The following is a 115,343-nucleotide window of genomic DNA, read 5'->3' as shown; positions in this document are numbered from 1 at the left end:
CCTGTACGCTGGATTCGCAAAGCATTGCGCATCCGGTCTGACGACAGGCATAGATATCGGAATGGTCACCGAAAATGTTCAGCGCGTGGGAAGCGATCGCACGGGCAGAAACGTTGAATACACCCGGAAGGAGCTCACCGGCTACCTTGTAAAGGTTCGGGATCATAAGAAGAAGACCCTGAGAAGCGGTGTAGGTTGCGGTAAGCGCACCTGCTGCCAGAGAACCGTGAACAGCACCTGCTGCACCAGCCTCAGACTGCATCTCTGTAATCTGTACTACATTTCCGAAAATATTCTTTCTGCCTTCTGTTGCCCATTCATCGACATGCTCCGGCATAACGGATGACGGGGTGATCGGATACATGGCAGCGACGTCGGTATATGCATAGGAAGCATACGCAGCGGCTTCGTTACCATCCATGGTTTTCCAATTTCTTCCCATGAATAATTCCTCCTTATTTTAACTGTAGACTTTGTCAGGTCTGATGTATACATGCATCAAACTGATAATATTATAACAAGTTTTAATTACATTTCAATTGATTCTGTCGTATTGTGAAGTATTTTTTTTAGTGCATCCTTTCTTGATTCTTTTCGTTATATTTCGCCAATCTTTGCCGTCACTCCACCGGTCCGCCGCCGCGTCTTTCCAGTCGATGTGCCACATTTTCCCGAATCAGCTGGTAGACAACAGACGTACCCGGAATGAAGAAAATCATGCCAACGACGCCGAACAGACCGCCTCCGACGCCGACCGCAAGAAGAACCCATATGGCCGGAAGGCCCACCGAGCTTCCGACAACACGCGGGTAAATGAAGTTGTTGTCAACAAACACGGTGCCGAGATAAACACCTGCAAAATACAGCGCATACATCGGATTGACCACTGCAATCAGAAATGCGCCGACCGCAAGACCGATGTATGCACCCACAATCGGAATCAGCGCCGTGAGCGCGACAACTACGCCGATCAGCATGGCATACGGAAGAGACAGGATGGTAAGCAGTAAAAAGATCAGGAATCCAAAGATGCAGGCGTCGGTAAACTGACCGGCAAAATAATTCGAATAGGTCCTCGCGATAATCTCAGTAATCCTCAGTGTCTTCTGAACGATTTCCGGCGGGAGGTATGCCTGCAGAACACGGACCGCCTGCCCTCCCAGTTTTTCCTTGGAAGACAGGATATAAATCGAGAACATCAGGGCAAGCGCCGCCGTCACCAGGCCGCCGAAAACGCCGGATACCGTCGAGAGCGTTGATTCCACCACACTCCCCGCACCGGACTGGACAAAGGAAAGAATGTTGTCCAGGATATTCCGCCACTCTGCTTTTCTGCTCAGGCTTTCGAGACTGGCACGAATCTGCGGGTTCTCGCCGAAATAGACCAATGTCTTCTGTGTGAGGTCTTCGAGAAAAGCCGGAACGCCGCTGGCAAGGCTGACCATTGCGGCTGCAATCTCCGGAATCATCAAAATCAGAATAATTCCGAGGGCCGCAAAAATCAGAAGAAACGAGAGAATCATCGCAATCGCGCGTCGGATCCCTCTCCGGCTCTTCTGTTCCGTATCCCGGATCGCTTTCCCGATCAGCCTTTCGATCGTCCGCATGGGAATGTTCACGATAAACGCGATCAACGCACCGCACAGAAACGGGAACAGCACCGAAAACAGCCGTCCGGCCAGCGCGATCACCGATTCCAACCGGATAACACAGGCAATCAAAAGTACCGTGTACGAAATCACAAGAATCACCTTTTTAATTGAACAGTCACCGGATTCGGAATTATGAAAATGATTGAGTATCATTTTGTCACCACCTGTCATAAACTGATTGTCTTAGAAAACCTCACCCACCGAACACCCTGCTGACCGCACTGCGGATGCGGTCCTCGGATGCGCTGAAGGATCCCTGAACCATCTGCGGGCTTCCGCCGCCTCTTCCGTTCAGACCTGCATTCAGTTCTTTTGCCGCCGCCCGGCAGTCATAAGAGGCACTGCCGATACAGTAGGAAAAGATCTCGTTTCCGCTCTCATCCGTATGTCCGGAGAGAACGCAGACGGTTTCCCCTTTTTTCTTTTTCAGAAGAAGGTCGCAAAACCGCCGTATTTCCACCGGAGACGCTTCCCGTTCCACATCAATCAGAAGCTTCTGACCGTCCGGAAATGTCTCCGCCTTGTACTGAAACAGTTCTTTCTGGAGTTCCGCGATGCGCAGGCTCTTCCTGCTGTCCGCGTCCAGAATCCGCCGGACTGCCGCCGCGCTCTCGTAGGGTCTGGCCGAGAGCATTTCACAGATCTCCCGGTTCAGATCCGTCTTGATCCGGTAATCCTCCATCGCCTTTCTTCCGGCATGCATCATCAGACGCATCCCGCCTTTGTAGCGAATCATGGAGAGAATCTTGACTGCACCGATCTCTCCCGTGCGGAGAACATGGGTTCCGCAGCAGGCGCACATATCTGCTCCCGGTATCTCCACCAGACGGACTAAACCGGTCAGTTCCTTTTTGCTGCGGTAATCAATCTCGGCCAGTTCTTCTTCCGTCGGGAAGAACACACGGATCGGAAGGTCCCGGAAAATGATCTCGTTCGCCTTTTTCTCGATCTCCATCAGCTCTTCCCAGGAACATTCCCCGCTGAAATCCATACGGATTTCCTCTCCCATATGAAATCCGACATTCTCAAAGCCGAATTTCCGATGAATCAGACCGGAGAGAATATGTTCGCCGGAATGTTCCTGCATCATACAGAAGCGGCGATCCCAGTCGATGGTTCCGCGAACCCGGCTCCCTGCCGGAATCGGGCAGTCTGTGTAATGAACAATGGCATTGTCCTTTTCATGAACATCCAGCACCGGGATAAGATTCTCCTCGGAAGATGGCGTACCCGCCGCTGCCGCGGCATCCTTCCTCTCCACTGTCAAATCCAGAACCTGAAGAGTTCCGGTATCCGCCGGCTGCCCGCCGCCCTCCGGATAGAACGCGGTCTGATTCAGAATCACGGCATAGCGTCCGTCCTCCGGCTCACAGCGAAGCACATTTGCTTCAAATTCGGCACAATACGGTTCTTCATAATATAATGTTCCGGTTCCTGTCTGCATGTTTTTGTTCCTGCTTTCTCTCTATATCTATAATAAACTCAATGGTGCAATTCTCTGCCCGACCTGTTCAACCGTCAGAGTCTCCGGATCTGATAGAGAAGTGCATTCACGATCGCCGCCGCAACCGTGCTTCCGCCCTTTCTTCCGCGGGCAACGATATGCGGCGTGCTCTTCAGCGTCATAATCAGTTCCTTTGCCTGAACAACATTGACAAAACCGACCGGCACACCGATGATCAGCCTTGGATGAAGACGTCCCTGCTGAATCAGGCTGTACAGTTCCACAAGTGCCGTCGGTGCATTGCCGATAGCAAAAATCGCCCTCCGGCCGGTCCGTTCTTCCAGTTCTGCCGCTTTCCGCATACTCATCACCGCTCTGGTAATGCCGGCAGCCTTCGCATCCCGCGCGACATCGGCGTCCGCCATGAAGCAGAACGAATCCGTGCCCAGAGATTGAAGTACTGCCTTTCGGATGCCGGATTTCGCCATATTGGTATCTGTGATGACCGGTGCTCCCTCGGTCAATGCGCGAATCCCGGCCTGCACTGCATTGGGCGAAAAAAACAGCGTATCCGCAAATTGAAAATCCGCTGTGGTATGGATGACCCTTCGGACAACCTTATCCACATCATCGGGATAGGGACCTTTTCCCAGCTTTCTGAGTTCTTCTCCGATCATCTCAAAGCTCTTCTTTTCAATATCCGCCGGATGGATCTCCAGAAGATCGATCCCCTCCGGGAGCTGAAAATCTGTGTTCATACCGTTTCCCCCGCCGGCTTATCCCGTATCGCCGGCACCTCTCTCCTTTTCTGTATTGTTTGGTCCGCGCCAGTTTCCCTGTCGGCCGTCAGAAAATCCCCGTCGTCAGCCGATAGAGAAAGTCCCCCGTCAGCCGTCAAAAAAACTGCGTCGTCAGCCGTCAGAAAATCCCCGTCGTCAGCCTATAGAGAAATCCAAGTCGTTAGCAGTCAGAGAAATCTCCGCCGTCGGCCGATCGACCCCGGCGTTTAAAATCTCTTCCTCTGTTTCAGATCGCTGACGAATCCTTTCGGTTGATGATCTGATAAATCTTCTCCATATCCAGATTCCGGCGCACTCCGTCTGCGAGAATGTCATACTGTCTGCGGCGGTATTCATCGTAATCCGCTGCGTCTGCCGGATCTATTGTCCCGGTCACCTGGGCGGCATCGTTTCCCTGCATTTTCCGCTTCCGCAGAAGATCCGCGATCCCCGCCGCAACACCCGGCCCGTCAAAAATCCCGTGCAGATAGGTTCCCGCTATCCATCCGGACGCATATCCTTCCGGTTCGGACAGAAGCGCTTTCCGCAGCTTCACGAGCGGTTTTCCGCCCCGGATGGTGGTTCGTCCCATATGAATCTGATATCCGCGTACCGGCTTTCCGCGAAGCGATGCAAACAGTCCTTCCGCTGCGACCGCTTCCCCTTTATTCTGTGACCGGATTTTTTCGCCGGTAAAGACCGTCTCGGCCGGAATCAGTCCCATTCCGCGAAGAACCCGTCCCGGCTGACCGGCCTCATGTCCCTCCGGATCCGAGAGGACTTCTCCCATCATCTGGTATCCGCCGCAGATTCCGATGATCGGGACTTCCGCTGCCGCCAGTTTCAGAATCGCGCTCTCAAGTCCGCTGGTCCGCAGCCACAGCAGATCCTCAATGGTATTCTTTGTCCCCGGAAGAACCAGCAGATCCGGTGTTCCGAGTCCCCTGACATCCGTGACATAGCGCACATTGCACCGGCCGACCGTCTCAAACACATGAAGGTCCGTAAAATTCGAGAGCCTCGGAAGACGAATCACAGCGATATCGATCTCTCCGGGTGCCGCCATTTTCCCCTTCGCCGTCAGCCGTGTGCTCAGACTGTCCTCATCGTCAATGTCCGCTTTCAGAAACGGTACCGTTCCGACAACCGGAATTCCGCACAGTTTCGAGATCATTTCCGTTCCCGGATCCAGAATGGAACGGTCGCCCCGGAATTTGTTGATCACAAGTCCGCGAATCCGTTTTCTCTGTGATTCCGGAAGAAGCATCACCGTTCCGTACAGCTGTGCAAACACGCCGCCGCGGTCAATGTCGCCGGCGAGAATCACCGGGGAATCCGTCATCTCTGCAATGCCCATATTGACGATATCATCCTGAGCAAGGTTGATCTCGGCGGGACTTCCGGCCCCCTCAATGACGATTATGTCATACTCCTCATCGAGACGCCGGTAGGATTCCATGATCTGCGGGATCAGTTTTTTCTTATAGGCAAAATACTCTTTCGCCGGCATGGTCCCGATCGGGGTTCCGCGGACAATCACCTGCGAGCCCACATCGCTGGATGGCTTCAGGAGAACCGGATTCATATCTGCCGTCGGCTCAATGCCGCATGCTTCGGCCTGAACCGCCTGCGCACGGCCGATCTCAAGTCCGTCAGCGGTGATAAAGGAATTGAGTGCCATATTCTGCGACTTGAACGGCGCCACTTTCCACCCGTCCTGCCGAAACACGCGGCAGAGGCCGGCGGTCAGAAAGCTCTTTCCGACATTGCTCATCGTTCCCTGTATCATGATCGATTTCGCCATGCTGTTCCTCCTGTTCTGATATATCCTGCCCGCGGTCAAGTACTCTCTTCCGCAGTTTCTTTCTTTATCAACTCGATCGCAGCCGCCAGCCGTTCACAGCTCTCATGGTTTTTTACAGCCACGCGGTACCAGCCTTTGCCAAGCCCTGTGTAGTTTGAACAGTCCCGGATCAGAATCCCCTTCTTCCGCAGACGATCGCCCATATCACGGATCGCTGTCCGAAACAGAACAAAATCCGCGGAAGATTCTGCACAGTTCATTCCAAGCGATGTCAGACGGGCCCGCAGTTCCTCCCGCCGGCATTTGATCTCTGCGGCAGTTTTCCGCACAAACTCCTGTTCCGCAAGGCACGCGATTCCGGCCTCTTCCGCAGGAGCCGATACGCTCCACGGCTGCCGGACATCTTCCGTCTGCCGGATGATGTCCGGATCCGAAACCATAAATCCAAGCCGAAGCCCTGCCATGGCAAAGATTTTGGTGAACGCATTCAGAATAATCAATCCCGACGGATCCATTTTACAATCGGCACTGCCCCAAAAGGAAATCGCACTGCGCTCTTTTCCGTCCATGCAGAACCAGAGAAAACTTTCGTCAACTAAAAGAATCATACCATATTTTTGACAGATTCCGAAAATTCTCTTCAAGAAATTAAATGTTCGGACATGTCCATCCGGATTGTTCGGATTGCACAAAATAATCATGCCCGATTTTCCGAGTTCCCCGGCTTGTTCCGCAAATGTGCGAACCGACGTCAGAACGTCTTCATCCTCATATGGCAAAACCGAATCGGCTGAAAAAACCGGCAGACCGGCAATCTCGGCACCGACGGTCTCCGCCGCTTTCCGGTATTCCGAAAAACCGGGTGCCGGAATCAGCACCCGCTCCGGTCGGAGAGCCTGGAAAATGCTGTAGAGAAGGTCTGACGCACCATTTCCGAACAGCAGGGACTCCGACCTCACCGGGAATCCCTCCTGCCGGAGTCTCTCCGACATGCGGTTTCTGAGCTTCCTCTGGAGCGCATCCGGATACTGTTCCCATCGATCCATGCTCAGAGCCGCCGCGCGCCGCGCGCTCGCCGGCATGCCGAACGGGTTAATATTTACCGACAGATCCAGATCGATCCCCCCACGGAAAATATCTCCTCCGTGAACATATGTGTACTCCGAAACGTTTTTTCTGTTCCTGCTCTCATTCATATCATTCCTGTTCTGTTCCAATCCCAAATATATCCCCATACTGATCCATACAGTCTCTTACATCTATAAAAAGCCCCGGCCCCGTCTTCAACCAAACCGGACTTCAGCCCGCAATCAGGATCAGCACGGAAAAACGGATCACCGCCGCAAAGAAGACAGCCAGACCTGCTGTTCCGTACATCAGCCGGTTTGCCTCGGTGATATCGGACGGTTCCGTTTTCTTTTTCTCATCTCCGATGAACGGCTTCTCCACTTTTTTCCCGAAATACCACGCATCCCCCGCAAGTCTTAAGCCGAGAGCACCGGCACAGGCCGACTCGGTCTGCGCGGAATTCGGGCTCTTGTGGTTTCTGCGGTCCCGTTTCCAGATGCGATACGCTTCCGCAGAATCCAATCCGAGGAAACCGGCAGCGGCAATCATCAATACCGCGGCAATCCTTGACGGAATGTAGTTAAAGACATCATCGGTCCGGGCGGCGCATCTCCCGAAGTACAAATACCGGTCGTTCCGGTATCCAACCATAGAATCCATTGTATTGACTGCCTTGTAAATCCATCCGCCCACCGGTCCGAACAGTGCAATCCAGAAGAGAGGAGACACAATTCCGTCCGACGTACCTTCCGCCACTGTCTCCACGGCCGCTTTCGCCACACCCTCTTTCGTCAGGTTCTCCGTGTCTCGGCCGACAATCATCGAGACGGCGCTTCGTGCCCGGAACAGATCTTCTTCCTCCAGTGCCCGCTGCACCTTCATACTCTCGGTTCTCATCGACCGCACCGCCACCGCATAGCAGACCGAAACGGTTTCCAATATAAAAGCCGCCGCCATGGAAGCAGTTGCAAACCCGAACTGCAGTAAAAGCATCACCGGAAGTATCGTCACGGCCGCCGCTCCCAATCCAGATGTCAGCATCACGATGGCTGTAAACAGGCAGCCCCCGATCAATTCACCTTTCGGTGTCTTCGGAAATGCCGCCCGGATCCATCGCTCCGTAAACGTGATCCAGCTTCCGATCAGCCGGACCGGATGCGGAATCCACTGTGGATCTCCGACAACCAGATCGAGAAGAAAACCGGCGCACAGCGCGCCGACGTGTATGATAACCCAACTCAAATCTTCATTCCTCTTTTTTCTTTTCTCGTTTTACAGCTTCTTTTATGTTCGCGGTTGTCTGCGTTTTCGCATTATGTCTTCATTTTTTCGCTTTATCTGCAGTTTTTTCATCTGCATTTTTTTCATCTGCAGTATTCGTATTTTTCTTCCCTTTTTTATGTTTCGCCACTGTCGGAAGAGATCACCGTCGGTATCCCGCAAACCACCCGAATAACCGTATCCGCCTGTTTCGCAATCTTCTGGCAGATTCTGCCGTAAGTATCACGGTACTCGCGTTCACGTCGGCTCATCGGAACAACGCCACAGCCAATCTCGTCCGCCGTAATTACGCGGACCCGGGGATCGGCCAAAATCCGCTGAACGGTTTCTTCCGTCGCTTCACGAAGTTTTTTCCAGAATATCTCCTCTGAAGATTCCTGCGAGGCAGCCATTTGCGATATTCCCTGTTTTCCACCTTCTGCAGATACTCCCGTTTTTCCGGTCTCTGCAGATGCATCCGATTTTCCGGCTTCCGCAGAGACATCTGTTTTATCGGCATCCGCAGAGACATCTGTTTTTCCGGCTTCCGCAGAGACATCTGTTTTATCGGCATCCGCAGAGACATCTGTTTTTCCGGCCTCCCCGAAATCCGGCGACGGAATCCGCGAAACTTCGGACGTCCGATCCGGGGAATTTCCGGAAAAACCATGCTCCATTTCCCGCTGCAGTCCATACAGTGCTGCAACCTTGTCTTCAAGATGAAGCAAAATTTCCGTTTCCGATGCATAGGACCGCGCAATCTTCGATTTTCCCTGGCTTCTTCCGCCGACAATCAGTATCATTTTTCTCCCCTTCGACCGGTGATTGCCCACCGCTTCTCCGACGTTTCCCGCTGCGGTCTTCCGCCCGCCGCCGTAGCGCATTCACTCTCTTTTCCCCGGTTTTGCCGGACTTTTTCTGTTCCTGCCATTCCCGGATGTCCGGATGGCTTCTATTTCCTGCTGTCCCCGGATGACCCGATGACTCCGTCCCACAGGCCCACCAGAGGCCCCAGCGCCCCGAACGCCCACCAGAGGCCCCAGTGCCACCAGAGGCCCGAGCGGCGCTGAAAGCCTGAGCCTCCAGCGCCGCTGACAAATGAATCATTTATCCGTAATAATCTCCGCCGACATTGACCGCAAGTCCGTTCAGCTGACAGAGTGTGACCACCACGGTAAAGATCAGCACCGCGCCAAGACTGGCAGTGGTGTCATCCTGATCAAACCGCGGGGAGATCTCGCAGATGTCAAAACCTCGCACTTTTCTGGTCCGAAGAATGTGCTTCATGATCGGCACCACAGCCTGCGGATCCAGTCCGAGGGCCTGCGGGGCGCTGACGCCGGGGGCAAATGCCGTCGAGAAGACATCGGTACAGATGGTCATGTATGCATTCTTGTGCTGATACATGAAGTCATCTACGTGTTCATACACTTCTTCCCGGGAGCCGTACTGAAGCGTTCTTGCCAGCATGTAGGGAACCCCGAGACGCTCCGCTTCCTTAAAGAGGCTGACCGTATTGCTGTGGCGCTGAATACCGAGGGGCATGTAGGCAAACGGCATTTCCTCTCTCTCGCAGATATCCGCAATCTGACGGAACATGGATCCGGAGGATGCACCGCCGTCGTACGGTCTCATATCAAAATGCGCGTCAAAGCTGATGATACCGAGGTCAACCTTGCTGTTCTCGTCTTTTCTTCCGCTGCGGATCTTCTCTTCCAGAATCTCTTTCTCATGCGCGAGCTCACCCATATAATGACCGAAAGTGGTCTCATGTCCGCCGCCCATGACGATCGGAAAAAGATTGAGACTGAGAATCTTCTGAACTGCCTGAGCAAGAATGCTCTGTGCCTCTTCCAGTTCGATGCCGTCCGTCATGATATTGCCGCAGTCATACAGTGCGACACCCGGGTCGAACACACACGGAAGATTCGAAAGCTTTTTTCTCAGAAGATTCGGTCCGAGCGCTGCGCCGGCACGTCCTTTGTTCCGCTTCACGCCGAGATCACAGCAAAAACCGATCATTCCGAAGCCCAGCGGGCCGGAGAACGGCTCCGTCACCGAATTGAGATCCAGCGGGCGGATTCTCTGATGCCAGCGAAACGCGTCATAATCTTCCTCGCTGTCGACACGGCCCTGCCACTGATCCGTTACATCAAAATAATAGTTTTTCAGCATTGTTCTGTCCCCCATCTATGTTCAGAATCGAAGCATCAGTTCTTTTTCAACCACATTTCCGTTCTCGATATAATATCTCGGAACACGCTTGCTGACCGCGCAGACAATCTCATACGGAATCGTTCCGGCCAGATCCGCCAGAACTTCCACCGGCTGATGGCGTCCGAAGATCTCGACCTCGCTTCCGACGTCGACGCTGTTCTTTCCGGTCAGGTCAATCATGCACATATCCATGCAGATCTTTCCCCGCTGCGGGCACAGCCCCTCCCCGGTATACAGCGAACAACGGTTGGACAGCGTGCGCAAGAACCCATCCGCATATCCGTACGGAACCACCCCCATCCGTGTTGTCTGATCACAGGTGTAAATGCCGCCGTAGCTGATTTTCGTCCCCTTCGGATAAATCTTGATGGTGCTGACCGTCGTCTTGAGCGACATCACCGGCCGAAGGCCCCACTGTCTGGCAAATTCTCCATATCCGTAGAGAAGAAGCCCCGGCCGCACCATGTCGAGATAAGTCTCCGGATAGCGGACCGTCGCTCCGGTATTGGCGCAGTGACGGATCCGGAATGTCCGTCCCAGTTTTTCCTCCACCGCACAGATCACATCGCGGAAAAGCTGAAACTGATGTTTTGTATACTCTTCACAGTCCTCCCCGGGCTCATCGGAAACCGCAAAATGCGTGAAAATTCCCTCCGCATCCAGTCCCGGAAGATTGCATGCAAGCGCGATACCGTCCACGCCGTGCTCAAAATAATCTCCCTCGCAGATATAACCGAGCCGCGACATACCGGTATCAACCTTGATATGAACTTTCAGCGTGCCGCCGTATTTTACCGCCTCGGCACTGTATTCCCGCGCTTTTGCCTCGCAGGTTACCGCCTGAGTGATATTGAAACAGATCAGACGATCGACCTGCTCTTTCGGCGTATGCCCCAGAATCAGGATCGGCATGGTGATGCCGGCATTCCGGAGTTCCAGTGCCTCATCGATGCTGGAAACCGCAAGGTAATCCGCGCCGAGCTCCTGCAGTTTCCTTCCGATCTGCACGGAACCGTGTCCGTAGGCATCCGCCTTGACAACGCCCAGAAAACGCACGTCTTCGCCGATCTTCCGACGAATTGTCTGATAGTTATAGGTAAGAGCATCCAGATCGATCTCTGCCCAGGTTCTTCTAAGTGTAGAATTCATAGTCCCTTATGCAGTCAGGATTTTCATCCCCGGCCGCTCTCCTTTTTTGTTATAGCACCGAAATATTATACACCGATTTGACAGAACATTCTACACGGTCTGTTCCGTCCGGATATCTTCTTTGAAAATTCAGCCTCCGAGCGCGTCAACCATATCCTGAAGTTCGATGAAACGTTCCATCTTCGCCTCCAGAAGTTCGTCCGTCTCGGCTTTTTCCTTCGTCAGCCGGTTCAGTTCCACAAAATCGCTGGCCGCCTTCAGAATCGCCCGGTCCAGTTCTTCCGATTTCTGTGTGAGAGAATCAATCTCGTCCTCAATCGTATCGTACTCTCGCTGCTCCTTAAAGGAAAGCTTTTTCTTCGGCTGCGCGGAGCGGTCCTTCCATGTACTGCGCGTATTTCCCAGCGGAGCCGGATTTTCATCCCCTTCCGCCGACGTATTTCTCCCGGACGGCCCGTTTTTTCCGGCTGCTGCTCTTCCGGCAGCGGAGTCTTCCGCTTCCATCAGCATCCGCTCACGGTATTCCTCATATCCCCCTTCATTCTGGCGCAGAATTCCTTCCGGAGAGAACGCAAAAATCCGGGTTACTACGCGGTCCAGAAAATACCGGTCATGGGAAACCGCAATCACAATGCCGGAAAAACCGTCCAGATAATCTTCGAGCACGCGGAGTGTGGCGATGTCCAGATCATTGGTCGGCTCATCGAGGATCAGAACGTTCGGAGCCTCCATCAGAATCCGGAGAAGATACAGTCTTCTGCGCTCGCCGCCCGAAAGCTTGGATACCGGCGTATACTGCATATTGCTGTCAAAAAGGAATTTCTCACACATGGCGGATGCACTGGTCAGACCGTCCTTTGTGCGGATAAACTCCGCCGTTTCTTTCACATAATCGATCACCCGCATATCCCCGTCCGGCATCTCGGCTTCCTGCGAGAAATATCCGACGTGAACCGTCTGCCCGATCTCGATCGTCCCCTCGTCCGGCGGGACAAGTCCCACAATCGTCTTCATCAGCGTGGACTTTCCGCATCCGTTCGGGCCAATGATTCCGATCCGGTCATTTTTCAGAAACGTATAGCTGAAATCCCGGAACAGTGTATGCCCGCCATAGGATTTCGAGACGTTTTTCAGTTCAATCGTCTTGTTGCCGAGACGGGACTGAAGCGAATTGATCTCCACCTCACGATCGATCACGATCTTATCCCGGTCGCGCAGTGCTTCAAAGCGGGCGATATGGGCCTTCTGTTTCGTACTTCTGGCTCTTGCGCCTCGCTGAATCCATGCCAGATCCTTTCGGTAGAGCGTCGCCATCTTCCGTTCTGCCGCCTCCGCGTACTCGAGGCGCTGCTGCTTCAGTTCCAGATATCCGGAATAATTGGTCTCATATCGGTAGGTCTTCCCGTGGTCGATCTCGAGAATTTCCGTTGTAACCATATCCAGGAAATACCGGTCGTGTGTCACCATCAGAATCGCGCCGCGGTAATGCTGGAGATAATCCTGAAGCCACTCGATCATCTCATTGTCCAGATGGTTGGTCGGCTCATCGAGGATCAGAAGATCACACGGTGTCAGAAGCGCCGCAGCGAGAGCCGCACGCTTTCTCTGACCTCCGGAGAGTGTCCGCGGATCCGCCTCCGGATTGTCGATGCCGAAACGCGCCAGCATCGCCTTGATCTCTCCGTTCTGATGATAAATCTGATCGTTTCCGTATACCATGGCGGCGACATTTTCCACAACGTTATGGTCCGGATCAAAGTCCGGATTCTGGGAAAGATAGGAGATCCGGATCTCCCGACCGCGGACCGTCTGTCCCTCATCCGGTTCGAGGGCTCCCGCCGCAATCGCAAGGAGCGTGGATTTTCCTGTTCCGTTGACACCGATCACGCCGATCCGGTCACGATCAGAGATACCGACGGTCACCTGATCCAGAAGAACACGGTTTTCAAAGGATTTACTGATTCTTTCAAGGTTTAAAATGTTCATATGATTTTCTCTCAGGGCCCTGGCGGATCAGCAGCCTAAACGAATCAAAACATGCTTCGCAGGTTTCGAACGTCTGGCGGCAGTCACCAAGGCCTCACTGGGGCGTGACATTGTCAAGTTAACTGCGGAACAAAGTCCGCGGAGCGTTTTGTTTCATAGGGAATTTCGGAGAAATTTCCTATGAAATAAAAACGAATCGAGCAGAGAGGTTTTCACTCCCTGCTCGATCCCTCAGGACGTGCAGGAGAACACTTCCGGGCTTCCCGCACAACCTGATGTCCTTATTGTTTCATCTGACGGATCTCATTCAGAATCTCGATGTCATCGGCCAGAACACGCATATTGGTTACCTGCATCTCTTCACCCGGTCTCTGAATCGTCATCTCAATAACGGTTCCTTCCGGAACGCCCCGTCCCTGCTGAAGCTGAATGAACTGGACAACTTTCGGATGATTGTTCTGAAATCTGCGGAACAGTCCAGCCGCCTTAAACATATCTGCCGGATTCATTCCCATGATCAGACCTCCCCGTCCGGACCGTCAAAGCCGAAGGAAATTGCTCCGTCATTCAGGTCCTCAAAAATCTCACGCGCCTTCTCGGAGGAATCCTTGAATTTCTCCGCGATCTCCATCGCTTCTTTCAGGGAAGCATTGTCCGGCTGATCCTTTGCCTCATCAAAGAAACGTCCCTGATGGAACAGTGCCTCCGCCAGATCCGGCATGTACTTTTCATCATTGTTCGCGCATGCGCGAATCAGAGTGACTTCATTCGTGAAGCAGACTTCCGCCTGATCCAGACGGTCCACATCCCAGGCGATCAGACCGAGTTCATAGAAGTTCCTCGCAGACTCAAGCTGTGCTTCCGCACCCGGAAGTCCGTGGTAGAGCGTTGCCGCAGTACGGTATCCGTTGATCGCATCCTGCACACGGTTCTGTGCCTTTGCCTCTGCCGCATCGGCCGCAGCCTTGGCTGCAGCTTCCTTCTGACGGCCGGACGCATCGTCGCGAACGGTCTTCATCAGGCCGAACAGTCCGCGGCAGAGCTCGCTGTCCGCTTCTCTGCGCTCGCAGATCTCCCATGCGGTATTCCAGGCAGTCTGCGCATCCTGCGCATTTCCGGCAAACCGGTAAGCATTGAACAGATTGAAATTGACCTGCGCACATCTCGGCTCAAAGAGCTGTTTCTGGGAATCATCGATCGCCATCAGCTTCTGATCGGCCTCCGCTGCCGTCCGAAGGATTTCGATCGCCTCCTGGAACTTTTTGTCATGATTGTAGATCACGCCGAGGGAGTTGCCCATCGCGCCGAGACGGATCAGGATCTCGCGGTTTTCCGGATCCCCATCCAGAAGTGTGCGGAGATCGGCAATTCCTCTCTCATACGCGATGCTGGCCTCCGCCTGCTGGCCGCATCTTCCGTACATCTGTCCGATGTTTCCGTTTGTATCGGCAGTCACCTGAAGGAGCGTTCTCTGTTTCTCGGCCGTCTGCCACTCATCGTCCTTCTTCAGGTCCTCATATATCTTCATCGCCGCGTCAAACTCTTTGAGCGCGGACTCGAAAAGCTGCATGTTTTTCTTTTCACCGGCAGCCTCACCGGACTTTTCCTTCTCCAGTGCCGCAAAATCGACCTGGTTCATGAAAAGAATGCCCTTGTTGTTATGCGCACCGGCGATCTCGATGGAACGGTTCGGTGCATCCGGTGCCTTGGAGAGTTCATCCAGTGACTGGATTGCGGAATCGTACATTTCGATCGCATTGCGGAAGCGGTTCTGGCGGAGCAGAACCGTTCCCATCTCATTGTAGCTTGCCGGAAGCATACCAAGGTATTTCTCACGGTTGGAGGTGGTCAGCTTGACCTGAATCATCAGCGCACGGCTGAGCGCCGCCTCCGCCTTCTTCAGATCATTCTCTCTCCCCGCCTTCACGCCTTCCTGAAACAGCGCGCCGGAAATCGCCGCCAGATCTTCCTGCTTTTCCTCCGGAATCGGGAGACGCGCATTGGTTCTTGCGACAACCTGACTCAGCCCGGTGATCATCTTGTCCACACCGTCCTTCGGCAGGAACCAGAGCTGGATTCCCTTCTGCTGCTTCTTTGCAAGACCCTGCATCAGTTCCTTGAGTTCCGTCTCGGACACCTGATCCTGATGGCAGAGCATGATGACAAACATCGCGCTGAAATGTGCATACTGCTGCAGAATCGCATTCTGCATCTTCTTAACCTGATACCGGCCGTCGCCGTCCTTGCTCAGGCTTCCCGGATATTTGGAGACGATGAACTCGAAATCAAACATTCCGTAGATACTGTTCATGTTATTGGCAAAATCAATCAGGCGGCGGATATTCGGATCCGTCTCTTCCTGACCGGCCGGAACGCTGCTGCCTTCCGGTTCCACCAGATACACATTAAATGTCGTCTTCATCGGTGCAGCGGCACCGGCGGATGAATCCGCCTTATTCTTGTTTTCCTCGCTCATGAGTATAACTCCTGTCTTTTTATGAATTCCGCAGCCATCGCCGCAGTTTCGTTCTTTTTAATAAAGATACCCGAATACGAATTATACCACAGACCGATGTTGTACGACAACTGTCACCTTTCGCCGGATCTGCCGTAAAGCTGCTGCCTGCCGTTTCTCACATAAAGCAGCGGTTCTCCGCTTCATCCGCAAGGCCCCTGCCTGCCGTTTCTGCTTCCATCCGCTCTTCGATCCTCCATGCATCGCTTCAGTCTGCTCAAACGGACGTGTTCAGGAACTTTTCATTGAACACGATCGCCAATGCTCCGATATAGCGGATTCTACCGCTGAGCTCCGAGTGAACCAGAAAGCCGTCGCGGTACTGTGCGTCATTTTCCCGGTAAGCCTGCACAAAATGTTCGCGGAAATACGGGATCTCAAACATATCCCCATAGTAGATCACATTGTCCGGTGCAAGAACCGTCGCCGCATTGGCAATATTTCTTGTAAAACATTCCAGTACCCGGTCGAAAATCCGGTACAGTTCCGGATCGTCCACTGCCGACCATTCCCGGATCGATGTCTCGGTGATTTTTTCAGGATCTCCGCCGCACCATTTCCACAATTCCGGCATGGACTCTTTCGTACACACCGCTTTCACCTGTTCTGTGATCCCGGATGCGGAAACCAGCGTTTCCAGACAGCCGCGTTTCCCGCAGGTACAGAGTTTTCCGTTCTTATCCGCAACCACGTGGCCGAGTTCCGAAGCCCTTCCCTTCCGGTTATCGTAGATTCCGCTGTCGATCGCGATCGCAGATCCCACGCCGGGCCCCCATTTGACAAACAGGAGATTGTCCGCCTGACGGCCCACACCAAAGGTCAGTTCCGCTTCCGCAAAGGCCTTGACGTTGTTCTCCACGATCACCGGAACATCCAGCAGTTTTTCCAGAATCCGGCGGACCGGAACCTCGTCCTTCCACACACGGATGGCGAGAAGGCTCGTTCCGTCCTTTCTGCGTACCGCCCCGGGGATGGAAACACCGACGCCGAGTACGTGTTCCATGTTTGCCTTCTTCAGAAGCCGCTTCAGTTCCCCGGCGCACCGGGCAAGAAAAACCTCCGGCGCCTCGCGGTCATCCGTGGCAATCACGGTTCCGCACAAAAGCTTTCCGCGAAGTGTGGACACCGACAGGAATGTCTCGCCGCCTTCGATGGTAATCCCTCCGGTGGCCGCATACGTTTCATCGATTCCGACCAGAATCTTTTTTCTTCCGACCCGTTTCTCCTCGTTCATTTCTCCCATCTCCCGAAGAATTCCCTCCTTCAGAAGATCACCGCAGATCTGCGTGACTGCGGCAGGTGTCAGGCCGAGTTCCCCCGCAATATCCTTGCGTGCCATCGACCCGCGATTGTTCAGAAGACGCAGGATCTCTGTCCGGTTTGAATTTTTAAGATTGTTAAGGTTCATTCCAGCATATTCCACAATCTTATCTCCCCCTGCCATAACATACTTTATTCAGTATAACGCAAAAGGCGGACACCGGTCCATGGCGAAAACCGATGTCCGTCCCCTGTCTCTGTCAGCTCATGCCGGCAGAGATCAACTGCATTTTCATTCTTCAGAATCGGCAGACACGGATTCCGAGCATATGTCCCAGAATCTCCAGTTCTTCCGCACACTTTCCGTAAACTACCGCATAGTGCGGTTCCCATCCTTCCAGCACCGCGTTCTCTACCAGCTCCCTGCACGGGCTTTCCGTCTTTACAACGATCGACGTGCCGCTGAACTGCTTCGGCTTGTCCATCACCGATCCCTCCGCGATAAAGAAACGGAACGATCCGTTCTCATCTCTTCCGACACGGAAGATGGTTGCCGCATCTGCCTTCTCACATCCGAATTCCATCGTCGGTCCGAGCTTGCGGTTCGGATGGACGCCGACTTCCGCCCCGGTATCCTTTCTCGCCAGATCACACGACGCCATTCCGCAATGCCAGAATGTGACGCTGTTCTCCTTCTCGTCAAGCGAAACCGGATCACCGAAAAAACAGGAATTTCCGGTAAGGCTGCGTCCGATAAACATGGACAGCGCCCCGTAGGTGTCGGACTCGCAGCTTGCGCAGACGCCCATTGCATTCAGAAGCGACAGCACCATGCAGACCGGTGTACCGAATTCCGTGAAGAAATCCGGCCAGCATCTCGACGATACCGCTCCGACGTGATTCTCCGTGACATAATCTTTATACGCCTTGTAAAGACGTGCAAAATCCTTCACATTCTTTTCCGGCGTCCTGTCCAGACCGGTCACCTGCTTTCTCGCTTCCTCGAGATACGGAGCACATTCCTCATCCGTATAACGGAGCGCCTTTCCGATCAGTTCTCTGGACTCAATGGATTCGAGGCAGGCACCGAACACCGACATCATGTCCGCATCCAGCGCGCGCCCGAAGCCGAATCCCTGCGGTGTATGGCCGATGGAGACAAGCTTCAGTCCCTGCAGCTCCTTTTTCGTCTTTGCCGCGCGTACCACCGCGGATACTTTGGCTTCCACTTCCTTTTCCTCCGGCGCGCCGAAAATGTACTCAAACGGGCGGTCTTTCCGGAACGCACGGATCGCGTTGCCGGCGGAAAATGCTCCGGTCAGCGAGTTCAGCCGGAGACGTCCTCCGTCGATCACCGGTTCCCGCAGTGTCCACAGGAGAATCGGACAGCGGAATCGCCGAAGGATCTCGCTCGCGTATGCCGCATTTGCAAATGTAATATTCTGGAGAATGATCAGATCCGGATCTAAGCCGTCCAGATACCGATCCAGAAGATCAATCGAAAGAAGCATTTCGTCCGGAACACGGATCTCCGGATCGATTCTCCGCAGGAGCGCAATCGATTTTTCAAACTGTTCCTGCGCACTCTCCAAATGAAACGTTCCGACTCCGATCGGAACATATGCTGCCTGAAAACTCATTGTCTTATTCCTCACATTCCGTTCAGATCAGGCTTTCCGCCTGTTCTGTCTCTCTGGTACTCATTTCCTGATGAAGTTTCTCGATCTCCTCCGCCTGTGCGGCATTCAGCGCCTCAACTTTCTTGTTGATGCGAATCATCGAAGCGACCAGAATGACCGTGATAATCAGAATAATCAGAGAGATCGGCCGCTTAAAGAAGATCAGGTAATCCCGGTCATACGACATCATGGATGTCACGAAATTCGTCTCCATGATCTTCGCAAGAATCAGTCCGAGAAGCATCGGAATCGCATCAATCTGAAGAACTTTCAGAAGATAGCTGAATACCAGAAGCGCGGCGCAGAACGCCATCTCTTTAAAGTTTCCGGTACCGGCAAATGCTCCCGCAAAGCAGAACAGCATGATCGCCGGTGCAAGATAGGTGTAGCGCACCTGGACAACCTTTGCGACAAGTCTTGTCATCACCTTTCCGAGAGGATACAGAAACAGATTCGCCACAAGACATCCGACAATGATGGTGTACGCCTGCGTAGCCTGTTTGGTGAACATATTCGGTCCCGGCTGCAGACCGTGAAGAATGAATGCGCCGAGAAGAAGTGCCGTCACGCCGTCTCCCGGAATTCCCATGGTCAGAAGGGGGATCATCGCCGATCCAACCACTGCATTGTTCGAGGACTCTGCCGCCGCAATCCCCTCAAGACATCCTTTTCCGAACTGTTCCGGATGCTTTGACGTCTGTTTTACCTGATTGTAGCAGAGGAACTGCGCTACTCCGCCGCCGACGCCCGGCATCGCGCCGATAAAGGATGCGATCAGCGTAGAGAGCGTGCACGCCGGAAGGATCGACTTCATTTCCCCAATGGTCAGCCCTCTCTTGTCAATCTTTGTCGCCGAACCCATATCTCCGCCGGACACCTTGTATTCCGACAGCTTCTCGCAGACCTGCTTCAGCGCAACCAGCGCGATCATCGCCGGAAGCATATCGATGCCGAACTGGAGAACCGGGATGCCGAATGTGAATCGCGCAACACCGGTCACCGCATCGACGCCGACGCTGGCGAGGAGAATTCCGAACAGTCCCGACAGAATTCCCTTCGGAAGGGAATTGCCGCTGACGCCCGCCAGAAGTGAAATACCGAGCACCGCCATGGAAAAATATTCCACCGAGGTGAACTTGTTGACAAACTGAGCGATGGGCGCGGAGAGCAACAGAAGCAGCGCCGCTCCGATAATTCCGCCGAACGATGAGGAAAACAGCGAAGTGTCAAGCGCCTGAAGCACTCTTCCCCTCTTTGCAAGGGGGTATCCGTCAAATGTCGTCGCAATCGCCGAGTTGGTTCCGGGCGTATTCAGTGTGATCGCACTGATCGATCCTCCGTACATTCCGCCCACGTATACTGCCAGAAGCGAAATGATCGCGGTGGACGGATCCTTGATGCTGTAGGTCAGCGGCAGAAACAAAATGATGCCGAGCGTTACGGAAAGCCCCGGAATGCATCCGATGACCATTCCAAGAAGCATTCCGCCGAAAATGACCGCAATATTCTGGATCGTGAAGACGGCAAGAAACGCCTGCGACACATAATCAAAATAGCTCATGTTCTATCCCCTTTCCGTCACTTGAGAAAACTGAGAAGTCCTGCCGGAAGAGAAACATGGAACACATTCAGGAACAGCCAGTAAACAAAGAAGACAAACAGAATCGTGTAAATATAGATAAACGGCTTGCGCTCTCCCTCATACCACTGTATGAAGCAGAAAGCGAGAATGCCTGCCGGAACGAATCCGATCACACTGGTTCCGATCACGAACAGAACCAGAACGGCAATGAGGACAAGCTCGTGTTTTTCATTGTTCCAATCAAATTCATAGATATGTTCTTTGTGGAAAACCAGACTCTGGATCAGCAAAATAACACTGCAGATCAGAATGCCCACAAGGCAGATTCCGGGAATAATTCTCGGGCTCGGGGCGCCCGAATCCCACATCGGAAGACGTACCTGAGTCGGCATGATCAGGAGCATGACGATGGAAAAGATTCCCATCACAAGTCCCGCGGTGAGGTTCGTTTTGATTTTGAACTTCATGTGTCTTTCCCTCTTTCAAATGCATTATTGAATACCTGATTCAACACGGAAGTCAGGTCCCGGCATTCCCGGAAGAACGGACCGGGACCTGACATGGTTACCGTATTCGTCCCCGCGATGCTTTGCGCAGCGCGGGATGAGACCGGCAGGCGGAACGAAGATCCGTTTTCCGCCCGCTTCCGGGTCGGCGGCCTGATTCCATACCATCATGGATCCATACCGCCGCCTGAAAAACCGGATAGCCGGATTACTTGCCGCTGAGCTGTTTGAATGCCTCTACCGCTTTCTTGCAGGCATCCTCATAGTGCTGAACATCTTCTTCACCGTATACTTCATACTTGTTCAGAAGGATGGAGCTGATGAACTCGGAATACTCGTCGGAAGCCCAGACATCCTTCGCAACCTGGATCATCGCATCCTCCCATTCCTTGGAAGCGCCCTTTCTGACTGCCAGAGAGCCGCCTGCCGCGAGAATGGAACCGGTGTAATCCTTGGAAGCATCCAGCTCCTTTGCCTTGGTGTCGCCGGCTACCGTCGGAACCGCGAGATCTCCCTTCGGTCCCTTGAATCCCTTGAACTCACGATCGGAGAATGCAAGGATCGGAACCAGATTGCCCGCTTCCACATCTTCCTGGGCTGCCTGTGTCGTTCCGACAAATACATCAACCTCGCCGTCGGTAAGTCCCTTCTTCTGAGCCGCACCGCCGTCATACGGAACAACCATTACCTTTCCGCCTTCCTGTGCGAGAAGAGAGCCGAGTGCCAGATGCGGATCGGACAGCGGATTTCCGCCGGACATCTTGATGCCGCCGTTCTTGGACTTATCGAGAATGGTCTCGAGAGTCTGATCCGGTGTGGTGTAGAGAATCCATGTTCTGTCATCGATGGTTGCGATCGGACGGATTTCATTGCGGTCGAAATCAACCACTTCTGTCTGATACTGCTTTCCAAGGTCATGACGGTAGGCAACGCCGTAACCGTATACCAGAAGATCGGTTGTGTTCACATCCTCCTGAGAAAATGCGGTTGCCGCCGCAAATCCGTCACCACCGGTCTGCTGCTCCACGATAAAGTTGTATTCCGGATGAAGTTTGGTCGCTACTTCCGCATACTTTCTGCCGATGATATCCGCAGTACCGCCTACGCCGTAGGGGCAGATGATCTTAACGGTTTTTCCGCTTCCCGCTGCCGCCGCTTCTTTGGACTCCGCAGCCGCCGTTGTCTCCGCTGCTTTGGACTCCGCTGCCGCGGTTGTCGTCTTGCTTCCCGCAGAAGATCCGCAAGCTGCAAGTGCCGCTGTCATCGCCGCTGCCATAACTCCTGCCAAAACCTGTTTTTTCATAGTTCCTTTTCCTCCTCTAATGTGTGTTTTACTATCATTTCCCTGTGTTCCGCCGCCGTTATCCATTCGGCAGAGCAATCATTTCAGAAGCAGTGTCACGCCTGAGACCGCAAGAAGAAGATAGGTCAGGATCATGAACACCTGCTGACTCATCCGGTGGTACAGGATGCTTCCGATCTTCATCGCAGCCAACAGAAACGGAACCGCGATCAGCAGTGTGCCGATCAGTCCCGGATTCCAGTATCCGCTCCGGATATCATCGATCAGTACGATGGAGTTGAGGACGATCCACACGGTGGAAATCGTCGCCCGGAACGAATTCTTGTCCGGAAGCTTTCTGGTCAGATAACTGATCAGAAGCGGTCCGCCGGAGACAAAGATTCCGTGGACAATGCCGGCGAGCGGAAGAATCAGATAGAGCAGCGGATGATCCGGCCGCATCGGATTCTTCTTTCCCCGGATCCGGCCGATCAGGCCCTGAAGACCCAGAATGATCACAAACACGCCGAGTGCCCGAATGAGAAACTGTTCTCTCCCGGCAAATAATCCTTTGATGTAGATTCCAAGGAAAATGCCGGCTGCCATGATCAGAACAATCGTCCTCACTTCTTTCCACTGAACCTGTTTCTTCTGTTCCAGAAAGACATAGACGCCGCTCAAAAGACCCAGCACATTGAGAACCGGTTTCGCCACCGGGTATCCGACCAGCATCAGACTGAACGGCATGGCCAGAATCGTACCGGCAAATCCGGTGATGCCCTGCATGATATTGGCAAGCAGGATCACAGTGAAAAATAATAAATAATTTAATACAGGCATAACGTACCATCAGGCTCCATACGTTCCGCGGATTTTCTCAAACAGATCCGCGTATTTCGAACGTTTCCGGTAGAACACCGGCGGAAAGCCGAGTTCTGCGCCTACCACATTGTTTCCCTTTCCGTATTCTCTGCCGGTCCAGAGATGAATCCATTCATCGTCCGGAAGATAGACGTCCCATTCTTTCCGTCCTTCCTTCCAGACCGGCGCCGCAAGGAGATCCCGTCCGAGAAGATACTCGAACTGTTCGGTATAACACCTCTCATCCCCCTCATAGTGGAGAAACAGCGCCCGCTGAACCGGCAATCCTTTTTCATGGTTTTCGCGGACCGCCTCCGTGACGTAAGGCGACAGCATCCGGAAAATCCCGGTCAGTCTCGCCATCCGCCGGATTCCGTCCTCGTCATCATAAAACTGATAACAGTCATCCGGGCGGTTTCCCTCATGTGTTCGCATAACCGGCGTGAACGCCGCCATTTCTGCCCAGCGGAAGAACACTTCCTTCGTCCGCACATTGCCGAACAGAGATGTATATCCCCCGATGTCACTGTGATGAAGACCCATTCCGGTCATGCCGCAGCTGAGCGCCGCCGCGATCACCGTGCAGAGACCGTCATGTCTGGAAAAGTCAACCGACTGATCTCCGGCCCACATCAGGGTGTTGTATTTCTGGCTTCCGGTTCCCCCCGCCCGCATGAAATAGACGATCTTTCCGAGGTTCCCGGTCTCTTTTACCGCCTCATAGTTGCATTTTGCCCACAGCATCGGCCACCGGTTGTGCTCGATCATCGCCGGCTTTCCGCTTGTGAGGACAATGTCGTCGGTCGGAAGATATTCTCCGAAATCCGCCATCCAACCGTCGATTCCGATGCCGATAGAATATGTTTCAATGATCCCTTTGAACCAGTCAAAGGCCTCCGGATTCGTCAGATCGACCACGCCGCAGTCAAATTCACCGAAATCGACCAGATAGACCGATCCGTCGGACTTTCTGGCAAAATATCCTTTTTCCATTCCTTCCCGGAACAGCATACCGTCCTTCACCAGATACGGATTCACATATCCGAGGAACCGGATTCCTTCGCGGTGGAGTTCCCGGATCCGCTCCGGAAGATCTCCGTACATCTCCGGGTGGTAATGCCAATCCCACTGGAGCCGTTTTCCGAACGTGGTCACGCGCTTTCCGCACCAGTCCTGACACCAGACGCCCGCGAGTCCGACACCGCCGGAACGGACTTTCTCCGCAATCCCGAAGCTCCGCTCGCTGCCGCCCTGGACTCCGAGTATCAGTCCGTGACGGGTCCATTCCGGCAGTTCCGGCTGTCTTCCGAGAAATGCCGTCTCTTTTTTCAGAAGTTCCGGAAAACTGTCCGCCGACTCGATCCGGATCGAAGCGGGCACTTCCCAGATCTGAAGTTCATGATACTCCGGACTCCGGAAATCAAAATCCGCATACGCTGTCGTCTCCGCGTGAAGATAGTATTTCCGCGAAGAGACAAAGGTCGTTTCGGGAAAACTTGTGTTGTAATAATCTCCCCCGGCCCGGTTTTCCACATCGCTCCGCCAGGTTACATACGTCGTCTTGTCACGGCCGACTCCCGTCTCTCCGGTCCACAGCGGAAAATGTCTCCCGCGAAGATCAAAATACGAAAGCTGTTCGCCGCATCCGTAGACATGTTCTCCCGGCTCAGCTGCCACACGGATCCAGAACCGGTTGATCTCCGGATTCCTGCTCCGGAACCGGATCACGGAACAGTCGTTGTCCGCCTCGATTCTCCCCTCGATCTGTCCCCCGAAATCCAGAATCAGAGCCCCGTCTTTTTCTTCCGAATGCAGAATCGGAAGTGCGACTCTCTCTTCCACCCGATCTTCGATCTTAAAATTTCCGCGGTACATTTCCACCTGTTCCGTTCCGTGTCCCGCGAAAATCATCGGTTTCTCATCGGACGCCTCCAAAAGAACCTTTCCGTGATCGGTCAGGCGAAAGGTACTTCCTTTTGCAAAGATCTCCATTTATACCTCCGTCCGTCAGTATTTCAGTTCCCTGTTCGGCCCGATCACTCCGCCGACTGCCCCCTGCTTCATCAGCGGTTCCCGTTCCGGATGAGCGATAACCCATTTGTTCTTCTGGAGAAGAAGCTGTCCTTCTTCATCCACCGGAATCTCTTTTTCGAGCGGTGTGTTTGTACCTTTCGGAAGAATCACCACGCCGCGGAACCCCTCATCCGTCACTCTGCACGGAGACAGATGTAGCGTCGTCTGATACATCTCAATCGCGGTTCCCTTCGGAACAAAGAAAACCTGCACCTTTTCCGCATCATAGGTATTGTTTTCGATATCCCACACATGCCCGAGACAGAGCATAAAATCGGTCACGGCGATGTTAATCTCGCTTCCCTTGTGATACTCAAATCCGTTCAATGTGGTGTTGCGGCCGTTGCAGTAGCCGATCTCGATCGGCATACCGCCGTAGATCAGGTTCTTCACCCTGTCTGCCACGGAAAACGTTTCCATCTCCTCCACCGATACCACATAGACATTGCCGTTTTCCGGAATCGGTGTTTTGTGTTCCATATAGTCGGTGATCTCCGAGAAATCATATCCCCGGATCACTCTCCCGTAGGTCCTGAATGCCTCGCGGTCCAGAACCGACCGGATCACCACGTCATTGACTTCATTCAAATGTTCCAGTATTCCCATCGCTCAGGCCTTCTCACTTCGAATCACTTTGACGGTTGCAGAGAAATCTTCTTTGCCGAATCCCATCTCCATCGCCTTCTCGTAGACGCGGACCACGTTCATCTCGCCCGGCATCGGAAGACCTTTATCCTCGGCAAGTTTTTTGCAGATGTGAACGTCCTTGTTCATATTTTCGATGGAAAATGCGGTCGTGAAGTCATTTTTCTCGATGACATCCTTTTTGCTGTCGAGATAGAAGTTCTGTCCGCCTCCATAGGAGATTGCGGTCGCAAAGGTCTGAATGTCGATTCCACATACCGCCGCAAGATTGGACACTTCATTTACGCCATTCTGGATCTGGCCGACCAGCGCGTTATGAAGAATCTTCATCGTAATACCGGTTCCGTTCTTTCCCATACGGATCACATTTTCACCCATGTAGGAGAGAACCGGTTTGACGGAATCGTAGAGCTCCTCGTCACAGCCGACATAGATTCCGAGTTTTCCCGCGATCGCCGCCGGTTTGGACTTAACCACCGGAGCATCGGCAAACTGCGCACCGGTCTTCTTGACCATCTCCGCAATCTCCACGGAAACACCGGGATCAATGGTACTCATATCGATGCAGATCTTACCTTTGCCGAGTTTCGGAAGAATCTCCGTATAAACCGCTTTCGAGTGCTCCGACTTCGGAACCATGGAAATGATTACGTCCGACTTCTCCGCCAGCTCCGCATTGCTTTCGCAGGCTACCGCACCCTCGGCGGCAAGCTGGTTCACCTTTTCCGGAACCATGTCATAGCAATACACCGTATCATTATGTTTCTTTACAATATTCGCACACATGGACTCGCCCATGATTCCGAGTCCGATAAATCCGATCTTCATGTCTTTTGTCCTCCCGTCCCGGACAGCTGAATCGCTTCGACTGTCTGAGATGTTATTCAAATTCTGAAAGGTTACGGTTCCGAAGGATTCCTTCTCACTCCGTGGCGGTATGATCCCAGGCATCACAGAATGTTCCGAGCCCCTGCGTCGTATATGCGTGATGCTGTGCTGCCTTGTACACCGCAAGACCTGCCGTCACAATGTCCGCTCCGGCAACCGCGCAGTCCACGATCTGCTTCGGGGAACGGATCGCCGCACAGATGATCTGTGTCTTTCCGTACCAGCCGTAGTTTTTATAGATATCCACAATGTCCTTGATATAGCGCTTGCAGTCCTCGCCGTTATCCTCTTTCCATCCGATGAACGGGGAAACAAAAAGGGAACCTGCTTTTCCGGCAAAGATCGCCTGCGCCGGAGCAAAGACAAGGGTCAGATTGGTCCGGATGCCCTTTTTCTCCAGTTTTCTGGCCGCCTCGATTCCGAACTCGGTTGCCGGAATCTTGATCGCAAAGTTCTGGGAAATCGCCGCATATTTTTCCGCTTCCGCTACAATCGCATCTGCCGTATCAAGATGCGGGTTGACCTCGATGGAAACCGGGAACTTATCGATTCCATCCAGACCGTTCTGCCGGATCCACTCGGCGATGTCTTTGATCGCCGTAACAAACGGTTTGCCGCTCAGCATGATGTGTTTCGGATTGGTCGTAACACCATCAATTCCGAACGTCTTATACGCATAATCGATCTCGTCTAACTTTGCGCTGTCCAGATAAAACTTCATTTCCCTACATCCTCCTAAATGTTTAATTAAGTATATTAACTAATAACTTGTAAAAAAATCCGGTCACCTGACCGCTATCTGAAGTATATAGTAGTTATGTATATAAGTCAAACCTTTCTGTCGTGAAATATAGTACAAATGCACATGACTTATTTTGTGTAATCTGCCGTTTTTATTTTTTTATGTATCTTTTGCACATTCCATACTTCTTTTGTAAGTTTTGTATCGTGCATATCATGCACAATCGTTCCTGCTGCCTGTGTCTTTTCCGGAACCATCGTCCGTAAGAAACCTTCGGCTCCATAACAAAAACGCAGCGTCCGGGGATTTCTCCCTCAGACGCTGCGTTCCCATTTCGTTCTTCTCTTCTGTTCCGGATTCCGTCCGGTCTTCTCCGCCATACGGGGCGAAGCGTATTCTCAGACTCCTCAGCCGAGCAGACTGGTTACCTTCTCGCGGAGCATCTCCGGATTAACGGCACCGACGATGTTGTCCACCACTTCACCGTTCTTGAAAAACTTAAAGTTCGGAATCGACATAACACCGTACTTCTGAGCGATCTCGCCGTTGTCGTCGACATTGATCTTCCCGACCTTGACCTTTCCGTCAAACTCTTCCGCAAACTTCGCAACAACCGGCGCCATCATCTTGCACGGACCGCACCAGTCGGCATAGAAGTCAACCAGAACCGGAACATCACTCTTTAATACTTCTTCCTCAAAATTCTTCGAATCAAATTTATATTCCATGTCAAACCTCCTTGGTGTGAAATGATTTTACGTTGTGCACAATTTAATTATACAAAATTTTTAGGCCCTGTCAACCGGTTTTCGAAATTTCTCTGCCGATTTTCCGCCGCACACGGGATCTCTTTACCGCTTTGTTACAGAAATACCGGCAGAATCATATTCAGAAACAATGCTGCCAGATACCATACTTTCTGAATCACCAGAGCGTCAAGATACGCGAGCGGACCATTTGCCACGCCGGTAAATACAATGAGCAGCAGAATCACCGGCATCGCCTGTGAAAAGCGGCTGTAAAGCTTCCGGACCGGCGGAATCAGTCCTCCGAGAATATGGTGACCGTCCAGCGGCGGAATCGGAATCAGATTGAATACAAAAAGTCCCACATTGATGAAGGCCGAATACTGTGAAAAAGTCCCGATCATATATCCCGCTTCCGTTCCCTGCAGAAAGATCAGACTCAGCGTGTAGACCACCAGCGACAGAAAGGACAGGATCAGATTCGTCAGCGGACCCGCGGCGGCAACCAGCATCGATCCAATCCTCGGATTTTTGTAATACCGCGGGTTGATCATGACCGGCTTAGCCCATCCGAAATGAAACAGGATCAGACAGAGCGTTCCCTTCCACTCAAAATGTCGAAGGGGATTCAGACTCAGCCTTCCGTCATACCTCGGTGTCGGATCCCCCAGCGCGTAGGACGTCGCGGCATGTGCAAATTCATGCAGCGTAATGCCGAGGATCGTACCCGGTATCGCGTAAACGATCGACTGTATCTCATGTGTCAGATTCATCCGTTGTTCCCCTCTCCCGTTGTATTCCGCATTTTCTCTCCGCCATACTCATTCGCTTTTCAAACTGCGGATAAAAACTCTCTTCCGCTCGGTACGGAACCTCAAAAAACAGTTTCAGAATATATTCCGCCAGCTTCATCTGTTCCGGCACGGAAAACGACAGCATTTTCTGCTCCATTGTCCGGACAAACCAATGCCAGCGAATGTGGTAGGCGTCATTTTCCGGAAGGTGATCGATGTCGATCCACTTTTTCAGTTTTACCTTCGTGAGATCCTTCTTCTGACAGGCGTCCCGCATCAAGATATAGGAAAACCCGCCGTTTTCCGTCTCACCGTATTTCCGTCCCAGCGGGTAGAGACGGCAGAGTCCGGTGCGGAACGGATGGATGCTGCAGCGGCCTTCCTCATTCAGAAAGGTGCAGGTTTCTTCCTTTCCCGCCATCTTCAGATTCGGCAGAATCAGTCCGTTCTGAATGTGTTTTTCAAGGTGATCCCGAAAGATCGCTTTGGTATCTTCCCCGAGCGCCCGCTCGAGATTCCACATATCATAGGGATCCAGAATGATGGATGTTCCCATCCCGCGGCAGCAGGCGCTGCAGCCTTCACAGTCGCCGCAGCCGACGCGCACCATATCGTGGATGCCGTATTGCTTTCCGTCCGTCACGTCTTCAAGACGAAATTCATTGCTCATATTGATTACTCCTGATTCAGCCGCAATCGATGACCGATCTGCGGCCCTTGCTGTTAAAATCTGCGGAATTGTTCATCCAAACGCGCTCAACGCTTCGATGCTCAGCGTACTCAGCGCCCTCCGCTTCCGGAAAGAATGTGAACCGCCTCCCGGTAATCTCTCTGCGCCTCCGGAAAACGCACCGCAATGCAGTAACTGTGGCACATTCCCGGGGCTGTCCGGATGTGAAGCCGGTCCGGGATTGCCTCAAAATCATTGACCCACGTTTTCTTCTTGGCACTCAGGATCTCATCCCCGCCATACCAGATGTAGGTTTCCGGAAAATCGGTCGTATCCAGCCGGTCTCCGCTCAGCATAAAGCGCGGCACATCCGGTCGTCCCGCGCAGAGAACATCCCGCATCATATAGACATAATCCGCCTCCATCATGATATCCTTCCGCTCGAGAAGTTTCATCTGCCTCCACTCGGTTCCGTCGGACGGAACCGCAGCCGGAGAGACCAGAAGAAGCATGGACGGCATCGGCAGACGCACCTTGCGCCGGCCTTCGATAAAGGCGCTGTTGTTATATCCGAGCGTACTGATCGCCACCATTGCGCCCAGAGAGTATCCGTAGAACGCGATATCTTCCGGCCGGTATTCTTCCAGCATCTGGCGGTAGGTTTCCAGCACCATCTCAACCGAATCGAGAATGCTGTAATCGGGCATCGTCGGATAACACGGATACCAGACATCCCGGGAACTCTGCTTTCCGAGATCACGGGCAAACCGGACGGACTCCTTCTGCGCTCCCCGCGGGAGATTAACCCCGGCGACATAGAGAAGCGAGCGGCGATGTTTCATTTTTCCGGTGAGGTTCATGCGAAGACAGGAAAAAATTTCCTGCCGGCGTTCCTCACCGCACCTCGACCGGATCCGTACTTTGGAACAGAGAAAGGTCTCATCGCTTGGAATATCGGTACACCAGCCGCCAAAGCTCCGCTCCGGATCCCGGGCCATTTTTCGCAGACGGTCCGCGGCTTCCTTCCGGTTTTCTTTACCCGCCGTCATCTGGTGCAGGGCACAGAATAGTGTATAGCGAATTCCCATAGTCGATCTGTCCTTCCTGTTGTCTTTTCCGTTGTTTTTTCTGTTGTTGTTTTTCCCCTTGTCTTTTCGGTGGCCCGCTTAATACCGTCTCATCGAATTCCTGCGAAGACGATTGCGTTTTCTTCGGAGATTTTTGTCTTCCCGCGGGCTGGCGGAAACCGTCTCTTCCTCTTCACCTGCCTTCGGTGTGCGGTACGGTTTGATCAGATACCGCCCCGATCCGATGCAGACAACACCGAAGATCGCATAATAGACCACATAATTCCACGGTGTCGGAAGAATCGAGTAAATCTGAATCGAAAACAGCAGCGAAATCACCGTCAGATTCAGCATCAGATATGCAGCGAGGGCGATTCTCTTCGCTCTCGCCGGTTCTTCATTTTTTCGAAGGCGATACATACAGTACGCTGTGATGACAGCGCCGATCGCCGGCAGTGCAAAACGCATCATGGTATTTCTCCTGACTTTCTTTTATTTCTTTTCCCGGGGAAGCTGTTCCCCGGCCGGTATGTTACAGTCTAACATGAACCGTGAGGAAACCGCAACTTTCGCCACCGGATCACGGCAGCTGCCCGGCTTCCACAGCCGGGCGCTTTAAACCTCAGTCTCCACCGGCATATCTCCGTTACCGGAATCCGATCCCGGCACCACTCACGCCACCGGGCGCTTTAAACCTCAGTCTCCCCAGGCGTATCTCAGATGCCGGAATCCGATTCCGGCCCGTCCATGGCCTTCACGCAATACCGCAGTTTTGTGGAATGCGCACGGGGATTGCGGAAGCACTCCTCTCTGCCCGGACGGATGACCTCCTCCGAGATCTCCGAGTAAATTCCTCTCTTTTTTCCTTCTCGAAAAGCCTTCTTGACCAGCCGGTCCTCGCCGGAGTGGAAGGTGAGAATCGCGGCTCTTCCGCCGGCCGCGAGTACATCCGGGAGTTTATCCAGAAATGTATAGATCACTTCAAACTCGCTGTTGACATCGATGCGAAGCGCCTGAAAGGTTCGCGCGCAGGACTTCCTGACGGTATCCTCGTACTCCTCTTTCGGAAGTTTCTTCGAGGATACTTTTTTCAGTGCCGCCGCCACAATCTCTGCAAGATCCGTGGTCTCGCGGATATCTCCGCCCTTCCGGTATGTGTTTGTGATCTCTTTTGCGATCTCTTCCGCAAACGGCTCATCCGAGTTTTCGATCAGCATTCCCGCGATCTCATCCTCCGTCAGTTCACGCAGACGGTCTGCCGCCGGGACGCCGCTTGTCGGATCCAGACGCATATCCAGCGGGCCCTTTGTCTTATAGGAAAATCCTCTCGACGGATCATCAATCTGCATGGAACTTACACCAAGGTCCGCGAGAAGAAAGTCGAAACCTCCTTCCGGCCGGATCTGATCGACATCACGGAAATTCAACCGGTGAATTGTAAGAATCTCCTCTCCGAAACCGGCGTCCGCAAGGCGCTTCTTTGTCTTTTCCGATTCAATCGGGTCCACGTCGGTCGCATCCATGTGGCCCTGTCCTTCCAGACACTCCAGCATTTTCCTCGTGTGACCGCCGTAGCCGAGGGTACAGTCGCACCCCCGCATTCCGGGCCGGATCTTCAGGACATCCAGAATCTCATCCACCATGATCGGAATATGCATTCCGGCCGGCGTGTTGCCCTTGGAAATGACATGTTCAATCTGATCCGCATATTTTTCCGGGTTGTGTTCTTTGTATTTTTCATTGAAATGACGCGGATATTTGCCGCTGTAATGAACTCTTCTCTTATGTTCTTCTGCCATCGGTGTGATCTCCTCATTGATCGTCAGGGTATTTCGTTCACGATTTTCATTCTCTCATTCTTCTGCGGGCATTCTTCCGGCGCGCTCATCGCACGCACAGCTTCCTTCGAATGACGCCAAAATGCCTGCAGGCGTCCGGAATCCCAGCCTTCGTTCCGAACACCCGCAGGCAATATTATACATGATCAGAGGGAAACGGTAAAATAAATCCTTCCGTCCCGGTATGCGACCGAAATATTTCCGCCAAACAGTTTCGCCAGTTCCTGCGCCATGGAAAGCCCGATGCCATATCCCTGCTTTTCACTGCTGTGAGAAGTGTCTGCCCGGTAAAATCGCTCAAAAAAGCGGCTGTAGTCCGTATGCGCACCGTCGGCATACGGATTTGACACTTCCAGAACCGCTCCTTTTTTCCTCTTTGTCCGGGAAAGCCGGAGCAGAATGTCGCCTCCGTCATCGCAGTATTTCACCGCATTGTCCAAAAGAATGCTGATCAGCTCCCGAAGTGTTTTTTCCTCCGCCATCACGGTGACATCCGGCGCTATTTCCGACAGCAGCTTCTTTTCTTCTTTCGCCGCGAGCGGGCCAAAGGCCGCAACCGCGTCCGCCGCTGCGCCGGAAAAATCCACTTCCGTCAGGACGATATCCTGCTGCTCACCGACCTTTGCAAGAGTGATCAGATCACCGACCAGTCCCGACAGACGTTTTATCTGCGCGTGGATACTGTCCGTCCACTCCGATTTTCCGTTCATCATCTCAATCACCTCCGTATTGGCGGAGATAATCGCAAGCGGGGTCTTCAGCTCATGCCCTGCATTGGTGATAAACTGCCGCTGGTTTTCCATGTTCCGGATGAACGGAGCGATCACCCGCCCGGACAGAAGTGTCAGGATTAAAACATAGAGTACGGTACAGAGAATGCCGAACGCAAGAGATGACGACTGAAAAATCCGAAGGGAAGAAAATGTCCGCGTACTGTCCAGAACCGCGATCAATGTCCTGCCGTCATCCGTCACAGTCTTCCGGTAGGCGTAATACGCATGGCCCCGCCGGATGATGCCGGAGTCCTTGGTTCCGGTCCGGATCAGTTCCCCGTACTCCAGCGCATTTTCTTCGCTCACGGCCGCAATGTGATCCATCCGGAGACTCTCGATGCTGCCTTCCCTGTCATAGGATACGAAGAAATATCTTGTCTGAAACGGCTGCTCCGGCTCGGCATCCAGAACCGAATTCTCGCCGAACCGGATACCGGACGGGAGGATTCCGTCATTGTCCAGGATCACATCCAGAACCGCGTGAATTTCCCTGTCAGCCCGGTACGTATTGAAAAAATTGACCGCGCCGAGCACCAGCACCAGAAGAACCACCACAGCCCAGGTTGCAAGTCCGACAAACCGGACCCGCATCCTCCGGGAAAGCGACCGCGGATTCATGATTTTTTGCGGAGGCAAAAGTTTCCGCCCTCCTCACCGCTGATCTCCACATCTGCCGAAATCGCCTGAAGTTTCTGCCGGAGATAAGACACATACATCCACACAATCCCCGGATCTGCCGCCGGTTCGTCTCCCCATACCCGGCGAAAAATATCCGCCGTAGACAGGTTTTTATCGGGATTCTGCAGAAGAAACTCCATGAGTTTTGACTCCTTTCCCGCCAGGCGAACCGAACTTTTTCCGGTCAGTTCCTGTTCGGCCATGTCCAGGGAAATGCAGCCGAACGTCAGCGTTTTTGGCGCAAACGTGCTGTTTCTTCTTGTCATGGACCGGAGCCGTGCGAGCAGTTCCCCCATCGCAAACGGTTTCGTCAGATAATCGTCCGCACCGGCATCAAGCCCGGTAATCCGGTCCCGGATCTCGGTCTTGGCCGTCAGCATGATGACCGGTGTGACATCACCGGCGGCACGGATCTCCCGGAGTGCCTCGATCCCGTCCTTTTTCGGCATCATGATATCGAAGATCATGCCGTCATAGGCTTCCTCCGCCGCTTTCTTTACCGCCGCCTCCCCGTCAGAGACCGCATCCACTTCATATCCGGAATGTTCCAGAATCGCCGTCAGCGCTCTGGCCATCTCCTTTTCGTCCTCCGCAAGCAGAAGTTTCATCGTTTCTCCTCCAGACCGTCATCATTTTCCCGGATGAGACTGCGGATCGTCTGCATCGACAGATCACAGCCGGCCAGTTCGTCCGCACAGCGCTTGAGTTCCGCCGTGATCATCCCCGAATTTGTGATACTCTTCTTATATTTCATCTGATGTTCCAGACTTGCCCAGGAGTCCATGGCGATGGTCCGCAGCTGGATCTCGGCATAGTAGACGCCCGGCAGATTTCCTTCCGGATCCGGAAACGGCTCCTCCATTCGAATGATCATGTGATAACTCCGATAACCGTTTGGTTTCACATTCGTGATATAGTCTTTTTCTTCCACCACCGTCCAGCCGGGGATCCTCCGGATATGCCGGACATTGACATAAATGTCCTCGATAAACCCGCAGATGATCCGGACCCCGACGGCATCGTGAATCAACCGGAGCGCACTCTCCGGAGTCGCGGGAAGTCCCTTTCGGATACATTTTTCCCGCATACTCTCCTCGCTTTTTATCCGGGAACTCAGATGCTCTATGATCTTCGATCCGCCCGTTCTTTTTTCTTCCGCGTCATATTGTTCAATTTTTGTCCTCAGATCGCTCTCGACAAGCGGAAGAAACTCACCACACTCTCCGTATATACTTGTCCCGCTTTCCATCGCTGTCCTCCGTTCCTTCAAAGGATTCGCCCGCAGCTTCATTTCTGCGGACATACAAACCGCCGGAAGCGGTGGGTTCCGCTCTTTTCGCGGTTCCGATTTCCGCCTCCGGCAGTTTTGATACAGCGTAAGGATAACAGGAAAATGTGAACTTCCGGTGTTGACTTCATAAAGAAAATCAAAACAATAAAGAAATGTTTGCGATCGATCACGTCCGCAAACGGATTTCCGCGCGCTCCCGATGGTCATCTCACTTCAGAAAAAGAGTAAAAGCGGTCAGAATCACGAGAAAAATCACATTGATCCCGGTGAAGAGCGCAAAATAGCGTCCGGTCTCAGCGTCCGGCTCCGCCGCGTACAGCTTATAGGTGATCAGGCTTGCCATCGACGCGATCAGCGTTCCGAGACCGCCGAGATTGGTGCCGATGAGAAGACTCGTGCCATCTGCGGTAAATCCGGACAGGAGAAGCGCTGCCGGAACATTGCTGATGATCTGACTTGCGAGAATCGCGCAGATCAGCTCCCGCCCCTGCATCACGCCGGAAAGCCATGCCGAGAAAGACGGCACCTTTCCGATATTGCCGATAAAGACAAAGAAAAAGACAAAGGTGAGAAGAAGTGAATAATCCACGGTCCGGAAGAGCGAGCGGTCGGAAAAAAGAACCGACAGCGTGATCACCGCAAACATCACCGGCGTGGAAACCACATGAAGAACCGAGAGGACCGCAAAGGCAAAAAGCGCTGCGTAGAGCGCGATTCTCCGGTGATCCATCGGAGCCGCGGCATCTTCCTTCCAGTTGTTTTTTCGGGAAGAAGCCGGCATTTTCTCCGGCACAGGCGGGTTCTGTTCTTTCTCCCGCTTCGCCATTCCGACTGTTGCGGCAAAGATCAGTACAAACGATGCGGCGGCATAGGGAAACATTGTGGTCAGGAAATCCCCAATTGAAAAGCCGTATGCGGAATACAGATACAGATTCTGGGGATTGCCGAAGGGTGTCAGCATACTGCCAAGGTTTGCCGCCACCGTCTCCATCACCAGCGTGCGAATGAGACTTCCCGCCGTCGCCTTCATTTTCCTCCATACGAGAAGCGTGAACGGGACCACCGTGACCAGCGTCACATCATTTGTGAGAAGCATGGCCAGAAAGAAACAGAGTATTTCCAGGGAAAGCTCTGTCCCGAGTTCGGTGCGGCAGACTCCGAGGAGTTTTCCGCACAGCCAGTCAAAAGCCCCGGCCGCCCGAAGCCCCGCCGAGACCGTCATCAGACAAAATAAAAGAGCGAGAACGCTCCAGTTGATATAACCCATATATTCCGCAGACGGCGGAATCACAAAACAGGACGCAAAAGCCAGGAGGCCGGCGATCAGCGTCACGGCCTCCTTCCTGCAAAATTCAATAAAATGCTCCATAAAACCTCTGTTCCATCAAATCGTAACCTTTTGGCAGGATGGCTCCCTTCACAGACCAAGCTCAGCCGCCGCTTTCTCCGCCTCGTCGAGAATCCTCTCGAATTTCCGGAGCGCGCTCTCGATCGGCGCCGCCGTTCTCAGATCCACGCCGCCGTGGGCAAGCTCATCCAGCGGATATTTGCTTCCTCCCATGGAGAGGAACTCCAGATACGGTTTCGATGCCGCCTCGCCCGATGTCAGAATCGCCTCGGAGATCGCAATCGCGGCGGAATAGCTGGTCGCATATTTATAAACATAGAACGGACGGTAGAAATGCGGGATTCTCGCCCACTCATACTGTACCTCATCGTCCATGACCAGTTCCGGTCCGAAATAATCCTCCACCAGTTTTTTGTAGACGCGGTTCAGCGACTCCGCCGTGATCCCTTCACCGCGCTCCGCCATCTCATGCGCCGCGCGCTCAAATTCCGCAAACATCGTCTGGCGGTAAACCGTTCCCTTGAATCCTTCCAGATACTGATTGAGAAGGGCGAGACGCTCCGCCGGATCCGTCGTCTTCCCCAGAAGATGCTCCACCAGAAGATTTTCATTGACCGTGGACGCCACTTCCGCCACGAACAGCGTGTAATCCGCATACTGCGCCGGCTGTGTGTGGTTCGAAAGCCAGGTATGCATGGAGTGTCCCATCTCGTGCGCCACCGTGGTCACGCTGTCGTAGTTTCCGGTAAAGCTGGTGAGGATAAACGGATTGGATCGATAGGTTCCGCTGGAAAATGCGCCGCCGCGCTTCCCCTTGTTCGGATAGACGTCGATCCAGCGATCGGCAAATGCCTTTTTCACCCGATCCGTGTAATCGGATCCCAGCGGCTTTAACGCCTCGAGAATCGTATCGCAGGCTTCCGCATAGGTCCAGGTCTTCGTGCTTCCTTTGGAAAGCGGTGTATACACATCATAGTAATGAAGCTCGTCCAGGCCGAGAATCCGCTTCCTGAGTTTTACATAGCGGTACATCGCCGGCATAAACTTCCGCACGCTCTCCGTCAGATTGTCGTATACCTCCGTCGGGATATGTTCATCCGCCATGGACATGGCACGGCTCGACTCATAATGCCGGGCCGCAGCCTCCGCTGCCGCCCCTTTCACGCAGCCGGCATAAGCCGCCGTAAAGGTATTGATGTGTCCCCTGAACCCTTTATAAAAACTGCGGAAGGCATTTTCGCGCAGCGTCCGGTCCGGCGACTGCTGCAGAAGGATGTAATTGGCCTGCGTCACTTCGTGCATTTCTCCCTTCGAGTCCGCCGCATCCTCAAAGGTCATATCCGCATCCTGAAGATTCTCGGCAATCCGCTCCGGTGCATTCAGAACTTCGCCGAAGCTTGCCAGAAGTTTTTCTTCCGCCGAGCTGAGGACGTGGGGTTTCCGTTCCAGAAGCTTTTCGAGATTGAAATGATACGGCTTTGTCTCTTCCGCTCCGGTCACTTCGCGGAGCGTCTCTTCCGGAAGAGAAAGAATCTCCGGGCTTGCAAAGCTGACCCGGCTCACCGCCGCCGTGTAACGGGACTCGGCGATGCTCATCATCTCCTGCGCTTTCGCGTCTCTCGTATCTTCCGAGAGGCGAAGCATGGCATAGGTGTAGAGATCCGCGATCTTCTGCTCCATCGCGGTCTCCGCATCCATAAACGCGCGGATCGTCGCCGCGTCGGTCAGTTTTCCGGAAAATGCCGCCGCCCGGTCAGTCAGTTCTCCGAGTTTCTCCAGATCCTCCTTCCATTCATCATCACTGTGATACAGTGTCGAGAGATCCCAGGTATATGCCGGATCCATGTCGCGGCGCTCTTTTGTTTCGATTGGTGTATTCATACGTTATCTCCTTTTTCGTCTTTCAGGTCATGATTCTGATAGCGTTTTCTCTTTCCATGTCACGATTATTATATAGGCATCGGGAGATTTTTCAAAGTTCAACATTTATCTGGAAATATCCTCGCGGAGCGTTTATGTTTCATAGGGAATTTCGGAGAAATTTCCTATGAAACATAAAAGGCAGCCCCTCCCGGAAGCTGCCGATGTGTTCCAATATTCTGTTCCTCCCGGACCGTTTAAACCGTACTCATGTAACTGCGTACCTTCTTCTCATCGTCCGTATTAGAGAAAAAAAGCCGGAAATCGCTGTTTCTCTGACCGCTTGCGAGCTTGGTCATAAACGCGAATCTGGTGAGCGTACTCTTCAGATTCAGACGGTCGCCGCTGACAGACTCAACATAAACATCATGACTGCAACTGTCGATCAGATCAGCAAAATCCTGAACACTGCTGATATCGCGGATTGAAAATTCCATCTCGTTCCCCTCCCTGAGATCAAACTTCAAGGTCTTTCGACCATTCCCCACAAATATGACAGTATCTTACCGAATAATTCCTGAAAAATCCATTTGTAAAATGTGCAATAAAAAGACATTTCGTTCGATGTATTTTGTGATTATATCTGACAAATGTTTTTTCAATACCGGAATATTGTATAAATATCTGTGCAATCAATCGCTTGTCATTATTTCTTTTCATACCTGCCGTTCCGCCATTACGATTTCAAACCGTGCATTCTGCGGTGTTCCTCAGCGATCTCGCGATAAAGCTTTTCCGCACTCCATGCGGCATTGGTCCCGGTCAAAACAGCTTTGAGATCCACTCCCGGAACGCCGAGTCTCCTCGATGCTTCCAGAAAACGGTCAACCTCATCCGAAGTCATCCCGCAGAATAACAGCATTTCCCCCCGGATTCCGTTCGGCGCGGTTCTGCCGCTTCCCGTCCTCCCTGCTTTTTCCAGCATTTCCGCGTCGAGTGTCCCGTCCGGCCCCGCTGCCATGGCGATCGTTCCAAGCGGAATCCCAATGTATTTCGAGTCTACCGGGATCAGCGGAACGCCGATTTCGCGGCAGATGTTATAAATCGATGCTGCCCGAAGGGGATTCATATTAAATACCAGGATTTTCCCGTTTGATGCCCTCATGTTTTCCTTCTTTCATTCTTCCATCCGTTTTCCGGTTCCTGTTTCCTGTTGCTTCTGCACTCGCTGCTTCCGCCTGCCCGACGGCAGTTTCCGCCGCAGCAGCCGCTTCTTCCGCCCGACGGCGGTTTCTTCCGAAGCCTCCGCCTGTGGGCATTGCTGAACACAGTATAGCACAAAACCGGGGCAAAACGGAACCGGGACGGCGATCCTTCACGACAAATGCCGGAGAATTCCGCCGCATTGTGAAGAGTGACTTCCCATGCTATAATCGGATTATCGAATTTACAGCAGTGAGGTGCAATTTCATGACAAATATCCGTTTTAACCTTCCGGAAAATGTGATCGAAGAGCTGAACGAGTACGTTCAGATGACCATGCCGGAGGGATATGCGAGCTCTCTGATCAATCTGATCAAGTACGGTCTCTATCATCTCGATCAGGCGTCCCATTACACGATCTATGTCGAGAACCCGGCTGCCGTCCTGAACAAAAAGGACGCCGATCCGCAGGAGATCTTTGACGAGATTCTGGATTCCTTCTCCGGCATTGACGGAACCAACGGTACCATCCGCTGCTGCTATCAGCCGTCCGTCGACGACATGATGCTTCTTGAGATCACCTACAGCAAAAAACTCCAGATCCAGCAGGTCATCAGCAAAATCCACACGCCGATGATCCCGCTGAGCGAACTTCACGAGGCTGAGGACAGCATTTCCCTGATGTACACGCCATCCATGACCGACCGCGGAAGCGCCATGTACGATATGATGGACCGCCTGGATTACGCGCTGGAAGCCGGCAACGGCGTGACAACGCACACTTTCTGATTACAGGTGAACAGAGACAGCGCACAAAGTCCGCAAACTCCCCGCCGGAATGGTTGGAAGTCTGCGGACTTTCTTGTTGAATATTCTGGAAAATGGAATAATCCGTCAGAGGTTGGAATAATTCTCCTTGATATGCTGGTACAGCGTGCGGACGGCCGGTGCCATGAACTGCGGGTTCAGGCAGGACAGACCGATCATTCGCTCTGCATCCGCAATCGGATAACGCTTTACTTCATAGGTGATGTCGTGCATGACCAGTTCCGGCATGATGCAGATGCCGAAGCCGTGCGCTACCATCGCGATCGTCGACAGGTCGTCCACCACATGATAATTGGACTGCGGATCGAGATTGACGGATTTCATGTAATTTGCAATATCGGCATCGGTGGATTCCCGCTGAACAACGAACTGGGATTTTGACATCTCCTCCGCCGTCATCTCCGTGCCTTCTTCTTTCTCAAAATTCGCCGGTGTGATGCACAGAAGCGGATCGCGGTAGATCGGTTCAAAGTTCAGATCACCGCTGCTCGACTGGGAGAGAAATCCGAAGTCAACCACACCGTTCTTGATCCAGTAGATCACATCATCATAGGTTCCCTGGAACACTTCAATCCGGATTGCCGGGTAAATCTCTGTAAACGAATTGATGATGTCCGGCATCCAGCTGGTGCAGGCACTGGAAAAACAGCCGATCTTTACGGTTCCCTGTTTCAGTCCCTTGAATTCGGCAACCACCTGCTTAAGGCTCTCATCGCTGTTTAAAACCGCATTGACATACGGAAGAATGTGCTCGCCGTAGTTGGTCAGTGTAACACCGGCCTTGTTACGGGTCAGAACACTGAAACCGAGCTCATTTTCCATCGAGGAAATCGCATGGCTGATGGCGGATGGAGTCAGGCCCAAAACGCTTGCCGCTTTGTGAAAGCTTCCCATCTCAGATACCGTCTTAAATACCTGATACGTCAATAAAGTCATATAATACTACCTCTTCTTTTCTGTATTCTTATACATTCCGGCAAATGACTACCCTGCTGCAGTGAAATCTTAAATATTTCCGATTTACTGTATTTTATTATCGTTTTATAATCAATCTTTGTCAACTGTCAAATGAATAAAATTATTCATACCGTTGATTCCATTTACCGCAGATATGATAATCATTACCAAAGGTGATATTATATCACATTTCTGAATTTTATGTTCGCAAAAATTAAATATTTTCATGTATTAATTTCTGCTTTCTTTCTGCAATTCCACGAAGACCTTTCCTGTATCTCCCGGGGCCGATCCTGCGTTCTCCCAAAAACATTCCCGCATGTTCCCACCGTTCATTCCATACGGATGTCCCAGACATCTTCCGCCGGAATACAGGTTCCGTCCTCCATCACCAGCGTCCGCGAATAGGGATCCGTCTTCCGGATTCTTCCCGTGCAGGTCACGTAAGTCCCGCCGTCTTTGCGAAGATCGGCCAGAAAATAGGTGATTTCCACCGTCCGCGCCTGCCCTGCCGCCTCCGGTGAGATACACGCCGCAATCTTTTTGTCCAGTTCTTCTCTTCTGCTCTCGGTGAGAATGCGCTTTCGCTCGGTGAGACGGGCTGTCTCGTCCGTCGCGTCCCCGAATCCGGTCAGGGCAGCAAACGGAATAAACTGTGCCGCCCGCTTGTTTGGAGACATACGGCGGTGATGCGCCGGACCTTTGTAGTCATATTCGATGATATCCGCATAAAGATCTTCCGCTTCGCGCATCCCGCTCCCTCCTTTCATCATAATCCGCTGTTTCGCGGCTTACGTTTTATGCCTTGTGTCCGCCGATCTGACGGCCGCGCTCGATGCCGGTAGCGCCTTCCTGAAGATCGGTTCCTTTTACCAGTGCCGTCGCTCCGAATTTCTTCCGGATCTCCAGCATGGCTTCCTGCACCTTCCGCTCCTTTTGCCGCTCAGCGGCTTCTTTCTGCTGTTCCTTCTCCCGCGCCTCATAATCCGTGAACATATCCAGCTGTTCAAACGAATTTTCCTGTTCCTCCCGGTCTTTTTCCTCGGGAATCAGCCGTCCGACCGTCAGCGTATACCGCCGCTCCAGCAGATTCGGATCCGCCAGCCCGTCGAACAGGCTGAGCATGGCTTCGGTAATCTCCTTTGTGCTGTTGGTCCTTCGCGGAAGTGTCATGGATCCGGCAGCCGGTTTCGGCGTTACCCTTCCGTAATGATCGACAACATGACATCCATCCTCCGGAAGATCAGCCGCATATCTTCGTTTGCCGTTTTTTTCCAGGGCCTCATAGCCGACATATACGCCGACCAGATCCGTGAGGAGTTTTTTATCCACCAGCTGAAGGCTCAGAGCCTCCGCCATTTCCCGGATAATGATACGGCCCTTCTCTTTCGTGTACGGGTTCTGCAGAACCTGACCGGACGAGAAACTCTTCTCCTCCGTCCGGTACCCCTTGATATCGGCCATCGTGCAGCTCTCCAGTCCCCAGGCGTGGTCGATCAGCAGTTCCGCATTGACGCCGAAAAGTTTAAACAGAAGATCCTCATTCTGAAGTGACATCCGGGCCACATCCCCCATGGTGTACATTCCGTAATGCTCCAGTTTTCGGGCGATTCCGCGGCCAACCCGCCAGAAATCGGTCAGCGGACGGTGATTCCAGAGAAGTTTCCGGTAGGATCGCTCATCGAGTTCCGCAATCCGTACCCCGTCCCGGTCCGCCGGAATATGTTTCGCCACGATATCCATCGCCGCTTTGCACAGATAGAGATTCGGGGCAATCCCGGCGGTCGCGGTAATTCCGGTTTTCGCAAGCACATCGCTGATGATCCTCCGGACCAGTTCTCTCGCCGTAAGTCCGTAAGTGCGAAGGTAATTGGTGACGTCGATGAAAACCTCGTCGACGGAATAGATGTGAATGTCTTCCGGCGCGGCATAATTCAGATAAATCCGGTAAATGTCACTGCTCACCTGCATGTAGTAGGACATCCGCGGCGGAGCCGCAATGTAGTCGGCGGCCAGCGCAGGATCCGCGTCAAGTGCTCTTGCGGAAACCGAAACACCGGTTTCTTTCACCATGCCGCGTTTTTTTTCGCGCGCCGCGTTGACCTCCTTCATCTTCTGAACAACCTCAAAAAGTCTCGCTCTCCCCGAAATACCGTACCGTTTCAGGGATGGCGAGACCGCAAGGCAGATCGTCTTCTCGGTCCGTGAGGCATCTGCCACAACCAGATTCGTATCCAGAGGATCCATCCCTCTGCTGACACACTCTGCCGACGCATAAAATGACTTGAGATCGATCGCAATGTATGTTTTGCTCATTTGTTTTCTTTTTTCTGACTCGCGCAGCACCTGGCGAGAACTTTTCAACCTTTGCGCATACTACGGTAATCTGTCTGACGAGGTCTCTTCAACCTTTTCGCATACTACAGGAATCTGTCTGACGAGATCTCTTCAACCTTTTCGCATACTTCAGAAATCTGCCTGACGAGGTCTTTCCGGAACTCGTAATTTTACTTCACAAGAATCGTGGAAAAATACCCCTCCTCATCGCCCGCATCACGAAGACTGTGAAACAGCTTTTCATCCGGCATTCCACAGTTCACCGCCATCTGCGCACGATCGGTCAGCCCGGCCTCCTCGATCATTTCCCTGATCGCTGCAAGGTTTCTTCCTGACTTCATGAGAACCTTTGCTCCGGGCAGTTTTAGATATTTTTGCGTGATGTCCGGATGAGACGCCGGAAGAATGATGAGCGGATCCGCTCCGCTGGTCAGACTGACGTTAAGTGCCGCGGCAGATGCGCTGAAACTGGTCACGCCCGGGATGGTCTTCGTCTCAAATCCTCTGTGTTCTGCAATATCCCGGATATATTCCCAGGTGCCGTAGAGGCTCGCATCGCCAAGATTCAGCATGGCGACATTTTTCCCCTGTTCCAAAATCCCGATCAGGATTTCCGCCTGCTTCTCATGGGACTTTACAAGGATCTCCGGATCACGGCTCATGGTAAAGGAGAGCATCCGGATCTCTTTCCGTTCCAGACAGACTGCACGTCTCGCAATATCCAGTGCCGCATGGGATCCGCCTTTTGTCTCCGGTGCCGCGATGACATCGCAGGCTTCCAGCGTGCGCACCGCGCGAAGCGTCATCAGCTCCGGATCACCCGGCCCCACGCTCACGCCATACAGCACGCCTCTCTTCCCCGTCATCCGAACACAAAATGTGCGCCGGCGCGGATTTCAACTCTGGTCTCACACCGGTCACAGCTGAACACATCGGAGGAACCGTCCTGTCCAAAAAAAGACACGTTTCCGCCGGTGCAGAACGGACACTGGATCATTTCGTTCCTGCGCATATTTCTCAGACTCCGCATAAATGCCGGAACATTGATATCTCTCGGCGCACCGGCATTTGCCGCCGCACCGTATTCCGATTCCGTTTCCTCTCCAAATCCATCGGATTTCGGTTCACCACCGATCCGGAAACCAATCTCATATTCCATGAAGATGACTCCTCGATTCTCTGTTTTTCGTTGTTATCTGTTTATTTCATAGAAAATGCTTCGCACTTCCCATGAAACAAAACGCTCCGCGGGATACGCGCGCCGTTCACCGACAAATCCACTAAGCCCGGAAAAAAAAGCCGCAGCACGCGATTTCGTTAAGTGATCCGCCTTCTACGGCGTCACCCTGCGGTGACCAGCGGCGGCGCGCAAAGTTCGCAGGCTCCCCTCGGGAGTGAGGGGACGTGGAAGCCGAAATCCGCCTGTGACTTTGTCATAAAATCATAGATGAACACACGTTTCTTAATTGTAATACAATGCCGTTGAAATGTCATCCCATTCCGGTAATTTCGCGAAGTTCTTTCTGCTCTTTTTCGGTCAGCCTTCTCCACTGACCCTCCTCAAGATCCGGATCCAGCCGGAGCGGCCCCATCGTCAGGCGTTTTAATTCGAGGACTTCCTTTCCGACTGCCCCGAACATCCGCTTGATCTGATGGAATTTGCCCTCCCGGATGACCACCTCCACAACAGAGCGTTTTTCTTCTCCTTCCGACCGGATCTCTAAAATCTCGAGCGCTGCCGGCAGAGCAGTCAGTTCCTCATCCACATGAAGACCTTCCGCAAACTTCCGGACATCCTCACCGGTCACCTCTCCTCTCACCAGCGCACGATAGCGCTTGTCCACATGTTTTTTGGGACTGAGCAGCCGATGCCCCAGCTCTCCGTCATTCGTGATCAGCAGAAGCCCCGTGGTATCCCGGTCCAGTCTCCCCACCGGAAACAGATCCTTTCTCGTCCGCTCGCCGATCAGATCAAGCACCGTTTTCTGATGCCGGTCCTCCGTCGCAGTGATCACGCCGGCCGGCTTATTCATCAGATAGTATACTTTCGTCTCATATTCGATCGGAACTCCGGCACACAGAACCTTCTGTCCCGGTTCCACGGAATATCCCGGATCTCTTACCATCTCTCCGTCCACCGAAACCTGTCCTTTTCGGATCATTTTTTTCAGTTCGCTCCGCGTGCCCGCGCCCATCTCACTCAGATAGCGGTCTATTCTCATTGAAAAACTCCTGTCACAACTTCATTTCCGGTTACCGTTTCCCGGCATACCTGCCGGTCCCGTTCTTTCATCCCGTTCTTTCATCCCGTTCATTCATCCCGTTCTCCGGTCCCGGGCTCCGTTCATATTTTCAGCATCGCGGCAAGCGCAATGATCCATGCCCCCGTCAGCTCGCACCGCTGCAGAAACCATCCCGCCAGATCCCCGGTCATCCCGTGGAACTCCTTCATCGCCGTCCGGTAATACAGGCCGTAGGAAAAGAGACATCCGGCGCCCAGAATCGCTCCGGTCTGCTTCCCCCAAAAGACGATCCAGACCATCGCCGCCATCGCCCAGAATGCCGAGGCCGCCGTCACCGCCCGGTCGGCGGAGGACCGGCTGAACGTCACCGCAAGCCCGTCTTGTTTCGCCTTTGGAAACAGCACCACAGAACTTCCGCTCAGCGCCCGCTCCAGCACATACACTCCGCCCATCATGAGAACGGCATTCGGTCCGGCGGTCATGACGGCGGCCATGGCCCCGAGATAAAGGATCATGTACCAGGCGCAGCGAATGACCGCAAACGCGCCGACATGCGGATCCTTCAGAATTTTCAGTTTGCGCTCCGCATTCTCCCACGAGTGAAGCGCATCGGAGGTATCCAGATATCCGTCCAGATGAATTCCGCCGGTGACAAGAAGCGGGACGGCCGTGCCGGCTGCCGCCGCAACGATCTCCCCCGCACCGATCCGACGCAGTGCAAAATGCGTTAGATATAATACCGCGCCTTCCGCCGCACCGATCAGCGGAAACCAGCACATGGCGTAACGCATCGGCTTTTCCTCCCATGCGGTTCCCGGCACCGGAATGGCAGAATACATGGAAAATGCAATCTTCAGGCTGTCAAACATATTCTTTTCTCCCGTTCTTCCCTTTCACCGGAACCGGAATTCCGAAGACGACTTCCGTGACGGCATCCGCCTGTTCCGCAATGTCCCGGTTTAACGCCGCCAGGACCCGGAGATACCGCATGGACTCTTCGTCATACCGGATTCCGTCCGAAAAAATCTCATCCGTGACGATCACAAGATGACGGCAGGAATCGGCGAGATGCCGGATGCCGCGAAGAATCCGCACTTCCGTATCGTGATCCCGCGCGGCGTTTCCGGCAATGTGTTCTCCGTCTCCCGTCTGTCCGTCTTTCTTTTTCCCGTTCACTGCCTGCCGGTCCGTTGCAAAGCCTGTTTCCGGATGTTTTTCCAGCGCAGTTTCGTCCATGCTTCCAGCGGAAGCGTCCGGAATATCCTCCCGCCAGAGTTCATTGACCAGAAGATTGGACATGCATTCCAGAAGAACGGTTCCGCTCCGGAAGTGCTCCGGAATGTCCAGCTTCTCAAGATCCACCGGACATTCACACGTATCGAATCCTTTTCCCTCACGCATCGCCCGGTGCTTTTCCACGCGTTTCCGGTCTTCCTCGTCCCAGATCTTCATCGTCGCAAGATAAAGACAGGGGCCCCCATATTTCAGACAGCAGTTTTCGGCATAGGCGGATTTTCCGCTTCCACTTCCGCCGGTCACAAGATGCAGCATGCAATTCTCCTTACAGGGGGCGATAGGCGTCAATTCCCATCCCGTCAAATGTCATCATGTTGCGGTAAACCGCCAGTGTCATCCGAAGCAGAGGCAGCAGCATGAGTGCTCCCGTTCCCTCCCCGAGATGAAGTCCCGCGCTGATCGGCGGAACAAGGTCCAGCTTTTCCATGATCCGTTTCATTCCGCCCTCGCCCGACATATGGGAGGCGAGCAGAAATTCCCGCGTGTCCGGTGCGATCGAGACAGCCGCGAGGGCAGCCGCCGAGGCGATAAATCCGTCGATTACCGCCGGGATGCGGTAGATCGCGGCGCCGAGATACAGTCCACAGAGCGCAGCAATATCAAATCCGCCGACACAGCGGAGAACCTGCAGTGCATCCTTTTCTCCGTTCTTTTCGTAGATCTTCCGGTGAAGCGCGACACCTTTTCCGACCACATCGATCTTATGCCGGAGTCCCTCATCGGTAAAACCGGCTCCTTTTCCTGTGATCTCTCCCGGATCCGCATCCAATAGCGCACAGGCAACGGCGCTTCCCGTTGTCGTGTTGCCGATTCCCATCTCACCGCCGAGGATTATGTCCATCCCCGCTTCTTTTGCGGCGCGGGCGCAGTCTATCCCGGTCAGAACCGCCATCCGCGCTTCATCCTCCGTCATCGCCGGTCCCTCGAGAAAATCCGACGTTCCCCGTCGGATCCTGCGTTCCGCAACCGTACGGTAGACTTCCGGATTCATCGCGGAGGCAACGCCGAGATCCACAGCATACACTTCGGTTCCGTTTACCCGGCTCATGTGCGCAGAACAGCTCCCGTCCCGTCCGATGACCTCCGTCACGCTCGCCGTCACATCCTGTCCCGTCTGGGTCACGCCTTCTTTGACCACACCGTTATCCGCGCAGAAAATAAAGAGCGCACTCCGGTCCATCCGGACATCGGGATCCCCCGTGATCTGTGCCATCCGCGCAATATCTTCTTCCAAAAGCCCCAGACTTCCAAGCGGCTTCGCGATGCTCTGCCACCGGCGCCGGGCCGCGTCACCGGCCTTGCGATCCGCCGGGCGGATGCGGCTGATTCGTTCTTTATAATTTATGTTCAGCTCATCCGAAGAGCAGAACCGCCAGTCGGCGATCCGCTCCGAAAGATTTCCAATCATTCGTATATCCAATGTACTTTCCGTTTCTAATACTCTCTGCTGTTTTTATGCACACCGCGCGAACCGTTATGCCATACTGTTTTAAGCCGCGCTGTTTAAACCGCACTGTTTATGCCATACTGGTTTATGCCGCACTGTTTTATGCCGCACTGTTCTATGCCGCATTGGCTATGCCGCACTGGTTTATGCCGCACTGGTTAAGCCGGGCTGTTTAAACCGCACTGTTTTATGCCGCCCCGTATTGATTGCAATGATTTTTTTATATGCATTTCCCGCCGAAGCTGATCACCGTCACGGGATTCAGCCCTTTCATCAGGTGAAAGCCCCCTGCCTTTTCCGCCCGGGAGACCGAAATCTGCGATATCTCCGGCTCTATCTTCCGGTCGCGGAGTGCCGAGAGCACTTCCTGAATCGATTCCAGCGCAATCACGTTGATCACAACGCGGGTCCCACTCTCCGGGATGCGCAGAAGATCGAGAATCCTCGCAGTATTTGCCGTCGCGCCGCCGATAAAGACATAGTCCGGAACCATCTCCGGATGCCGGGTTACATACTGCTCCAGCGATTCCGGAAGATTTCCCGGAACGATCTCCACCCGGTCTTCCGCGCCTGCCTTTTCCGCATTCTGCCGGATCAGTGAAATTGCCTCATCCTTTTTTTCAAAGGCGACAATTCTCAGTTCCGGATAAGTCACTGCCGCTTCCACAGACACCGAACCGGTTCCGGCTCCAATGTCAAACAGAATGCCGCCGGTGCCTTTTCCGGTGTTTTTCCCGGTGCCGTTTCCGATGCTGTTCCCGATGCTGTTTCCGATGCTGTTTCCGATGCTGTTCGCGATGCTTTTCCCGTCGTCCTGTCTGCTTCCGATCTCCAGCTTTGCGATGGAGACTGCCCGCACTTCTTCTTTCGTCATCGGCACATTTCCGCGAATAAACCATTCATCTCTCATCCGTATTTCTCCAGTTTCTGCACATCGCGAGCCATTGTTCCACAAAGTCGGGATCCGACGGATAATAGAAATGCGGAAAACCCGCAATCATTCCGTCACGGTCATGGATGCAGTTCCAGCTTCTTCCGTTCGGCTTAACCGCCGTCCAGTCCCCGCCGCAGTCAGTGCTGTCCCAGTAATGATACTCATGCCCACGGATTTTGTCTGAATGGGGTCCCGCAAGGGAAATGTAACCGAACCGCCCGAGTTTCGGCGTCCGGAATGTCCTTCCCCGGATGACCCCGACAGCCGGATAACGGTTCCCGTCCGCGCCTTCCATTTCCTCATGGAGATACATGAATCCGCCGCACTCCGCAAGGATCGGCATGGACTGTTCCGACACTGCCCGGATCTGTGCAAGCATCGCATGGTTTTCCGAGAGTTCCCTCGCAAAAAGTTCCGGATACCCGCCTTCGAGGATCAGCCCCGCGATCCCCTCCGGCAGCTTCGCGTCGTGAATCGGCGAGAACGGAACAATCTCCGCCCCCATTTTCTCCATCATACGACGGTTCTCCTGATAATAAAAGCAGAAGGCCTCGTCCACCGCAGCCGCAATCCGCACACGGGTTCGGGAGGTTTCCGGAATGTATGTCTGTTCCTTCTCCGCTATCGCTTCTGTCTCGACCGGTTCCGATCCGTCCGCCAGCGCAAAGATCGCATCCATGTCAAAGGATTTCTCCATCTGATCGGCCAGAAGACCGATCTTCCGCCGAAGATCCGAAATCTCATGAGGAAGAAAGAGTCCCAGATGACGGCTCTCCATCTTCCAGTCCTCAGACTCGGGGAGAAAACCCAACACCGGAATTCCGCATTCGTTCCGGATCATTTCCCCGAGAATCTTCGCCATCATCGCGGTCGTGCGGTTCAGAATCACACCAGCGATGCCGCTCCCCCGCTGTCCGGGGGCATCCGACTCCTTCGGATAATGCAGAAAACCGGAGATGAGCGGAACAAGGGACCGGGAAGCCCCTTTCGCGTCCACAATCAGAATGGCCGGTGTCCGGGTGATGCGGGCAATATCATAGGTGGAGGCGGTCAGTTCCGTTCCGCTGACGCCGTCGTAATATCCCATGACGCCCTCCATCACGCAGGAGCCGCTTTCCGTCTCCGTAACCGTCTCCGTGAGGACTCGCCGTACACCGGCTTCATCCAGAAAAAACGAATCCAGATTGGCACCGCCGACGCCGGACACATAGCGGTGAAACATCGGATCAATATAATCCGGGCCGCATTTGAAGGCGGCCGGTTTCCGGCCCCTGCGCCGGAAAACCTCGATCATGCCGCAGGTGATGAGGGTCTTCCCGCTTCCGCTCTTCGGCGCGGTCAGAAGAATCCGCGGGATTGTCTCACCCGTCCTTTTCTGCGTCATCTCCATGTTCTCATCCTCCCGCCTTTCTCCGGACACGGTCCTGCGCCGCATACATCCGTTTAAATCATTTCACTTATCATTCGCTTTATTCAGCGATACCGCAATCACCGAAAGAGCGGAAAACCGGGCGTCTGCCGGCATACTGCAGAGTTCCTCCGCCGTACTCTCCGTGATTTTCTCATTCTGCAGCGACAGATTCTCTCCGACAACAACCCTCGAAGTTCCGTATCCCCGCCGGACCAGGGCCTCCGCAAGCTCACGCGCGTCATCTCCTTTTCCGGACAGAATGCAGAAATGTTCTTTCCCGGAGCTGAACAGCGAATCCAGAAGTTCCTCAGCCGACCGCGATGCGCCGTGCATGGACGAGAGCACCGCGTCTGCAAGATCTTCGCCCAAAAGAGAAGACAGATACGTCACGCTTGAAATCCCGGGAAGAATCGAATACCGGATTCCGTTTTCCGCAAGAAGCGCTTCACAGGCACATGCTCCGCTGTGAAATGCCAGACTTCCGGAAAACAGCAGCAGAACATTCTTTCCCTCCGCTTCCCGGATCTTCCTGAGAACTTCTGTCGGGCGGTATTCGGCAATATAGTTTCTCCGATCCGGCTTTCCCGGTTCAAACCGGCGCACCGCCTCCCGGGCACAGTCGAGCATTCGGGAAGCGCCGATGACCCGGTCGGCCGCAAGGATTGCACCGATCACGGCAGCCGTCATATGCTCGGTATTCCCCGGACCGATTCCGGCGATCACAACGTGCTGCACCGAATAGCGCCTTCGGAGAAGTTCGAGGCACTGCGTTAGCCCGATTCCGGCCTCCTTCGGTCTGCCGATGATCACCGCCTGCACTCCGCAGGCCGCGGCCGCCTCAAGCTTTTCCCGATATCCGCCGTTTTTTCCGCTCTCCTTGGTCACAAGATATTCCGCACCGGTCTGATTGAGAAGAGCCTTGTTCATTTCCACGGTAAACGGCCCCTGCATTGCAATGATATGCCTGCCCCGAAGTCCGTTTTCCTGACAGGTGCGGATGCCTTCCTCGCTTGGAAGAACTCTCGCATAGAGCCGCTCGGAGGAACCCGGAATTGCCGCGAACACAGACAGCGCACGGCTTCCCGTCGTCAAAAGGATATTCCCCTCTGTCCCGGTCAGATACGCGGCGGCTTCTTCCGGAGTCTCAACGAAAATATTCCCGCGGCGGCATTTCTCATCCCCCTCGTCCGATTCTCCGGCTTCCTCCGCATCCCGGAGTACGCGGATCAGTTCCGCAGAGGTCTCTGCCACCGCGGATCGGATATTGTCCGACACATTCTTCGCGTACGGATGCGTTGCATCGATCACCAGACGGATTTCTTTCTCTTTCAGAAACTGTCCGATCTCTTCCCGTTTCATCGGCCCGACCAGAATGCGGACCGTCGTCCCGTCTGTGTCCGGAGACCATTCGTCCGTCTCAATCATGTCCGCTCCATAACCGGAATAGACACTGACAAACGCCGGAATCTCATGCTGCGAGCAGAATTCCGCGATCTCGCGTCCCTCGGTCGTGCCGCCAAAAATCAGTATTTCCGGCTTCATGTCTGCCCCTCCAGGCCGCGGTATCCCCGCGGAGTCACCATCCGTTCCCGAAGATTCTTCGTCCTGCTGCTTCCGATGAAAACCGTGGTGAACATATCCACCGCCGTCCCGCTCAGTTCCCCGAGTGTGAGAATTCGCGCCTCCTGCCCGTCCCGGCCGATCTCGGACGCCGTTCCGCAGATGGTATCCGGTGAGCGGTACTGTCCGATGATCTCACACGCATGGCGAAGATATCCTTTTCGCTTGTGACTCTCCGGATTGTAGAGACAGATCACCATATCGGATTTTGCCGCCGCAGCCAGACGATTCTCGATGGTCTCCATCGGCGTGAGGGCATCGCTCATGCTGATCACCGCAAAATCATGACCGAGAGGTGCCCCCAGAAGCGCACCGCCGGAGAGTGCCGCGGTAATACCCGGAATAATCTCAATGGAGACCTCCGGGTAATTCCCTGCCATCTCCAGAATCAGGGACGCCATGCCGTAAACCCCGGAATCCCCGCTGCAGATCATCGAAGTGATTCTCCCGTCTGCGGCGGCATCAAGTGCCATTTCACAGCGCTCCCGTTCCTTTCGCATCGGCGTCGTGATAATTTCCGCCTGCGGATACTCCGCCCGGATCAGATCAACATAGACCGTGTAACCGGCAATCACCTCCGAGTTCCGAAGTGCCCGGTCCGCACGAAATGTCATATCGTCATGTCCACCGGGGCCCATGCCCACCACATAAAGTTTTTTCTCCATTTTCATCCCCTCAAAACCGCGGCGTCTTTACGGAAAATCCCGCCGCACAGACCGTCACACCGTTCAGGGCGGTTTTTCCCGCAAGAAGTTTCACTTCACCGCGGTTCTCATCCGCATCGAACGCCGCAAGAACCGCCGCCCGCTCGCAGACATTGTCCGTCCCGGTTGTTTTCTGTACAAAGTCCGAGTGCTCATAGGAGAATCCGTCCGGTGCCTGATTCAGTTCATCCGCCGTGTAAAAACGGAGATGTTTCTTGACATCCTGCGCATACTCCCGCAGTCCCTCCTCGTCCTTCTTGAGATCGATGGAGGCAATCTCCGCAATCTCATCGATGGAAAGGCCTGTTGTCTTTAGAACCGACTCCACCGCTGCCGCAATGGCTTCTTTCGGCGTTCCTCTCCTACAGCCGATGCCGAGCACCGCCCGCTGCGGAATCAGAACCAGCATCTGATCGTTTTTTGCCGCGCGAAGACTGCCCGCCTTCCGCACCAGCACAATATTCAGTCTGCCCGGCTCGTCCGGCGAGAGTTCCTCCGGACAATCCCCCTCGATATAGCACTCCGTAAAAAAGCCGACTTTCTCCCCGGACAGAATCGCGGAAGCAATCTTTTTTGCCGCCGTAAGATCAGTCACCGTAAGCCGGTTTTCTCTCGCAAAATCATCCACCGCAAACGCGTGGTGAAGATCCGTTGCCGTAGTCACAACCGCTTCCGCTCCGAGGATTTCCGCCATTTCCTGTGCGGCGGCATTGGCTCCGCCCAGATGTCCCGAAAGAATCGGGATGACATATTTCCCCGTCTCATCGATGACGATCACCGCCGGATCCGTCGCCTTACTGCTGATATAAGGAGCGATCATGCGAACCGCTATCCCCGCGGCCCCGACAAAAATCAGTGCGTCAAAACGGTAAAAGCAGTCGCCGACAAATTTCCGCAGCGGCATAATCAGTTCGGAGGAACCGGTCACGGAGAGTTCTCCGATCAGGCGCTGTTTTTCCGGAATCCCGTCCAGTCCCCGGAGCAGCCGTTCAGCGCATTTCCCTCCGTTTTCGGTAAAATAAATCATCTGTGCTTTCATGATGATGTCCCTTTGCGATATCCGGTCGTAAATGCCGGATCGTAGAGTTTTGAAAAATTGTAATTTTTCTGCGCCACTGCATCTCCGACCACAATGAGCGCCTGTCTTGTGATTCCGGCCTCCGATGCCGCCTGTTCCAGTTTTCCGACGGTCGTGCGGACGATCTTCTCATCCGGCCAGGACGCACGGTAGACCATCGCGCACGGTGTATCTTCGTGATATCCGCCGGCCATCAGTTCTTCCGCCATCTTTCCGGCCATTCCGCTCGACAGAAAAAGAACCATCACCGCCTGATGAGCGGCAAAACTGCGCACCGACTCCCGCTCCGGCACCGGCGTTCTCCCCGCCCCCCGCGTGATAATGACACTCTGAGAAACTCCCGGCAGCGTGTACTCCATCTGAAGCGCTGCGGCCGCCGCACAGAATGAACTGACCCCCGGGCAGACCGCATACGGAATCTTACGCTCATCCAGCGCATCCATCTGCTCCCGGATCGCTCCGTAAACCGACGGATCGCCGGTGTGAAGACGAACGGTCATTTTCCCGTCCTGTTCTGCTTTCTCGATCTGCGCAATGACTTCCGGAAGACTCATACGGCTGCTGTCATACACCTCACAGGTGTCCTTTTTCCACGCAAGAATCCCGGGATTGACCAGAGAACCGGCATAGATGATGCAGTCGGCCTCCTCGATCAGTTTTCTTCCCCGAACCGTTATCAGATCGACCGCCCCCGGGCCGGCCCCGACAAAATTAACCATAAATTGTTTTCTCCTCCTCCGAAAGGATTCTCACCAGTTCCTCCGCCCCGTCCGTCTGTGCGAGAAGCCCCCGCTCTCCGTCCAGAAACATCACTTCCACGCGGGCGTGCGAGATGGCCTCCAGTTTGCTCTTGACACGAAACGCCGCCTCGGCATACACCGGGTCCCGCAGTCCCACCGTGTCGAGATATTCGGACGCTTCATTGGTTGTGTTGAGGGCAAGAATCCGCCGGCACATTTCCGCACTCGCGCCGACCGCCATTGCGCAGTCCGCCATGATTTCCATGCGGTGGTCGCCGTACTTTGAATGAGTATTCAGAATTCCTCCGGCAACCTTGATCAGTTTTCCCGGATGCCCCGCAAACAGCGCGTTTTTCACCCCCACGCGATCCAGCATCCGAAACGCCTGTCCCACATAGTTGGAGCATTTGACAAAATGTTCCATATCCAGGCCTGTCTTATCGTGAAGATACTGCCTGCCGTAGTTGCCCGGAGCAATGGCGAGAACGGATCGTCCTTCCGCGCTTCGGACGCTGATCTCCAGTTCGACCGTTCGGATCAGTGCATCTTCACTCATCGGATGCACGATTCCGGTCGTTCCGAGAACCGAAAGTCCTCCCACGATGCCGAGTTTCGGATTGAAGGTCTTTTCCGCCAGTTCCCTGCCTTTAGGAATGGATATGCGGATGAGGAGTGTCTTTTCCACCGAAGATCCCCCCGGTTCCGGACTTCCGTCATTGCCGGATGCCGGATGGATCATATCCCCGGAAGACAGATTTAAGGACGCTGACATCGCGGAATATTGCTCCATGGCATTTCGGTCCTCCGCATAATGTTCCGCGACCGCATACACTTCTTTCAGAATCATGCTTCGCGGCACCGGATTGATCGCCGGAAATCCTACCGGATCCGGGAGTCCTTTTCTGGTACAGATGCCGACGCCTTCCCCGCCGGTCAGCGCGAGTCCCGGATATTTCGGATCCATATAGACCGGAATGAACTCTTCCTCCTGCTTCCGGAGCTTTTCCTCCGGTGTACCGAGCCGCGTCCGTTCAATCCACAAAACCTCCGCGCAGATCTCTGCCTGATCGGTCACGTCCGGATCATCGCCGGCATCCTTGATCACCGTGCTCCGCACGCCCCCCGCCTCCGTGAATTCCTGGCGGACAATTTCCAGATCTACCGTTTTTCCGCCGGGAGTCGTGATGGAGACCACCCCGGCGCCGGTCAGCGCATCTTTTCCGAATCGATCGGAAACAGCCGGAAACGCCGAATCGATCGGGAACATATCGGTTTTCTGAACTGGATAAGGCAGCTTTCCCGCCATAATTGCCATAAGTGCGGCGGCAGAAGCAGCAGCCGCCGCTGCCGCACAGGTTCCGGTGGTGACGCCTTCCCGAAGGTCCTTCGGATTTGCATGCCGAAGCTCTTTCATCCGTTCCTCCATGGATTTGTCCCCGTTCCGTTTCACCTTGCACCTCCTGTGGTTTTCTGCGGCACGTTTGCGATAACATTTTCTATCATTATATCAAATTTTCCGCAAATATGTTTCGCACGTTCTCGCGGCAGTCGCCAGGCCCTCACCGGGGGCGCGGACTTTGGCGAGTCAGCCACATAACATAGGGAAGTGCGGAGCACTTTCCTATGACATAGAAAAGGCTCCGCATCAGCCTTACGGTCAATGCGGAGCCAGAAATTCTATTATTCTCGGAAGAATTTAATTAGTCTTCCTTTGCAGCCTCGTCAGCAGCAACTTCCTCGATGTTGACATCAGCAACATCCTCGTCGCCGTTGTGACCAGCCTCAAGAGCCTTCATGGAAAGGCTGATCTTGTGATCGCCCTCGTTGAAGTCTACAACCTTAGCTGTGATGATGTCGCCTACAGCGAGTACATCAGCCGGCTTCTCAACGTGCTGTCTGGAGATCTGGGAAACGTGAAGGAGTGCATCGATTCCCGGCTCAAGCTCAACAAATGCACCAAAATCGGTCATTCTTGCAACTCTGCCTTCTACGATGGTTCCTACAGCGTATTTTTCAGAAGCGTTGAGCCACGGATTGGTCTCCGGGAACTTCAGGGAAAGAGCGATCTTCTCGCCGTTGATGTCCTTAACAAGGCATCTTACAACGTCGCCGTTCTTGAAGATCTTCTTCGGATTCTCAACACGGCCCCAGGACATCTCGGAGATGTGAAGGAGACCATCTGCGCCGCCGAGATCGATGAATGCGCCGAAATCGGTAACGTTCTTAACTGCACCCTCAACGGTCTGACCAGCAACCAGCTTGCTGAAGAGAGCTTCCTTCTGCTGAGCCTTCTGAGCAACCATAAGCTGCTTTCTGTCACCGATGATGCGGCTTCTTCTGCCGTTCGGGTTGAACTCTGTGATAACGAACTCGATCTCCTGACCCTCGTACTTTGTGAGATCTCTCTCAAAGGAATCGGAAACCATGGATGCCGGGATGAATACGCGTGTGCCTTCAACCTCAACAACAAGTCCCTTCTCAACGACCTGAGCAACCTTCTCCTTCAGAACCTCATGGTTCTCGAAAGCTTCCTTCAGTCTCTTAAGGCCCTTGTCTACAGCTGCTCTCTTATAGGAAAGTGCTGCCATGCCTTCGCCGTCGTTGACTTTCATAACTTTAACTTCCATCTCGTCGCCGACCTGAACCTTCTGTGTCAGCTCAACGCTGGAATCGTTGGAATACTCCTGCTTTGTCACGATACCCTCAGATTTGCTGCCTGCGATGCTGAGGATGATCTCATCTTCTTTAACCGCGATAACCTGACCGGTAACAACCTCTCCTGCACGTAACTGCTTAAACATAGACTCGTCAAGCAGCTGTTCAAAACTCATTTCTGACATTCGTATGAACCTCCTCGATAATTTTGTTCGGGGTAGATGCCCCGGCTGTAATACCTACGTTGCGCACAGTAATTGTTCTATCAGGTTTCAAGTCCTTAAGTGTCTGAATGTAGTAAGTGTTACTGCATTCCTGCCGACAAATGTCATAAAGCTTACGTGTATTGGAACTGCTTTTGCCGCCAATGACGATCATTGCGTCCACACTTGAAGCCAGACTCTTTGCCTCTGCCTGTCGCTCCTGTGTTGCATTACATATTGTATTTAAACAAAGAGTATCATAACCCAATTCGGCTATTTTTTCAACAAGATATTGAAATTTCTTGTAATTATACGTAGTCTGTGCAACTACACTCAATTTTTCTTCCTTTGAAAGTTTAAGGTCGAGAAATTCTTCCGGAGAATTAATTACCCGGGTGTGTTCATCCGCCCATCCGACGATCCCCTGAACCTCCGGATGATCCGCGGAACCGACGATGATGACACGTCTTCCGTTCCGGTTCTGTTCCTGCACAATCTGATGGATCTTTGACACGAACGGGCAGGTCACATCCACATACCGGATTCCTCTCTCGTTCAAAAGATCATAGACCCGTCGGGCCACGCCGTGTGACCGTAAAATCACGGTGCCTTCCCGGACAGCGAGAAGATCCTCCTCATTTTCCAGTACCTTTACACCGCGGGATTCCAGATCGCTTACCACTTCTTCGTTGTGAATGATCGGGCCGTAGGTGTAGATCGGTTTGATTCCTTCGGAAATCTGTTTTTCGACAATATCCATTGCCCGCTTGACTCCGAAACAGAAACCGGCACTCTCTGCCACAATGACACGGATGGAATTATCTGCCAATTTTCTCTCCTCTGTCTGCCACGATCGTTTCGATGGTCTCAATCACTTCCTCAAGTGTCATGTCGGACGAGTCGACCAGAACCGCATCTTCCGCCTGAACCAGCGGGGAGATCGCCCGGGTCATATCCTGATGATCTCTCTCGATGATCTCTTTTTCCACCTCATCCAGCGTCATATCCGTGCCCTTTTCGAGGAATTCACGGTATCTTCTCTCCGCGCGGACTCTGCTGGACGCGGTCAGATAAATCTTCACTTCAGCATTCGGAAGAACCGCAGTGCCGATGTCTCTGCCGTCCATGATCACATTGTTTTCCGATGCGATCTTGCGCTGCAGCTCCACCAGTTTCTTGCGAACCGGTCCGTGAGCACTGGTCTGGCTTGCCATACGGCTCACCTCTGCGGTACGGATCTGACCTGTCACATTGACTCCGTTCAGAAACAGTTGCTGCACTCCGTCCTCGTACGTGATTGCGATGTCGATATCATCCACCATGGATGCGATCGTCCCGGCGTCATCCCCCGACACCCCTTTCTGCAGAAAGAAAAGAGCGATCGTGCGGTACATCGCGCCGGTATCGACGTAGATGTAATTCATTTTTTCCGCCAGTTTTTTTGCAATCGTGCTCTTGCCGGCGCCGGCCGGTCCGTCAATTGCGATGCTAATTGACATGTTTTCATTACCTCCGAGTTTACATTTGCGGCCGCTCCGTCACCGGACCGCCCACCGTATTATAATAAAAGATGCCTGCTTTGTGAAGTATCCTGTGTTACGGATGTCACCTTCCCGCATTGTTTCGCGCAATATCGATGAACGCCTTCATCTGCGGGAGTTCCGCGATATCCGAGTGACAAAGAAGATACGTGGACCGGGTAAACTCCGTCCCATCCGCAAAGGACAGCGGCGTCACCTTTCCGGAAAACTTGCTGAGTCCGATCTCCGGTACAATGGACCATCCCACGCCCTGTTCCACCATCTGAACACAGGCGCCGATACTCCCGAGGGAAATGTTGCCGGTGTCCGGTCTCAGATCGTGTTCGCGGAACCATCGGCTCACCTGGTTCTCATAGGCCTGCTCGGTTCTGCGGCTGATAAACGGAAGCTCCTGGATCGGCACATCCGCATCTTTTGAATTGACAATCATGCAGACACGCTCCGTCGCCAGTTTCTGGCTGAACCCATCCCACGGGAACTCTCCCCGGATGATCGCGATATCGTACTCACCGATGCAGAGTTTGTGGTAAATGCTGACGCTCGTATCCGTGGAAACCTGCGCGTTGATATGCGGATATTCCATATGAAGATCCGCCAGGATTTTTCCGAGCCGGTACGCCGAATAGTTGATCGACACGCCGGCGCGAAGCGATCCGCACACATATCCCCGCTGCGCGTCCAGCGTATTTCTCATATCCTGCAGAACCGCCTGCGCGCGGCGGGCATGCTTCAGGATAATCTCTCCCTCTGCCGTGAAATGAATCCCCTGTCGGGAACGCACCACAATCCGGGCGTTCAGCTCATTTTCAATGGATGCAAGTCTCTTGGAGAGTGCTGACTGCGTCACATACAGCATTTCTGCGGTACGGGTAATGTTTTTCGTCTTGTCGAGAGCATCCAGCATCTCAAAATCTTTTTCATCCATAGTTTTCCTCTTTTCGTCTGCATTTCTTTAAGTACAAGGGTTTCCGCCCGACGTTCGTTTTTGCCGCACATTGTATGTACACCGGCCGGAATGAATTCCGTTTTACTGCACTTTCACCAAAACAGCCCTTATAATTCCTTTCACTACTGAAACATCATTATTATAATTCCTTTTACTTCTAAATGCAATTCGTGTTTAATAAAGGCACAGGTTGCGAAACCTGAGTTAATACTTCCTGAATGTTTTAACTTTTAGTACCTTCTTCTACAGAAAGAGCCGCTGACCCCCATCAGCGGCTCTTTTTGTTATTCTAAAATGTCATTTTCCCAATCCGTCACCGATCACCTGCCGAAACCAGATCATCCAGAAAGGTGCGAAGTCTCTCCCTTGTGACATGCTGCATTACCACAATATGAGCCAGATCACCTCCGAGACGCTCATCGCGGTCAGGCGCCAGACCGTATTTTTCAAACACTGCCTCAGGCGGACGTTTAAAATAGACGGTGTTGGACATGGGTTCCAGCCACGCCGGATACTCCATCTCATCCAGCCGCTCTTTTAACCATCGGGCATTGTCCAGCATTTCTTCTGTCATCTTCTCAAACTCCGCCCGGGACGTATGCTTCAGAATCCACCAGAATTTCAGTGGAGAGATCGCGGATCTGGTGCAGTTGACCATCGGCATATTGGCATTCAGATAAGAGATCTCAAAGGATTTCTGGCGATCCAGAACCTCCTTCGTGGTCAGAAAGATCCCGGCCGGATCGTCCATTCCGAAAAACTTGTGTCCGCTGATGGCAATGGAATCATAGGGCTGAATCTTACGGTTCAAAACATCCCGGTATTCGGTATAAGGAAGGTATCCTCCGAACAGCGCCGCGTCAATATGACGGTAAACCGGCGTGTCCGGATACTTTGCCAGTACCCGGTTCAGGGCTTCCTGATCATCCACGCCCCCTTTAAAAGTCGTTCCCATGGCGTAGACAACCAGAGCCGGTCGCTCGGGGCGAATGGCCTTATCCAGTTCTTCCGGAATCATGCAGCCGTGAACATCCGAGGGAATAAGCTTCAGTTCCAGATTCTGCAGATCCGCCAGACGTCTGCCGGAATAATGAGCCGCATCGGACACATACATAACCGGCCGGGATCCGGTGGAATTCTCCAGATACCGCGCTCCAAAATAAATTCCGTGGTTGTTGCCGTCGGTTCCGCTGAAGGTAACGATTCCCCAGAGATTCGAGAGGTCAAAGCCATACAGCGGTCCGAAGGTTTCGATCACTTCCCGTTCAAAATCCAAAGAATTCAGAATGCCTTCGTGCTGTGCAAACGGATCCCCCGCATTATCGGCCATGGAAAGGTTCAGCCCGCTTCCAATAAACCATTTGTAAAATTCGACCAGACGGCTTTTCTGCGCCGCCGGATAACCGAACTGATGTATTTTTCGGGATACGATCTCTCCGGCAAACTCATCCAGTCTTGCGATATAAGGATCTGTTTCCGGCGCTGTGCTTCGGATCTGTTCTTCCTTCATATTTCCGGTTCTCCTTTCCCGGATGTCCGTCATACGTCTGCATTTCTCCGGACTCCGCTCCACACTGAAATAACAGATTTTATGGCTGATTTCATTATACCATATAAGCCACGCGAGCGTTTACGCTCATGTGGCGACGGCATGACATAACAGTCGCGAAGCGGCTGTTATACCACGAAAAGTACGGGCAAAAAAACGTTGACGTTTTTTTCGATGTTGCGCGAAAACAGTCGTTTTATTGCCTGTTATACGAACAAAAAACAGGGCCCGGGATAACGCATCCCGTGCCCTGTACTGTCTTCATAAGAAACTTTCTGTCTTTATCTGCGAACCGTCGGACTCTGCATTCTCTCATCGCTCTTGAGCCACTCTTCCCAGTCGCCGACGATGGAACGGTCGTCAAAGTAATCGATCCGCATCGCACCGCGAACCTCGTTCAGCGTTGCATTGGTGGTCTTTACCGCATGGTCGGTGCCGGCCTTCAGGATGTCATAGACATCGCCGATGTTGGCCTCCCATTTAGCGCGGGACTCACGGATCGGAGCGAGAAGCTCGTCCATGACCTTCATCAGGAACTTCTTGCACTTCATATCGCCCAGGCCGCCCTTGTGGTAATGCTCTTTCATCTCATCCAGATTCTGATACTCCGGCAGATACTCCGCAAACTGGTCTTCGCGGCAGAACGCATCGAGGTATGTGAATACCATATTGCCTTCCACGTGACCCGGATCGGCCACATTCAGGTGCTGCGGATCGGTGTACATGCTCTTGATCTTCTGTTCCACCGTCTTCTTGTCGTCACAGAGGAAAATGCAGTTGCCCAGAGACTTCGACATCTTCGCCTGACCGTCCAGACCCGGAAGTCTTCTCTGAACTTCATTCTCCGGCAGGAGAATCTCCGGCTCGACAAGAATATCCTTCTTGTATGTTGTATTGAAACGGCGAACGATCTCTCTGGTCTGCTCGATCATCGGAGACTGGTCCTCGCCCACCGGAACGGTCGTCGCCTTGAACGCGGTGATATCGGCCGCCTGGGATACCGGATAGGTAAAGAATCCGGCCGGAAGTCCCGCCTCGTTTTCGACATCGTCATTTCCGTTGAAACCTCTCAGCTTCATCTCGGTCTTTACCGTCGGATTTCTGGAAAGTCTCTGTGTTGTCACGAGATTCATATAGTAGAACGTCAGTGCATGAAGGGCCGGAATGCCGGACTGGATGCAGATATTCGATTTGTCCGGGTCAATGCCGACGGAAAGATAATCCAGCGCCACTTCAATGATGTTGTCGCGGATCTTCTTCGGATTATCCCAGTTGTCGGTCAGCGCCTGATCGTCGGCAACGAGAATGTTGATCTCGTCGAACTTTCCGGAATTTTGCAGCTCCACGCGTCTCTGGAGAGAGCCGACATAATGTCCGAGATGCAGTTTTCCGGTCGGACGGTCACCCGTGAGAATAATCTTTTTTTTGCAGTCTTTTGCTTCCATTCCTGTATTTCCTCCATATTCCAATGCATCATCGATGCTTTTGTCTTTCTTTTGTCTTTCGAAAAAGCGGCATATTCTTCGATAGTATACCACATCGAATCCGCTTTGCGCCATTAAATTCACCCGCGCCGGTCATTCCTGCCAGTCATTCCCGCAGACTGCTCCACAGACTGTTCCCACAGGCTATTCCCGGAGATCATTCCTGCAGATCATTCCTGCAGTTCATTCCCGAATGCTGTTCCCGCAAACTGTTCATGGAGATCACTCCTGCAGACTGCTCCCGCAGCTCACTCCTTCATATGCTGTAAGAGCCAGCCGTTCGTGTACTCCGCCCAGCTGAACTGTGACATGTACTCGCCGGAGTATTTCTGCCGGGCATCTTTTTCCCCGTTCAGAAACCGGAAGAAATCGCAGTCCACCTTATCCACCGCAATTCCGATCCGACCGCGTGTCTTGATAAGAGCATCGCCTGCCCCGTGAGCCGAGAGCGTTTCCGCCAGATCCCATTTGCAGTTTGCAAAATACGAGTATTTGCTCTCCGGCATATCGTCCTCCCAGAGAATGCCGATAATCTCGCCGTTCGAGCAGGCCGCACCGCGGCGGTCAATCAGATATGCGAACATTTCCTTGGTTTTGTTGTACTTGAATTTCACCGGTTTATCGCCGGAAAAAACCTCGAAATTGCCGAACGTGCGCACGCGGATTGCATCCTGTTTGACCTCTCCGCCCGGAAACCGCAGATGCGCCATCTCATTGCGGATATCCTCAACCGAAATCGGCTTCAGCAGATAACCGCTGACATGAAGATCCAATGCCTTTTTCGTGTAGGAATCGTAACCCGTCGCGAAAATGATATTGATCCGGGGCTGGATCTCCTCCAGCCGTTCCGCAAGTCCGATTCCGTTCATCGAGTCCATCTCAATATCCAGAAATGCCACATCAATCGGGTATTTTTCCGCATAAGAAAGCGCCTCCGCCGCATTCAGGAAGCCGACGATCTCGGCGTCCGGAACTGCCTTGCGGACCTCATTCATTTCTCCCTCCATGGAGATTCGTTCATCGTCCACAACCATACATCTCATGTATTCTAACCCCGCTTTTCTGAAGTTATGCCTTCTCCTGCGTAAAACTGAGTTTCAAAAGCTCACCGGCCATTCTTCATCGGCACACAGATCTCTGCGGTCGTGCCGACTCCCGGTGTGCTCTCCACGGTAAGCGTGCCGCCGCACATGTTCTGCAGCCGGGTCCGGCTCGTGCGCAGCCCCGTGGAATCTGATCCGACCTTCGTCATGTCAAAACCGATGCCGTCGTCCTCGACCCGCACCACTGCCTGATCGTCCCTGCGAAAAACCTGTATCTTCAGGGTGCCGCCTTCCGGCTTTTTGCAGATCCCATGCTTGACCGCATTTTCCACCAGAACCTGAACCGCGAGAGCCGGTATGTCAAACTCCCATTCACGGATATCTTCCTCCACGCGAATCCGGTCTTCAAACCGCATCTGTTCCAGCCGGAGGTATTGTTCCACATGCTCGATCTCCATGGAAAACGGAATCGTCTCGTCGCTGTCCAGAATCTTCAGACTTCCGCGGAGGAATTTCGAAAAGATTCCCACCGCACTCTTCGCTTTCTGCGGATCGGAATCGCAGAGAAAATAGATCGAGTTCAGACAGTTGAAGATAAAATGCGGCTGAACCTGTGATTTCACAAGGCGAAATCGCATATCCTGCAGTTCTTCCTTCTGCCTCATCATCTCATCGTACTGCCGGATATAGAGATTATTCTGTTCCCTGAGAAGATGAAGAAACAACAGAATCACGGAGACCGTGACCGCAATGTTCAGGAAGGAGTAACCGTAAATCACCGCCTGTACCAGGGTTGCAAGAAACGGAAGCGCATAGAAGGTAAACAGATACGAAAACGACTCCCCCGCAACCGCCCGTTTCCGGAAGAGTTTATATTCCATGTAAGTCGAACTGGCCAGACCGGGTACATCGATCAGCCAGAACATTGGAAGCCGGTAGTAGCGGTTCTGTAAGTCAAACGAATAAAAGACCGGCCAGAACTGGTTGACGATCACCATGACAATGCCGATGGTTGCGATAAAATGCACCTTTGGCATCCAGTAATCTTCGTCTCCGATATAGCGGGAGACATAGACGGCATAGACAGCGATCAGAATATGAGGCATGACAAAGGAAAAGAAGTTGCTGATCCGGACACTGTAATATCCGAGAGCCGAAACATTCCCACGGAACATCCACGCTGCCGCATCCGCGATCAGCCAGACGGATGTGCACAGAAACAGCTCGACGATCAGTCGACCTTTCTCGCCGAGTTGTTTTCGGGATATCAATGCCCAGAATAATGCAATTGCGGTGACAATAGCGGCCCATATCTCCATGGTCGCCATCACGATCTGTTTTACTTCCAAATCAGCCATCCTTTGCTGCCATAATAATACTTATTTTACAGCATTTTGCGGTCACTGGCAAATGCTGTTCATCACAGAATACTTGCATATAGAATACATATCCGGCGATTGCCTGTCCAGAATCCGGTCCGTGATGATCCGGTTTCTTCCGCACAGGCCGTTTTTCGGATGTCAGATTTTTCCCGGGCATCCGACATTTCACCGGACGTCAGATTTTAACCCGCCTTCCGACGTTTCCCCAGCGTCAGATGTTTTCCGCAGCCGCAGCGCTTCTTCCGGCAAGAACGCCGGTCGACCAGGCAATCTGAAGATTGTATCCCCCCGTCTCGGCATCCAGATCCAGCACTTCACCGGCAAAATACAGCCCCGGCATCAGTTTGGATTCCATGGTGGACGGATCGACCTCTTTTACACTCACTCCACCCTGCGTGACGATCGCCTCATTATACCCGCGAAGCCCCGTCAGCGTCAGCTCAAAATGTTTGGTCACCTGCACCAGTTTTCTTCTCTCTTCGCGGGTGACTTCATTGACCTTTTTGTACGGATCGATCCCGGAACGGCGCACCATTACCGGAGCCAGTCTCGCCGGAAAAAGATGCGACAGACTGTTGCGGTATTCCCTGTTCTTTTCACCGTCAAAGTCCCGCAGAATCCGGTCATCCAGCTGCTGTTCACTCAGTGCCGGCTTCAGATCCAGAATTAGTTTCAGCGGGTTCTTCCGAATCCGTTTCGCCGAGTAGGCGCTGGCGGAGAGAATGATCGGTCCCGTCACGCCGAAATGCGTGAACATCATTTCCCCGAACTCCCGGAAAATCTCTTTTTTCCCGTCATATACCGCGGCCTCCACATTTTTCAGTGAAAGCCCCATCAGCTCGTCGCCGACCGGTTCCTGTGTCTCAAACGGAACAAGACTCGGGCTGCAGGGAACAATACTGTGTCCCGCCGTCAGCGCAAAATCGTATCCGTCGCCGGTGGACCCGGTGCTGGGATAGGAAAGACCTCCCGTTGTGATGATCACGCAGTCTGCGGCAATTTCCCGCTCCGATCCGGTAACCGGAGCAGATACCGGTCCTTTGGAAGTTCCGGACCACCGCACCTCGCGGACCTTTACACCGGATACCCGCCGTTCGATGCGTTTTCCTTTTCGTTCCAGCGGTTCATCCAGATCCGCAAAGCGAAGCCCCGTGACTTCCGTGTTCAGGAACAGCTTCACACCGGCCTTTTTCATGCGGCCGTTCAGCGCTTTCGTGACATCCGATGCGTGGTCGGACAGCGGAAATGCTCTTCCGCCGCGCTCGACTTTTGTCCGGATTCCCTCCCCTTCGAGAAAATCAATCATCTGCTGATTGGTAAACCCGTAAAGGCTGCTGTATAAGAATCGCGGATTGCTGACCACCTTGCGGAAAAACTGCTCCAAATCGCAGTCATTGGTAAAATTGCAGCGTCCCTTCCCGGTGATATAGATCTTTTTTCCCGTCTTTTCGTTCTTTTCCAGAAGCGTGACCTCCGCTCCCGTCTCCGCTGCAGCGATGGCCGCAGCCATGCCGGCCGCTCCCGCGCCGACGATAACGACTCTTTTCTTCATACTGTTTCCTCTATTCTCAAATCAGCGGACAGAGTTCACTCCTTCCTCCGTTCGCCGTGTCATCCTCTGACAAGGTTATAATGTACCATGAAATTCCCGGCACTGCACCAACAAAGTTCACAGTTTTTTTCGAAGTGGTTTTGCGGCAGGGAATTTCAAAGAGAATGCCATACTGCAAAATACCATACCGAAACAATATGTGCCGAAAAAAGAGATCTGCAGAAAATTGCTTTTCTGCAGATCCCTGTCATTTGTTATCTTCCGTTCTTCTATCTTACAGCGTTCCGTCTGTTCCGGCCCATCTTCCGTCCGGTGTCATGCGGCTTGTCCAGAGTTCGCCGTTGGTCGGATCGAAGAAATACCAGCGTCCGTTGATCATCTGATAGCCCGTCATCATTTTTCCGCGGGTTCCGTCCGAAACCGGATTCATGTAATACCACTTTTCATTATCCAGAACCCAGCCGGTCTTCATCGCGCCCTTATATCCGTCGGATACCGGATTCATATAGAAGTATCCCGTTCCGTCGTTCAGCCAGCCGGCAACCATGTAGCCCTTGCCATCCATGTAATACCAGTTGTCATCGATGTATCTCCAGGAATTCGACACCGCCGATCCGTCTTCCAGATAACGCCATCCGGCCTGATCCTGAATCCATCCCTGGGTCGCGATCTTTCCGTTCGGGCTCAGAGTTCCGCTCGGGCCGTCGCCGGTCGGAACAGTTCTCGTCTCCTCCTCCGGGCTGAGATCATCTTTCAGTTTTTCATTGCCGGTATATTTTTTGCTGTCGGAAATCCAGAGGTCATTCGACTCATCACTCCAGTCGCCGTTGATCTTCGCGGTCTTGTTGATGGCTCTTACCTGGAAGGTATAATCGCCCTCTTTTTTCATGCCGTGATACAGATCAAATGTCGTCTTCTTGGTCTTGTAGGTTCCGACTGCCTTGCTGTCACGGAGAAGCTTTACCTCATAGTATTCTGCGCCCGTAACCTTGTCCCATTTGCCGGTCTTGCCGCTCCAGTGCAGATCATCCGGCACATCGAGATCATTGACAACTCCCTTCAGTTTCAGGCTGACCTTCAGTGTGTACTGATTCTTTCGGCTCGCGCTCTTCGAGGCAACATATGAACTTCCGTCATCAATCTTGATGTTGCTGTCACTCCAGCCGGAAGCAAACCGGTAGGAATCCGTGTCATTGATCTCAAGTGTGGCATAAACTGTTTTTTCCTGTCCCATCTTCCACGGACCGCCGTTGGCAAACTCCAGTTTTTCCAGCGAATACGGCGCATCATCCTTGATGTTGACCATATCGGTGCTCAGCTCATCCTCTTCAATGCGGTCGGTATCTCCGTCAAAGATTTCCTTCGTGTTGACTTTAAAATGCACCACGGAAATCTCCTTTTTTTTGCTGGCGGCGTAGACCGGCACCGATACCGCGAATACCGCAGCGGCCGCCATCGCCATTACAAGCGCCTTCTTCACGCTGAATGTGAATTTCATAACGTCTCCTCTCTCCGGATGGTATCCTATCCTGTATCGTTTTCTTTTTATCCTAACACAAAGAGTTTAACAAAATTATTCCCCGCATTTACATTTGTCTTACAAACGGGCGAAGCACGATTCCCGGATTCCGCCCGACACGAAACATTAATTCCTTCGAACTCTGGCCATTTTCCCGCAATTCGAACGATCGTCTCTGCAATATTATATCGTCGCAATCTTTCAAAAATATAAACAAAGTCCGCAAGCGGACATCGTCTCCCCTCCCCTCACTCCTGAGGGAAGCTTGCGAACTTTGCGCGCCGCCGGTCACCGTAAGATGACATCTTCGTTGGCGGAGCACTTTCCATGATAGAAAACTCGGGGCGGGATCCTTTGATGATCCCGCCCCGGTTCCGGTCATATACGTTTTTCCGTGTTCTCACACATTTTATCCGCATTTCACCGGTCCGATCCGATTCCTGCCGATGGTTCCCCTTCCTGAGGACGGATCATTCCGGTTCTTATTTAAAGTACTGAACACCGCTGCGGAAGATGTTCATATCCGAAGAATGCCAGGTATTGACAAAGGTACCGTCCAGAGAGCGCTCCGGATGGCCCATCTTTCCGAGAATCCGGCCGTCCGGGCTGGTAATCGCCTCGATCGCCATCGTGGAGCCGTTCGGATTCCAGGTCTCGTCCATGGTCGGATTGCCGTCCGGATCCACGTACTGGATTGCCACCTGTCCGTTCGCGTAGAGCTTCTCAACCCATTCCGCATCCGCCACAAAACGTCCCTCACCGTGGGAGATCGCATTGGCGTATACACGGTCAAAAGAGCAGCCCTGAAGCCACGGAGACTTGTTGGAAACCATCTTCAGATAGACCATGCGGGACAGGTGACGGCCGATGACATTTCTCGCCAGCGTCGGAGAATTCTCCTGCTGCGCGGAAATCTCGCCGTTCGGCACAAGTCCGAGCTTGATCAGTGTCTGGAAACCGTTGCAGATTCCGAGAATCAGGCCGTCGCGATTCTGATACAGATCCATGACTTCGTTCTTCAGAAGCTCGTTGCGGAATACCGTCGCAAAGAACTTCGCGGAGCCGTCCGGCTCGTCGCCGCCGGAGAAACCGCCCGGGAACATCAGGATCTGAGACTCGCGGATGCACTTGCGGAACTCCTCGAGAGAATCCGCGATATCCGAGGCATTCCTGTTGCGGAAAATGCGTACCACCGGCTCTGCTCCGGCGAGTTCGAACGCTTTTGCCGTGTCGTACTCGCAGTTGGTTCCCGGCATCGCCGGAATAAATACCTTCGGCTTTGCCACCTTGTGATTGCAGATATAGATCTTGTCAGTCCGATACTCATCGTCTCTCACCGGAACCGGCTTCCGGTCCGTATGAGTCGGATAAACTTTTTCCAGTGTACCGGTCCAGTTTGCGAGAGCCTCTTCCATTGTGATCACGACATCGCCGAAGACAAAGGTTCCGTCATCGGTCACCTCACCGATCACTTCATAGTCGCCCGCCAGTTCCTCTGCCATGCCGGCCGGAACCTCGCAGACGAGATCGCCCCACGCCGGTGCAAAGAAGTCTGCCGCATCGACGGAATTCTCGATCCGGACGCCGAACGCATTGCCGAAGGCCATCTTGGACACCGCTTCCGCCGGGCCGTTTGCTCCGACCGCGTACGCGGAAATGATGCGTCCCTGGCTCATGTCCATGTGAACCATGTCGTACGCATCCATGATGCGGTCATACATCGGAAGATCGTTTCCGTCACGCTCTGCACGGCAGCGGACGATCACGCTGCCCGCTTTCTTGAACTCCGGCGTAACCACATGCCTCGTGTCCGTGACATCGACCGCGAAGGAGACCAGAGTGTTCGGAACATTGATCTCTCCCGCCTCATCCTCAAAGCTTCCGGAGGAAGAATCCTTTCCGCCGATGGAGCCGAGGCCCAGCGCATTCTGTGACTCATATGCGCCGAGAAGTGCGGAGAACGGTGCGCCCCAGCGTGCCGGATCGCCAGTCATCTTCTTGAAATATTCCTGATAGGTAAAATGGATCTTACGGAAATCACCGCCGTTTGCCACGATCTTCGCCACGGAATCCAGAACGGCGAACTGGGCGCCGTGATACGGGCTCCAGTTGGACAGATACGGATCATAGCCGTAGGCCATCATGGTAACCGCGTCGCACTTGCGGCTTCCGGTCGGAAGTTTTGCCAGCATGGCCTGTGTCTCCGTCATCTGATGGAGACCGCCGTACGGCATCTCGATCGTCGCATCGCCGATGGTGGAGTCGAACATTTCCACCAGGCCCTTCTGGGAACATACATTCAGGGAAGAAAGCATGGAAAGCCATGTCTTCTTCACATCAGATACCGGCTTTCTGCCGAACGGGCTGCCCTCGCTCGTCGGAACCTCGACGATAACCTTCGTCTCCTGATGCGCACCGTTGGTATCAAGGAACGCACGGCTGAGGTCAACGATGGTCTTTCCTCTCCACTTGAGAACCAGTCTCGGATCCTCGGTCACAACCGCAACCGGAACCGCTTCCAGATTCTCCTCCGCCGCATACTGCAGCATTTTATCCACATTTTCCGGAGAAACCACCAGCGCCATACGCTCCTGGGACTCGGAGATGGCAAGCTCTGTTCCGTCGAGGCCGGCATATTTCTTCGGAACCTTGTCGAGATCGATATCCAGACCGGCGGCAAGCTCACCGATCGCAACCGATACACCGCCTGCACCGAAGTCGTTGCACTTCTTGATGATCACACTGACTTCCGGACGGCGGAAGAGTCTCTGAAGCTTGCGCTCGGTCGGCGCATTGCCCTTCTGAACCTCTGCCCCGCAGGTGTCAATGGATTCCTCGGTGTGTGCCTTGGACGCGCCGGTAGCGCCGCCGATTCCGTCACGGCCGGTGCGTCCGCCGAGAAGAACGATCACATCTCCCGGATCGGATGTGGCGCGGGTCACGTTCGCTCTCGGTGCCGCAGCCATAACCGCGCCGAGCTCCATGCGTTTTGCCGCAAAGTTCGGATGATAGATTTCCTTTACATAACCGGTGGCAAGACCGATCTGGTTTCCATAGGAAGAATATCCTCTTGCCGCGTCACGGCAGATCTTCTTCTGCGGAAGCTTGCCCTTCATGGTCTCCGAGAGCGGTCTGGTCGGATCCGCCGCGCCGGTGATGCGCATTGCCTGGTATACATAAGTACGGCCGGACAGCGGGTCACGGATCGCGCCGCCGAGACAGGTTGCCGCTCCGCCGAAAGGCTCGATCTCGGTCGGATGGTTGTGCGTCTCATTCTTGAAGTTGATCAGCCACTCTTCTTCCTCGCCGTCGATCATCACCGGAACGATGATGCTGCAGGCATTGATCTCCTCCGACTCTTCCTGATCGGTAAGTTTTCCCTCTCTCTTCAGCTTTTTGGCCGCAAGGCAGGCCATGTCCATCAGGCAGTGATATTTGTCATCTCTGCCGCTGTAGATTTCCTCAAAGTCATCCTGGTACATTTTCCAGGTCTTCTCCATCGCGTCGTTGTAATCACCCTTCGTGAATTCAACGTCCTTGAGTTCCGTGGAAAATGTGGTATGACGGCAGTGATCGGACCAGTAGGTATCGAGAACACGGATCTCGGTGATGGACGGATCGCGCTTCTCCTCATTCCGGAAATAATCGCGGATAAAGAGGAAATCTCGGTAGGTCATCGCAAGATTCAGGGAATCGTAGCGGCGTTTGAAATCCTCATCGCTCTCGTCACGGAACCCGGCAAGAATCTCGACATCCGCCGGTTCCTCGAACTTCTGCACCAGCGTTTCCGGCTTCGGATTTTTATCTTCTCTCGAGTCGACCGGATTGATTACCAGTGACTTGACGGCAGCCAGCTGCGTCTCGTCCAGTGTTCCGGACAGAACATAGGCGGTTGCGGTGCGGATCACCGGATTTTCATCATTTTTGAGAAGCTTTACGCACTGCTCCGCGGAATCCGCTCTCTGGTCAAACTGGCCCGGCAGCGCCTCGACGGTGAAGATGATATCACTTTCCTCATGCGGGAATTCTTCCTCATAGACAGTGTCGATGGGCGGCTCGGAGAAAATGGTTTTCAGCGCCTGTCCATATACTTCATCGGAGACATTTTCCATGTCATACCGGATCAGCTCCCGGACTTTCGTTACCGTGGTGATGTTCAGATAGCTTCTGATCTCTTCCGCAAGCTCCATGGATCTGACATTGAATCCCGGTTTCTTCTCGACAAACACGCGCTTAACGCTCATTTTTGTTCCTGCCTTTCTTCCGGCTTTTCGCCGGTCTGCTGGTGATCACTTTCTCATCGTAATATAGCATAGTTTTGTGAAATCGGATATTGTTTTTTAATCCAATAAAATTCTGTTGAGTATGATCATTTTGTCACTATTTTCTCTGAATTGTCGTTTGTTTTGCTACATTAAACCGCTATTATTCTCCCTCCTTTTCCCGTAAATCCGCTTTCCATGGTGTCCTCTCATCCTGTGACAGATGGGATATATCATTCATGAAGACGAGACGTCCGGTCCCGGTTTCGGGATCGTACTCCACCTTCGTGATGCTTGCATTTTCCACGATGATCTCGCGGCGCTCGGTCTCCTTCCGGAGAAGGTACGCGATGACATAGACCAGAATACCGCCGTGGGCAACGATCGCTGCTGCGTCTTTCTTACCCGCTTTTCCGGAGTCCTTCAGGCTCTTTACCATCTTCTCCACCGCGTCCGCCGCCCGTTTTGTCAGTTCCTCTCTCTTCTCGCCGCCGGTCGGCGTCTGAAACGCCGGATTTTCGGTCCACCGGTGATAGTCTTCCGGGAAAAGCTTCTCCACTTCTTTCAGTGTTTTTCCTTCCCAGTCGCCGAACGCCACCTCCTTCAGTTCCGGAAGAAGCACAAGGCGGATCTCTTCGCCCCGTTTTTCCCGGCGTTTCTGAAGGATTTCCGCCGTCTCGGCTGCGCGCACCAGCGTGCTCGCCCAGATCCCGCTCAGCGGGATCCCGTCCATCGCCTCCGCCATCTTTTCCGCCTGACGGATTCCGGCTCCGTTGAGCGGGATATCGGTTCTGCCCTGAACTTTTTTCTGTATATTCCAGTCCGTCTGACCGTGCCGTAACAAATAAAAAAACATCGTGTTCTCCCAAACCAAAGTATTCCAGCCGGCTTCTGTGTCACTCCCTCATTCCTGAGAGGAGGTCGCCGGACTTTTCGCGCCGCCGATCACCGATCGGCGGCACCTTCCGCTCCTCGGCGTGTGCATCCCAGAGGATCGTTCCTGTGGTATAATAGCTTCTACTTAGCGAGCAAAGCGAGCTTAGTAGAACTAATACCAAACCCTTAACGAGATCAAGTCGGAGACGCAGATCGAGTTTAGTTGTTGTGGTATAACAGCCGCTACGCGACCGTTATGTCATGCCGTCGCCACATGAGCGTAAACGATCGCGCGACTCGTGGCTTATGTGATATAGTTTTTCGGAGAAATGTCCCCTACCACAAAAACAGCAGCCAAAATGTCCCGGGTTCTTGCCGAACCGGAACATTCTGACTGCTTCCGCTATTCCTTATTCTTCCTGATTTCCGGACGGACTCTGCCCGCCGCCGTAGAATCCTGCCTGCCCCTCTGCGCTCTTTACACTCATGGCATTCAGCATTTCCTTCATGATATCGTGGATCTCATCCTCGGTCATCTTCATTTTCTGTGCGAGTTCCGGCACGGTCGGTGCACGGTCAAGTTCCTTCGCCATTGCGGCAGAGATATCCTTCAGAACATTGACTCTGGCTCTCATGTCCTCTTCGATGGTCTTCTCGCGCTTCTGCTCTTCGATCAGCGCCTCCAGGCTCTCACGGATCTTCTTCTCCATCTGCCCGTCAAAATCGCCGCCGTCGTACTCAGCCGCCGCCATCAGAATGGCAACGCTTGCCTCCTGCACGAGGTCATTGATATGAACGCCCTGATTCTCAAATGTTCTCGCAATCTCGAGCGCAGCCGACAGTTTGCCCTCTGTCAGTCTCTGAGTGTCGCTTTTTCCGGCGGTACCGTTCTGAATCCGGTCAAGAATCTCTTTCTCTTCTTCAAGACCAAGCTTCGGAACATCCTTCAGCTCATCGAGATACATCTTGAAAAAGTCATCCCCGGTCATCTTCTCCGGCTCATAAATATCGTCGTTCTGAGCAAGCTCCTGAACAAATTCCTCCAGTGTCTGCCCGTTGTTTTCGTTTCTTACTGACATTCCTGATTCCTCATTTCGTTTCTGCCGTCGAGGTACTTTATACTACATTCCGGCGTTAATTGCAACTTGCAATCGTTCCGGACCGGTTCTCTCTCATTCCGGAAACCATATCCGGCCGGCTCTCATACCGGCTATTGTACCGGTTCCCGTACTGGCTCTCATACCGGTTCCCGGACCGACTATTGTACCGGTTCTCCTACCGGCTTTCAAACCGGTTCTCATATCGATTCTTCAAACGGCACATACTCGATCTCCTCCGTCACAGAATCCGCTCCGCCCTGTCCGTCGTTTCCGCGCCGTTCGCCCTTTTGATCCAGGCCGTTCCAGAAGCGGTCCAGCGCTTCCCCGATCGTCCGGATCTGCACGGGCTTTGCATCATTCCACTCCCGCGGGAACATGGCCCGGTATTCGTAATGAGTAAACCGGTCGTCCAGAAGAACGATCACGCCCCGGTCATTCATGGTCCGGATCACGCGCCCTGCCGCCTGCAGTACCTTTGTCATCCCCGGATACTGATAGGCAAACGCAAAACCGCTCTTTCCGTCCCGATCGAAATATTCCTGCAATACGTTCTGCTCCGTGCAGACCATCGGGAGTCCCGTTCCGACGATCACCGTTCCGATGAGCCGCTCTTCCGTCAGATCGATTCCTTCCGAAAAAATTCCGCCCATCACGCAGAACGCGGCAAAGCTTCCGTCCCGCTCTTTCTCGAACGCCCGCAGAAACGCTTCCCGGTCTTGTTCCCCCATGGAACGCCTCTGCAGAACAATCTCCGTATCGGGTTCATCGCCGAATGCAGCGGACACCTGCTCCATAAAGAAGTAGGACGGGAAAAAGACGATATAATTTCCCCGCTTTGCCCGCACAACAGTCCGGATGTATTCGGCAATCTTCCGGTATTCGTCCTCTCCTCGACTCCGGTACCGGCTCGTCACATCACTTCCCAGAAGAAGGAGCCGGTTTTTCTGCGGGAACGGCGAATTCACATAGACTGTGTAATCTTCCTCCTGATTGCTCAACAGTTCCCGGTAATACGGAAGCGGGATCAGCGTCGCCGAGAAAAACACCGCCGCGGAAGCCTGTTCGAGACAGTTCCCCAGATTTTTGACCGGATTCACGCAAAAGAGCCGCACCCGGAATCTCCCCTCCCGGTCAATCTCTGAGTAGATCCGGTAATGCTCATCCACCAGCGACCATGTATTCAGGAACGACCGGAGTTCAAAATAAAACTCCATGAACTCGTCCCGTCCCTCAAACTCCGGATGCTGATCAGCGTATTTCTGCATGGACGAATACAGCGTATCCGCATCCCCGATCAGATCGGCAATGTCATCAACCGCAGAGAATTCTTCCGTGCAGCAGCGCTTGAGTTCCAGCATTCTGCGGTTGAGACTGTCCAGATCTCTGGTCAGCCGGGTCTTCTTTTTTCCAAAAAGCCGCCTGGTGGCGAGAATGTCCTCTTTCGTCAATGTCGCGCTGTACATTTCCCGGGCGCGGGCCGGAAGATTATGCGCCTCATCGATCAGAAAGACATATTTTTCCTTCGGTGCATCCGCAAAAAATCGTGCAAGGCGGACATCGGGATCAAACACATAATTGTAATCTCCGATGATACCGTCGCAGAAATCCGTGATATCCAGCGAAAACTCAAAAGGGCAGACCTGATGCTTTTCCGCATAGGCACAAATCACATCCCGCGTGATCTCTTTTTCATGGGTGATCACATCATAGACCGCTTCTCCCACTCGGTCAAAATGCCCCCTGGCCCTCGGACAGGCCACCGGGTTACAGTCCGGTTTTTCGAGAACGCACATTTTCTCTTTTGCCGTCAGCGTAACCGCGGAAAAGGAAAGACCTTTTCCCCGGAGTGTCCGCAACGCTTCCTCGGCCGCCGTGCGCGTGATCGTCTTTGCCGTCAGGTAAAAGATCCGGTCCGCAAGACCCTCGCCCATCGCCTTCACGCTGGGATAGAGAACCGACATGGTCTTTCCGATCCCGGTCGGTGCCTGGATAAAGAGCCTTCGTGCTCTCTCCACGGTCCGGTATACCGAAACCGCGAGATCCCGCTGCCCTTCCCGGTACGAAAACGGAAATTCCAGAGGACGGATGGACGCATTTCGCGCCATCCGGGCTTCATACAGATATTTCACCCAGCGAAGAAGCTGTGACAGGAGATCCTCAAACCACCCGGCAAGTGCCGGAACAGAATAAATCTCTTCAAAAAATCGGATCTCTTCTTCCGCATCCAGATTGCAGTACGTCATGCGGACGCCCACTTCTTCGAGATCCTGATCCATCGCATAAAAAAGGGCGTAACACTTCGCCTGCGCAAGGTGCACCGGAACCGGTGCCTCCATCGCAAGGACATCTGTGTAAACACCCTTGATCTCATCAATTATTTCGTGTCCGTCATGCGGAAATATTCCATCCGCACGGCCTTCCACCGCAATGTCAAATCCAGCCCGTACAAAAGTCTGTTTCAGCGGCACTTCGGCACGGTATTCCGCCTTCTGGGCTTTCTGTATCTTCCGGTGAATACGGCTCCCCTCCGCCATCGCATCGACCTTCGCCGCGCCGGTGATCCGGTTATCGAGGTCGCCGGAACGAAGAAGAAACTCCACCAGTCTCCGGACAGAAATCCGCACGGATCTGTCATTCAGTTCCAGGGCCATATGCCGCCGTGTCCTCCGTCCTCATCATTGTAAAAATCATCGTCATCGTCGTCTTCCAACCGGCGTCTCTTCGGCGGTTCCGCGGGAGCGCAGTACCCCGGCTCCGGTGCAATGCCCTCGTCGGGATTGCCGGAATAGGCGTGTTTGCCCCACGCAATAAACAGTAGAAACGCCTCGGTAAAGAGAATCGAGCCGATCATAAAAAACAGTTTATAGTCAAACTTAACGGCAAGCATCGGATAGATTCCGATGTTCAGTGCAATCGTCACAAAGTCAATGGCCGACTGGAGCACCGTAAGGTACAGACTCCCACGTGGATTGATCATCACATGGTTCGCCAGCATCAGAACCGTCATGGCGACGCTGTACCAGTAATATTTTCCTCTCCATCCGATCTTGTAGGTCAGATATCCGCCGTAAAACGGGATCAGGCACTTCCATCCCGCAAACCCGGCTCTGCGGAAGATTTTCCACTTTGCAATATAGATAAACAGCAGTGCGAGCGCCAGTTCCGGCAGAATCGCCCTTGTCATCGTCAGTGCCTCTGCTGCGGTTATGCCGGCAAAGGATCCTGCAGGTATTATATTCATAATTGTCACCTCCGGCATGTCCTGTCATTTCATTTCTGTACTTTTATGATACCATGATTCGCACATTTTACAACTGTGAGCCCCTGTCACGGGTTCCCCTCTCCATCCGGTTTCCGGTGAAAGAATGCCGTTCCGTAAATCAATACACCTTCGGCTTGTAGATGATCTCGCTCACGTTGTACACCGTCACAAAAGCATCCGGGTCCGTCTTCCGGAGATATGCCATCAGTTTCTGATACTCCGGCTTGTCCACAATCGCGATGATCTCTTTGTGCACCTCGAGATTGTATGCGCCGATGGCGTCATAGAGCGTTGCGCCGCTGTGAAGGGTGTGAAGAATCCACTGGCGGATCTCCTCTTCCTTGTTCATGGACACAATGCATACACGGCGTTTGATGGTCTGTCCGAAGATGAAATGATCCAGAATCAGTCCGTTGAGATATGTTCCGAGCACGCTGAGAACCACGGTCTTCTTGTCATAGACGAAGGCCGAGCTGAGCGCAACCGCCATTCCGGAAAGCGACATCGCCTTTCCGAGATCGATATGCAGATAGATATTCATGATCTTTGCGACAATGTCGAGACCGCCGGAAGACGCATTCATATTGAAGAGAATGCAGAGGCCGATGCTGACCGTAAAGGTATAGCAGATGACATCGAGAAATGCGTCGCCTGTAATGGACACATTGTCCGGAAAGATCCGCTCAAACATGGCAAGAAACAGCGGCAGGAGAATCGACGTGTAAACGGTCTTTGCGCCGAAATCTTTACCGCAGAGAAAAAATCCGACGATCAGCAGAAGAACGTTCAGCGCCATTGTGATCGCCGAGATCTGAAACGGAATAAAATTCGCGAGGATCATCGCGAGACCGGAGATGCTGCTGACCGACGCATGGCTCGGAATCAGAAAGAAAAAAACGGCCGACGCGATAATCAGCACTGCTACTGTCATCGCCGCGACCTCCTTGACCGCGGTATAGGTTTTGTTCATAGGTGGTACTCCTTCATTCTTGTATTCCGCACCGGAATACGGCACGGCAAGAATTGATTATACCACGAAAATCACGATCCGGTCGAGCACTTGTGCTCATCCGGTGACGCTGCTTCCGGTGACGCTCATCCGGCGACGCTGTATCCGCTGACTCTGCATCCGCTGACGCTCATCCGGCGACGCTGTATCCGCTGACGCTGCTTCATCTGACGTTTTACTGCGTTCCCGTCAGATGAAGTTCTTCCGCATGAGCCTTCATCCCCTCAATGACGATTGCCGCCACATCTTTAAGATCCATCCCGAGAAGTTCGCAGCCGGACAGGATCAGCTCACGGTTGCATTTTGCCGCAAACTTCTTATCCTTCCACTTCTTCATAAAACTCTTCACTTCCAGATCCGTGATGCCGTTCGGCCGCATCCGGGCCGCCGCCTGAACGATTCCGGTCAGCTCATCCACGGTAAAAAGACTCTTTTCCATGTTGTTTTCCGGTTTTACATCATTTCGGATGGTATATCCGTGACAGAGAATCGCCCGGATGTCTTCCTCCGGAACGCCGGCCGCACGCAAGGGTTCTTCGGTATGCAAAAGATGCTCCTCGGGATACTTTTCATAATCATAATCGTGAAGATAGCCGACCGCCTCCCAGTGTTCCTTATCTTCCCCGAAATGTTCCGCCATCGCCCCCATCGCCGCGGACACATTGGCCGCATGAAGCTTCAGAGATTCCTCCGAAACCATGGTGTCATTCAGCCGCTTTGCCTCTTCCAGTGTCAGTTTTTCCATTTCAGCCTTCCTTCCCCGTCGGTAAACGGAACTCCTCATCCATGTTCCTATCATGGGATTCATTTTCGGACCATGACTGTATTCTACACCGAAAAACTAAGTTTTAAAATGTATTTAATCCACTTCGTGATGCAGATCCCTCGGATCGTCTTTCCGCCTGTGCATCGTTCCGATACACCAGATACAGGTCGGGACAATGTAGCAGCTCGCAGAAATCCACGCTGCCTGATCCGCCCAGCAGATCGCATTCCATCCGAATTTCGGCGCAGCCAGCAGGCAGACACCGACTCTCGCAAACATTTCGACCACGCCGGAGAAAATCGCTCTTCCCGAGAAGCCGAGAGCCTGCGTACTCATACGGCAGACATTGAGAAAGGCGAGCAGCCAGAGCATGAATCCGATGCACCGCAGATACTGGGCCGAAGCATCGAGAACCGCGCCCTCATCGGCGCTCACAAAAAGAAGCGAGCCGAAACGGCCACCGAAAATCATAAAGATTCCCATGACGATCGCATAGATCACACAGATCACGACACCGATCCGGATTCCCCTGCGCACACGTGCCTCCTCTCCGGCGCCGTAATTCTGTCCGGAGAAGGTGGAGACGCCGGTGGCAACCGCGTCAAACGGGCCGAGTGCAAACTGTTTGATCTTCATGCCGGCGGTAAAACCGGATACATAAATGCTGCCAAGCGCATTGACGGATGCCTGCATGACCATGCTTCCGATCGCCGTGATGGAATACTGCAGACCCATGGGTGCGCCCATCGCAAACAGACGCAGCGCCCGATCAGCGTAAAACTGCCGGTCCTCCGCAGCCAGCTGCAGCGTCGGTACTTTCTTCTGAATAAAGCAAAAACACAGCACACCGGAGACTGCCTGCGAGATGACGGTGGCAGCCGCCGCTCCCGCGCACCCCATCTTCAGAACCAGAATGCAGAATAGATCCAGAAGAATATTCAGAAACGCCGAAAACGCCAGGAACAGGAACGGCGCACGGCTGTCGCCGACGGCCCGGAGCATACTGGACAGCAGATTATATAAAAGAGTAAACGGAATACCGAGAAAAATCACCAGAAGATACCGGTACGAATCGTCAAAGATATTGTCCGGAACCTGGAGAAGATGCAGGATATTCCCGCAGAAAAGCGAGCACACCACGGTGAGAATCAGCGCACAGACAGCCGTCAAAATCTCACTATGAAAGATATCTCTCCGCATACCCCGCAAATCTCCCGCACCGAACCGCTGCGCCACCGGAATGGCAAAGCCGGAGCAGATTCCGATACAGAATCCGAGCACCAGAAACTGTACGCTGGCCGTGGATCCCACCGCGCCGAGTGCATCCGCTCCAAGTGTCCGGCCGACGATCGCCGAATCCACAACATTATAAGTCTGCTGGAACAGGTTTCCCAATAGAAGGGGAAACGAAAATTCCAGGATCAGTTTCAGAGGATTTCCCTCTGTCATATTCTTAACCATATCCGTGAAACACCTCCATAATAATGTCCGCCGTCAGATTTCAGCGCCCCATCCCTTCATTTTCGAGAAAAGAACGCAGACTTCGGCGCCTCATCGCCCCCGGTGAGATCCTGGCGACTGCCGCGAAGCGCTCGAAACCTGGAAAGCGTGTTTCGACTCGTTTCATAGGAAACGCCGAGCGATTTCCTATGGAACAGGAAAGACTGCCCCGTATCATAGCACGGGGCAGTCTAAGAATCAATATCGCCTTATATGGTTTTTTAATCCGTTTTTTGTCCGGTTTTTGTTCGTTTTTCTCAATCCTTCATTGCCTCACGGATCGCCGCCATCAGCTCATCGAAGGTCTCATACGCCGGAAGATCCGGATTATCCGCTTTGATTTTGTCGGTACTCTTAAAGAGGAAGCCCGCCTTGCTCGCCCGGATCATGCCGAGATCGTTGTAGCTGTCTCCGGAAGCGATGGTCTCAAATCCAATGGACTGGAGCGCTTTTACAGTCGAGAGTTTAGACTGCTCGATCCGCATCTTAAAGCCGGTAATCTCACCGTCCGGTGCAACCTCCAGCGTATTGCAGAACAGGGTCGGCCAGCCGAGTTTCTTCATCAGCGGCTGAGCGAACTGCGTGAAGGTATCACTGATAATGATAACCTGTGAGAAAGAACGAAGTTCGTCCAGAAACTCTTTTGCACCCGGAAGCGGATCGATCTTTGCGATTACCTCCTGAATTTCTCTGAGGCCAAGTCCGTGCTCTTTCAGAATGCCGAGTCTCCAACGCATCAGTTTATCGTAATCCGGCTCGTCACGGGTCGTCTTCTTCAGTTCCGGAATTCCGCTCGCTTCCGCAAACGCAATCCAGATCTCCGGTACCAGCACGCCTTCCATATCAAGACAAGTAATATACATTCCGCTCCTCCTGTCAAACTCTGATTCTCTGCACATCGCAGACTACAGTCTGATGATAGCACAGAGCTTTATAAAGTTAAAGTATGAAAGTCGCTCTCCGGAATGCCAATTCGTAATACCGGTCAGATCAGGCTGAAATGTTCCATCGCGCGGCGGATTCCGTCGTCGTTCAGATCAGTCGTGATGTAGTCCGCATAAGCCGTCAGCTCCGGATCATGTTTGCCCATGGCGACCGCCGTCCCGCAGGCGCGGAACATCTCGATATCGTTCGTGCTGTCGCCGAATGCAAAGGACTCTTCCGGGGAAATATTCAGATGCTGCAGCATTTTGGTCACACCGATTCCCTTGCTGTATCCCTTCGGCACACACTCAAAGAACATCCCGTTCCGGTCAATGACATCGAAGCCATACTCATCCACCAGTCGTTTGAATTTTTCAAGATCGGTCTTCTCGTCCGATTTCGCGCAGAATTTGGATGCCTCAAAATACGTCTCCCGGCTTTCTTTTCCGTCGAGGGCATTGAACGCTTCCATCTTCTCAAAGAAGACCCGAAGTCCGGGATGACGGAGGCGAAATGCGTCATCCGCCAGGTTCTGCCATCCCTTTCTGCCCTCCAGAAAAATGGCGATCTCACAGTCATCCTGGAGACTGCGGACCTTCTGTTCCTGCTCCTGCGACATCTTATAATATAGAATGCTCTGATCCCTATCGATCAGTTCTGTTCCGCATCCGCAGATCCATCCGTCCACAAGACCGTCCATCATCTCCATAACGCCGCGAAGTGTTCCGACCGGTCTGCCGGAATTCACAAATACCAGATTTCCTTTTTCTCTGGTCTCTTTTAAGGAAACCCTTGTCGACTCCGGAATCACGTGATCATATCCCATCAGTGTTCCGTCCACATCAAAAAACAATATCTTTCGATTCATTTTATTCTCGATACTCCCAATCAGTCTTTTCTGTTAATGGTCAATATCTTATCACAAGACAGACGGCAAATCCACCATACTCCCAAAATCCTCTTCCTCCGCGCGTTTTTTTCGGAAGCGCGGTCTACGGATGAAGGAGCGGTCCCTCCGCGGCGTGCGCATCCTCACGTTTTCTTGTTGCATGGAAAATGCAGAACTCTTCCCTGTACAAAGAGAACCAGCCGAAAGCCTTTCAGCTCCCGGCTGGTTCTCAATATATCGGAAGGGTTCATTGTTGTCATTCTTCTGTCAGACAAGTCTGCGGATCGCTTTGATTCTGGAATAGGTTGCGGAGTGAACGGTGATGCCGTATTTTCTTCCGAGTGCGCTCAGAAGCTGACCGTCGCCGACATATATTCCGACATGATGCGGATAAACGATAATGTCTCCCGGCTCCGCCTGGTCAAGACTTGCAACGGCGGTTCCGACGCTCATCATGGACTGGGACTGGTGCGGAAGGTTGTATCCGAAATTGGCGAATACCGATTTCACAAATCCGGAGCAGTCTGTTCCTTTTGTCAGGGACATTCCGCCGTAACGATACGGATTACCGATAAACTGGCTGGCAAAATCGACCACGTCCTGACCGTCGGTAACTGCCTCCTCTTCTTCCTCCTCGATGCCAACCAGTTCCTCCTCGGAGGGACCTGCGTAAGCCTTGAAGGATCCGAAAGCAAATACCATCATCCAGATCATGAAAATCATCGCGATCTTTCCAAATACTGCCGTTCTCAGTGTCATCGTACCGTCGTAATTATGTGTTTCGATCATCCAATCGCTCCTAACATTGTGTTTATATAATTCAAAATCATTTCATTTGTTTCATTTTTGTTACAATGTTAAGATATCAGGTATATATGAACAAATTATGAACAAAGGCTAAATATTTTACAAATGTGTTACGTTTCTGCGGAATCGCCCTCTTTCTATGAAAGAACAATCCCCGCAAGCATAGGCTTTGGCGGGGGATCCGCGCAAAACAAAGTCCGCCGCTGGTCACCGTTAGGTGACAGCTTCCTTACAGCGGCGTGCGCATCCTCGCGGAGCGTTTTTTCATAGGGAATTTCGGAGAAATTTCCTATAAAAAAAATGGCTCAAAGGAGCCATTTTTCATTTTATCAAATTATTACATTTTGAAATAAAAGGAAATTCTATCTCAGATCGTATCAGTCACAGAAACCGCAGTCATCCGGTTCCGCATGCATCTCTTTCCTGCAGTCCGGACAGCGAAGCGCGAGATCCATAATCTCCTTTTCTTTTACCATTCGCATCACTTTTCCACACTCCGGGCAGACATGTCTGTTCTGCTTTACAACCTTAAAATCATCCGTTTCCAGCGGATTCGCGCTCAGAATGTTCTTTTTGAATTCATTGGTCCAGCATCCGCAGCTGCACACATACAGGCATTTTTCCTGATCCAGAACATATTCCGGATGTGCCTCCATCTCCTGCTGAATCTTTTCTCCGTAGGTACCTTTCAACGCCTGTTTCCGGAGTCCCTTGCTCTTGTCAAAATAGCTGCGGCCTGTTTTCACAGACTCGGTGTGGGGACAGGAAGAACAAGTAAATGTATAAAAGTAACCCATAATTACCTCCGTTAAAACCGATAGTCATCTTTTTTATTATAATGGTATTTCGCTCTGATAGGAAGCAGAATTTTTGCTGACCCCCTGACTCCGTCCCCGCGTTCCACATTTACCGGTTCTTCGGATCCGTAATTTCACTGAGAACTCTGGTCAATGCCGCCACGTCCTCATGTTCCTCGTCATCCTCCGTGAGATTCCCGTCGAATTCCACGAAGCGGACCCGTCGGTCCGCATCGTAGAATATGGTTGCACCTTCTCCGTCGCCGAAGCTGACGACGATCGATTCCTCGCAGTCGTCATCCATGAACTCGATGCCTTCCACTTCGATGTCAAAGATGTCATCCGCCACCTTTTTCCCTTTAAAATCTCTGATCTTCATACAATGTCTTCCGCCCGATGAGCGGTTCTCCTTTCCCTGTTCGGTTATGCCCTGTTCTCATGCATCCGCTTCTTGTTGACGTACATTCTCCGGTCCGCTTCTTTCAGCAGTTCATCGACATTCGCGAACTCTTTCGTTCTCCAGACACATCCGAGCGCAACGCTGACGCTGTTCTGTTCAAACATCTCGCGCAGCATCCGCATCTGGTCATCCACCTGATCTTCCGTCGCGGAGCGCAGAATAATGACAAATTCATCCCCGCCCATGCGGAACACATTATTGCGGCCGAAAACACGGATCATGACATCCGCAGCGCGGACCAGAAGCCGGTCGCCGGCGTCGTGACCGTGCTGGTCGTTCATTTCCTTGAGTCCGTTGATATCGCCGTAGATGATCGCCGTTTTCCCGTTTGCCTCCATTCGCTCCAGCATTTCTATGAATGCACGGCGGTTCAGCGTTCCGGTCAGCGAATCTCTGCGTGAAAGTTCGTTATAGTTCTTCATCATATCGCGGTTCCGGATCAGAATCGCAATAAACCGTGACAGCGTGTGCAGAAGCACCTCTGCTTCATCCTGCTTCTCCGGCGGCACATTGTCCACGCCGAAGAACCCGGTACGGACGCCCTGATTGGTAAGCTGCACGATGACATAGTTCTCAATTCCGCGCTTGGCAAGCCTCGAATAGGCGTGGAAACGGACTTCCCGAAGTTCTTCCCGATCGCGGATTCTCGCGATGCGGTTTGCGGAAAATGTCTCCGAAAACGTGTTCATCTCCTCCGGTGTGAGAAGCCACGCCGAGTCACTTCCCGGCCAGTGATAGGTCCGAAGCGCCGAACCGTCCGCATTTTCCTCAAAGACGAAAGCATGTGCGGCCCCCACTTCATGGACAATGCGTTCCAGAATGCTCAGAATCCCCATATCCGGATCTTCCTCGCGAAGCGCAACGGTGATCGCGTCGTTGACACCGACCTCACGGTGAATGAGACTCCGGTTTTCTCCGACATTATTCAGGAGACTCGTAATCTCGGTTCCGCCGGTGAAACGGACATTGCGGCCGCGCCACGGCACAAGGGTCTCGCGCATCAGATAATCCACTCCGGTCTCATTGTTGTGGAATTCCCAGGTATAGAACCGGTCGCGGCGCAGAACCTGATTGGTACAGTTTTCACACGGCGCATTTAACCTGCGGCGCACCTCATAACATTTTTTGGCGCGGTAATCGTAATTTTCCGGATATCCGAGATCCCGGAGCGCCGCCTTATTGATATAGATCAGATCATAGGTTTTCGGATCCGCCATATAGACGCGTTCCTCACTCTGATCGTATTTTTCGCGGTCAAACAGAACACGGTCTCCGACAAACAGTTCCAGATTGGTCTCCGACTCGATCGCCTCTTTCAGCCGGACACTGAGAAGCTGCTGAAGATCGGTGATATCCCTGGTTTCAGAAGCCTGCACCAGCGCATAATGCGCAAACAGCGTGCAGCTGTATCCCATCACTTCATGGATCCGGTGAATGTCATTCTGAACCTCCTGAACCCTGTTGCGGACTTCGGAGAGGTCGTTATTCTTGTCCACCAGAAGGAAACGGCCGTTCCCCATGCTCGAGATGGCGATTCCATAGGCAAAATGTTTTTTGAAACACTGGGCAATCTGCTTCAGAAGCTCTTCTCCGACCTCCGGACCGTATGCCCGGAAGAGAGGTTCATACTCCGGAACCTTCACGATCGCGCAGATAAAGTCCTGTCCGTTCTTCCGGTAGTTTCCGTAGTAACGGAATACCGATTCAAACGTTCCACTCTCATTCATAAATCCGGTCACCGGATCGATCGTATGAAGTTTGTTCCACTCGCGGTGCTGTTTCTCGACCTCTTCCGTATCGACAAAATATCCCATCAGTCCGGCAATTTTGCCGTTATGATAGATCGGAAATTTTGTGGAACTGATCGTATGGTTTCTTCCGCGGATCAGACACTGCCCGATCTGATTGGAGAGCGTCAGTCCCCGGTCAATCACCTTCTTCTCCACGTCGGCAAACGGCTCGTCGTCGATATGCCAATGCATTTCCTCATCGGTTTTGCCGATCAGCGAACTCTCCGACTCCAGACCGAACGCATCCAGGAACGCCCTGCTCACGCCGACAAAGCGGCGCTTTTTATCCTTCCAGAAATACCGCAGATCGGAATTGTTCACATAACTGGACCAGAGTTCCGACGAAGTACAGAATTCTTCTCCATCCGCATCGACAAGGATCTCTTCGCCGGCACTCTCCGAAACCACCCCCGTAATCCCGAGATCCTGATAGTTTTCCAGCACCGATTCCCGGACAAAGATCACCACATCTCCGAGTTCCCTGACCGACAGAAGCTGGACCGTAAAATCTCTCCAGGCATAGTTTCCGTCCGGCTGCCGCACGCGGAAGCTGTTGATCAGAAAACCTTTTTTGCTCGCGGAGATCCGCTCCGACATGGTCGTCCAGTCGATGAATTCCAGAAAACGTCTTCTGTCTTCCGGGAAAACGCCCTTATCCGCAAATTCTCTCGCATGCTCATCCAGACCGGCGATGATTTCGCCCGGTTTATCCCATATTCCCGCGGACGTCAGAACATGAATTTCGTCCTTTTCAAAGTTCATGATATAGACCTGGGCGAACAGGGAAATGGAGTTTCGAAGAACGCGGTCGAACCGGATCATTTCCTCATCATCCGTGTCCATCGTGATGTCGGTCATCGTGATCTTCTGAATCGAGATGTCCTTGTTGCCGGCAAGCACTTCCAGACAGATCCGGAAATACCGTCCGTTCCTTGCAAAGCTCATCTCTTCCACGGTTCCGTTTTCGAGTGCGCGCTGGGCAACCACCCGGATGCGCTCTGCCGTCCCGTACGGATCCAGCAGAATATCGTCTTTCAGCTGACTCAGAGAATCAAAACCGCCCGGGCGAACGATCTTAAAATAGTTTTCCGTCGCGTAGATCGGCGTGATCTCCGGTCCGTTCTGATAGATCAGAATCACCGGCGCGTCCGTCAGGACATTGAATTTCCCGGCCTCGTCAAAGACATGGGACTCCATCGGAGTCTCCATCTCCATACCGTAATTTTCGCAGTGCTGCAGGGTTGCTTCCATTTCCTGCGGCTTGCCGTAATAATATCCCTGAATCTTCTCACAGCCCACGCTGCGCAGAAACTCAAACTGCTCGGCATTCTCGACGCCCTCAGCAAGTGTGTGAATTCCGAGACGCTTGGCCGTGTCGATCACGCTCGTCACAATCGATTTCGCCTCCGATGTCAAATTGCGGAGAAACATCAGATCGATCTTAATCTCGTCGAAGTGATAGTTGTGAAGCATGCTCAGAGAAGAATATCCGCTGCCGAAATCATCCATCCACACCTGATAACCATTCTCGTGGAAGAGGTCAATGGAAGTCCGGACGCGCTCCGGATCTTCGATGAGCGTCGACTCGGTGATCTCAATCCGGAGAAATTCTCTCGGAATGCCGTATTTGTTCACAGCCTCATCCACCAGTTCGAATGGTTTGGCGGTCACAAAATCCACCTGGGACAGATTGAAGGAAATCGGAACGGCATTCTGCCCGGAATTCAGCTGATTCTTGATCTTTCTGGCCACTTCGTCGATCACAAACATATCCAGAATATCAACCATATGCGCGTGTTCAAGGATCGGCACGAAAGTTGTCGGAGAGATCACTCCGAATTTTGGGTCGACCCATCGCGCCAGCGCCTCAAATCCGCACAGTTTTCCCGTCAGCGTCCGGATAATCGGCTGATAAAAAATGTGGATGTGCCCTTCTCTGACCGCATCCCGGATATGCTCGGTGATATAGGAACGCATCGCAATATTCCGGTCCAGTTCCTCGCTGTATACACAGTAGACCTGACCGACATCATATTTGATGCTGTCGCAGGCAATCTTCGCCTGGTCGCAGAGAATGCTGAGCGCATTTTTCCCCATGGCATCCTCCGGACAATTCCGGATTCCCGCCTTCAGATGAAAACCGCCGTTTTCGGCGAGAATCAGAAGACGGTCATTCACACGGACGATTCGTTCGCGAACGTCGACCATCGATGTAAACAGGACAAAATGATCATCCGAAAAACGGGCAATGTCATATCCCATGAACTCTTCCGACAGGATTCTTGCCAGACTCCTCAGAATCTCATTTCCCTTTTCGACACCGTGGGACGCATTGTAATACTTAAAATCTGTCAGGTTAAAATATATGATTCTTCCGTTGATGCGGTATGCCATATCAAAACCCTTTTCTTTCCGGTCATGAACCGCATTGAAGAATCCCATCATCGTCAGGAGACCTGTCAGAGGGTCTCTCTCTTCACTGTAAGTTCCCATAATTCTTCTCCATATATAGAGATTCTGCCTGGAATGCGGTCATAGCCGCACTCTTCCTTATCCTATTCTCTATAATCTTCGTCCGAACCGGCGATGCGATAAGCCGGACGCCGGTTTCTTCCGACAAAGGTATATTGATTATATTATACCCTTTTTTCGATCGGTTATGCACTCTGTTTCCTATGATTCTTTTTTCAGCAAACAGATTCTTTTTCAACCTCTTTCCCCGATTTTCTTTCCGGATTCGTTTCCCTTCTTCCGCAAAGTTTTCCGGCACTCTGAGCCGAACGTCTGTCCGGTTTTCTGTTCAGATTCCAAAGCAGATGCTATAATATTACATTAGAAAGGATGTAAAAATCATGAAACACAAACCGATCACTCTACTCTCCCTGTTGCTTGCTGCCGCAATGACCGCGTCGGGCTGTTCTTCCGCCGGCCGAGCCGCATCCGTTTTTTCGGCCGCATCCGCTTCTGCGGATTCTCAGTCAGATTCCAGACAATCAAACGGCAGCGCCGGTCCGGACGAACATGCCGACAGCAGTGCCGGAGCCGGCCCTGAAGCCGCCCCGTATGACAGCTCCGTCTCCTTCGGAGACATCCCGTCGATCACGGATCCGGAAGCGGCCGACTCTGTCTCCATTATGCCGGCCTCGCCGCAGTCGAGCGGTCTCAAAATCGAATTTTTTGATGTCGGTCAGGGTGACAGCGCTCTCCTCACCTGCGACGGTGCCTCCATGCTGATCGACGGAGGTCCGAAGGAAGCGTCTTCCTTTGTCTTCAGCGCCCTGAAAAAACGCGGTATTCAGAAACTGGATTATCTTGTGGCAACACACGCCCACGAAGATCATATCGGCGGGCTTGCCGCTGCCCCGCACGCCGCAGATATCGGGCGTGCATTTTCGCCGGTCTTAACCGACACGACGGAAGCATTCCGTGACCTCGTAAAGGCACTCGGAGAAAAAAATGTCTCCCTCGAGGTGCCCGCAGCGGGAGATGTGCTGCCGCTCGGTTCCGCATCGGTTGAAATCCTCGGGCCGGTCTCTGCACAGGCAGACAATAAAAACAACACATCGATTGTCCTTCGGGTGACCTATGGGCAGACTCATTTTCTCTTTACCGGTGATGCAGAACGGGAAGAGGAAGAGACCATTCTGAATTCCGGCAGATCCGTTCAGGCCGACGTACTCAAGGTTGGACATCACGGGAGCAGCACTTCCACCTCCTACCTGTGGCTCCGCACCGTAGATCCTGAATACGCTGTAATTTCCTGCGCGCAGGGCAACTCTTACGGGCATCCTCACGACGAAGTCACAAGCCGTCTCCGCGACGCGGGGACAGAACTCCGCCGCACCGATCAGTGCGGAACCATCACCTGTATCAGCGATGGAACAGTCATTTCCTTCTCCTCGGAGAAAACACCTTCCGGAGATCCGTATGCACCCGGAAGCGGCGTTTCCACATCCGGAAAGAAAACCGGTCAAAAAGCCGCCTCCGGCAAAGAGGGGTCAGCCGTTTCAGCCGTTTCAGCCGTTCCGTCCGGTACCGGCAGCGGAACGTCCGGCTATATTCTGAACATCTCCAGCCGCATCTTCCATCTCCCGGACTGCAGCTCGGTAAAAAAGATGAAGGACCACAACAAAAAGGAGTTTCACGGAACGCGGGATGAGGCGATCGCGCAGGGGTATAAACCCTGTGGAAACTGTCATCCGTAAGTTCCTGCGCCGCGCGTGGCAGATGTCACCTTGCCATGATCCGCGGCGGGGATTTGTCGAGACAGCCGCGTAAAAAAGACAGGATGTGCATCTCCCCCTGAATGCACATCCTGCCTTTTTTTCATATCTCAGGCAACCGGCCAAAGTTCTGCTCACAGAACCGAGGCAAGCTGCTGCTTGACACCGGCCATATTTCTCGGCGGAATGCCGAAATGGAAGCCGTTCTCCATAAAGATCTCGTAATTGTCGATTTCACGCACATAATTTGCATTGATGATGTATCGGCGGTGAACCCGGACAAACGGATCGTGAAGTTTTTCTTCCATATCCGATATCGCTTCCCGAACGGTAAATGTTCCGTCCACGGTCGTGATATTGACATACCGTTTGGAAGACTCCACATAGAGAACCGACAGCGTATCTATAAAATGAATCGTGCCCTCTACATCTTTCAGCATCAGTTTCGGCTGACTGCCGTGATGATCGGACTGTCCCGCCGTATAATGCCGTTTTGCGTCCTCCAGCGTATGAACGAAGTCGTCCTGCTCCGGCAGGACACCCCGGGACATCGGTGAGAAAACTGCCAGATGCTGAATTCTCAGCTGACCGGCGAACTGTTTCCACACAACTACACATCGTTTTTCTTCCTGAATCAGATAATCTTCGTCGTCAACCACCCAGTAACGACCGATGATCGTACAGCTGATTCCTGTATTGGCAGCCACATGATACTCCTGATTCCGGATATGACCGCACCTTGAGGACTCCGCCGCATAACGGATATCTGCCTGAACCTGTTCGAGACTCAGATCGAACTGTCCCATTTTTCCGCCGATCCAACTCACATCCGGAAGACACAGATCCAAAACCGTTTCCGGATTCTTCTGGTAAAAATCCCTGAGAAATCTCTGCGTCAGACTTATCGCCTCGTTCAATTCCTCTTTTTTCATCGCCATCTCCCCTTTACTGATTTCTGAAAAAAGTCTGCTTTCCCACCACAGATTTGTTATTGTTCATACTAATATTATTGAATTTAAAAGCCAAAAAACAGTCCCAAAAAACCAGGGATGGCTGCAAAATTGGTTCTTGATTAGTTTTATAAGTTTTTGTATAATATTATTTTAAGTTTTGTTATGAATGTCATCTCACGCTTTTTGTGGTTTTTTATGTTTTTTAAAATTTATTCTTGACTTTTTAGTCCGGATGATATATTATACATTTGTTCGCGCTTTTAGCTCAGTTGGTAGAGCAGTAGACTCTTAATCTATTTGTCCAGGGTTCGAGTCCCTGAAGGCGCACTTAAGGCTTTCCGATCTTCGGAAAGCCTTTTTTTCATAGGAAATTTCTCCGAAATTCCCTATGAAATAAAACGCTCCGCCCTATCCGAACCGGAAAAGGCGGAGCGTTTTTGTATTATGGATCATTCTTATGCTTTCTGTTTTACCGCATGGGCCATCGCGGCCTGACCGGCAATCAGTCCCTCACCGACCGCCTTGGAAACCTGAAGCGGAGTTCCCGTGCAGTCTCCTGCAGCCCAGAGTCCATCAATATTCGTCTTCATGGACCGGTCCACACGGATAAAGTTTCCGTCCAGTTCCAGCGCCGGGAAAAGGTCATTCGGAGCGATAGACGGTCTGAGAATAAAGACGCAACTGACCTCATACTGCTCCCCGTCGGCCGTCAGCAGGACACCGGCCTCCGCATCTTCGATCGCGACGCTCTTCGGTTTATCCAAAAGAGTTACCTCGCAGCCGATTCCCGACAGAAAATCAGCCTCTTTCTTATCGGCGTCGCCGTAGACAATAACCGCCGTTTTCTTTCCTTTATACAGCATGCCGTCGCAGGTGGCACAGTAGCTCACACCGCGGCCGAGATGCTCTTTTTCTCCCGGGTATGCCTGTCCTCTCACAATTCCGCCGCCAAGCACAAGCGCATATGCCTCATATACTTCGCTCCCGGCGCCGACCATCCACGTCTTTCCCATATTCATCGCGCTGAGAACACGGTTCTGAACAAACTCCACGCCCATCTTTTTTGCGTGCTCGGTGAAAACCTCCAGCATCTCTTTTCCGGAGAGCCCCGGAAGTCCGAGATAATTGTCAATCCGCTCTGCCTTATACAGCGGATTGCTGTCCTGCGCGGTTCCGATCACCAGAACGCTCCCGCCTCTCTGTCGGACATTAACGGCTGCGGAAAGTCCAGCCGGACCGGATCCGATCACAATCACATCATACATCATATCAGTCCTTTCTCCATCAGAAATCGCCTTAATTAAATTGTGCGCAATCTTTTTTCTGTATTGTAACGGATCTGACGCGTTCTGTCAACCGGCTCAGTTTTCTTCCCTGTAAATACATCCGAAGATGCCTCGTTTTCCGTTATTCTTTACCTTCTGCAGATTCTGGCCCGATGCGCGGAGCATGTGCCTCAGCATCTCATTGGACTCGCAGTATGCGGTGACATATCCCACGCTTGCGCTCAGTTTCTGCTCCGTGCCGGGAACCGTCATGCTCTCGAGACCGGACTGATACGCCGCGATGCTCTGTTCAAATGATCCCGGCAGATAATCACCGATTATTAAAAACTCGTCGCTTCCGTACCGGTAAATGTTCATCTCCTGAAATGACTTCCGAAGGAGCTGTGCGTAATCGCGGAGCGCGGCATCTCCGGCATCGTGTCCGCACTGATCGTTGATTCTGCGGAACTCGTCGATATCGAACCGGCCGATCACCAGCGTTCTTCCCGGGAAGCCATTGAAATCCTCCCGCAGTCCGAAACGGTTGTTCAGTCCCGTCAGCTCATCCGTCATGGATTCCTGATATACTTTATTGTAATTTCGCACTTCCTGATCGCAGTCCGAGAAACCGACGATCATCCGGGTCACCTCGCCGTTTATCTCCTTCATCCGGACGGCACGGAATTTTGTAAAAAATCCGCTGCTGGACTCAAAAATGTAATCGTAGGTCGGGATCTCCGAAAGACGTTTTGCCATATAATCCAGCTGACTGTATTTGGCAAAGGTCTTCTGATAACGGCCGGAGACCATATATCGGGTAAATGCTCGGCACACCTTGTCATAATCGCCCTCGTTGATAAGGTCCACCAGAATCTGCGGCGAATTGTCATAGATCTTATACGGTTTGATTTTCCGCTCCTTCACATCGATTTCAATCACCGTAAAGTACTCGTGGGCGAGGGCCGACGATTTCTCCGACTCCGGACTGTTCGTTTCCGAACGGTCCATATACTCTTCAACCCGGTCGGTAATATCATTCAGCAGAATAAAAAACTGTCCCGATCCCCGATACGGTTCCCGGAGCTGCGCCAGCTTGATGCGCCCGTCTTTCCGGAAGGTCCATCCCACTTTTTCTTCATCCGCTGCCACATTGCCCAGTGTGACCAGAAAATCCTCCGGCTTCTCTTCCGACAGTCCGGTCTCCAGACAGATGCGTCTTGTCGAGGCTCGGAACGACGCTTTGACGCGGACCGGCTCTTCGCCGCGGTGATCTTCCACCAGCACCACATCCGCCGGTCCGTCGATATAGATCATTTCCTCAAACAGATCCGTAATTACGGTTCCGATGATTCTCTCAAACAGCATCTCCGTGGAGTTGTTTTCATTCTGCACCAGCAGGATCACGTCGCCGGTATCGGGATCCTCCGTCATCATAAAATCGGTGTGAATATTGATCCATCCGCCGCGGCACCGGTAACGCAGGTTTGTCTGGAGCGTCCGCTTTCCGGACTGGTAATAGGTGAGAAGCCGACTTCTCGAATACTTCTGCGCGTTCCGGCGGTCTTCATCGTTGAACATCCGCGACATCACAAATTCAAAATGGTCTTCGTACGTGTGCGTCTTCTCTTCTCCGTCCGGGATATAACGGATCCCGTCATATTTCAAAACCGGCACGCTCTTACTCAGATTGAAATACAGATACCCTTTATACCCCGGCTCCGTCAGATCTTTTCCGTTGGTCTCGCCCTCACACATAAAATGCTCGAACGCGGCTCTTCTGGCCTGATATCCGCCCAGAACCTGATCATTGTCCGCCAGAAAGACGTAAAAGACAAAACCGAAATCCGGATCGTCCGTCAGACGGCCGAAGGCATCCAGCTGCCGCATGGTGCCGTTTTTGGTGTGCACACGAAAAACCACATGATCATAATTCCGTTTCCCGGTGTCAATCTGTCCCCAGATGCCTTTTTCCGCGCGGTAACGGTCTTCCTCAAAGATTCCGCCGATAAAGCTTTTCCCGGTGAGTTTCAGGAGTTCTTCCATGGAAAAGCAGCCGTAGATCTCCATGGCTCTCCGGTTTGCATACACAATCTCACTGGAATCATCCGCGCGGAATATGATCATTCCGCCGGGAATATTTTCCATCCATTCTTCGATATTCTTTCTCATTCGCTCTCTTCCTTCCGGTATTTTTCCCGTACCTCATCAAACGGGATCGGCCGTCCGAAAATGTATCCCTGCATCAGCCGTGCGCCCATCTCCGAAATCAGCTCTTTTTGCTCTTCTGTCTCAATACCTTCCACCAGCGTCACGATGCCGAGTGCCTCTACCAACTCGATCAGATGCCTCAGGATCGTACGGCTCTTTTCTTCATCGGCCAGATTCTTCACAAACTGCATATCGAATTTCACCGTATCGAAATGAAATTCCCGCAGAAGATTCAGCGACGAGTAACCGCTTCCGAAATCATCCATCCATACTTTGAATCCAAGCCTGTGGAACCGGATCAGCGATTCACGGATCCGCGCATTGGCGATGGCAAATGCACTCTCCGTCACCTCAATCATAATCCGGCTGCGCGGAATATTCGCGGAGTCCAGAATGGCGGTGATTTCCTGCGGCATATCTTTCGCCGAAAAGTCCATTCTTGAGAGGTTGACGCTGACCGGATTCTTCGGAAACCCTTCCCGATCCCCCGCCAGCATATCCTCCGCTACGCGGCGGACAACATACAGATCCAGTTCGGTGATATATCCGTTGTCTTCGAGAAGAGGAATAATCACCCCAGGGGAAATGAGTCCGCGCTCCGGGTTCATCCAGCGAACCAGTGCTTCCATATAGACGATCTCTCCGGTGCGGCTGTCGACAATCGGCTGATAATAAACTTCAAATTCGCGGGCAGCGATCGCCTCATGAAAGCGGTTCAGCAGATGCTGCGTGAGTTCATGCTCCGTCCGGAGTTGTTCGTCGTAAACCCGTACCGGCTGTGCCTTGGTCGCTCTCTGCTGTGCAAGCGCCGCGCGGTCACAGGCCATCGTGACGGAATCATTTTCCGCTATGCGGTACATTCCGATCGTAATCACAATCGGATGCCCCGATGTTCCCAGAACCGGATGTTCCCGCAGATGATCGATCGCCAGCTCCACCATATTCTGATGCGCAAATACATAAAAATGATCTTCCTCAAACCGCGCGGTAAGACAGCCCGGAAATTCCTCCGACAGGCGTTTTCCGACCTCAATCAGAAGCTGATTTCCCTCGTGGTATCCGTTCTGTTCGTTATAACTGCGCATTTGGGAGATATCAAAGGCGGCGATCACAAGAGGGCTGGGATTGACCGGACGGACTTTTTTCTCCACCGATTTTTCCGTAAATTCTGTCGCCGGAATTCCGTCCCGCTCCCCGACTTCACAGATTTCCGCCCGGATAAATGACGCTTTCCGCGCCATAATCAGCTTCGACACATTCAGCAGAAAAAAACGCCGGTTCAGCAGCCCGGTCAGTTCATCGGTCTCGGAATACCGGATCATCTCCAGATGATTCCGGATCATCTTAAAACGGCTGTCGAGAATAATAATCTGTGCTCCGAGCGAGAGGAAATAGGCCTGCATGGCATGCAGAAAATCCCCGCGGAATACAGAATCCGCCTTGCAGATCCGGCTCAGTCCGATAAACAGAAGTGTCCACAGGCTCATCACGCCGATCGCCTTCCCTGGCCGGTCAAGAACAAACGGCGGAAGGGCAATGAGATAGAGAAGGAACGTGATGGCCTGATAATCGGGATCGAGAACCGTTCCGCTCAGGATCGTGATCAGATAGACCGGGGCCTGAACCAGATAGATCAGTGTCGTTCCGCCGGTATAATGAGCCAGCGAAGCGGCCTTCGAGATCATCAGAACAGCACAGTAATACACCAGCAGAATGATTCCGATCTGTTGGGCGTAAGTCTGCCGGGTCATGATCATATGGGCCAGAATATTGAATATGCTTGCCGGAATTCCAATCAGCGGAATCAGGGAAACCGCGCGGAGATTGATCCGGTTGATCTCATCCGCGTAGTACAGCGGATTCTTCCGCATTTCCTCTTCTATCTTGAAAAACATGTCTCATTCTCCCATCTGAAAGGTGCAGACCGTTGAAACCAAAGACTGCAGTTCCTTTCAGGTGACAATTGTTTCCGAAAATATACATCATTATTATTTCGGCAAAATCGGGAAAGAATATAACTTTTCCCGCCTTTTCCCACGCCGCCCGCCATATTTGCGGTATTCCTATTCGGTCTTATTCATGTTAAACTGTACTTTGCGTCATGAATGACGAATGCGGATTAATCGCCTGCAAAACGAACAGGGAAATTTCATTTCCTTCCCACCGGAAAACATGCATACACTGCGTATAGAGAAGAGATGCGAATCACAATATGGAGGAACATATGAAGAAAATCAAGATCGGAATGCTCGGGATCGGCAATATCGGCCAGGGAACCTACCGCACGCTTGAGATGAGCCGTGCCAGGATCGAGGAGACGACAGGTCTCGATCTCGAAATCACGAAAATCCTGAACCGTCATCCGGAACGCGACCGCGGGATCGACATTCCCCGGGAAAAATATGTCACCGACATCCACGAGATCATTGATGATCCGGAGATCGACATCGTTGTCGAACTGATCGGCGGCATCGAGCCGGCTACCACCTTCATGGCGGATGCTCTTCGAGCCGGAAAACATGTTGTCACGGCAAACAAGGCAGCCATCGCGGCAAACGGCGAACTTCTCCAGAAACTCGCCCATGAAAACCACCTCATGCTGCGCTTTGAGGCCAGCGTTGCCGGCGGGATTCCGATTCTGAATGCCGTCACCACCGCGCTGATTTCCAACGAGTTCAGTGAAGTTCAGGGAATCCTGAACGGAACGACCAACTACATTCTGACCAAGATGACCGAGAACGGTCAGGCTTACGCCGACGCCCTCCGGGATGCGCAGGCAAAAGGCTTTGCCGAGACGGACCCGACAGCCGATGTCGAGGGACTGGATGCCGCCAACAAGCTCAGCATTCTGATCTCTCTTCTGTTCGGAATCGGAGTGGCACCGGATCAGATCCCGACCCGCGGAATCACGACCGTCACCAGCGAAGACATCGCATTTGCCCGTGAATTCGGTTACCGGATCAAGCTTCTCGGCTCTGCCCGCGCCCGGGACGGCGAAGTGACCTGCCATGTCGAACCGAGCCTTGTCCCGGAAGACCATCCGCTCGCTAACGTCAACAACGAATTCAACGCCGTATACGTGACCGGAAATGCCGTCGATAAACTGATGTTTTACGGAAGAGGCGCAGGCCCCCTTCCGACGGGAAGCGCAGTAATGGGCGACATTATCAGCATTGCCCGCAAGATCGAGAAAAATGCCGCCTACGACCTGCTCCCGCATCTGCGTTACGATGCCGGTCTCTCCTTTGCCGGTGAGGGAAAAAATCCGTATTACATCCGCGTCACGGCGCCGGATCACCCGGGTGTTCTCGGACAGATCACGTCAACCTTCGGCGTTTACGGCGTCGGGATCCGCACCATGATGCAGCGGGCTGTTTCCTCTCACAGCGATACCGTACCGCTGATCTTTATTGTCTACGCGATCGAGAAAAACATTCTCAGCACCGCGCTGGACGTCCTTGTCGGCAACGGTTCGGTTCTCCGGGTTGACAACGTTCTCCGCGTTCTGGATTCATAACGTGTCGAAACACGTTTCGCGGGTTTCGAGCGTTTCGCGGCAGTCGCCAGGGACTCACCGGGGTGCGGACTTTGGCGAGTTAGCCATAGAACAAAGTCCGCAAGCGGACTTCGGCTCCCCCATCCCCTTAGTCCTGAGGGGAGCCCCGCGGACTTTGCGCGCCGCCGCTGGTCACCGTTAGGTGACAGCTTCCTTACAGCGGCGTGCGCATCCTCGCGGAGCGTTCTTGTTGCATAGGGAATTTCGGAGAAATTTCCTATGCAACAAGAAAAGATGGTATTCCTCCGCCGCTCACGGCAGCGGGGAATACCATCTTTTTTTTGTGGAGCACTTAGAAAGGTCTTTTTCGAGCTTTGTGCGCACCATGGAAAACTACCTGGCGAGGTGTTTCCGAGCCTGGTAGTTTTGCTTTTCTGTTTATCCCATGTTTTCCGGAAGCTGTGTCAGCCGCCCGGAAGTTTTAATCTTCGAAGCGAAGCTTACTCCTCAGGAGGTCGTCGATTTCATTCAGCTCCTCCGGAAGCTTTCCCTCATCCTTTGCACGGCGAAAATCAGCGAGATAACCGTTATCGACTGTACTCTCTTCCGGGATCAGATCGCTGCGGATATCCTTCGGCATGTGAAGCACCGCAACCAGACCACGGAACACCTCTCCGAGCTTATACGCAAGTTCCTTCTGGGACAGGTGTGTCACGCCACAGGCAACCATAACAGCAATACCGTGAACATAAATCGCCAGATTGCGATATACAAAGACTGCATTGTCACGATCTACACCGTAGCGGTTTACAAAACATTCCATCAGATCGCGCGCATACTCCGCAGTCAGCAGATATTCGTCCATATTGGCAGAATCGGTCGGATTCATAAACAGGATCCGGAACAGATTCGGTTCTTCCTCCGCAAAACGAACATACTCCATCGCAAATGCCTTCAACGGAAGGTTCGTCGAGAGAGCTCTGTCCTGGTAGGAACGGTATATCATCAGTGCCTGCTCATGAGCTGCCTCACGAATCTCATCGATGGTCTTAAACTCATTAAACAGCGGATAAGTCGACATTTCCAACTCCGCCGCAAGTTTTTTTGCCGTGATGGAGTTCGGGCCGTCTCTGCGGATAATGTCTACCGCAGCATTGATAATATCCTGTTTGCTGTGTTTTCCTCTCTTGGAGAGTCTTCCGCGCGTTACACCGGTTAGTGCCATAATTTTTTCCACCTTAATTATAATTCTTTTGAGTGAATAGCCTGCTCAACTGCATATTCTACCATAAATTATTTCAACTGTGTGGAAAATTTATCAATTAGAGTTTTTTTTCTGGATTCTACCCTGAAATTCTAAGCCTGATCTTCCTCCGGGGCCTGCGGTTTTGCCCGCTCTTTGTCCGGATCCTGTGGTTTTCCCTGCCCGTTATCCGGGGCCTGCGGTTTCTCCTGCCCTTTCTCCAGGACCTGTGGTTTTCCCTGCCCGCTATCCGGATCCTGCGTTTTTCCCTCCTGCTTCGCTCGAGCGAATGGGGCCGTCTTCTCTTTCTTTCCTTTATCCCGGTTCCATCGGATTGTCCGATAGACTGCCGTAATCAGAATCATACCGATCGGAATGAGCCAGATCAGCGTTGCAATCGCGCCGAGGAACATTTTGGCTCCCTCCAGAAACGTCTCCAGGGTATCGCGGAACGTATTCTTCATGATTCTCTCCGCCATCTCACCGGTCGTCTCCTCATGAATGATCTTACTGCACTCGAGGGCAATCTGTACCGTCGTCGCATCGATGCGCGAATTCAGAGAATTCATCTGGGCCTTATAGGACTCGAGATCCGAGATCGCCCGGGTCAGCTGCTCCTCTACCTTTAAAAGTGTTTCCGTATCCTCCGCCTTCTCAAGATAGGACTGCAGCCGGTCCACTTCCGTCTGTTTTGCCTTAAGACGCGCTTCCACATCGACATAATGCTGTGTGACGTCCTCCGTGCGGTCATCAATCCGGCTGACATTCATTCCCTGATCGCGGACCCCCGCAAGGAATCCATCCACTTCATCCTTCGGAATTTTAACCGTAATGGATCCGCCCGCATTGTACTTGCTGTAAGACATACTGCGGTCGGTCACGCTTCCGTGATACTGCTTTGTAATCTCCACAATCCGGTCCGCCGTCTCGTTAAGCTTCGAGTCGTCCTCCAGGCTCACCGTCAGATCCACCGTGCGGATCCGCTTTGTGACGTCCTGATCCGGTGTGTCCATTCCGTTCCCGCCGTCATTCATGCGGACCGGTTCTTCCGCTCCTTCCGCATCCATCATGACTTCCGGCGCCTCCGCCCGGTCTGATCCCGCGGTGCCAAAACCGTTCTTATAAGAAGCGCCATCCGTCCTCATCGCCGAGACAGATACATCCGAGGTCTTTCCCATGGGACCGGACACATTCTTTGCGCCGCAGCCGACCAGGACGGCAAATCCCGCCGCCAGAAAAATCACACGAAGATCTTTTCCTGTTTTTTTCCTTTTTACGGAATGTTTCCCGGTTCCGGAATTGCACCCGCAGCCGGAAACGGAATCGAATTCTGTTTTATATTCTTTCTTCATATGCAGCCTCCCGTATATGTTCGGATCTTTGTTGTCCTTTCACCTGATATACAGCCAAAACTGCCGAAATGTTGCAGTGCGGAAAAAGATTCTTTATTTCTGTCGTTATGGTTTGTCTTCGTTACGGATTCCCGCTATCTGTTTTCCGTTTGGATTTATTTGTTCAGACCGCTTCGCGCTCCCCTTCGGTCATGTCCGGTCTCACGGTAATATCTCGTCTTCGCCTCATACATCCGCCGTTCCGCTTCGACACGAAGATTTTTCAGCGTGGGATCGGATAACTCCTCCGCCGCGACAAAACCGACTGAGATCGAAAGCTTCTGCCCGCAGGATCCGGTCCACTTTTCGCAGTCCTCGCGGATGCGGTCAAATACCGCCTGCCGTTCCTCCCCGCGGATGTGCCCGATCGCCGCAAACTCATCGCCCCCGACACGGAATACATTTCCGTACGGTTCCATGATAGAATTCAGATAATTTGCAGCGGATATGATCAGCTCGTCTCCGGCTTCATGCCCCATAGTGTCATTGACCTGTTTCAGTTCATTCAGGTCCGCTGAAAGAAAAACAAAATCTCCGGAAACCGGATCCGTTCCGATCTGCGCCACCGCCTCATCAAACGATCTCCGGTTTTTAATCCCCGTGGTATTGTCGATGTGTGCCATGCGGTCGAGATCCCGGCGTTTCTTCCGGTTGCTCACGATATAGACGATTCCGCCGATCACCAGTCCCACCAGCAGCAGCGCGCCGGCAAATGTGACATAAATGTTGGCGTAGACGAATTCCTCAAAAGAATAATCATTCTTTTTTCCAATGTATTTGTATGTTGACGTAACCGCGTAATTATCCGGCAGACTGGTAATTCCCCGCTCAAGGAGAGACAAAAGCTGCGTTTCTCCGCGCTTCACCGCCATACAGATATTTCTGCCCTCCGGAAGCGGAATAGACTGCATATCGCGGTAGCGGAACAAGTTCATCACAGCGTCCTTCCGAAGTTCGTTGATCGCTATGGAGTCCGCTTCACCGCTCTTTACCATATCAAATCCATTGTAGATGTCATCACAGAACACAATCTCCGCATTCGGGAAGTTCCGCCGCGTGTATTCCTCCTGAAAACGATTTCCGCGAATGACCGCAATCCGGTTCTTGACGCGCTCATCGTATGCCCCGTCAAACACAAGGAACATCGATGTCTTAATCATCTCCGAGCTCAGAAAAATGTCGTCTTTCTCTGCCTGAGCCATATTATTCTCAATCGGAAATGCCACATCGATCTCATCGCGGTTCAGAGCATCAATCATCTCCTGCGTGGATCTGTATGCCCGGTAAATCGGCGAAACGCGTTTTTCTAGCCGCAGCTGCGTCAGCATCTGCTGAACCAGATCGGTGAGAATCCCCTGCGCATTTCCGTTCCTGTCCGTTCCGGTAAAGGGCATATAGTTGTCATAGTAGCCGATCCGGATTCTCGGATTGCGTTTCACGAAAGTGTCTTCTTCCCGCGAGAGAAGCCGGCTGACCGCATTGCCTCTATAGTATTTTTCCAGAAGTTCCTTGGTGAATCCCGGCTCGATGGCGGTAATGGAACCCTGAGCCCGGTTCAGATCATCCAAAAGGTCTTTCCGGTTCTTCGAAATCGCAAGATAGTAATCCGAACCGCCGACCAGAGCAATCGGCATCATGTTCATCTCCGGCTTGACCGAAAAATCCGTCGTCACAGTCGCCATGGTTTCATTGGCGTCAAATGCCGCCATGCGTGACCGGTTTCCCGGATAATACCGGATGTCCGCCTCAAAGCCGCCATCCTTGTTCCATCGCTCGAGAAGCCCCTGCTGCAGCGTGTTTTCGTTAACGCCGATGGAGCCTCCTCTCAGGCCTCTCTCCCGCGACGGCGCCAGCGGATCGTCCGCATGAACATAGATATAGTAGCTCTCGGTTCCCATCGGATAATCGGAAAAAAGAGCCTTTTGCTCTCTCTCCGGCGTCTTGGACAGTCCCGGAAGCACATCAATTTCGCCGTTATAGAATTTTCTCGTGATCTCGTCCCATTCGCCGTAGACATACCGGTACTCCCAGTCGGTGTAATAGGAGATTTTCTGAAGGTAATCGTACGCCAGTCCGCTCATCTCGTCGTTGTCTTTTCGTTCCAGAAAATTCGTACTCTCCGTGAAGCCGACCGTCACGATCTTGCGCTGTCTTTCCGCTGCTTTTAACGAGATAGAATTCACACTGCTGAAAAAACAAACCAGCAGCAGCCATAACATCATAAGCATCGTCCGGATGATTCCGGCGATATTCTTATTCCCGCAACATTTCCATCTGTTCATTATTCCATCTCTTCCCCAAAAAAGTTTATCCGATAAACGAACGGAAACCCCATTTGCCCGTATCTCACCAGGATCCCCTCATTCCTGATGGAAGCCCGCCGACTTTGCGTGCCTCCGGTGTTCACCGCATGATGTCTTTTCGCATACATCGGTATGTGCGTTCCCGCAGAGCGGTCTTTGTCATAGGGATTTCCGGAGAAGCTTCCTATGACAGAAAAAGACACAGAGACATTGCCTCTGTGCCCATATGTGAATCACAACAGACTCTGTCAATCTAATATTACCACAGTATCGACAGAATCACCATAAAATGGTTTCCATTGTGTGACTATTATATTACGATTTCATAAATGCGCGAATCATTTCCGTCATCTGCTTCTCACTGACCCCCTGCTCATCGTCAATCGACCACGAGAAGGTTCCGTCAGACCAAACCGCGAGATATGCTTTGTCCCCGTTCATTTTGACTATGATATCGTTGACGCCGTCCACGGCAATCTTTTTTTCGCTCTCAAACCGGTTGTAATTTCCCGAACAGTCGCCCTCCGCAGAGGATTTACGAAAAATCATGCGTCTCTGATCTCCATCGTAATACTCAATCTGTGCCAGATTCCCGGTAATGGTGGAATACTCCTTTCGGGTGTAACGGATCGGAAGCTTCTCCGGATCCGGCACAGAGAAGCCGAGTTCCTGTTCCATTTCCACCGGATTTTGGTATTCTGTGTGCTCCCAGACCGCCATCACACGGTTTTCTCCCCCTGCTTTTTCCGCTTCTTCGACTGCTCCGGAATCGCTGCCTTTGAGACGCGCATTCCCGCCCGGCATCATTTCCGCTTCGCGGGCCATCGCGGCGTCATCTGCGGACTTCGTCATCGGGTTTCTTGCTCCCCGGGGATCCACCACAGCCAGGATCGCACATGCGGCCGCAAGAGAAACAAGAATCGGAAGAATTCTTCTCCGCTTCACAGACGGAAGTACAGAAAGCGTTTCTTCCGAATCCTGTTTTTCTTCTGTTTTCTCTGCATACACCTCGTTTTGTCCGGTACGGCCGGTTTCCCCGATATGCTTTTTTACATTCTTCATCACGCGGGCCCGCATCGCTTCATCGACCTTCACGTGGTCCATCATCTCATTATATCTCGCCAAAGTCGTACTCCTCCTTCAACACGGTTTTGAGCCGTTCTCTTGCACGCCGCAGATCCGACCGCACCGTCGATTCCTTTCGCCCAAGAATCTGAGCAATCTCAGCAGTCTGATAACCTTCCTGATAAAACAGATGCAGAACTTCCGCCGATTTCGTCTGAAGTTTCTTTACCGCCTCCCAGAGAAATGTCAAATCTTCTCTGGATTCCGCGGCCAGCTCTTCATTCAGTTCGTCGGATTCCCGTCTTTTGTTATACTCAATCCGATTCTTTGCAAGGTTCGCGGCCGTTCGCAGAAGATATGCCTTCTCATGATTTTCCCCCTCAAATTCGGGGTCCGCATCTATCACACGAATCAGCGTCTCCTGCAGGATATCTTCCGCATCTGCCATGTTATGCAGATACGAATACGCCATCCGAAGAATCGAATTCCCGTAACGGTCCATATATCGTTCCGCCCGGTCCGATGCCGTCATCTTCATCTCATCCATTAATCCTTTCTCCATTCCAGTATACTGTCGGATCTATTGTATCATTCCGGATCCGTTTCATCCTATATACAGGTAAAAATACGAAAATGTGGCAGATGCTTTCCGTACTTTTATCGGAGCAGCATCCGCTGCCGGACTCTTCGCGCCGCTGGTCACCGCAAGGCGACAGATTCCTTGGCGAAGCTCTTAGCGACACATATTTCACTTAGCGGCTTTGCCGCTTAGTGAAATAGCGTGCTGCGGCTGGTCTTTTCGAGCTTAGTGCGTGCCATGGAAATTCACTTAGCGACACATATTTCACTTAGCAGCTTTGCCGCTTAGTGAAATAGTGTGCTGCGGCTGGTTTTCTCGAGCTTAGTGAATTTGCTTACAGCGGCGTGCACATCCTCGCGGAGCGTTTTTTCATGTCATAAGGAAGTGTGAATCATTTTCCTGTGAATCGAGTAGGAGGGGGTGATTAGCCCCCGTCCTCTCACACCACCGTGCGTACCGTTCGGTACACGGCGGTTTCAATAGTTGACGTGCACTGACTGGTACGCGATGGCTAAATCACAAAAGCCTGAACGTATCAGTCTTTCTTTTGACAACGCTCTTTTCACCGTTGTCGTGTTGACCGTTCTCCAGTAGCCTTTCCGGCTGTTTGCCGCCATGTTAGCAAAGTACTCGGGTATCCCAAGACTGATGAGATGCCGTTTCTTCGTCCTTGGCAGTTTCCACTGCTTCCAGATGCACATGCGGATCCTTCGGTACAGCCAACCGTTGAGGTCATCGATCTGGTTCTTCATGCTTGCAATCCCGTAGTAGTTCATCCACCCTCTGACATAGACCTTGATATTCTCAAGACTTGGTCTGATGCTCTGACAGCGTCTACGGGAAGAGTATTCGCGCAGGTGGTCTTTGAACTTCTTCATCGACTTCGGATGAACGCGGACATATATGCCCTTTCCGTTCTTCCCCAACGCAAAGCCGAGATACTTAAAATTTTGGATTGCAAACACGCTGACAACGCGGCTTTTCTCCTGATTCACCTTCAGTTTCAAAGTTCCCTCAAGATACTTCGTGCTCGTCTCCAAAAGCCTCTTTGCGGCTCGTTCACTCTTCGCCAACAGGACGATATCGTCCGCGTAGCGGATGCACGGAACTCCCCGTTTCAGATACTCCTGATCGAACTCATTGAGGTAGACGTTCGCCAGCAGAGGGGAAAGGTTTCCTCCCTGTGGTGATCCCTCCTCAGTGTCGATGACCACTCCGTTTTCCATAACACCACTTCTGAGGTACCTCTTTACCATCTGAATGACCCGCTCGTCCCTGATCTCTTTCCGCAGAAGGTTCACAAGAATCTCGTGGTTGAGGGTGTCGAAATATTTCGATAGATCGAGACTTACCGCATGGGTGTAGTCCTGTTCCGCATACTCCTTCACCTTCAGAATGGCGTCTTTGGCGCTCCGTCCCGGTCGGTAGCCGAAACTTCCATCCGAGAACAGCGGTTCAAAGATCGGTATCATCTGTTGGGCCATGGCCTGTTGGATGGTACGGTCTGTGACGGTGGGTATGCCAAGCTTGCGCACTCCACCGTCCGGCTTCGGGATCTCCACTCGTCTGACCGGATTCGGCGTGTACTTGCCGCGTCTAATCCTGTCGACTAATTCGTGGTTGTGTCCCTTCAGCCACTGAAGCGTCTCGTCTATGGTCATCCCGTCGACTCCCGGCGCTCCCTTGTTTGCCTTCACTCTCTTAAAAGCTCTGTTAAGGTTGCCCTTTTCCAGTATCTTCTCCAAAAGATCCGGCTGTGCACTGTCCCTTTCCTTCCATATCCGGTTGAATGAGCGATGCGCTCTCACATACCCTTTGTGTTCCGCACTATCTCTTTGTGAGCAGCCATCATTGCTGATGTTTTCTGCATCCATGTGCGCATTCCTCCTTTCTCGGTCGTATTAAAGACTCCTACTGATTCGGCCCTTCGCCTCTCGGCTACTATGACCTCTGCTGACTTCTGCATGCTCAGCGTCGCCTCGTTTCCCTTGTGCGGCGTTTACTCCTTTCGGGGCGTTCCATGCAGATCTCCCCGGGTACCGACACGTTTCTTTCCCTCCATCTACCTGCCTCATCTATCCCGCATGATTCCGTGTAGTTATTGGGCTTTGGCTTGTACGGCAGTCTTACCCTCATGCGTGACCTCATATGTGGTTTCTGTTCGTCAGGCCAGAGGTTTGCCCGTGGTTAGTCTGTTCCCACATCCGGCTTCCTTCAGATCCCGCCTCGCGGCGGACACCCTTGCCTTCGGCTGTATCCTTCCCACTACCGGGCGGATTCGGGACTTTCACCCGTTAGAAACGTGCGCCGCCGGGCGCACCATAAAAAGATGGCCCGCATGCGGACACACCGCACACGAGCCACCTTTGGGTGGTGTATTCAGTTCTGTCGGTTCGTAATCTCCGACCGGATTATCCGCTCCGCAGGGCCTCTATTCCGGTCGGCCGGTGAGCATTCTCATCCTTCTTTCCGACTGTGTTTTCTGCGGATAACCCAATATGCGCCGAGCGCTGCTGCGGAAAGTGCGCTGATCGCCTCCCACATGAACATCTGACGGTCATCGCCGGTCTGCGGAGATGCTCCATCCATCGGTACCGGAGTGCTGATTCCGGTTGCCGGTGCCATCGGTACAGCGCCGGTAATCTCTGTCAGCGGTTCTGATTCTGCCGCAGTCTCCGCCGCACTCTGCGGAATTGCCGGCTGAACAACGCTGAGACTGATGTGATTGCTGCCTCCGCGGGAGCCACTGCTGTGGGAGCTGCCGCTGCCGGAAGAACCACTGCCGGAAGAGCCGCTGCCGTTGGGAGAACTGCCGCCGTTTCCGCCGCTCTCCGGAACTGCCGGTGTTATCGTCGCCGGCTCCTCACTCGCATTGGTCGGTTCCTCTGCCGGGTCCGTCGATCCCTCACTCGGGCTTGTCGGTTCCTCACTCGGGCTTGTCGGTTCCTCACTCGGATTTGTCGGCTCCTCACTCGGGTTTGTCGGTTCCTCACTCGGGTTTGTCGGCTCCTCACTCGGGTTTGTCGGCTCCTCACTCGGGTTTGTCGGCTCCTCACTCGGATTTGTCGGCTCCTCACTCGGGCTTGTCGGCTCCTCCGGCTTCTCATACTCGAAGAGATATCCGTCGTAATGATAAGAATCCTTCTGCCGTTTCAGAACATACCCGACAAAATAAAGTCCGCTCTCCATCTCATCCGAAGGAGAACCATCCGCCTTTGAAACATAGTATTCCTCGTTTGTGGGCAGGATCACCTTACCATTCTCATCCTTGATCACTTTCCAGTAGATCCATGTGTTGCAGGCCGGATTCTCATCCGGTTTCAGGGAGATACCCTTTCCGGATGTCTCATTCTTGATCTTCTGACCATTTACGGTGAGATCAACACCCTTGTTCAGGTGATCATACTGGAAAACTTCCTTTGCAACCGCTGATCCGTTTTCGACCGCCTCGGTGGCAATGGCATATTTCACATACTGGCGGTAGAGGATGTATGGGATATCCCGCCGCTCATCCTGATCCAACTCATTATGCAGGTGAATGAAATGAGACGTCGGTCTTCCCACAACGTTACCGTTCTCGTCATACTCCCGATCATTTAAATACGCATATTCTGTCGAATTTTCCTTTGTTGTCTGCGCAGAGAAAAATGTCTTCTGAGCCACCAGCAGCGAATCCGCCCATTTTTTGAAATTCTCTGCTACAGCCTTTGCGGCATTCGCCTCATTCAATTCCTTTTCTGCACTCTGCAGTCTTGCCTCTGCATCTTCAATCTTTTTCTGAAGTTCATTCAGATTAAGTGCGGATGCCTGAAGAAGACTCTCCCCGGTCACCGCAGAGTTCAGAAGATTCCGATTCTGCTCTTTATTCAGTTTTGCACGGATTTCGTCAAGTTCTTCCTTTGTCTCATCATAGCGACTCTTTGCCGCGTCCGCACGGTCACGGATTCCCTGCATGGGCTTTTCCAGTGCATCCAGAACCTTCTGCTGCGCGGTGACATTGCTCAGGATCGATGCGACGTTGGCATCCACCGCAGCAGCGACTGCCTCGCCGGCTGCTGACTTCGCATCGGAATACAGTTTCTCCGCATTCTCCATGCTTTTCTGTGAATCAATGATCTTGTCTGCCGCTTTGGTGATTGCATTTTGGGCTTCTGTGCTGTCAAGCGTTTCTGCAGCCTTCGCGATGTCCTCGTTCATCGTTTTCGCGGTTTTCGCATCATATACCCTGATATCCTTTTTCTGTGCAGCTTCTTCCGCGCTCACCGCATCCGCCTGGAACACGAATTTTCCGTTCTCATTCTCCACATAACGTCCGGTCAGGCCATATTTTTCAGCCATCCGGTTATATGTGTCCACGGAGTCTTTCAGATTTTTCCTGGAGCGATCCACAACCTTCTTGATGTCTGACACTGCGGATACCGCCGCGGCCGCCGCGGTATTTGCCTCATCTACCGCATCGTGGACCGCCTGCGCCTTAGCCAGCGCTTCCTCGCCCTTTTCCGCTGCTTTTGTCAGATCAACCGTATCGGTATCAACCGAGAGTGCCTTATCCAGCGCTTCTTTGGTCTTTTCGGCTGCTTCTCTGGCATCATCGGCTTTTTTCTTTGCGTACTCATCCACCATGAGTTCTGTTTTTTCGGAACCGGACTCTTCACGGTTCTCTACATGGTCGGACGTCTCTACTTTCGCTCCGCCAACCGTTGTCCCATTCGCCGTAATCACAACCTGATCGGCTTTTTTCGCTGTTTCTTTGTCGACTGTCTCCTGATCCTTTTGTACATTCTCATTATGCACGTTCACCGCGGAACAGACCGCTTTCGCTTCTTCCGCCGTATCGAGAGTCTCCGGCAGTTTCTCCTTAAGATCTTCTACGGCATCCACCAGTTCGGAAGCAGTCTCCGCATCCTCTGCCGCTTTCTGATATGCTTCGCTTATCACCGGTGTTACCTTTTCGGCATTTATTTCGGCAGTTTTCTTTTCCGCCGCCGCATTTTCCTCTTCAATGGCTTTCTGTTCTTCTTCCGTGAATGCCGGTTCCTCGTTCAATACCGGTTCCTCGATCTTCTCATATCCGGTATTGCCGGTCTTCTCATTCAGACTCTCCTGCTTTTCTTTCGCGTTGTCTGCTTTTTCCGGATCGGCCACATCCGAGGAGGCCGGAGCATTCTCTCCGTTCTTCTCCGGATTCGATTCTGCATTCTTCGCTTCTTCCGACTCCCCCTCATTCGATTTATGGTCGGATTCTTCCGCATGATTCTCTGCCGCAGCATCCGCTAAAACCGTAGCCGGATTAACTGCTGTCAGTGTCCCTGCGAGAACCGTCATGACGACGCGATTCAGCGCCTTCTTAGCCTTTTTCATATTTTATGCCCCCAAATAGTTGTTATTTTCTGAATTGTCGTTTCTTTTCTTGCAAACAGTTATAGGATAATACTCATTATTTTATATGTAAACCTTTTCTATCAAGATTTTTTTATTATGACTTTTATTATGATTATTTTGCTTTTTCATTTCCATCGACCGGTTTCACGTTTCTTTTTCCGACTTACCATCGTCTTTGGTGCTCTGTTCTCATTAATGCAGAAAGTCCTGCCGGATACCTCTTCCGACAGGACTGACTTTCAAAAACGGTATGCTGTTTTCCCGATGTTGCTTTATTTCATTCGTCAGGCTTCTCTCTTCCGTTTTACGGCATAATATCCTCCGAGAAGAACGGCATCGACAAGCGCGGCCATAATCCACAGATTTCCATAGGATTCATCCCCTGTCTGCGGAGCCGAAACTCCTGCCGGTTTCTCCGGCACAACGGGAGTAAATGCTTCCGGAATCTCCGGAATGATCATATCCATCGCCGGATCATCCTGCGGATCCGCCTCATTTGCTGACATCGGCATAAACGGAGTCAGCGTTTTTCCGGACGAATGACCGCCGTTGCTGTGAGAACTTCCGCCGTTGCCGATCCTCCGTGAGGATATTCCTGCGGTACGGCCGGCGTCACCGGTTTTTCACTCGGGACTGTCGGCTCCTCACTCGGATCTACCGGATCTTCACTCGGGACTACCGGCTCTTCGCTCGGAACTGTCGGCTCCTCACTCGGATCTACCGGATCTTCACTCGGAGCTACCGGCTCCTCACTCGGAAGTGTCGGCTCTTCGCTCGGAACTGTCGGCTCTTCGCTCGGAACTGTCGGATCCTCACTCGGATCTACCGGATCTTCACTCGGATATGTCGGCTCCTCACTCGGATCTACCGGATCTTCACTCGGATCTACCGGCTCCTCACTTGGGGCTTCCGGCGCCTCGCTCGGGACTACCGGCTCTTCCGGCATCTCCGGAACGATCGGTTCTTCCGGCAGCTCAGTTTCCGTACCTTTGACGGCCATGTGAACCTCTCCGGTATGTTTGATGGTGCTTCCCACGATCCGTCCGCTCTGGACATCTCCTCCCGCTTCAACCTGCGCAAGCGGTGCAAGGATATTTCCCGACCAGAGATTGAGTTTCAGAACACCGTCGAAACTTCCGAAATTCCATGTGAGACAGGCCGCCCTGCCATCATAACCCTGAAATCGGTTAATCTCACCTCCGTGGGAGAGATCAAGCACCTTGGTGTTGTTCTGTGAATCAACGATCACATCCCTTGCGTCAATCACCACATTGATCAGGATATTCACCAGATTGTCGTTCTTTTTGATCAGACTGTTCAGAGTTTCCTTGATCACGTTGGTCTTTTCCGCTGATCCGCCGCAGGCAAGAAAACCGGCGCCAACCGTAACGGCAAGAATGGAATCGTTACCCAGTCTCTCCTTGTCTTCCAGAAGCTCCGCGGTTTTCCGGAGTTTGGTCAGATCCTCCTCCGCGGAGGACTCCTCTTTCATCGAATCGATGAGTTTCTGTCCCGCCTGACCGATCTTCTCCAGGTTTTCGTCAAACTTCATGACGTCTTTCAGGTTCTTAAATCGATTATCGCTGTCCGTCAGTTCTTTCAGCGCCTCATCCCGGAGTTCACCGTTCTCATTCAGCATTTCATCCTGAATTACGACAGCGCTGAAATGATTTGCCGCTCCGCTCTCTTCATTCACTGCATGAGATGCGTTCTCTCCGAGCACAATCTTGGAATTATTGGACTGAGGCTGCTGTTCCTCACCGTCCTTTTTCCACTGTCCGGCGTTGGAACAGGAGGTGATCTGAACGCCCTCCGAGGCGCTGCCGATATAAGAATACCCGTTTCGGGCATAATCGATATCTACCTCTCTCTGTTCCTTTTCCCCGACCGTATTCGCAGCATACTGACCTTCTTTATTCATAACACAGGTGCTGGCGTCCAAATGCTCTACTGCAATGTTGCCGTCCTCATGTCCGATGGTTCCCTTCAGTTCCTTTCCGTAAACGGCGAAGTCCGAAGTGACATTCTGTGCATTCATGAACTCTCTGATATTCTCAGACTCCTTTGAATTGGAATCCAGTTCCCGAAGTTCTCCGTCTTTATCGATGGTCATCGTGGTCTTTTCCCGGTAATCATCCGCGTTCGTCATCTTTTTCTCTGCATGATCCTCGCCGGTCTGTTCCGTCGTTTCTCCCGCCTTGGCGTCATCCCCTGAATCAGAAGACCGGTTTCCGTTCGCCTCATCCGGGTTGTGATCGGATTCTCCGTCCGTTGCAGAGGATTCTGTTTCCGGATCCGTTTTGCCGCTTTCGGCGCTCGGCTCCTTCGCATCCTCAGCAGTATCCTGTCCGGAAATGCTGTTGCTGCTCTCCATGTCTTCTGTTTCTGAAGCAGCGCCTCCCTCGCGCTCCATACCGGAAGCTGTATCCGCAAGAGTGACTGCCGGATTCCCCAATGCAAGAGTTCCGGAAAGGATTGAAACCATTACGCGATGAAACTTTGCCTTACCACTTTTTTTCATACTTCTTCTTTCCGAGCAAAATAAATCATATTATCTGCTCCAGTTGAATTTTTATGACTCTTATTTTTGCGACGTGGGCAAGAATAACACCTTTTATGGTTCGCGTAAACTCTTTTATTGAAATATGATTTTGATTGTGATTAGACATGGACAGGTCTTCTGTCCGTCATCTGAATACCGATGATGGTCACCGGAAAATGGATGAAATCCGAAATGATTTTCAAAAAAAATAATCTTTTTTATTTTATTTCTAAAAGTGTGATACTTTTGTGAAGATCACTATGTTATCGTATGACCATACCTCCGGTGCTTGCAGGAAAAAAAATTCTTTAGCCATGCTTTTTCCACCCAAAAAAGCGCTCCACCTATTTTTTCCACCATTCTTTCCCACCGCGGCATGGAGGTTTTTAAAAAGTTATGAAAGCTCTGGCAGTTTTCCCCCAAGTAAAACTGCTGGAGCTTTTTTTATGCTATCACAAAGCGTTGACACTCCACACGACTAAAGTCGTGGGATTCTTGTTTCGACGACCACTACGTTGCTGCTAGAGCTTTAGTTTTACACGGTCTCCACAAGCGTAAATTCCCGTATGCCCTACGGTACTGTTTATATTTTAGGCTATTGATAGCCCTTTATTTAGTATGTTTATGCTTGCGTTAGTGTCCCTATCATGCTTTGTATGGCACTGAGGGCACTCCCAACTACGTATAGCCAGATTCTTAATGAGTGGATTTTTATATCCGCAACAGCTACAGGTTTGACTGCTTGGATACATAGTAGGTACACGCACAATTTCGCTACCATACCACACAGCTTTATATTCAAGCATCGTAAAGAATTTACTCCATGAAGCACTTGCTATAGATTTAGCAAGTTTATGGTTACGTATCATTCCCTTAATGTTAAGGTCTTCTATGCAGATAGTTTGGTTTTCGCTAACAAGCATAGTTGATTGTTTTTGAAGGAAATCATTACGCTGATTGGTTATCTTCTCATGAACTTTAGCTACACGGATACGTTGTTTATTACGGTTGTTAGAACCTTTTTGCTTACGTGACAATCTGCGCTGTTCACGAATGAGTTTGTGCATAGACTTTTCAAGGTATTTAGGATTATTTACAACATTACCATTACTGTCAGAGTA

General features: G+C 52.6%; 93 protein-coding genes and 1 tRNA gene (1 of these 94 running past the window's edge). 4 read left to right on the top strand and 90 right to left on the bottom strand.

Going from position 1 to position 115,343, the window contains the following annotated elements:
- From nifJ to BR86_RS14995, 36 genes are all read right to left on the bottom strand, one after another.
- On the bottom strand, positions 1-442 hold the beginning of the coding sequence (gene nifJ / locus BR86_RS0102475) for a pyruvate:ferredoxin (flavodoxin) oxidoreductase (RefSeq protein WP_031471427.1). The gene continues 3,101 nt to the left of window position 1, outside the view; the window shows 442 of its 3,543 coding nt (coding positions 1-442); it begins with the start codon at positions 440-442; its stop codon lies beyond the left edge, outside the window.
- A gap of 178 nt (positions 443-620) precedes the next feature.
- Entirely contained in the window at positions 621-1,805 is a 1,185-nt protein-coding gene (locus tag BR86_RS0102470) for an AI-2E family transporter (RefSeq protein WP_075034403.1), read from the bottom strand.
- Positions 1,806-1,845: 40 nt separating this feature from the next.
- Positions 1,846-3,096: an alanyl-tRNA editing protein gene (locus BR86_RS0102465; protein WP_031471425.1), complete on the bottom strand. Its 1,251-nt coding sequence runs from the start codon at positions 3,094-3,096 to the stop codon at positions 1,846-1,848.
- Positions 3,097-3,170: 74 nt separating this feature from the next.
- Positions 3,171-3,854 (bottom strand): precorrin-8X methylmutase, encoded by a 684-nt coding sequence (locus tag BR86_RS0102460; protein ID WP_031471424.1) that lies wholly within the window; start codon positions 3,852-3,854, stop codon positions 3,171-3,173.
- A 268-nt stretch (positions 3,855-4,122) separates the two neighbouring features.
- Positions 4,123-5,679, bottom strand: a complete 1,557-nt coding sequence (locus BR86_RS0102455; RefSeq protein WP_031471423.1) for a cobyric acid synthase — start codon at positions 5,677-5,679, stop codon at positions 4,123-4,125.
- A 35-nt stretch (positions 5,680-5,714) separates the two neighbouring features.
- Positions 5,715-6,896 (bottom strand): pyridoxal phosphate-dependent aminotransferase, encoded by a 1,182-nt coding sequence (locus BR86_RS0102450; RefSeq protein ID WP_161767261.1) that lies wholly within the window; start codon positions 6,894-6,896, stop codon positions 5,715-5,717.
- An 82-nt stretch (positions 6,897-6,978) separates the two neighbouring features.
- Positions 6,979-7,989, bottom strand: a complete 1,011-nt coding sequence (cbiB, locus tag BR86_RS0102445) for an adenosylcobinamide-phosphate synthase CbiB (protein ID WP_031471421.1) — start codon at positions 7,987-7,989, stop codon at positions 6,979-6,981.
- Between the two features lie 155 nt (positions 7,990-8,144).
- Complete coding sequence (locus BR86_RS16250) at positions 8,145-8,891, bottom strand: bifunctional adenosylcobinamide kinase/adenosylcobinamide-phosphate guanylyltransferase (RefSeq protein ID WP_051684533.1); 747 nt, start codon at positions 8,889-8,891, stop codon at positions 8,145-8,147.
- 223 nt (positions 8,892-9,114) lie between these two features.
- Positions 9,115-10,182: a formimidoylglutamase gene (gene hutG / locus BR86_RS0102435; protein ID WP_031471419.1), complete on the bottom strand. Its 1,068-nt coding sequence runs from the start codon at positions 10,180-10,182 to the stop codon at positions 9,115-9,117.
- 21 nt (positions 10,183-10,203) lie between these two features.
- Entirely contained in the window at positions 10,204-11,373 is a 1,170-nt protein-coding gene (gene alr, locus BR86_RS0102430) for an alanine racemase (protein WP_031471418.1), read from the bottom strand.
- Positions 11,374-11,502: 129 nt separating this feature from the next.
- Entirely contained in the window at positions 11,503-13,359 is a 1,857-nt protein-coding gene (locus tag BR86_RS0102425) for an ABC-F family ATP-binding cassette domain-containing protein (RefSeq protein ID WP_031471417.1), read from the bottom strand.
- A 281-nt stretch (positions 13,360-13,640) separates the two neighbouring features.
- Positions 13,641-13,874: a hypothetical protein gene (locus BR86_RS0102420; protein WP_081843968.1), complete on the bottom strand. Its 234-nt coding sequence runs from the start codon at positions 13,872-13,874 to the stop codon at positions 13,641-13,643.
- Between the two features lie 2 nt (positions 13,875-13,876).
- Positions 13,877-15,835 carry a tetratricopeptide repeat protein gene (locus tag BR86_RS0102415; protein WP_031471415.1) on the bottom strand — a complete coding sequence of 653 codons (1,959 nt, stop codon included), beginning with the start codon at positions 15,833-15,835 and terminating at the stop codon, positions 13,877-13,879.
- Between the two features lie 256 nt (positions 15,836-16,091).
- A complete protein-coding gene (locus BR86_RS0102410) occupies positions 16,092-17,297 on the bottom strand; it encodes an ROK family transcriptional regulator (protein WP_031471414.1) in 1,206 nt (401 codons plus the stop codon).
- Between the two features lie 136 nt (positions 17,298-17,433).
- Entirely contained in the window at positions 17,434-18,774 is a 1,341-nt protein-coding gene (locus BR86_RS0102405) for a fucose isomerase (RefSeq protein ID WP_031471413.1), read from the bottom strand.
- 22 nt (positions 18,775-18,796) lie between these two features.
- Positions 18,797-20,374, bottom strand: coding sequence for a tripartite tricarboxylate transporter permease (locus BR86_RS0102400; protein ID WP_051684531.1), 1,578 nt, complete (start codon positions 20,372-20,374; stop codon positions 18,797-18,799).
- A 17-nt stretch (positions 20,375-20,391) separates the two neighbouring features.
- Positions 20,392-20,862 carry a tripartite tricarboxylate transporter TctB family protein gene (locus BR86_RS0102395; protein WP_031471411.1) on the bottom strand — a complete coding sequence of 157 codons (471 nt, stop codon included), beginning with the start codon at positions 20,860-20,862 and terminating at the stop codon, positions 20,392-20,394.
- A gap of 247 nt (positions 20,863-21,109) precedes the next feature.
- Positions 21,110-22,204, bottom strand: coding sequence for a type 2 periplasmic-binding domain-containing protein (locus BR86_RS0102385; RefSeq protein WP_031471409.1), 1,095 nt, complete (start codon positions 22,202-22,204; stop codon positions 21,110-21,112).
- Between the two features lie 78 nt (positions 22,205-22,282).
- Positions 22,283-23,023, bottom strand: a complete 741-nt coding sequence (locus tag BR86_RS0102380; protein WP_031471408.1) for a sulfite exporter TauE/SafE family protein — start codon at positions 23,021-23,023, stop codon at positions 22,283-22,285.
- A gap of 9 nt (positions 23,024-23,032) precedes the next feature.
- On the bottom strand, positions 23,033-25,036 hold the full coding sequence (locus BR86_RS0102375; RefSeq protein ID WP_031471407.1) for an alpha-glucosidase: 2,004 nt from the start codon (positions 25,034-25,036) through the stop codon (positions 23,033-23,035).
- A gap of 15 nt (positions 25,037-25,051) precedes the next feature.
- Positions 25,052-25,723 (bottom strand): DUF4867 family protein, encoded by a 672-nt coding sequence (locus tag BR86_RS0102370; protein ID WP_038287609.1) that lies wholly within the window; start codon positions 25,721-25,723, stop codon positions 25,052-25,054.
- A 3-nt stretch (positions 25,724-25,726) separates the two neighbouring features.
- Positions 25,727-26,713: an NAD(P)-dependent oxidoreductase gene (locus BR86_RS0102365; RefSeq protein ID WP_081843967.1), complete on the bottom strand. Its 987-nt coding sequence runs from the start codon at positions 26,711-26,713 to the stop codon at positions 25,727-25,729.
- Positions 26,685-27,371, bottom strand: a complete 687-nt coding sequence (locus BR86_RS0102360) for a transaldolase family protein (protein WP_031471404.1) — start codon at positions 27,369-27,371, stop codon at positions 26,685-26,687. Before BR86_RS0102360 ends, BR86_RS0102365 begins: the two co-directional genes overlap by 29 nt.
- 428 nt (positions 27,372-27,799) lie before the next feature.
- Positions 27,800-28,120 carry a thioredoxin gene (gene trxA, locus BR86_RS0102350; RefSeq protein ID WP_031471403.1) on the bottom strand — a complete coding sequence of 107 codons (321 nt, stop codon included), beginning with the start codon at positions 28,118-28,120 and terminating at the stop codon, positions 27,800-27,802.
- 134 nt (positions 28,121-28,254) lie between these two features.
- Positions 28,255-28,911 carry a site-2 protease family protein gene (locus tag BR86_RS0102345; protein WP_031471402.1) on the bottom strand — a complete coding sequence of 219 codons (657 nt, stop codon included), beginning with the start codon at positions 28,909-28,911 and terminating at the stop codon, positions 28,255-28,257.
- Positions 28,895-29,602: a YkgJ family cysteine cluster protein gene (locus BR86_RS0102340; RefSeq protein ID WP_051684530.1), complete on the bottom strand. Its 708-nt coding sequence runs from the start codon at positions 29,600-29,602 to the stop codon at positions 28,895-28,897. Before BR86_RS0102340 ends, BR86_RS0102345 begins: the two co-directional genes overlap by 17 nt.
- Positions 29,603-29,712: 110 nt before the next feature.
- Positions 29,713-30,690: an alpha/beta hydrolase fold domain-containing protein gene (locus BR86_RS0102335; protein ID WP_031471400.1), complete on the bottom strand. Its 978-nt coding sequence runs from the start codon at positions 30,688-30,690 to the stop codon at positions 29,713-29,715.
- Between the two features lie 78 nt (positions 30,691-30,768).
- Positions 30,769-31,140, bottom strand: coding sequence for a hypothetical protein (locus tag BR86_RS0102330; RefSeq protein WP_143099297.1), 372 nt, complete (start codon positions 31,138-31,140; stop codon positions 30,769-30,771).
- Between the two features lie 245 nt (positions 31,141-31,385).
- Positions 31,386-32,468 carry a 16S rRNA (cytosine(1402)-N(4))-methyltransferase RsmH gene (rsmH, locus tag BR86_RS0102320; protein ID WP_031471397.1) on the bottom strand — a complete coding sequence of 361 codons (1,083 nt, stop codon included), beginning with the start codon at positions 32,466-32,468 and terminating at the stop codon, positions 31,386-31,388.
- A 185-nt stretch (positions 32,469-32,653) separates the two neighbouring features.
- A complete protein-coding gene (locus BR86_RS0102315; protein WP_207641161.1) occupies positions 32,654-33,916 on the bottom strand; it encodes a sensor histidine kinase in 1,263 nt (420 codons plus the stop codon).
- On the bottom strand, positions 33,895-34,566 hold the full coding sequence (locus tag BR86_RS0102310) for a response regulator transcription factor (RefSeq protein WP_031471395.1): 672 nt from the start codon (positions 34,564-34,566) through the stop codon (positions 33,895-33,897). The genes BR86_RS0102315 and BR86_RS0102310 overlap by 22 nt, the downstream gene beginning before the upstream one ends.
- Positions 34,563-35,207: a GTP pyrophosphokinase gene (locus BR86_RS0102305; protein WP_031471394.1), complete on the bottom strand. Its 645-nt coding sequence runs from the start codon at positions 35,205-35,207 to the stop codon at positions 34,563-34,565. Before BR86_RS0102305 ends, BR86_RS0102310 begins: the two co-directional genes overlap by 4 nt.
- Before the next feature lie 250 nt (positions 35,208-35,457).
- Positions 35,458-36,618, bottom strand: coding sequence for an SLC13 family permease (locus BR86_RS0102300; RefSeq protein ID WP_031471393.1), 1,161 nt, complete (start codon positions 36,616-36,618; stop codon positions 35,458-35,460).
- Between the two features lie 48 nt (positions 36,619-36,666).
- Entirely contained in the window at positions 36,667-38,478 is a 1,812-nt protein-coding gene (gene pepF / locus BR86_RS0102295) for an oligoendopeptidase F (RefSeq protein ID WP_031471392.1), read from the bottom strand.
- A 236-nt stretch (positions 38,479-38,714) separates the two neighbouring features.
- Positions 38,715-38,954 carry a hypothetical protein gene (locus BR86_RS0102290; protein WP_031471391.1) on the bottom strand — a complete coding sequence of 80 codons (240 nt, stop codon included), beginning with the start codon at positions 38,952-38,954 and terminating at the stop codon, positions 38,715-38,717.
- 239 nt (positions 38,955-39,193) lie between these two features.
- Positions 39,194-39,622 carry a DUF3783 domain-containing protein gene (locus tag BR86_RS14995; RefSeq protein ID WP_051684529.1) on the bottom strand — a complete coding sequence of 143 codons (429 nt, stop codon included), beginning with the start codon at positions 39,620-39,622 and terminating at the stop codon, positions 39,194-39,196.
- Positions 39,623-39,927: 305 nt separating this feature from the next.
- On the opposite strand from BR86_RS14995, the gene BR86_RS0102275 reads away from it, so the two are divergent.
- Positions 39,928-40,449 carry a hypothetical protein gene (locus tag BR86_RS0102275; protein ID WP_031471388.1) on the top strand — a complete coding sequence of 174 codons (522 nt, stop codon included), beginning with the start codon at positions 39,928-39,930 and terminating at the stop codon, positions 40,447-40,449.
- Positions 40,450-40,554: 105 nt separating this feature from the next.
- Here the strand turns inward: BR86_RS0102275 and BR86_RS0102270 are convergent, their stop codons facing one another.
- From BR86_RS0102270 to BR86_RS14980, 40 genes are all read right to left on the bottom strand, one after another.
- Positions 40,555-41,424, bottom strand: a complete 870-nt coding sequence (locus tag BR86_RS0102270; protein ID WP_031471387.1) for a LysR family transcriptional regulator — start codon at positions 41,422-41,424, stop codon at positions 40,555-40,557.
- Positions 41,425-41,777: 353 nt separating this feature from the next.
- Positions 41,778-42,197 carry a hypothetical protein gene (locus BR86_RS0102255; RefSeq protein ID WP_031471386.1) on the bottom strand — a complete coding sequence of 140 codons (420 nt, stop codon included), beginning with the start codon at positions 42,195-42,197 and terminating at the stop codon, positions 41,778-41,780.
- Between the two features lie 46 nt (positions 42,198-42,243).
- Positions 42,244-43,761 carry a Y-family DNA polymerase gene (locus BR86_RS0102250; RefSeq protein ID WP_031471385.1) on the bottom strand — a complete coding sequence of 506 codons (1,518 nt, stop codon included), beginning with the start codon at positions 43,759-43,761 and terminating at the stop codon, positions 42,244-42,246.
- Between the two features lie 191 nt (positions 43,762-43,952).
- Positions 43,953-44,630 carry a precorrin-2 C(20)-methyltransferase gene (cobI, locus tag BR86_RS0102245; RefSeq protein WP_242841549.1) on the bottom strand — a complete coding sequence of 226 codons (678 nt, stop codon included), beginning with the start codon at positions 44,628-44,630 and terminating at the stop codon, positions 43,953-43,955.
- Between the two features lie 14 nt (positions 44,631-44,644).
- The gene (locus BR86_RS0102240) at positions 44,645-44,941 is read right to left on the bottom strand and encodes a hypothetical protein (protein ID WP_031471383.1); all 297 of its coding nucleotides are present in this window, start codon (positions 44,939-44,941) and stop codon (positions 44,645-44,647) included.
- Positions 44,942-45,272: 331 nt separating this feature from the next.
- Positions 45,273-46,004, bottom strand: a complete 732-nt coding sequence (locus BR86_RS0102235; protein WP_031471382.1) for a pseudouridine synthase — start codon at positions 46,002-46,004, stop codon at positions 45,273-45,275.
- A 122-nt stretch (positions 46,005-46,126) separates the two neighbouring features.
- Positions 46,127-46,894 carry an adenosylcobinamide-GDP ribazoletransferase gene (locus BR86_RS0102230; RefSeq protein ID WP_031471381.1) on the bottom strand — a complete coding sequence of 256 codons (768 nt, stop codon included), beginning with the start codon at positions 46,892-46,894 and terminating at the stop codon, positions 46,127-46,129.
- Positions 46,887-47,576 carry a bifunctional adenosylcobinamide kinase/adenosylcobinamide-phosphate guanylyltransferase gene (locus tag BR86_RS0102225; protein ID WP_038287607.1) on the bottom strand — a complete coding sequence of 230 codons (690 nt, stop codon included), beginning with the start codon at positions 47,574-47,576 and terminating at the stop codon, positions 46,887-46,889. The genes BR86_RS0102230 and BR86_RS0102225 overlap by 8 nt, the downstream gene beginning before the upstream one ends.
- Positions 47,577-47,586: 10 nt before the next feature.
- Positions 47,587-48,729 (bottom strand): nicotinate-nucleotide--dimethylbenzimidazole phosphoribosyltransferase, encoded by a 1,143-nt coding sequence (cobT, locus tag BR86_RS0102220; protein WP_051684528.1) that lies wholly within the window; start codon positions 48,727-48,729, stop codon positions 47,587-47,589.
- 259 nt (positions 48,730-48,988) lie between these two features.
- Positions 48,989-49,678: a bifunctional cobalt-precorrin-7 (C(5))-methyltransferase/cobalt-precorrin-6B (C(15))-methyltransferase gene (locus BR86_RS16120; RefSeq protein WP_038287605.1), complete on the bottom strand. Its 690-nt coding sequence runs from the start codon at positions 49,676-49,678 to the stop codon at positions 48,989-48,991.
- Positions 49,668-51,092, bottom strand: a complete 1,425-nt coding sequence (locus tag BR86_RS0102210; protein WP_242841548.1) for a cobyrinic acid a,c-diamide synthase CobB — start codon at positions 51,090-51,092, stop codon at positions 49,668-49,670. The genes BR86_RS16120 and BR86_RS0102210 overlap by 11 nt, the downstream gene beginning before the upstream one ends.
- 63 nt (positions 51,093-51,155) lie before the next feature.
- Positions 51,156-52,655 carry a precorrin-6A reductase gene (gene cobK, locus BR86_RS0102205; protein WP_031471376.1) on the bottom strand — a complete coding sequence of 500 codons (1,500 nt, stop codon included), beginning with the start codon at positions 52,653-52,655 and terminating at the stop codon, positions 51,156-51,158.
- Complete coding sequence (gene cobJ / locus BR86_RS0102200; RefSeq protein ID WP_031471375.1) at positions 52,652-53,404, bottom strand: precorrin-3B C(17)-methyltransferase; 753 nt, start codon at positions 53,402-53,404, stop codon at positions 52,652-52,654. The genes cobK and cobJ overlap by 4 nt, the downstream gene beginning before the upstream one ends.
- Positions 53,405-53,408: 4 nt before the next feature.
- The gene (locus BR86_RS0102195) at positions 53,409-54,476 is read right to left on the bottom strand and encodes a cobalt-precorrin 5A hydrolase (RefSeq protein WP_031471374.1); all 1,068 of its coding nucleotides are present in this window, start codon (positions 54,474-54,476) and stop codon (positions 53,409-53,411) included.
- Positions 54,473-55,234, bottom strand: a complete 762-nt coding sequence (gene cobM, locus BR86_RS0102190; RefSeq protein WP_031471373.1) for a precorrin-4 C(11)-methyltransferase — start codon at positions 55,232-55,234, stop codon at positions 54,473-54,475. Before cobM ends, BR86_RS0102195 begins: the two co-directional genes overlap by 4 nt.
- A complete protein-coding gene (gene cbiD / locus BR86_RS0102185; protein WP_051684527.1) occupies positions 55,227-56,705 on the bottom strand; it encodes a cobalt-precorrin-5B (C(1))-methyltransferase CbiD in 1,479 nt (492 codons plus the stop codon). The genes cobM and cbiD overlap by 8 nt, the downstream gene beginning before the upstream one ends.
- Before the next feature lie 250 nt (positions 56,706-56,955).
- A complete protein-coding gene (gene rpsA, locus BR86_RS0102180; RefSeq protein WP_031471371.1) occupies positions 56,956-58,095 on the bottom strand; it encodes a 30S ribosomal protein S1 in 1,140 nt (379 codons plus the stop codon).
- Positions 58,076-58,927: a 4-hydroxy-3-methylbut-2-enyl diphosphate reductase gene (ispH, locus tag BR86_RS0102175; protein ID WP_031471370.1), complete on the bottom strand. Its 852-nt coding sequence runs from the start codon at positions 58,925-58,927 to the stop codon at positions 58,076-58,078. The genes rpsA and ispH overlap by 20 nt, the downstream gene beginning before the upstream one ends.
- Before the next feature lie 4 nt (positions 58,928-58,931).
- The gene (gene cmk, locus BR86_RS0102170; RefSeq protein ID WP_031471369.1) at positions 58,932-59,612 is read right to left on the bottom strand and encodes a (d)CMP kinase; all 681 of its coding nucleotides are present in this window, start codon (positions 59,610-59,612) and stop codon (positions 58,932-58,934) included.
- Between the two features lie 106 nt (positions 59,613-59,718).
- Entirely contained in the window at positions 59,719-60,579 is an 861-nt protein-coding gene (locus BR86_RS0102165; protein WP_031471368.1) for a LysR family transcriptional regulator, read from the bottom strand.
- Between the two features lie 334 nt (positions 60,580-60,913).
- Positions 60,914-62,110 carry a pyridoxal-dependent decarboxylase gene (locus BR86_RS0102160; RefSeq protein ID WP_161767259.1) on the bottom strand — a complete coding sequence of 399 codons (1,197 nt, stop codon included), beginning with the start codon at positions 62,108-62,110 and terminating at the stop codon, positions 60,914-60,916.
- A 320-nt stretch (positions 62,111-62,430) separates the two neighbouring features.
- Positions 62,431-63,594, bottom strand: a complete 1,164-nt coding sequence (gene trpS, locus BR86_RS0102155; protein ID WP_051684556.1) for a tryptophan--tRNA ligase — start codon at positions 63,592-63,594, stop codon at positions 62,431-62,433.
- Positions 63,595-63,881: 287 nt separating this feature from the next.
- Positions 63,882-64,676 (bottom strand): response regulator, encoded by a 795-nt coding sequence (locus tag BR86_RS0102150; protein ID WP_031471365.1) that lies wholly within the window; start codon positions 64,674-64,676, stop codon positions 63,882-63,884.
- Positions 64,677-64,738: 62 nt separating this feature from the next.
- Positions 64,739-66,025 carry a sensor histidine kinase gene (locus BR86_RS0102145; protein WP_031471364.1) on the bottom strand — a complete coding sequence of 429 codons (1,287 nt, stop codon included), beginning with the start codon at positions 66,023-66,025 and terminating at the stop codon, positions 64,739-64,741.
- A gap of 244 nt (positions 66,026-66,269) precedes the next feature.
- Complete coding sequence (locus BR86_RS0102135) at positions 66,270-67,610, bottom strand: BaiN/RdsA family NAD(P)/FAD-dependent oxidoreductase (protein ID WP_031471362.1); 1,341 nt, start codon at positions 67,608-67,610, stop codon at positions 66,270-66,272.
- Positions 67,611-67,884: 274 nt separating this feature from the next.
- Positions 67,885-69,108: an N-acetylmuramoyl-L-alanine amidase family protein gene (locus BR86_RS0102130; protein WP_051684525.1), complete on the bottom strand. Its 1,224-nt coding sequence runs from the start codon at positions 69,106-69,108 to the stop codon at positions 67,885-67,887.
- Between the two features lie 503 nt (positions 69,109-69,611).
- Entirely contained in the window at positions 69,612-73,373 is a 3,762-nt protein-coding gene (locus tag BR86_RS0102120) for a phosphoribosylformylglycinamidine synthase (protein WP_031471360.1), read from the bottom strand.
- A gap of 181 nt (positions 73,374-73,554) precedes the next feature.
- On the bottom strand, positions 73,555-74,247 hold the full coding sequence (locus BR86_RS0102115; protein WP_051684524.1) for a histidine phosphatase family protein: 693 nt from the start codon (positions 74,245-74,247) through the stop codon (positions 73,555-73,557).
- A gap of 430 nt (positions 74,248-74,677) precedes the next feature.
- A complete protein-coding gene (locus BR86_RS0102110) occupies positions 74,678-75,346 on the bottom strand; it encodes a sigma-70 domain-containing protein (RefSeq protein WP_081843963.1) in 669 nt (222 codons plus the stop codon).
- A 218-nt stretch (positions 75,347-75,564) separates the two neighbouring features.
- On the bottom strand, positions 75,565-78,018 hold the full coding sequence (locus BR86_RS0102105) for an ATP-dependent DNA helicase (RefSeq protein WP_075034402.1): 2,454 nt from the start codon (positions 78,016-78,018) through the stop codon (positions 75,565-75,567).
- Positions 78,003-78,608: a DUF5684 domain-containing protein gene (locus tag BR86_RS14990; protein ID WP_143099296.1), complete on the bottom strand. Its 606-nt coding sequence runs from the start codon at positions 78,606-78,608 to the stop codon at positions 78,003-78,005. Before BR86_RS14990 ends, BR86_RS0102105 begins: the two co-directional genes overlap by 16 nt.
- Positions 78,609-78,747: 139 nt before the next feature.
- Positions 78,748-79,599: a YitT family protein gene (locus BR86_RS0102095; RefSeq protein ID WP_031471355.1), complete on the bottom strand. Its 852-nt coding sequence runs from the start codon at positions 79,597-79,599 to the stop codon at positions 78,748-78,750.
- Positions 79,600-79,813: 214 nt separating this feature from the next.
- Positions 79,814-80,383 carry a hypothetical protein gene (locus BR86_RS0102090; RefSeq protein ID WP_031471354.1) on the bottom strand — a complete coding sequence of 190 codons (570 nt, stop codon included), beginning with the start codon at positions 80,381-80,383 and terminating at the stop codon, positions 79,814-79,816.
- A gap of 114 nt (positions 80,384-80,497) precedes the next feature.
- Positions 80,498-81,865 carry an MATE family efflux transporter gene (locus BR86_RS0102085; protein ID WP_038287599.1) on the bottom strand — a complete coding sequence of 456 codons (1,368 nt, stop codon included), beginning with the start codon at positions 81,863-81,865 and terminating at the stop codon, positions 80,498-80,500.
- Positions 81,866-82,161: 296 nt separating this feature from the next.
- Positions 82,162-82,767, bottom strand: coding sequence for a bifunctional phosphoserine phosphatase/homoserine phosphotransferase ThrH (thrH, locus tag BR86_RS0102080; RefSeq protein WP_031471352.1), 606 nt, complete (start codon positions 82,765-82,767; stop codon positions 82,162-82,164).
- A gap of 122 nt (positions 82,768-82,889) precedes the next feature.
- Positions 82,890-83,696 carry a Cof-type HAD-IIB family hydrolase gene (locus tag BR86_RS0102075; RefSeq protein WP_031471351.1) on the bottom strand — a complete coding sequence of 269 codons (807 nt, stop codon included), beginning with the start codon at positions 83,694-83,696 and terminating at the stop codon, positions 82,890-82,892.
- 288 nt (positions 83,697-83,984) lie between these two features.
- Positions 83,985-84,506, bottom strand: coding sequence for a C40 family peptidase (locus BR86_RS14985; protein WP_051684522.1), 522 nt, complete (start codon positions 84,504-84,506; stop codon positions 83,985-83,987).
- A 395-nt stretch (positions 84,507-84,901) separates the two neighbouring features.
- Positions 84,902-85,321 (bottom strand): hypothetical protein, encoded by a 420-nt coding sequence (locus tag BR86_RS0102060; protein ID WP_031471349.1) that lies wholly within the window; start codon positions 85,319-85,321, stop codon positions 84,902-84,904.
- A 109-nt stretch (positions 85,322-85,430) separates the two neighbouring features.
- Positions 85,431-85,700, bottom strand: a complete 270-nt coding sequence (locus BR86_RS0102055; RefSeq protein WP_031471348.1) for a hypothetical protein — start codon at positions 85,698-85,700, stop codon at positions 85,431-85,433.
- A gap of 44 nt (positions 85,701-85,744) precedes the next feature.
- Entirely contained in the window at positions 85,745-90,064 is a 4,320-nt protein-coding gene (locus BR86_RS14980; protein ID WP_051684521.1) for an EAL domain-containing protein, read from the bottom strand.
- A gap of 359 nt (positions 90,065-90,423) precedes the next feature.
- Between BR86_RS14980 and BR86_RS0102040 the strand changes: the two genes are divergently transcribed.
- Complete coding sequence (locus BR86_RS0102040) at positions 90,424-91,776, top strand: ComEC/Rec2 family competence protein (RefSeq protein WP_051684520.1); 1,353 nt, start codon at positions 90,424-90,426, stop codon at positions 91,774-91,776.
- A gap of 152 nt (positions 91,777-91,928) precedes the next feature.
- On the opposite strand, the gene BR86_RS0102035 is transcribed toward BR86_RS0102040, so the two are convergent.
- Positions 91,929-92,726, bottom strand: coding sequence for a LytR/AlgR family response regulator transcription factor (locus tag BR86_RS0102035; protein WP_031471344.1), 798 nt, complete (start codon positions 92,724-92,726; stop codon positions 91,929-91,931).
- A 275-nt stretch (positions 92,727-93,001) separates the two neighbouring features.
- Here BR86_RS0102035 and BR86_RS0102030 point away from each other — a divergent pair.
- A tRNA-Lys gene (locus tag BR86_RS0102030) sits at positions 93,002-93,074 on the top strand.
- Positions 93,075-93,202: 128 nt separating this feature from the next.
- On the opposite strand, the gene BR86_RS0102025 is transcribed toward BR86_RS0102030, so the two are convergent.
- From BR86_RS0102025 to BR86_RS0102015, 3 genes are all read right to left on the bottom strand, one after another.
- Positions 93,203-94,015: an NAD(P)/FAD-dependent oxidoreductase gene (locus tag BR86_RS0102025; RefSeq protein WP_031471343.1), complete on the bottom strand. Its 813-nt coding sequence runs from the start codon at positions 94,013-94,015 to the stop codon at positions 93,203-93,205.
- A 93-nt stretch (positions 94,016-94,108) separates the two neighbouring features.
- Positions 94,109-96,181 (bottom strand): sensor domain-containing diguanylate cyclase, encoded by a 2,073-nt coding sequence (locus BR86_RS0102020; RefSeq protein ID WP_031471342.1) that lies wholly within the window; start codon positions 96,179-96,181, stop codon positions 94,109-94,111.
- Positions 96,178-98,115: a GGDEF domain-containing phosphodiesterase gene (locus BR86_RS0102015; protein WP_031471341.1), complete on the bottom strand. Its 1,938-nt coding sequence runs from the start codon at positions 98,113-98,115 to the stop codon at positions 96,178-96,180. The genes BR86_RS0102020 and BR86_RS0102015 overlap by 4 nt, the downstream gene beginning before the upstream one ends.
- Positions 98,116-98,444: 329 nt before the next feature.
- Between BR86_RS0102015 and BR86_RS0102010 the strand changes: the two genes are divergently transcribed.
- On the top strand, positions 98,445-99,737 hold the full coding sequence (locus BR86_RS0102010; RefSeq protein ID WP_031471340.1) for a homoserine dehydrogenase: 1,293 nt from the start codon (positions 98,445-98,447) through the stop codon (positions 99,735-99,737).
- A gap of 460 nt (positions 99,738-100,197) precedes the next feature.
- On the opposite strand, the gene BR86_RS0102005 is transcribed toward BR86_RS0102010, so the two are convergent.
- From BR86_RS0102005 to BR86_RS0101945, 10 genes are all read right to left on the bottom strand, one after another.
- Positions 100,198-100,941, bottom strand: coding sequence for a TetR/AcrR family transcriptional regulator (locus tag BR86_RS0102005; protein WP_075034401.1), 744 nt, complete (start codon positions 100,939-100,941; stop codon positions 100,198-100,200).
- Between the two features lie 131 nt (positions 100,942-101,072).
- A complete protein-coding gene (locus BR86_RS0102000) occupies positions 101,073-102,311 on the bottom strand; it encodes a DUF4349 domain-containing protein (protein WP_031471338.1) in 1,239 nt (412 codons plus the stop codon).
- Positions 102,312-102,466: 155 nt separating this feature from the next.
- Positions 102,467-104,632 carry a transporter substrate-binding domain-containing diguanylate cyclase gene (locus BR86_RS0101995; protein WP_031471337.1) on the bottom strand — a complete coding sequence of 722 codons (2,166 nt, stop codon included), beginning with the start codon at positions 104,630-104,632 and terminating at the stop codon, positions 102,467-102,469.
- Positions 104,633-104,968: 336 nt separating this feature from the next.
- The gene (locus BR86_RS0101985; protein WP_031471336.1) at positions 104,969-105,778 is read right to left on the bottom strand and encodes a hypothetical protein; all 810 of its coding nucleotides are present in this window, start codon (positions 105,776-105,778) and stop codon (positions 104,969-104,971) included.
- Complete coding sequence (locus BR86_RS0101980) at positions 105,765-106,265, bottom strand: RNA polymerase sigma factor (RefSeq protein WP_242841547.1); 501 nt, start codon at positions 106,263-106,265, stop codon at positions 105,765-105,767. The genes BR86_RS0101985 and BR86_RS0101980 overlap by 14 nt, the downstream gene beginning before the upstream one ends.
- Positions 106,266-106,774: 509 nt before the next feature.
- Entirely contained in the window at positions 106,775-108,172 is a 1,398-nt protein-coding gene (gene ltrA / locus BR86_RS0101975) for a group II intron reverse transcriptase/maturase (protein WP_031471334.1), read from the bottom strand.
- A gap of 583 nt (positions 108,173-108,755) precedes the next feature.
- A complete protein-coding gene (locus BR86_RS14975) occupies positions 108,756-111,659 on the bottom strand; it encodes a hypothetical protein (RefSeq protein WP_051684519.1) in 2,904 nt (967 codons plus the stop codon).
- Between the two features lie 305 nt (positions 111,660-111,964).
- The gene (locus BR86_RS0101965; protein WP_031471332.1) at positions 111,965-112,192 is read right to left on the bottom strand and encodes an LPXTG cell wall anchor domain-containing protein; all 228 of its coding nucleotides are present in this window, start codon (positions 112,190-112,192) and stop codon (positions 111,965-111,967) included.
- Positions 112,193-112,200: 8 nt separating this feature from the next.
- Positions 112,201-114,201, bottom strand: coding sequence for a collagen-binding domain-containing protein (locus BR86_RS14970; RefSeq protein WP_051684518.1), 2,001 nt, complete (start codon positions 114,199-114,201; stop codon positions 112,201-112,203).
- A 611-nt stretch (positions 114,202-114,812) separates the two neighbouring features.
- A partial coding sequence (locus BR86_RS0101945) for an RNA-guided endonuclease TnpB family protein (protein ID WP_031471330.1) occupies positions 114,813-115,343 on the bottom strand: 531 nt, incomplete at its 5' end.

The sequence above is a fragment of the [Clostridium] aminophilum DSM 10710 genome (assembly GCF_000711825.1).
Classification (GTDB): domain Bacteria; phylum Bacillota; class Clostridia; order Lachnospirales; family Lachnospiraceae; genus Clostridium_R; species Clostridium_R aminophilum.
This window is presented reverse-complemented; position numbering and strand designations above follow the sequence as displayed.

Coding starts and splice junctions, on each gene's coding strand:
- BR86_RS0102095 (WP_031471355.1), bottom strand. CDS start 79,599: ATGAACAAAACCTATACCGCGGTCAAGGAGGTCGCGGCGATGACAGTA.
- pepF (WP_031471392.1), bottom strand. CDS start 38,478: ATGAATACACCAATCGAAACAAAAGAGCGCCGCGACATGGATCCGGCA.
- BR86_RS0102370 (WP_038287609.1), bottom strand. CDS start 25,723: ATGGGAATACTGGAACATTTGAATGAAGTCAATGACGTGGTGATCCGG.
- rpsA (WP_031471371.1), bottom strand. CDS start 58,095: ATGTCAGAAATGAGTTTTGAACAGCTGCTTGACGAGTCTATGTTTAAG.
- BR86_RS0102090 (WP_031471354.1), bottom strand. CDS start 80,383: ATGGAAAAACTGACACTGGAAGAGGCAAAGCGGCTGAATGACACCATG.
- BR86_RS0102135 (WP_031471362.1), bottom strand. CDS start 67,610: ATGAAGAAAAGAGTCGTTATCGTCGGCGCGGGAGCGGCCGGCATGGCT.
- BR86_RS0102035 (WP_031471344.1), bottom strand. CDS start 92,726: ATGAAAAAAGAGGAATTGAACGAGGCGATAAGTCTGACGCAGAGATTT.
- BR86_RS0101995 (WP_031471337.1), bottom strand. CDS start 104,632: ATGAACAGATGGAAATGTTGCGGGAATAAGAATATCGCCGGAATCATC.
- rsmH (WP_031471397.1), bottom strand. CDS start 32,468: ATGGCAGAAGAACATAAGAGAAGAGTTCATTACAGCGGCAAATATCCG.
- BR86_RS0102240 (WP_031471383.1), bottom strand. CDS start 44,941: ATGGAATATGAGATTGGTTTCCGGATCGGTGGTGAACCGAAATCCGAT.
- BR86_RS0102305 (WP_031471394.1), bottom strand. CDS start 35,207: ATGGAAAGCGGGACAAGTATATACGGAGAGTGTGGTGAGTTTCTTCCG.
- cobT (WP_051684528.1), bottom strand. CDS start 48,729: ATGATTGGAAATCTTTCGGAGCGGATCGCCGACTGGCGGTTCTGCTCT.
- BR86_RS0102060 (WP_031471349.1), bottom strand. CDS start 85,321: ATGGGTTACTTTTATACATTTACTTGTTCTTCCTGTCCCCACACCGAG.
- BR86_RS0102115 (WP_051684524.1), bottom strand. CDS start 74,247: ATGTTTTTTTATTTGTTACGGCACGGTCAGACGGACTGGAATATACAG.
- BR86_RS0102105 (WP_075034402.1), bottom strand. CDS start 78,018: ATGGCCCTGGAACTGAATGACAGATCCGTGCGGATTTCTGTCCGGAGA.
- BR86_RS0102425 (WP_031471417.1), bottom strand. CDS start 13,359: ATGAACATTTTAAACCTTGAAAGAATCAGTAAATCCTTTGAAAACCGT.
- cobK (WP_031471376.1), bottom strand. CDS start 52,655: ATGAAGCCGGAAATACTGATTTTTGGCGGCACGACCGAGGGACGCGAG.
- BR86_RS14990 (WP_143099296.1), bottom strand. CDS start 78,608: ATGAATATAATACCTGCAGGATCCTTTGCCGGCATAACCGCAGCAGAG.
- BR86_RS14975 (WP_051684519.1), bottom strand. CDS start 111,659: ATGAAAAAGGCTAAGAAGGCGCTGAATCGCGTCGTCATGACGGTTCTC.
- BR86_RS0102420 (WP_081843968.1), bottom strand. CDS start 13,874: ATGGGAATGAATCCGGCAGATATGTTTAAGGCGGCTGGACTGTTCCGC.
- BR86_RS0102085 (WP_038287599.1), bottom strand. CDS start 81,865: ATGGTTAAGAATATGACAGAGGGAAATCCTCTGAAACTGATCCTGGAA.
- hutG (WP_031471419.1), bottom strand. CDS start 10,182: ATGCTGAAAAACTATTATTTTGATGTAACGGATCAGTGGCAGGGCCGT.
- BR86_RS0102130 (WP_051684525.1), bottom strand. CDS start 69,108: ATGAAATTCACATTCAGCGTGAAGAAGGCGCTTGTAATGGCGATGGCG.
- BR86_RS0102210 (WP_242841548.1), bottom strand. CDS start 51,092: ATGGAGATGACGCAGAAAAGGACGGGTGAGACAATCCCGCGGATTCTT.
- BR86_RS0102020 (WP_031471342.1), bottom strand. CDS start 96,181: ATGAGAAAGAATATCGAAGAATGGATGGAAAATATTCCCGGCGGAATG.
- BR86_RS0102195 (WP_031471374.1), bottom strand. CDS start 54,476: ATGAAAGCACAGATGATTTATTTTACCGAAAACGGAGGGAAATGCGCT.
- BR86_RS0102055 (WP_031471348.1), bottom strand. CDS start 85,700: ATGAAGATCAGAGATTTTAAAGGGAAAAAGGTGGCGGATGACATCTTT.
- BR86_RS14995 (WP_051684529.1), bottom strand. CDS start 39,622: ATGAGGGCATCAAACGGGAAAATCCTGGTATTTAATATGAATCCCCTT.
- BR86_RS0102120 (WP_031471360.1), bottom strand. CDS start 73,373: ATGAGCGTTAAGCGCGTGTTTGTCGAGAAGAAACCGGGATTCAATGTC.
- BR86_RS0102015 (WP_031471341.1), bottom strand. CDS start 98,115: ATGTTTTTCAAGATAGAAGAGGAAATGCGGAAGAATCCGCTGTACTAC.
- trpS (WP_051684556.1), bottom strand. CDS start 63,594: ATGGAAGCAAAAGACTGCAAAAAAAAGATTATTCTCACGGGTGACCGT.
- BR86_RS0102375 (WP_031471407.1), bottom strand. CDS start 25,036: ATGGAGATCTTTGCAAAAGGAAGTACCTTTCGCCTGACCGATCACGGA.
- BR86_RS0102010 (WP_031471340.1), top strand. CDS start 98,445: ATGAAGAAAATCAAGATCGGAATGCTCGGGATCGGCAATATCGGCCAG.
- BR86_RS0102455 (WP_031471423.1), bottom strand. CDS start 5,679: ATGGCGAAATCGATCATGATACAGGGAACGATGAGCAATGTCGGAAAG.
- BR86_RS0102365 (WP_081843967.1), bottom strand. CDS start 26,713: ATGCCTGGGATCATACCGCCACGGAGTGAGAAGGAATCCTTCGGAACC.
- trxA (WP_031471403.1), bottom strand. CDS start 28,120: ATGGAATATAAATTTGATTCGAAGAATTTTGAGGAAGAAGTATTAAAG.
- BR86_RS0102470 (WP_075034403.1), bottom strand. CDS start 1,805: ATGATACTCAATCATTTTCATAATTCCGAATCCGGTGACTGTTCAATT.
- BR86_RS0102360 (WP_031471404.1), bottom strand. CDS start 27,371: ATGAAGTTTTATCTGGACAGCGCAAAGTTAGACGAGATCGATTATGCG.
- BR86_RS0102380 (WP_031471408.1), bottom strand. CDS start 23,023: ATGCCTGTATTAAATTATTTATTATTTTTCACTGTGATCCTGCTTGCC.
- cobJ (WP_031471375.1), bottom strand. CDS start 53,404: ATGAAAATGGAGAAAAAACTTTATGTGGTGGGCATGGGCCCCGGTGGA.
- BR86_RS0102075 (WP_031471351.1), bottom strand. CDS start 83,696: ATGAATCGAAAGATATTGTTTTTTGATGTGGACGGAACACTGATGGGA.
- BR86_RS0102005 (WP_075034401.1), bottom strand. CDS start 100,941: ATGGCACTAACCGGTGTAACGCGCGGAAGACTCTCCAAGAGAGGAAAA.
- BR86_RS0102395 (WP_031471411.1), bottom strand. CDS start 20,862: ATGAAGTTCAAAATCAAAACGAACCTCACCGCGGGACTTGTGATGGGA.
- BR86_RS0102040 (WP_051684520.1), top strand. CDS start 90,424: ATGAAACACAAACCGATCACTCTACTCTCCCTGTTGCTTGCTGCCGCA.
- BR86_RS0102165 (WP_031471368.1), bottom strand. CDS start 60,579: ATGGATGAAAAAGATTTTGAGATGCTGGATGCTCTCGACAAGACGAAA.
- BR86_RS0101965 (WP_031471332.1), bottom strand. CDS start 112,192: ATGCCGATGTCAGCAAATGAGGCGGATCCGCAGGATGATCCGGCGATG.
- BR86_RS0102335 (WP_031471400.1), bottom strand. CDS start 30,690: ATGGGAATTCGCTATACACTATTCTGTGCCCTGCACCAGATGACGGCG.
- ltrA (WP_031471334.1), bottom strand. CDS start 108,172: ATGGATGCAGAAAACATCAGCAATGATGGCTGCTCACAAAGAGATAGT.
- BR86_RS16120 (WP_038287605.1), bottom strand. CDS start 49,678: ATGAGAGATGAATGGTTTATTCGCGGAAATGTGCCGATGACGAAAGAA.
- BR86_RS0102330 (WP_143099297.1), bottom strand. CDS start 31,140: ATGATGCGTTTTGCACTGCCGGCGATCGGCGCTGTCATCACAGCGTAC.
- BR86_RS0102255 (WP_031471386.1), bottom strand. CDS start 42,197: ATGCGCGAAGCGGAAGATCTTTATGCGGATATCATCGAATATGACTAC.
- BR86_RS0102275 (WP_031471388.1), top strand. CDS start 39,928: ATGACAAATATCCGTTTTAACCTTCCGGAAAATGTGATCGAAGAGCTG.
- BR86_RS0102345 (WP_031471402.1), bottom strand. CDS start 28,911: ATGAATCTGACACATGAGATACAGTCGATCGTTTACGCGATACCGGGT.
- BR86_RS0102230 (WP_031471381.1), bottom strand. CDS start 46,894: ATGTTTGACAGCCTGAAGATTGCATTTTCCATGTATTCTGCCATTCCG.
- BR86_RS0102160 (WP_161767259.1), bottom strand. CDS start 62,110: ATGAAGGAAGAACAGATCCGAAGCACAGCGCCGGAAACAGATCCTTAT.
- BR86_RS0102290 (WP_031471391.1), bottom strand. CDS start 38,954: ATGGAATTTTCAATCCGCGATATCAGCAGTGTTCAGGATTTTGCTGAT.
- BR86_RS0102150 (WP_031471365.1), bottom strand. CDS start 64,676: ATGAGATGTATGGTTGTGGACGATGAACGAATCTCCATGGAGGGAGAA.
- thrH (WP_031471352.1), bottom strand. CDS start 82,767: ATGTATATTACTTGTCTTGATATGGAAGGCGTGCTGGTACCGGAGATC.
- BR86_RS16250 (WP_051684533.1), bottom strand. CDS start 8,891: ATGCGCTACGGCGGCGGGCGGAAGACCGCAGCGGGAAACGTCGGAGAA.
- BR86_RS0102340 (WP_051684530.1), bottom strand. CDS start 29,602: ATGAGCAATGAATTTCGTCTTGAAGACGTGACGGACGGAAAGCAATAC.
- BR86_RS0102400 (WP_051684531.1), bottom strand. CDS start 20,374: ATGAGCTATTTTGATTATGTGTCGCAGGCGTTTCTTGCCGTCTTCACG.
- BR86_RS14980 (WP_051684521.1), bottom strand. CDS start 90,064: ATGGGAACTTACAGTGAAGAGAGAGACCCTCTGACAGGTCTCCTGACG.
- BR86_RS0101980 (WP_242841547.1), bottom strand. CDS start 106,265: ATGGATGAGATGAAGATGACGGCATCGGACCGGGCGGAACGATATATG.
- BR86_RS0102310 (WP_031471395.1), bottom strand. CDS start 34,566: ATGAAACTTCTGCTTGCGGAGGACGAAAAGGAGATGGCCAGAGCGCTG.
- BR86_RS0102415 (WP_031471415.1), bottom strand. CDS start 15,835: ATGAGCGAGGAAAACAAGAATAAGGCGGATTCATCCGCCGGTGCCGCT.
- BR86_RS0102250 (WP_031471385.1), bottom strand. CDS start 43,761: ATGAGCAAAACATACATTGCGATCGATCTCAAGTCATTTTATGCGTCG.
- BR86_RS0102300 (WP_031471393.1), bottom strand. CDS start 36,618: ATGGAGCATTTTATTGAATTTTGCAGGAAGGAGGCCGTGACGCTGATC.
- BR86_RS0102460 (WP_031471424.1), bottom strand. CDS start 3,854: ATGAACACAGATTTTCAGCTCCCGGAGGGGATCGATCTTCTGGAGATC.
- BR86_RS14970 (WP_051684518.1), bottom strand. CDS start 114,201: ATGAAAAAAAGTGGTAAGGCAAAGTTTCATCGCGTAATGGTTTCAATC.
- BR86_RS0102025 (WP_031471343.1), bottom strand. CDS start 94,015: ATGATGTATGATGTGATTGTGATCGGATCCGGTCCGGCTGGACTTTCC.
- cmk (WP_031471369.1), bottom strand. CDS start 59,612: ATGTCAATTAGCATCGCAATTGACGGACCGGCCGGCGCCGGCAAGAGC.
- BR86_RS0102385 (WP_031471409.1), bottom strand. CDS start 22,204: ATGAAAAAACAGGTTTTGGCAGGAGTTATGGCAGCGGCGATGACAGCG.
- BR86_RS0102110 (WP_081843963.1), bottom strand. CDS start 75,346: ATGTCAGTAAGAAACGAAAACAACGGGCAGACACTGGAGGAATTTGTT.
- cobM (WP_031471373.1), bottom strand. CDS start 55,234: ATGGTTAATTTTGTCGGGGCCGGCCCGGGGGCGGTCGATCTGATAACG.
- alr (WP_031471418.1), bottom strand. CDS start 11,373: ATGAATTCTACACTTAGAAGAACCTGGGCAGAGATCGATCTGGATGCT.
- BR86_RS0102225 (WP_038287607.1), bottom strand. CDS start 47,576: ATGCTGCATCTTGTGACCGGCGGAAGTGGAAGCGGAAAATCCGCCTAT.
- BR86_RS0102465 (WP_031471425.1), bottom strand. CDS start 3,096: ATGCAGACAGGAACCGGAACATTATATTATGAAGAACCGTATTGTGCC.
- BR86_RS0102235 (WP_031471382.1), bottom strand. CDS start 46,004: ATGAGAATAGACCGCTATCTGAGTGAGATGGGCGCGGGCACGCGGAGC.
- BR86_RS0102405 (WP_031471413.1), bottom strand. CDS start 18,774: ATGAGTTTTCAGGCAGCATATGTTCCGATCGGAGTCGGAACGTTTCAT.
- BR86_RS0102270 (WP_031471387.1), bottom strand. CDS start 41,424: ATGACTTTATTGACGTATCAGGTATTTAAGACGGTATCTGAGATGGGA.
- BR86_RS0102000 (WP_031471338.1), bottom strand. CDS start 102,311: ATGAAGAAAGAATATAAAACAGAATTCGATTCCGTTTCCGGCTGCGGG.
- BR86_RS14985 (WP_051684522.1), bottom strand. CDS start 84,506: ATGATCGAAACACATAATTACGACGGTACGATGACACTGAGAACGGCA.